Here is a 115343-nt window from a genome sequence, read left to right as displayed (position 1 = left end):
CATTGACATGATATGATTAAAATCTTATTGATTACAATACAGAACAGAAAAAGAGAAAATTTTTCCTTGGGGGAAGTTTTTTCCCTTTCAAACTATTATCCATATGCTTTTATTATTTACTTCCCATATCTCTCAATTTATTTCTAATGGTTCTTGCTGTAATACCTAAAACCTTAGCTGTTTCTTTTTGATTGTGCCCAAAGGATTCATAGGTAGTTTTAATCACTCTTTTTTCTATTTCTTTTAAGCTTTCACCTATAAACACAGGAATAAGTTTTTCCATGCTATTAACTGGAGTTTGATTTTTTAATATATATTGTGGAATATCCTTTACTGTAAGCTCTTCTTCTTCACTTAAGGCTATAGCCCTTTCAATAATGTTTTCAAGTTCTCTTATATTTCCTTTATATTCATATTTACATAAAGAATTAATAAATTCAGCAGATACATCTTTTATATTTTTATTCAGAATTCTATTGTATTTTCTTACAAAATATTCAATCAAATAAGGAATATCCTCTTTTCTCTCTCTTAATGGAGGTAAATGGATATTTATTACATTCAGTCTGTAGTACAAATCTTCTCTAAAAATCCCTTTTTCTACTGCTTTTTTTAAATCTCTATTTGTTGCAGCTAATATTCTTACGTCTATTTTTTTAGATTCACTAGACCCTAAAGGTATCACTTCTTTTTCTTGTATAACTCTTAAGAGCTTGCTTTGCAGTAAAGGTTCCATCTCTCCTATTTCATCTAATAATAAAGTACCTTTATCTGCCATTTCAAAATAGCCTTTTTTTGCTTTTACTGCACCTGTAAAAGCGCCTACTTCATATCCAAATAGTTCACTTTCCAGAAGGCTACTAGGAATAGCTGAACAATTAATAGCATGAAAAGCGTTGTTTTTTCTTTTTCCTTGATAATGAATTGCTCTAGCAATGACTTCTTTTCCTGTTCCACTTTCTCCTGTAATAAGTACATTTGATTCAATATCCTTTACCTTATTGACAGTACTTAAAACTACTTTCATATTATCTGAATTAGCTACAATGCCTTCCTGTTCATGCTTTTTCCTTAATTCCTCTCCTAAATAGTTGACTTTTTTATAAAGATTATTTAATTCTATGCCTTTTTCAATAATAACTTCTAGTTCAGTTAAGTCTATTGGTTTAGTAATATAATTAAAGACGCCTTTTTTTATTGCTTCAATAGACGATTTTATAGTGCCAAATGCAGTCATAATAATAACTATAGCATTTGGCTTTTGCTCTCTAAAGCTATAATAAAGATCCATTCCGTTCCATTTCCCAAGTTTTAAGTCTAGTAAAATTACATCTATATCATTATGATTAAAATATTCCATAGCTCTTACTGGTTCGTGAGCAAAGAATAGTTCATATTTTTTCTTAAAAGCATATTTTAGTGATTCACATATGGAAATATCGTCATCTATTATTAATAGTTTATTCATTTGCAAATCTCCCTCTTTTTAAGGAAAGATAATAGAAACTTTAGTCCCATTACTACTACTTTCTATTTCAATCTCTCCGTTGTTCTCTTTTATCAATTGATAGGTAATGTATAGCCCTAGGCCTGTCCCTGTTTCTTTAGTAGTAAAAAACGGATCAAATATTCTGTTTAAATCTTCTTGAGAAATACCCGCTCCATTATCAGAAATAACTATTTTATTTAGATTACCCTCTTTATTTGCTGTAATAAATATATTCCCATTTTCTTCAATAGATTCTATGGCATTTATTATAATATTAATAAGTATTTGCCTTAAATGCTTTTCATCAACTTTTATCTCTATGTCTTCTGGAATCTCTTCAATATAGTTTATATTTTTATCTGATTTTGTTATTTTAAGAATAGAATTTATAAAAGTCTTTAATTTTACTAAAGAAATAACTGGTGATTTAGGTGAAGAATATTCAAGTAGCTCTTTTAATATACTGTCTATTGCATCTATTTGCTGTGGTACATGTATAAGTAAAGATTCTCTAAATTCTTCATCATCTATATTATCAGGTATTAGATTTATGAAGTTCTTTATACTTGTAAATGGATTTCTAATTTCATGTGCTACATTTGATATTAGCATCCCTAAAGATTGCATTTTGTCTTGTGTTCTTAGTGCTTCATCCATCCTTTTTTCCTTAGTTATGTCTCTAAAGTTAATTATGACTCCAATTACATTATTGTCATAATCTAAAAGAGGACTCATATTCACTTTAAGTACTTTCTCACTTCCATTTACATTATATTTAACCTGCTTTGAAAATGCACTTCCGCTATCATATAGCACTTCTTGAATTAAATAAATATCTATGAATTTAGTAAGCTCTGATTCATAAAAAGATTTAAATAAGTTTTTTTCCTTTTCAATGTTAAGAATTATACTTGCTGAATTATTCATTGCAGTAATATTTCCAAGACTATTTATACATATAACACCTGTACCTACGTTTTCTATTATCTGATTATCAATATAATCAATTTGCTGCCCAAACCACTTATCATATATCTTTTTATACTTCCCGTTTTCCTTTATTCTTTGGACTCCTTGATTAAATAAACTCAAAAGATCGCTTCTATTTTTAGCAAAACCAACACCAAATTTCGTAATATTAATTGGTTCTCCAATGGATTTTAGTAAACAATAGTCATATTGTTTTTTTGCAAAGTACATTATAGTAAGTCTGTTTCCAGCTATTGCATCAACTTCTCTATGAAATAACTTCTGAAGGGCAACTTCCTGGCTAGAAACTGAAATGACATGAATTGCCCTACTATTTCTAGATATTTTTTTAATTGTATCATAGCTTATATCATCTTCTTGAACCGCTATCTTTAAACCAGATAAATCATTTAATGATGCTATATCTTCTCTTTCTCTTAATGTAAATACAGAGTGAAAAACAGTTATATATTCTTTAGAAAAATTAAACTCTTTTTTTCTACGATTTGATATTGACATGCCTTGTATTGCTTGGCATCTCCCACTTTTAGCATACTCTATGGCTCTTGTCCACTCCATAAGCTTAAAAGTAACATCAAACCCCATTTCTTCTGCGATACATTTCGTAATATCTGTATTGAAGCCACTACATTTTCCATTGTTATCTAAGAATACAAATGGCGGATAATTACTATCTCCACATATTTCTATAGTTTGCATAGTATTACTCTCCCTAAAATAATCTAAAGTACCCTTTCAAGAGAGTCTTAATCTCCAGTTAAAAGGTCTGGGCTGTGTTTTCTTCTAAATCAGCCTGTTTCTTCTTAGGTAATGACAAAATTATTACTGCAGCTATAACAAATAAGCATCCTATAACTACATTCATACTTTTTTCTTCGTTTAGCAAAAATATTCCTAGTATAACACTTGTTATTGGTTCAAATGTACATAATATTGCAGCTGTAGATGCCCCGATGTACTTAATGCCTAACTGTAATAAATTAACTGCCCCAAGAGAATTAAGAATAGCTATAACAAAAGTATAAATCCAAGCATCTAATGTTAGTTTAAATGTAATCTGATTAGTTAGTGTAGCAAAAATGAACATAAAGATTGCATTGATAACGCAGATGTAAAAGGTAATTAGCAAAGAGTTTATTAATCGTAGCCCTGTCTTCTCAATAAATAACATATAGAAAGCATAGCTAATCCCTGATACTATGGCAAGTACTATCCCTATAGTATTCCCAGTAGTTTTCCCATCAAAAAACATAAGAACTCCTATAGTAGAAAAAATTAGGGCTATTATTTTAATAATGCTAACTTTATCTTTGAAAAACAATATACCTCCAATAGTAACAAGGGATGGGTATATAAAGTGTATAGTTGTGGTCATCCCAACTGAAATGTAATTATATGAGCTATAGAGAGTAACAGTTGTAAATGCTGTTCCTAAAAGACTCAAAATAAGTACTTGAACTAATTCTTTTCTTTGTAATCGCATGTCAACTTTTTTGATTTTCAATATAAGATAAATAATTGGTATAGGCATAATACCTCTGAAAAAAGTTAACATAATAGCTGTACTGCCACCAAGAAAAGTGTTTTTTGCTAAGATAGGAGTAACTCCAAATATTACTGCTGAAATTATAGTATATACAATACCCTTTATCCTATTCATAATGTCATCTCCTGAAAAAATTTAAAGTGCCATTTGCTCCTCAAGTCTTAAATTTGGTACTGCATTTAAATCGAGTCCTGCAATATTTCCTTTTAAAAAATTATAATAAGATGAACAACCTATCATAGCTGCATTATCTGTACATAATACTTTGGAAGGAAATCTAATATCTAATCCTTCTTTTTCTCCTCTTTGAATTAACATATTTCGAAGTCCTTGATTTGCAGCTACTCCGCCTGCTACCACAATAGTTTTTGAGTTCATTTGTTTTGCGGCTTTTATTGCCTTCTCTGTCAAAACCTCTATTACGGATTGTTGAAAGCTAGCAGCTACATCTTCTACAGATATTTCTTCACCTTTTTGCTTTGAACTATTTAGGTAATTAAGCACTGCTGATTTAAGGCCGCTAAAGCTAAAATCATAGCTATCTTCTTCAAGATATACCCTAGGAAAATCCACTGCATTTTTGTTCCCTATTACAGCAAGTTTATCAATAAGTGGTCCTCCAGGATATCCTAGCCCTAATGCTCTAGCAATTTTATCAAATGCTTCTCCTGCAGCATCATCTCTAGTTCTACCTAAAAGCTGGTAATCACCATAATCTTTCATATATACTAAATGTGTATGTCCACCAGAAACTACAAGGCATATAAAAGGTGGCTCTAATTCGGGGTATTCTATGAAATTAGCATAAATATGACCTTCTATATGATTTACTGGAACTAAAGGTATATCTTTACCAAATGCAAGAGCTTTTGCTGTAGATACGCCTACAAGTAAGGCTCCTACAAGTCCTGGTCCATATGTTACTCCAATATTATCTACGTCTTCGAGAGTTATTCCCGCTTCATCTAGAGCATTTTGAACAATCATATTAATATTTTCAATATGCTTTCTTGAAGCCACTTCTGGCACTACTCCCCCAAATTTTTTATGAATTTCTATTTGTGAAGATATTATATTAGATAATACCTGTCTTCCATTTTTTAGTACTGCCGCTGCGGTTTCATCACAGGAGGTCTCAATAGCAAGTGTAATTATATCTTTTTTTGTATTATTGTTCATTTTAACTCCTCCATAATTAAATATGGAAATACAATAGAATTATTGGTATCAGAAGCCGTGTGTGTATATTTCTATTGCATTTCCTATAGATTTCAACACTCTATCATACATTATAGCACCACGAATTTCATATTACCATATCTACATTCTTTTTAACCTTATTATAGTTTTCATCCTAAATATTTCTTTAATATTATTATTGTAAAAAACAGAAAATATAATTAGAGACTTAGACCAAAGTCTTAAGAAAGTTTGTCTGAAAGACAATACCTTAGAATAAAAAATATCCTTAGGAGTGATGTCATGGCAAACAATCGAAGACCTTTTTATTGGAAGTTTTCTAATGCTAATGTAATGTCTGATGGCATGCTAAAGGATATAAGCTATGGCGATTATGCTCTTATGATGGTAGTGAAAGACAAACCATTAGAGCAAGAGGACAATCACAGAAGCAAGGAAAGTTATCGTTAAAATTGCTTAAGCTGGGCAGCTTTGCCCAGCCTTTAAACATAAGCTTCTAATTATCTATCGCCATTCATCATAATCCATTTCCATAGCCATATTAGTCAATATCTCATCAGTTAAGTCTAAATCGCATTTATGCTCTCTTGTAAAATGAATGCAGTTCTCACAGCTTTTTTTCACATATCCAGATGGATTTACTGAAGATTTTAATCTTTCGTCATCTGATGTATATCTATGTTGACTACATTTTTCAGCAACTCTTCTTAGTTGTTCCTTACTTGCCATACGTATCCCTCCAATTTATTTAACTAAAACCCCTTAATTTATTATCTGTATTTTTTCAAAAAATAAAACAAAAACATAGATCAAGTGACCTATGTTTTTATTAAAGATATAATGATTTTTGATTTTAAGCTAGTCCAGCCACCTTCATTCCTAGAACTCCTAATCCTGAAGAAGCCAATATATATACAAGCCAAGTCCCTAAAACTAGTATAGCAGAGCTTTTCTTGCTTATTGAATATACTTTAGATATACCTATTATAGCAAGTATTTGGTACCATATTACGAAAATATCAAGATTCCCTAAAAAAGTATGCAAAAATGTACCAACCTGAGAATTAGGAAGAAATACAGCTAAGGATGTAAGTATATTATATTGTTTTGTAATCAATGATATTATAGTGGTTATTATACTACCTAAAAAAACTGGAAAATATGAATATGTAATTACTGAAATTGCTTGCTTGAATGTACCAGTTCCGTTAACAAAGCCAGAAAACGCATTAATTAGTGCGCTTTTAACTAACCAAAAAGCTACTATACCAATAATTGTACCTGCAATTGCACCGTAAACCTGTACACTTAACAACGCATCAATACCTTCAGGAACTTCCATTCCCATCTGCGCATACTGTTGAATAGCAGTTTCTTTCAAAAACTCCTTCATAACGTTAATCCTTAGTAAAGATAAGAGAAGTACACCAATTAATATTACAAGTATTGGAAATAATACTTTTGGATGATGCTTTAGGTTTTCAAAAGCTTTACTTGGACTTACAAAAACGCACTTTAGTCTTTCCCACCAACTAAATGGTTTTACCTCATTTTGATTTTGAACTAGATTTTCATTTTGATTAAGATTTTCTGTCATTTTTACACTCCTTTCGTAATTTTATTCATACCTTAAAGCCTCTATTGGGTCAAGTTTCGCAGCCTTATTTGCAGGATACATTCCAAAGAAAATCCCTACAGCTGCTGAAAACAACACCGCCATTAGAATAGTACCTACAGAAGCAGAAGGTGGTATTCCTATAGACATAGAAATTATACTCTGAATTGTAAGGCCAAGGATTGTTCCAATTAACCCACCAGTTCCTGATACAATCATAGCTTCCACTAAAAATTGAATCAATATATCTTTTCTAGTGGCTCCAATAGCCTTTCTTATACCTATCTCTCTAGTCCTTTCAGTAACCGACACAAGCATTATGTTCATTACTCCTATTCCACCAACTAAAAGAGATATAGCAGCTATAGCTCCAACAACGCTAGATAACATGCTAAGCACATTATTCATCATATCCATTTGTTGTTGTGCACTTTGATAAAGATAATAGTCTTTACCTGCATTTCTATGCTTTCTTTCCAATACACTAATTATTTCTTTGCTTACTTCATCTATTTCTTTGCTATCTGTTACATTGATTTGAAACTGACTATATCTATCACCGTATCCTAAGCTTTTCATTATAGAATAAGGAACATAAAAAGTAGTAGTATCTCCCATAAACTGTTGGGCTAGATTTTCTAAAGTACCCCCTGGTGTCTTGTAAATACCTACTATTGTAAAAGACATCTTAGATGAACCAGTGTCAACCATTATATTTTCTCCCAAGACATCTTTTCTTTTAAACACCTTATCTGCAAGCTTTTCATCTATTATACAGACTCTCCTATTTCCTTTTACGTCAGATTCCAATAAAAATCTTCCATCTACAATATCTACAGGTGTCATCTTGTTATAATCCTCGCTTACACCGTACATATTTAAGGAGGCATTATTTCTGCCCTTAACAGCAGTACCATTAGAACCAAGAATGACAGAAACTCCTGTTATTCTATCTCCAAATACCCTTTTAACTGTCTTTAAGTCCTCTTCATCGAAAAAGTCATTTCTATTTAGATCCTTTTCCCAGTTAGTATAAATAGCTACCAAATTTGCTCCAATCTTTTTAAATTCATTGCCTATCTGTGCCTGACTGCCTTGACCTAATGATACTATAGTTATCACAGAAGCTATACCTATGATTATTCCTAGCATAGTCAAGAAAGTACGCATTTTATTTGCCCAGAGGCTTGATAGTGCAGAGCCTAAACTTTCAACAAAATTCATTTCATCACCTTCTTTATATACATCATTATATAGCTGTCTGTGGCTTTATAATAATTTGATTTTCTACTTTTCTATCATCAATAAGGCACCCATCTCTAAATAAAACTATTCTCTTAGTATGCTGAGCAATTTCAGGTTCGTGAGTTACTAATATTATTGTAACTCCTTCCTTATTAAGCTGTTGAAATATTGCCATAATCTCTTCTCCAGATTTAGTATCAAGGTTTCCTGTAGGCTCATCTGCTAGCAAAATAGCAGGATCATTTACTAGTGCTCTAGCTATGGCAACTCTTTGCTTCTGACCACCAGATAACTCATTAGGCAAATGATCTACTCTTTCTGCAAGACCTACTTTTTCTAATACTTCTAAGGCTTTTTTTCTTCTCTCTTTTTTTGATATACCTGCATAAGTCATTGGTAACTCTACATTTTTTAGTGCAGATGTACGAGATAATAAATTAAAAGATTGAAATACAAATCCAATTTTTTTGTTTCTAATTGCAGCAAGCTGTACTTCATTTAAGTTTTCCACTAATACTCCATCCAGTGAATAACTACCTGATGTAGGTCTATCTAAACACCCTAATATGTTCATAAGAGTAGACTTTCCAGAACCTGATGCCCCCATTATAGATACAAACTCTTCGTTGTGAACTTCAAAATTTACACTTTTTAGAGCCTCTACAGCTATTTTACCTGTATCATATATCTTGCCTAGGTTTTCTATCTTTATCATTTTTGCTCACCTTTGCCGTTTAAAATTGAAACTTCTAAGCCATCTTTTAAATTTTCACTAGGATTAACGACTATTTTATCTCCCAATTTAATTTCAGGAGAAATAACCTCTTGCTTTAAGTCTCCTTGAATGCCTATTGAAATAGGAACTTCTTTGATTTTGTTATTTTCTACTTTAAATATTACTTTTGTTCCATCTTTCTTTTCATATACTGTTTCATAAGGGATAACCAAAGCCTCTTTCTTAAATGCAGTATTAATTGCAACATTAGCTGTAAACCCTGGTTTTAAATAATTATCAGAGTTTGGTATGTCTATTTTAACAGTAACCTGTGTTTCCTTTCCAGTTCCAGTTGGTACGACAGTTGCCGATGGAGCTATAAAAGATACTTCTCCAGCTATTTCTTTTCCCTTAAACGCTTCTCCAGTAACTTTTACCTTTTGTCCTAATTTTATTTCACTTATATCATATTCACCTATACCGACTTCTATTTCAAGGTTATTTGTGTCCTCTATGACAAATAAAGGTGTTGCAGCTGTAGCAGGTATACCAACACGCGCATTTGAAAGTACTATTGTGCCATCTATAGGACTCTTGATAATTGAATCTCCTAGAGACTCCTTCTGAGATTTAAGAGATATTTCCTGAATCTCTACATTCTTTCTTTGAATATCTATGTTAGACTTTAAATCTTCATTGTCCTCAGAGTCTTCTATTCTCTTTTGTGCTAGTTCATAATTATTTTTAGCTGTTAACATATTTGCTTCATCAGCATCTAACATTGCCTTACTTATAGCACCAGCATCGAAAAGCGTTTTTGAACCTTCGTATTTTGTTTTAGCATTTTCATAAGCTAGTTCAGCATTTTCCAAGCTTTTTTCTAGCTCAAGAGTACTACTAGGTTCGTTTAACTGTCTTTCCATGTTTTTAAGTCTTTGTCTCTCCATTTCAAGACTTATTTCAGCAGTTTTTATCTTATATTCCAAATCCTTTACATCAATCTTTAATAATGTATCTCCCTCAGACACTACTTCTCCTTCTTTGAATAATACTTCTTGTATCATATAAGGAAGGTTTGAAACCACATTTCTTTGTTCTTTTGATTTCAAAATCCCTTCAGTAATCAAAGTCGAATCAAAATCATTCTCTTTTTCTACTTCTACTACTGATACATATGTACTAGCTTCTTTTTCTGTATTTAGAGCTTTTACGACTCCTGCAGCTATTACGGCTAATCCAAGTACAGATGCAAGGACTATCCATATAGCTTTTTTCTTATTCTTTGCCATATATTTCCCTCCTACTTAAATCATTACATATTAATAATAGACTTATATTTAGTTAAAAGTACTTCAATGATAATAATACTATATTATAATTTCATAATTTTAGCAAAAAATAAATTTAATAAACAAAATAAATTTAATAAACAAAATAGAGCTAACCCTTATTTTGGATTAGCTCCTTATTATTTTGTCTTCATAATTTAGTTGTATTTATAGTATAAACCTCAAGCAATTCTTTATTTTATAAAACCCATAAGTTGATTATATGATAAGTAAATTAACCAAATTATTGCAAGTACAGAAATTATGTTAGTCAATGGTTTGTTCTTATATTCTTTCATTAATTCTTTGTCATTAGATAGTAGAAGCATTACTATAGCTATCATTGGAACTGCAAAAATAGTAGTTCCTTGTGCTAATACTAGTAATTGAATTGGGTTTTGTCCAAAAGCTATGGCTGCTATTGTACCTAATACCATTACAAACGAAGCAAATATTTTAGACCATTTGCTTTCCATAGAGTCTCCTAGACCTAAGCCATCAGCTAATAAAGTGCCTCCTATCATAGCATTTACTATGAAGGATGAAAATGCTGCTGACCAGAATCCAAATAAGAATAGCCATTTAGCTGCAGGTCCTAGTAATGGTTCTAATTGAATTGCCATATCTATAGCACTATTAATTTGTATACCAGCTGGTTTTAGTACAGTTGCAGCAGTTATCATAATAACCATACTAATAAGAGCTAATATTGTAATTCCTATGTTAGAACTTTTAACTCCTTCTTTTAAATCATCTTTTGTCCATCCTTTAGCACGAACAGAATAAGCTTGAAAGGCTGCTGCAGCCACACTAAATGTTGTAGCAGATATAGAAACAACCAACCCAAATATTTCAGGCTTACTAGGTATAAATCCTTTAAATAATTGGCCAAAATCTGGCTTTATAGCGAACAAATTACCGAAGAATGTTATTATCATTATAAATACTAAGAATGTCATTACTTTTTCTAAAACGCCATATATATTGGAAAATCCCCACATAAATATTAGAGCTATTACAGTAAATATAGCAGCCCACAGTCCAATAGAACCGCCAAACATGGTGCTAAAGGCAAGACCTACTCCAATATTGTTTCCTGTTTGAAACCCAGCTATTATAAAAAATCCACCTAATCCTATAATAAAAGCTACTACCCGACCATATTTACTGGCCACAGTTTGTAATAATGATTGTTTTGACATAATTCCAATAGTAGAACCCATTTTTGAAAACATGCCCATCATAATTGCAGCTACAGCAACTGTCCATAATACCGAATAACCCATTGTTGCTCCTGCTTTACTACTAACAGTTATACTTCCAGGTCCCATTACAACTGCTGCAGTTATTAGCCCAGGTCCAATTAGTGATATTATCCTTAAAAGAGCATTAGACTTTTTGTTTGTTGACTCTTCAACAATATTATTTTTCATCAATAATACCTCCCTATTTTTTAGGTAATTAATCAATCAATTCAAAATATTGATTATAGAGTTATGCATAATATTGATTCCACTTTTTAAAGTTATTTCTTCATCAAAGTTAAACTTGCTATGATGAAGAGGATAAGTATAATCTTTTTCTTTATTGCCAGTGCCTAATAAAAACATAGCACCTTTGACCTTCTCAGTGAAAAACGAAAAATCTTCAGATATCATAAGTGGTTCTGCAAGTTTTACTACGCTATTTTCACCTAATACTTTTTCTCCTTCTTTAGCAATTATATGGTTAATTTCTTCATAGTTATAGGTGACAGGATACTGGTAAACATAATTAACTTCTACCTTTGCTCCATATAAATTACCTATGCTTGTACAAATTTCTTGTATTCTTTTCCCTAAAAAAGTCCTTAAATCTCTGTCAAGACAGCGGGTAGTTCCTTGTATATTAACTATTTCAGGAATTATATTATAACTGTTTCCTCCATTAAAGCTTCCTATGCTTATTACAGCACCTTTTACAGGATCTACTTCCCTTGGAATTAGGTTTTTCAACTCTTCAACTATTTTGGCTCCTATATATATGGAGTCTATGCCTTCATTTGGTCTCGCTCCATGGGTAGATTTTCCTACTATCTTTATTTCAAAATAATCATTAGAAGCCATAAATACTCCATCTTTAATTCCAATAGTTCCTTGGGTAAGTCCAGGCCATAAATGCAAAGCCATAATACATGATATATCCTCTAAATATCCACCTTCTACAAAATGCCTAGCTCCACCTATCTTCTCTTCTGCTGGTTGGAATATGAATTTGATATTTCCACTAAAATCTTTATTTTCCAGCATCGCTAACAAAGTTCCCATTGCAATGGCTATATGCCCATCATGACCACAGGCATGCATATATCCTTCTCTTTCAGATTGGAAATGTAATCCTGTTTCTTCCTTTACTGAAAGAGCATCTATATCTGCCCTTATTGCAACAGTAGTTCCAGGATGTTTACCGCGTACAGTTGCTAATACTCCAGTTTTAGCAACTACTTTGTAGTCAACATTATGATTTTTTAGTATTTCAATTATTTTTTCTTGGGTTTTGTACTCTTCATAGGCTACTTCAGGCCATTTATGTATGTCTCGTCTTAAGCCTATTACTTGGTCTTTGATTTTAAGCCATATTTGATTAAAACTATCCAAAATATCACCTACTTTAGCTTGTCTAGTTGAACTTTTCTATGCAACTCTGGAATATCTAGGAATCTAAATACTTGCTCTTCTTTAATTCCTAATATGTTTCTTAATGAAAGCATAGTAACAACTAATCCATTAGCGGGATTAAACATTAGTTCATGTAAAGCTTTTTTAGTTCTGCTACCTTCATGCAATCTAAAACTTTCACTTGGAACTTGAAAGAAGGTATGAATTTGTCCAGATGTAGCTCCTCTTAGTGCATATTCAACCATCATCTTACCTGAATTAATGTTTCCTGTTGCACTAATAGGAATAAATGTTTTCTTTCCATATTCATCAATAAACTTTGTTAGAACTCTCAAGTTTCTATCGCTTAGGTCATATCCTCCGTAGGCAATACCCTTCTTGTCTTCGAATTCTTTATTGAAATCAAACAGCCTGTTAAAGCAAGTAATAGTATCTACTATATCAGAAGCATTGTTATTTAAAGTTTTTACCATCTCCACTTGAAAATCATCATCAAATGAAGGATTAAATAGTTTAACTCCAATTATTTTATTGTCTGTATCTATATACTTGTCTATTAACCTTGGAACCTCTCTTAACCATCTTAATATTTCTTCTTTAGTATTTTTTAAACCTGATAAAGTTGCACTGAAATCTTGTTCAACTATAAATGGCAAATCTACAGAAGATTCATTCCAAACCCTTTCTAAGGTTTTTGTAGTAAATCGGTATTCAGATTCTCTAAAATCCTCTTCACTATTTGGAAGATGGTATTGAACTGATGGGATAACTGGCATTTGAGTCTCTTTATATATATCAAAGGATTTAGCTACTAGCTCTAAATAATCTTCAAAGCTTTTATCCCAGCCTCTACCTTTCCAAGTAACTGTATATCCTCTTTCCCCCCTTTCACTTACTATTTCTTCTACAACCATTTTGGGGGCTTTTACCTTCCAGGCTTCCATAGAAGACTCTGAGTTTTCATCTTGTGATATAACAGTCTTTAGGACTGCAAAGCCTAAACCATCAACAGCATCTGTCTTAATTTGAGAAATATTAGATGAAAGTTGACCTGAAGCCTTACCAAAAGGATTCTTGGTAACTAGATTCCCATACTTACCAGACACATCTAAGTTGTACTTTTCCAAAATATACTTTTCTAAGCCCAATTCTTCGTATTTAATCTGCTCATAATCTGAGTTTATCTGCTGTTTTAGCCCTAGATTTACTTTAGGCTTATCACTTATCAAATATATATTATCCATAGAATCTCTCCTTTTAGTAGAAATTACATGTCTCCTAACTTTTCAATAAACCTGTCAATCCTTTTCTTTTCTTCTTCTGTTACTAAAGGACCATAAGGATCATTGGCAGCTTCCATTTGGATTATTCCTTTTTTAGCCAATATATAAAGAACTCTTTCTATATAACCTTCCATAGGATAATAGAATGTGTGCTCTGCTAAATTATCTACAACAATAGATTTTTCTATAAATTTCTTGTAATCTCCATTATAATAAGCATTCAACATTTCATTTTGTAATTTAGTATATATACTTCCTAGACCCACTAAAGCTCCTACTGCGCCTCTCATAACCGTATATCCAAACATTCTATCTTCTCCCGTAATCAAAGATACATGTGGAGCTTCTTCCATTATTAGATTGCTAACATCTTGATAAGTCATTACAGAATCTAAAGTTGCCATTTTGATTCCAACAACATTTTCTATCTTAAATAATTCTCTTAGTACCTCTTTAGAATAAGTGATTCCTCCTGCAGCTTCATATAAAAAGAATAAAACCATAGGAAGTCCAACTTCAGCTATTTTCTTATGATATTTGATTATCATCTCATCTTGATCCTGTCTACCTCTAAATAGGGTTGGTGCATAAGGAAGTAGTACATCTGCTCCTAATTCTTTTGCATGAACAGCCATTTCTACTGCTTTTTCAATATATCTTTCATCATCTATTTGTCCATCATTCTTAGCGCCAACACCACATAATATTAATTTTTCATCACTAAGGCCATTTCTCCAAGAATTAAATACTTCTTCTCTTTGCTCCTTTGAAAGAAAAAGTCCTCTACCTGTATGGGCCCACAAAGCAACACATTTTATTGGCTGTTGATTCATCCATTTTACATAGGATTGTTGAGCATCGTAATTTATAGAACCATCTTCGTTAAATGGCACAGGCACTGCAGGGATTATTGAATTCTTAATATTGTCTTGAATATCTTTAAACTTCATTTCGCATCCTCCTCTTTAAAGACGTTTCTTTAATATGTCTTTAATTGTTTATATTTATATATTGAACATAAATTTTAAAATTCCTTCTTCTATATCTAAAAAGATTTAAAAGTTAGAATTTTTAGTTTCCATGACTTAAGAAATTTTTACAATACTATTTTAATTTATCTTCGCTAAAATCAATTTTGTAAACTCTACTTGGACGTCCTCTTCTTCCAGGTTGTTCAACTCCAACCTCTACTGCTGCTCCTCCATCTACCAGTTTGTTCATTATTCTATTTGCAGATCTTAATGTTATATCTAATCCTTTCTGTATGTCTGAAGCAGTAATGCTATCTGTCTGCATCTTTGATAGTAAGCTTTTAATCATGGTCAAATTAGAAATGCTAATATCAGTTTTTTCTGTCCATTTTAATAGTGTTTTATCTTGACTTTTTAATTTATACTCTAAGCTATTTGATGAACCTATTGGTCCAATTACGACTTTATCTTGATTTATCATATAAGCCAATGAATCTTTCTTTTCTTTAGATAATGCTAATGCTTTTCTTGCATTTTCCTCTGCCTCCAAGGCATTAGTTCCCGTTCCAATTCCCATATTAATAGACATAGAAAACTTATCCTTGATTTCTTTAACTATAGGAATACTCTCATAGGAGTTAGTATATTCTTGAAATATACCCTTGGTAATAAGTACAATGAATTCATCTCCATCTGCTGAAGAGAAAACAGATGCCTGATTGAGTCTGCTATAATTTAATAACTCTTGATATAGAGACAATCTTTTCTCTTTCATCTCAAGAGCAGATATTCTATTTCCATTTAAGCTATATTCTTTTATATCTACTATTATAATAATTATTTGATTGCTTTTAGCAAGTCTAGTTTCACTAGCTGATGCTATTAACTTAAAGGTTTCTTTCATTGTAAACTTTGTAGGAGTCGCTTTGAAAACAGGTACCTTATACTCTTTCAACTTTTTATATACAGAGTTAATAGAGGTTATAGCAGCTTCTGTCTTACCTTCTTCATAAAGGCTACGATGAAATTCTACATATTGCTCCCTAGAGTAATTAGACAAATGCATATCATTTACATACAAAGAATCATAGAATACCTCTAATTCCTTATACACTTCTCCAATTTCTGACTCCCTTAAAGTATCTATGCTGATTTTACTAATGTTTATATTGTTGTGAAATTTCATTTTGAATAATACCTTATATAAAGCTGAACCTAATATAGGGTAATAAAACAGCTGTTTGTCTGTTAATTGAGTTTGTCTCACATGATAATATGGTAAAAATCCTGTAAACAAAAATGCATCTACTTTATTTTCCCATTTTTTTACTTTGTTTAAAGTGTCTTTTTCATCTTCATAGGGAATCCCAACTGTCTGAATGGAATTATATTTTTTTCCTATGTCAATACTTTCGTTTACCAAATCCTCTGGTCCAACAATCCCTACTCTCATATATAAGCCTCCAATCAGAAAGGAATCCACACCTTTCGTCTGTTATGAGAACATTTTTTACTGCTTCTATCTAGCAAAGATTAGTCCCATCTTTAATTATGTTCTCATAAACTATTTTACCATATTTCTCATAATTGTCTTTATTTATTTCTCCTATACCAACTTCTTCATCTAAATGTATTTTTCCATCTTTGCCCATTACCATTTCTTTAATATCTTTTCCTTTGCCATACCATCTGCTGCTAGGCTCTATACATGCAGGATATTTGAATCCAGAAAATGTAGCAAGAGCTAATATACATGCTCCACCTATTCCACTTTCAGGCATAGTACCTCCCCACACTTCAATGTTGTGCTTAGAAGCTAGACTATAAATCTTTAAAGCCTCATAAATCCCTCCTACTCGTTGAACTTTAATATTCCAGATATTTGAACCGCCTATTTCTATTGCTTGTTCTGCAACCCTTTCTGATTTTAAAGACTCATCTAAGCAAATCGGGGTCTTAATCATTTTACTTAATTTGCAGTGATCAAGAATATCATCATGATGAAGAGGCTGTTCTATGAAAGTACAATTGTACTTGTCCATTTCTTTTAGAATACTCTCATGTTCCTTTAAATTAAAGGAAGCATTTGCATCAGGCCATAATATAAAGTCATCTCCGATAACTTTTCTTGCAGTTTCTAAAGCCTTTAAGTCCCAGCCTGGTTTTACTTTTACTTTAATCCTTTTATAACCTTCTTCTACGTATTCTTCAATCCATTTTGCTAATGTGTCATAGCTATTATCTTCAGGTATCCCTACTGATGCTCCAGAATAAATATAAGAATTATTCTTCAAATATTCTTCTGTAGTACCTAATTCCTTTAGCTTATTGTAAATAAGTGTTTTTAAAGAAATATTGTTTTTTCTTGCAACTAAATCCCAATAAGCAGTTTCTACTCCTGCTTTAGCAAAATTATTGCCTCTTATGCTATCATTTATAATTAGATTTATGTCTTCAATAGACTGAATTTCTTTGCCAATAACTCTCGGAAATATCCATTCCTCTAGCATAGCTTTTGCAGAAGAAATTGTTTCTGATGAATAAAAAGGCGCTTCAAAAGGTGCTGATTCTCCATATCCAACTATTCCATCTGACCACAATTCGATTATTAATGATTTTCTACTATAACTAACTCCACCACTTATTTGAAATGGAATAGCGTAAGGTATATCGACCTCAACTATTCTCGCACCATCAATTTTAAACTTTTCATTTATGTCCAAATTCTCCACCTCTATAAGAAATATTAAGACATGTCTCTATATAGTCTTTATATTATTCTACATCATTCTTTAATAAAAAGCAACACTAAAAATAAACATTCGGGAAATCGGGTTAGGTCATAAAAAAATCAGAGGAAACTTGCTTCCTCTGATTTTCATAATTACTTTTTGTTTATTAGCTGTTTTTCAGCTTTTGCTATTAGCTCTCTAACTATAACGCCTGTATGTTTTGCGGCTAAATTTCTAGGGTCATCTACTCCATATTCATTGGCAATCTCTGTCTTGAATTGTTCAAAGGCATTTCTAGCTTCTGGAACAACTAGCTTCCTTCTAGACAATAAGATCATCTCCTTTGGAATTTTTGTCCCCTATATAGTATTTACAAAGTGACTTTATTTTACCCTCCACATAATAACAGCATCTTCTTTTGTATCTGAATAATAGCCTTTTCTAACTCCACAATCAATAAAATCATATTTCTTATATAATGATTGAGCTATTAAGTTTGATTTTCTGACTTCTAAGGTCATATTTTTTATATCTCTTTTTTCACATATGTCTACAAGCTTTTCAACGATTAGATTACCTATGCCTTGTCCTCTGTATGGGGAGCTTACAGCTATATTAGTTATATGTCCCTCATCTAATATGAGCCAAAGTCCACCGTATCCAACTATTTTTTCATCCTTTTCTGCTACAACGTACCTAGCTAGTTGATTCTCGGTTATTTCTAAAACAAATGCTTCTCTTGACCATGGTGTTGTAAATACTTCTCTTTCTATAGCTAATACTCCATCTACATCTTCTTCAGTCATTTCCCTAATTATCACATCACTCATTTTTGTCACCTATTAAGCAATGCTTTTCATTATATTCTCTTTGTGCCTGGGATTCTCTTAGATAATCTGGTACAAGTTCAAAAAAACTTTCAGTTTTACCTTCTTTAGCTTTTACCATTGCAAGCTCTGCTACAGAAGAGGCTCTCGCCATATTAGCACTTTTTGGAGCGAATATAGCCTTTTCTCCTAATGACTCCGAAAGAATATCTTTATAGGCATAAGTTCCGTCTCCTACAAATACTATTTTTTCTGGTCTATCAGATAATACTTCCATAAGTTCTTTGACCTCTAGGATTGTTTGTTCTTTAATTATATGTAGGTTTCCATTTACCCATTTATATATTCCAGTAAATACTCTATCTCTTCTAGCATCCATTATTGGTACTACTATTCCCTCACAATAAGGTAAATTAAATGCAAGTGCATCAAGAGTAGACACCCCTACTACTCTTTTATCTGTTGCCTGAGCAAGTCCATTTACAGTGGCCACTCCTATTCTTAGGCCAGTAAATGAACCTGGTCCCTTTGCTACAGCATATACATCTATGTCTTCAGGCTTCAAGCTACAACTGTCAAGGGCTTCTTTTATTATTGGCATTATCTTTTGTGAATGAGTTAGTTTATGATTAAGAGTATATTCTACTAATAATTTTTCATCATCCACAACAGCACATGTTGCAGACATACTAGAGGTATCTATGGCTAAGATTTTCATCTTTCTTCAGCTCCTCTTTTATTTTCTCTATAATATTTATATGTTTTTCTCCATTTCCACTTATTATTATCTCTCTACCTTCATTATTATCTTTTTTACTAATTTCTATGTTTAATCTTTCTTCTGGTAGTATTTCTTCAATTATATTGGCCCATTCTATAACAGACACACCTCTTGAATAGAAATATTCTTCATATCCCAAATCATACATTTCATCAACATCATTAATTCTGTAGACATCAAAATGATATAAAGGGCATCTTCCGCTATACTCATTTATTATTGTAAATGTAGGGCTTGTTACATAGTCTTCTACATCTAAACCCTTTGCAATAGACTGAGTCATAGTAGTTTTTCCTGCACCAAGGTCTCCAGTCATGCATACTACTTCGCCACCAGTTAATAATTTTCCAAGTATAAAACCAATTCTTTCTGTTTCTTTTAAATTATCTACATTTATTCTAAGCAATACTTTCATCCTTCCTTAATAGCCTAAAAATATTATATCCAGTTTAGGTGTGATATACAAGTGCATACAAAGGAGATAATTCAATAATAATATTAGCCATATAAAAATGCACCTCCAAAAATTAAAAATTATTGTCTAACTTTTGGGGTGCGCTTCACACAGAGTGATTACAGTTATATACTTTTTAAGTGTATAAGGGTATTTATTATTTGTGTAATATTGGAGAAACTCTTTTATATAGTGGTATTGTAATAACTGAAACCATAATTCCTTTCAGTAAGTTAAAAGGTACAATCCCAAATAATATAAAACTTCTGTAGTCTGTGACAAATTTATTAACCTTTGCACCCATATCAACAAAAGCTTCAACAGGAGCACCAAACAACTTAGCATAAAAAGGTATTAGGAAATAATAATTTAATACAGAAGCTGCAACAGTCATAGCTACAGTTGCTGCAAGCATACCCAATATAGCCATTTGAAATGTTTTTTTCTTTTGATATATAACTCCAGCTACAAATACAAATATACTACCTACAAAAAAGTTTGCCAGCTCTCCTACTGCTCCAGTAGTTGTTCCTTCTATAGCTAAGTTTAATATGTTTTTAAGTAATTCAATGACTACACCAGCTATAGGTCCCAGTGAAAATGCACCAATTAATGCTGGAATATCACTTAAGTCAACCTTCAAAAAAGGTGGTGTAAACCATAGAGGCATCTCTAAGTACATTATTAAAAATGCCAATACAGATAATACTGATGTCTTAACTAATGTCCTTGTGTTCATTCTTTCTTTTGCAATTAACATATACCATCCCTCCAAATTTTAATTTGCCTTCAGAGCAATTGGTATTTTCCACAGTCTCGCAACACAAATTTATTTGTTCGCTGTCGCTCACATAAATTTGGTGCTCGTTGCGTTTGACCTACCATCGATTTTTCGAAAAAAGCATTCGAAAAATCGGGTTAGGTCATAAAAAAGCCCTGAAGTTATTACATCAGGGCTTAATAGCTAATTTATATCCGATTTAGAATCTTAATCTTCGAATTAATTCGAAGTTTCATTAAGTATGTGGATATTAGCAAAACCTTCTCTCATCCAGACTTTACTGTCGGTCTTGGAATCTCACCAAGTCAACTGCCATAGCAGCTCGCGGACTATACCGCCGGTCGGGAATTACACCCTGCCCTGAAGATTTTATATTTATTTGTTGATTTTGACAACTTTATTATCTCATAGGATAATTATTTTGTCAATTCAATTTTGAACAGTTGTTAAACAGTTGTTGAACAATAGTTAAACTATCGTTAAACCATCGCTAAACCAGATCCTTCACTAGCGTTCAGGATGACAATTCTCAATTGATCTACTTAACTCTTTTTCCGTCAATAATAGTAGCATAAGTCTTGCATCCTATATCTGTTAAAGGATTGCCATCGAAAATCACTATATCTGCATCTTTACCTACTTCAATACTTCCTACTCTATCTTGTATGCCTAATATTTCAGCTGGATTAATAGTTATAGCTTTAAATGCTTCCATCTCATCTAATCCTGCTCTTACTGCTAAGCCTGCACATATTGGAAGGTATTGTAGTGGAATAACAGGAGAATCTGTCATTATGGCGATTTTAACTCCAGCATTATGTAAAGTAGCAGGAGTGTCAAATGTTAGATTTCTAAGTTCAAATTTAGACCTATCAGAAAGAGTAGGTCCTACTATAGCAGGTTTTCCTTCTTTTGCAAGATGCTCTGCTATTAAATGTCCTTCTGTACAGTGGTCAAGTGTTAAATCCACTTCAAATTCTTTTGCTATTCTTATAGCTGTAAAGATATCATCAGCTCTATGAGCATGAGCCTTAAGAGGAATTTCTTTTCTTATAACCTTAGCCATTGCTTCCATTTTCATATCATATTCAGGAGCTTTTGAAGGATCGTCCTTTGATTTTTCAAGCTTTTCTACATATCTTTTTGCTTTCATCAACGTGTCTCTTAATATTGCAGCAGTAGCCATTCTGGTAGATGGTGATTTTTTTTGGCTTTCATACACTCTTTTTGGATTTTCTCCAAATGCAACTTTCATAGCTAAAGGCTCTTTAACTATCATATCATCTATTCTATCACCATATGTTTTTATAGCAACAAACTGTCCGCCTACTACATTTGCACTACCAGGACCTGTAGATACGCAAGTAATTCCACCTTCACGCGCTTCTTTAAATGTAACATCCATTGGATTTATAGCATCTATTGCTCTTAGATGAGGTGTGACAGGGTCAACCATTTCATTTCCATCACTGCCTTCAAATCCTATACCATCTTCCCACATTCCTAGATGGCAATGAGCATCAATAAATCCTGGTGTCACTAATCTGCCTTCTGCATCAATGATTTTTGCATCAAGTGGTGCAACTATGTCCTTAGCTATCTCCTTTATTTTCCCATTTTCTATTAAGATGCTACCATTTTCAATTATACCAGATTCAGCCATTGTATAAATCCTAGCATTTTTAATTAAAAGCATTATTATTCCCCCTTAAATATTGTAGTCATACTTTCTATTATATTAGATAATTGCCCTATGTAATTACAGAACGCTATTGACAGCATTAGTCAAATCCTCAATTGTAAATGGCTTGTCTAATACAAAGTCTATGCTTTTATAGCTTTTATCTTTAAACCTTCCAGGCCAGCCAGTAGCTATGATGAATTTGATTTTAGGGTTCGCTTCCTTGACTATTTTGCTCAATTCAGCACCATTTAGTTCAGGCATAGCCAAATCACATATAATTATATCATATTCTTTTTGCGATAGTCTATGTATTACATTTTCACTGGAAGTTTCTAGCTCAGAATGTATTTCAATTGTTTCAAGCATCTGTACTACAGTTTCTCCAACTTGCTGTATATCATCTACTACAAGAACATTTAGGTTTTTCGCTATATTTAAATCAATATTGGCATCATTCTTAGGGCTTTCAATACTTTCAGATTTTTCAATATATCTATCAAAATATAATTTAAAAATTGTACCTTTCCCAACAACGCTTTTAAGCTGGATACTTCCTTTGTGCTCTTCTATAATTTCTTTTGCAATACTAAGTCCTAATCCCGTTCCCTTAGTACCTTTTGTGCTGTAAAAAGGTTCAAATATCTCTCTTATGGTTTCATCAGGTATTCCTATGCCAGTGTCGCTTATTTCAACTACAATCTTATCATCAATATCCTCTGTTCTAATAGTTAGAATCCCGCCTTCTTCCATGGCGTCCATAGCATTTGACAGTAAGTTAATAATCACTTCTCTTATTTCATGCTCTATACAATAAATCTTGCTGGTAGAGTGAAGTCCTTTTATAATTTTTAACTTGTTACCATAGGATTCATAGAAATTTTTCCATCTTGGCCTTGCCATCTCTATACCACTTTCGACTATTGAGTTTATTGGATAAACATCTCTTTTATCATTAAATTGTTTACGACTGAAATTCTGCACTCTCTCCACTATTTTTTTCCCATCTAGAGCTGATTTATAGATAATATCCATATACTGTCTTATATCATCATTTAGTTCATGAGTTAAAGCGATTTGTGAAAATCCTAATATTGTAGTCAATAAATTATTGAAATCATGAGCGATTCCTCCAGCCAACTCTCCTAAGGCCCTTAATTTTTCAGTTCTAATAATGCTCTTTTGATAATCCTCATACATCTTTTGCTTCTGTATAAGTATCCATAATGTACTTCCCAAAGTCTCTAAGAAATGAATATGTTCAAGGAGAGTTTCCTTTTCTTTATGAGAAAATAATAGCATTATTTCGGTAGAATTATTGTTATCAAATTCTATAGGTATTGTTATTAGTGTCTTAAAATTATACTTCCTGCTAATATATTTTTGCTGTGGAGTTTCAAATTCTTCTTCTGATATTATAAATACTTTATCCTTTATTGATTCTGTAATTATCTCACTTTTAAATCTATGATTCTTTACTTCTTCTAAAAAGCCCTCTGGCACTTTATATGTACCTTCAATGGTTCTAATAATGTCCTCTTTTTTTAGGTATCTAGCTATATATCCAAAATCTATTCCTACTAATTCTGCTATTTTTATTAACGCGGTTTCTAATAAATCATTATTGCTCTGTCTATAGGATGCATCTAATATTAATTCGTTTAGAAATTCTAACCTTTCGCTTTCTTTATTATGCAAAGTCCTATTCATTATATTTCCCCCTGTATTTTTGGCCTAAAGCATACAGTTATGACGATTTAGACTTCTTTCATACTAAGTGAAATCCTCCCCTTCTCAACGTCTACGCTGAGTATCCTTACATTTACGATATCACCTACAGAGACTACATCCATAGGATTCTTTACAAATTTATTAGACAAATGCGAAATATGAACTAAACCATCTTGTTTTACCCCAATATCCACAAAAGCACCAAAATCAACTACATTTCTTACAGTACCTGTCAGTATCATATCAGGTTTTAAATCTTCCATCTTTAGTACATCGGTCCTAAAAATTGGTTTTGGCATTTCCTCTCTAGGGTCTCTACCTGGTTTCTTTAACTCTTTTATTATGTCTTTTAAAGTAGGTACTCCTACTTGTAGCTCCTCAGCAAAACTTTTGATGTTTTTCTCATTTACAATAGAATCAATTCCTTTTAGCTTACCTGCTCTAACATCTTCTTCAGAAAATCCAAGTTTTTCAATAAGTCCTAATGCAACATCATAGGATTCTGGGTGAACAGCAGTGTTATCTAGTGGATTACTTCCATCAGATATTCTCAAAAAACCTGCACATTGAACAAAAGTTGCTTCTCCTAATCTTTTTACTTTAAGGAGTTCTTTTCTACTATCAAATTTCCCTGTTTCTTCCCTATAATTCACTATATTCTTGGCAACACTTGGTGATATCCCTGAAACATAGCTTAATAGTGATACAGAAGCAGTATTTAAGTCTACTCCTACATTATTAACACAGTCCTCAACTACTCCTTTAAGAGTTTCATCTAATTTTCCTTGGTTTATATCATGCTGATACTGCCCTACTCCTACGCTTTTGGGGTCAATTTTCACTAGTTCAGCAAGAGGATCTTGAAGTCTCTTACCTATAGAAATAGCTCCTCTTATAGAAACATTTATATCGGGATATTCTTCATTTGCAACCTTTGAAGCCGAGTATACAGATGCTCCTGCTTCGCTGACAATAGTGTAATACACTTTTCTATCAAGGTCTCTCAGCATTTCTGCCACTATCATCTCTGATTCCCTTGAAGCTGTACCATTTCCAATAGCAATAATATCTACATTATGTTTATAAATTAAATTAATGAGTTCTTTTTTTGCTTCTTCTACCTTATTCTGAGGTTCTGTTGGATAAACAGTAGTATAATCTAAGAGTTTTCCCGTTTCATCTACTACTGCAATCTTGCATCCAGTTCTATAAGCAGGGTCAAAGCCCATAACTACTTTGCCTTTTACTGGCGCTTGCATAAGAAGAGGCTTCAAATTAATGCCAAAGACTTTTATAGCTTGTTCTTCTGCTTTTTCTGTAAGTGTGTTTCTTATTTCCCTCTCTATAGAAGGAGAAATAAGTCTTTTGTATCCATCTTCAATGCTAGAGAGTAAATAAGGCGTAGTAATAGCCTTATGATTAGTTACAACCTTTGATTTCAATATATCCATTATTTCGTCATCTGGACTCTCTACCTTCACCTTTAAAAACTTCTCTTTTTCTCCTCTATTAATAGCTAATATTCTATGATTTGCAATTACTTTTACTGGTTCCTTATAATCATAATACATTTCATATACAGAATCAGCTTCATTATCTGTTGCAGAAGTGACAACTATTCCTTTATCGAATACAATCTTTCTTATTATTTCTCTAAATTCAGCATTGTCAGATATTGTTTCTGCTATGATGTCCATTGCTCCCTGATAAGCTTCTTCTATAGAGTTAACTTCTTTTTCTGCATCAATAAAAGGAGCTGCTAATTCATCTAAACTTCCTTGATTAATCTCTTGAGACAATATTATCTCCGCCAATGGCTCTAATCCTTTTTCCTTAGCAATTGTAGCCCTTGTTCTTCTCTTAGGTCTATAAGGTCTATATAAATCCTCTACTCTTTGGAGAGTTTCCGCAGACAATATTTCCTTCTTTAATTCTTCAGTTAGCTTTCCTTGTTCTTCGATTAGCCTTATGACTTCATCTTGCCTACTCTCAAGATTTCTTAAATATGTAAGTCTTTCAAACAAATCCCTTAGTACAACATCACTTAACTCACCAGTCTGTTCTTTTCTATATCTTGCAATAAAAGGTATTGTATTACCCTCATCTATTAGCTTTACTGTGTTTTCTACTTGGAACTTTTTTAATTTAAATTCTTCAGTCAATTTTAAAATTATATTCAATAGACTCTCTCCTTTTTACTTTTGTTTTATGTGTCAAAACAAGGATTCAGATACATCTGAATCCTTCATACCATCTTAGTTAACTTTAAACCCTTTTATCATTTCGCTTAGATTATCTGTCATCTGATTAAGTTCTTCTATAGACTGATTTATCTGATGTATAGCAGATTGTTGCTCTTCAGTACTAGCCATTATAGTCTGCGTTCCTGCGGCTGTCTGCTGTGATACAGAGCTTACCTGTGCAATAGAACCTTCAATTTTACTCATATTATCAGAGAGCTCCTGCACTACTATAGCAAAATCTTCAACACTCTTAAAGACTTTATCTGTTTCATTAACTATTTTTTCAAATGAAACTATTGTCTTTTCTATAGCTTGGCTACCCTTATCAACTTCTACAATCCCTTCTCCCATGGATTTTGATACTCTGTCCATTTCTTCTTGTATTTGATTTATTAGTATTACAATGTTATTTGAAGCATCGCTAGTCTGTACTGCCAAATTCCTCACTTCATCTGCAACTACTGTAAAGCCCTTACCATACTCACCTGCTCTAGCAGCTTCAATAGCTGCATTTAAAGCAAGAAGATTAGTCTGCTTTGATATGTCATCTATAAAAGTTATGATATTTCCTATTTCTTTAGTACGTTCATTTAACGTAGATATTTGCTTAGCTGATTCCTTTACCTTAGAAGCTATAGAGTACATTGAAGTTTTTGTACTCTCAACATCTTTTGATCCTTCTTTAGCAATATATGAAGCCTCACTGGTAGCCATTAATATTGTGTGGGAATTGTCATCAACTTCTTTTACATTTTTAGATATTCCTTCTACTAAGCCAATAGTATCTTCAACGCTTTTTAGTTGGTCTTCTGCCCCAGTTGCAACTTGATCTACGATTCTAGTTATTTCTGCAGAAGCACCAACAGTTAGTTCTGTGCTTTGGCTTAAGCTTTCTACATTGGTCTTAAAATTAGCTACTATTCCATTGACATTAGATATAATTGCGTATAATGAATCCACCATTTTATTAAACTCTTGTTGAAGCTTACCTATTTCATTATGAGAGTCTATTTTAACTCTTTTTGTTAAGTCTCCTTTGCCTATTTCATCTACTGTTTTTACAAGGTTTACTATAGGTGCAGAGAATCTCCTGGCAATAATAGAAGTCAAAAGTACTATAATAAGTACTGCAATTAAAGTCACTATTAATGTTCTAGTTAAGTTAGCAACTGCAGCTTTGGTTATCTCGCCTTTATGTTGCTCTACAACAACTCCAAAGCCTGTAGAAGGCATATAAGTATAGGCTCCTATTACAGTTTCACCATTTTCATTTTTATATGTACTTACATCTGAATTTCCTTCTAATACCTTAAGTACTCCTTCTATTCCTGCTTCTTTAGCATTGAAAGGTATGAATACTTTATTTCTATAGTCAATATGTACAATCATTACTCCATTTCTATCCACCATGTAAGTATTACCTGTTTCTCCAATTTTATATTCTTCTGCTATCTGAGCTAAATCCTTTAAGCTTATATTAGCTGCAATAACTCCTTTAACTTGATTTGCCACATTCTTTATAGGCATGGAGATAATTATTTCTGGTATCATTTCTTCTATATGTGAATCTGATACATATCTATCTTCTGCTAAAGTCTTTTGAAACCATTCTTCCTTTTCAACACTTATATCAGTTTTCATGTTTTTACTTGATATAATCTGATTTCCTTCTGCATCATAAACTTGAATAGAATTTATGCTATCATACTCATAAGTTATCTTAGTAAGAATTGCCCTAGACTTATTTTCTTCTAAATAAAAGAAATCATTAGTTAAATACAATGACTTTAGAACATCAAACAATCCATTTATTTGTGCATCAACTTGACTAGATATTGATTTGGCTATGTTTAAATTTGATTCTTCAATACTTCTAGTATTTTTTTCGGTTTCAGTAAAATAATTCATAATTCCTATTAATAGCATTGGTAAAATTGCAAGAATTAAAACTACTTTAGCAATCTGGTTTCCTATCTTCCTTCTCATCTTAAAATCAGTTGTAACGTTCTCAGATTTTTTAGCATGCTTTTTATTTTTCCCTTTCTTAGCATTATTTCCGGTATTCTTTAGTTTTGTCTTTTTGGTTTTTTTCACTTTACCCACCCTTTCAAAGAAGTATAGCAGTCTTAATTAACCTGGTAATTTAAAGTCAACACATACATTATTCTACATTTTATTGTTTTTTCCTTCATTTTCATAAAAATAGTAAGTTGTTACAGTTTCTTAAAGTATTAAGCAAAATAGTCATCCACAGATGACTATTTTGCTTTGTATTTTAAATATTCGTTCATGAACATATCTAAGTTCCCATCCATAACACTAGAAGTATTGCCTGTCTCAGCATTTGTTCTATGATCTTTAACTAAACTATATGGATGAAAAACATAAGACCTTATTTGAGAACCCCAACCGATTTGGTTATACTGTCCTTGAATATCCTCTATTCTCTCCTTTTGCTCAAGCTCTTTAACTTCTATTAGCTTTGCCATAAGCATCCTCATAGCAGTGGCTTTATTACTATGTTGAGATCTTTCATTTTGACATTGCACTACTATGCCTGTAGGTATATGGGTAATTCTTATGGCTGAATCCGTAGTATTTACGTGCTGACCACCAGCACCTCCTGACCTATATGTGTCTATTTTTAAATCATTTGGATTTATATCTATTTCTATATTTTCATCAAGCTCTGGAAATACATCTACTGATGCAAAGGATGTATGTCTTCGTCCTGAAGAATCAAATGGCGAAATCCTAACTAGTCTATGAACACCCTTTTCGGATTTAAGGTATCCATAAGCGTTTATTCCTCTTATTAAAAGAGTTACGCTTTTTATTCCTCCCTCAGTATCAGAGAGGATATCTAGAATTTCTGTAGTGTGGCCTTTTCCTTCTGCCCATCTTTTATACATTCTCAAAAGCATCTCTGTCCAATCTTGTGCCTCTAGTCCACCTGCTCCTGAATGAATAGACAGTATGGCACCATTTTTGTCGTATTCACCCTTAAGCAAAGTTTTTATCTTTAGGTCATCAATTTTTTGTTCAACAGCATCTGTGTTTTCTCTTAAGTCTTTTTCAACTGAATAGTCTTCTTCCTCTTCTGAAAGCTCTAGAAGTACTTCTACATCCTCTAGCTCTGCTGAAAGTTCTTCGTACTCACTTATTTTGTCTTTCATAAAAGTGATTTCCTGCATTGTTTTCTGAGCTTCCTGTACATCTCCCCAAAAGTCTGGCTTATAAGTCTTTTCTTCTAACTTTTTTACTTGTTCTCTAAGACTGCCTAAGTCAAAGAGAAACACCAACCTCTGATAATTCCTCTCTTAATTTAGAAATTCTATCTCTATATATTTCAAATTCTATCAAATAATCAGCTCCTTCTTTTCTCACCATCTATATCACCTGTTCCCGGAATATGAATAAAATACACACTCACGGTTTCGGTCACGAATAATTCTATAGCTCATTCCGATAAAAAATCCTACAGCTTGCAAACTCGCTTCGCTTAATGGAGTTACAGAAATCTTTGATTTCGTTGTAAGCTCCTTATGTCAGCGTTGGCTGACCTACATTAATATACTTGCTTAACGGATTTTTCACCTCCATTCGCTAAGAATTATAGTCGTGTCCTGCAAATGTTCGCTTAGTATTTTATTCATATTCCTCTATTGAAATTTGTCATCATTCATTTTTCCCACAGCACTTCTTATATTTCTTTCCGCTTCCGCATGGACATGGGTCGTTTCTACCTATTTTTTGTCCTTTTACTATTGGTTTAGCTTTCTTTTCTGATTCACCGTGACTTGCACCTGTCACCTTAGCTACTCTTTCTCTTTCAACTTTTTCAGGCCTTTCAAGGTGAAACAATGCTCGAACAGTATCCTCTTGTATGCCCTTAGTCATTTCTTCGAACATGTCAAAGCCTTCTACTTGATAAGCTATTACAGGGTCTTCATTACCCATTGCTCTTAAGCCTATACCTTGTTTTAGCTGATCCATGGCATCAATATGATCCATCCATTTTGTATCGACTACCCTTAGTAATATAACTCTTTCAAGATCTCTTATGACTTCTTCGCCTATTTCTTTTTCTTTGCTCTCATATAGCTTTGTAGCTGTATCTAGCAATGCTTCTTTTAGGCTTTCTTTTGTAAGCTCTTCAGGTCTTTCAAAAGTCACCATACCTTTAATAGGCATAAATCCTGAAATATTGTCAACAAGACCATTTAAATCCCATTCTTCAGGATATTTTAAACCTTCTGTAAAAATGTTAATAGCAGCATCTATAATATTTTCTGCCATTGATAGTATATGTCCTCTTAAATTCTCCCCTTCAAGAACTCTTCTTCTTTCGGCATACATGACTTCTCTTTGCTTGTTCATAACGTCATCATATTGAAGAACATGCTTTCTAATACTGAAGTTACGCCCTTCTATTCTTCTTTGAGCACTTTCTATAGATTTTGAAAGGAGATTATGCTCTAGTGGCTCATCATCAGGCATACCAATAGTATCTATCATACTCTTTATCTTATCACTACCAAAAAGCCTCATTAAATCGTCTTCTAGTGATACATAAAACCTTGATGAACCAGGGTCTCCTTGACGTCCTGCACGACCTCTAAGCTGATTATCAATACGCCTTGATTCGTGTCTTTCGGTACCTATTATATGAAGTCCTCCTGCTTGTATTACCTTCTCTCCTTCTAAAGCCGTACTTTTTTTAGCTTCGTCTAATAACTCTCTATAGATTTTTCTCGCATCAAGTATTTCTTGGTCATTTGTTTCTGCGAAGCTATCTACTACAGAAATCATCTCATCAGTATAGCCTTTTTTCTTCATTTCACTCTTTGCAATAAACTCAGGATTACCTCCAAGTACTATATCTGTACCACGACCAGCCATGTTAGTAGCTATAGTCACGACACCAAATCTACCGGCTTGAGCTACTATTTCTGCTTCTCTTTCATGATGCTTTGCATTTAACACCTCATGCTTAATACCTTCTTTTTTAAGCATTTTACTTAGTATTTCAGATCTTTCAATTGAAATAGTACCTACAAGAACTGGTTGCCCTTTACTATTCTTCTCTTTTATTTCATCTACTACTGCTTTAAATTTAAATTCTTCATTTTTATATACAGCATCAGGATAATCGTTTCTAATTACTGGTTTATTTGTTGGAATCTCTATAACATCGACATTATATATTTCTCTAAATTCATCTTCTTCAGTTTTAGCTGTACCTGTCATACCTGAAAGTTTTTTATACATTCTAAAGTAATTTTGGAATGTAATAGTTGCAAGCGTTTTAGACTCTCTTCTTACATCAAGGTTTTCTTTTGCTTCTATAGCTTGATGAAGTCCTTCACTATATCTTCTACCAAACATAAGCCTTCCAGTAAATTCATCAACTATGATAACTTCTCCATCCTTCACTACATAGTCAATATCTCTCTTCATTAGGTTGTTAGCCTTTAGAGCTTGATTGATATGGTGAGATAGCTCCATATTTGAAGGATCAGCAAGGTTTTCTATACCAAAGGCTCTTTCCGCCTTTGCTACTCCTTTTTCTGTAATAGTTACGTTTCTAGATTTTTCATCCACCACAAAATCTACTGTTTCCTCTTTATATTCTCTATCTAACTTACTTACTTTTTCTTCATTAGGGTCTATTATTCGACCTTTAAGTGTCTGCACAAAAGCATTGGCAGCATAATAAAGCTTAGTAGATTTGTCACCTTCTCCAGAAATAATAAGAGGTGTCCTAGCTTCATCAATTAATATACTGTCTACCTCGTCAACGATTGCAAAGTTCAGTTCTCTCTGAACCATTTCATGTTTATATATAACCATGTTATCTCTTAGATAATCAAATCCAAATTCGTTGTTAGTTCCATAGGTAATATCGCAGTTATATGCCTGCCTTCTTGCACTGTTGTCCATATCATGTAGTATACATCCTACAGATAAGCCTAAAAACTCATACACCTTACCCATCCATTCCTTGTCTCTTTGAGCAAGGTAATCATTTACTGTAACAACATGAACTCCTTTTCCAGTAAGTGCATTTAAATATACAGGCAGTGTTGCAACAAGTGTTTTACCTTCACCTGTTTTCATTTCAGCTATTCTACCTTGATGAAGAACAACCCCTCCTATTAACTGTACCCTATAATGCTTCATGCCTAAAACTCTATGAGCTGCTTCTCTAACTACAGCAAATGCCTCTGGTAATATATTATCTATTGTTTCGCCTTTTTCAAGTCTATTTTTGAATTCTCCTGTTTTAGCTTTTAATTCATCATCAGAAAGTTTATGCATTTTTTCATCAAATGTTTCGATTTCTTCTATTATAGGCTCTATTCTTTTTATCTCTCTCTCACTATGAGTACCAAAGAATTTTTCGAAAAACCTCTTCATAAATCTCACCTCTCATATTTTTTGCCTTATCAGTTTATTTTATCATTGATGTCAATTAATTACAAGTGAACAAAAAACAATAGTTGAACAGTAGTGTAACAGTAGTTAAACCATCGTTAAACTATCGCTACACAATCGTTAAACTATCGCTAAACTATTGTTAAACTATCGTTCCACCATCATTAAGCATTGATACTCTCCAGCATTAATTTATTTCTGCAAGTTTCTATTATATTCTACTCTTATATCTGAACTTAACCATATTAGTTCTATCGTAGCTTTCGTTAGTCATGACCCCTTGAACAAATAAAAACAAGCCTAGGAATATAAAAATATCACCAATACTCAGTATTTGAGGAGAAAAATATGGTGGTGGAATAGTGACTATTTTACCAAGTAGTCCGTACTTTGAGGATACATCAAGTGGTATGTAAAAAGCTAGTTTGCCTGATAAGGTTAGTTCTGCCAACTCTGAATATCCTGCCAAAATAAGTCCATCGATAGACACAGGTGTCCTCCATCCATTAGCAAACATTACAAAAATATTTAGTATCATCCCCAATAATATAATCAGTAGAGTTCTATGCCTTATATTAATTACAATTCCTATAAATAGGAGTATGTAAGAAAGTATATTAAGCTCTCTTATATACTTTAGAACAAACTCATTCCCATTAACCCCAAATAATATTATAGTAGCTTGAATAATCACTGCTAAAATAAATACCCAAGTATTTTTAAATTCTAGTTTTGATAACCTAGAAAACTTACCCCCTCTTATCTTGCCAAAGAAAATAGCTATAATCATACTTTCTATTAGCAAAGTTGATCCCCCCTTTTTTATCTACCTTGTTTATTGTAAATATTCTATATTTTTAAACTAATTCCTTTTAATATTATTTAAAAACTTATTTTGTTGCTATAGCATAGTTCAAAAAATATAAAAGCGACAGATAGCCTCTGCCGCTTATGTAAAAATAATTCAATTAAAATTCTGGTTCAATTAATCCATAATTCCCATCTTTCCTCTTATAAACAATATTCACTTCATCTGTTTCTGCATTTCTGAATACGTAAAAAGCATGTCTAAGTAGTTCCATTTGTAGTACTGCTTCCTCGGCATCCATAGGTTTCATTGCAAATCTCTTTGTCCTGACTATACTAGGTTCTTTTTCATTTTCCACTGCTGGAAGCGCCTGGAAGTTCTCAAATCTAATAGTTTCAAGTCCCTTGCTTTTCTTTTGGAGTTTAGTCTTATTCTTTCTTACTTGTCTCTCTAAGACATCTATGGCCTTGTCTATTGATTGATACATGTCGTCAGTAGATTCTTCTGCTCTAATAATAGCACCTGAAAAAGGAATTGTTACTTCAATAATCTGCCTACTTTTCTCAACACTTAATGTAATGTCAACTGGAACATCTTCGAAAAAATATTTGTCTAGCTTGCCCATCTTCTTCTTAATTACATCCTTTAAAGCATCTGTTACTGCCATGTTTTTTCCACTAATAGTAATTTTCATAAACTTCAACTCCCTTCAGTTTAATTATTAAGTTATAAAATCTATATTCAGTTGTTAAATATAAAATTCTACATAAAATTTATATATCCTTTTAATTATTTAAATTTTATAATAATTCACACATCTACGAAATCAAATAAGATATAAAACAATATAGAATTTGTTAAATATATGATACCCACTACGTATATTAATTAACATTTTTTTATCTTTTTTATCAGATTAATGTAGAGAAGATTTCTTGCTTGTCATACTAGGTAAAAGTAAATGTTCCTATTATTTTAAGTTAAAGTGATATTAATGTAATTCGACTTAATGTAGAATCATTAACTTATTTACTAGCTAGAGTCTTTGTCCACTTTTTTTGTTATAAAAATACTTTAATATAAAAAAATAGTTAATGTAATATAATCTTTTTTGCCAATTTTTGATTTTTTTCTTTGCTAACTATTATTTTTCATACACATATAGTATAATTATTCAAGATAATATCCACAACTTTTTTGTTACTTAATTGTGGATAAATAACAGGGTATTCTGTGGATAATGTGTATAAGTCTGTGGAAAACTGTTTACTTGCCTATATACTACTGTGGAAAACATGTGTATAAAAAGTGGAAAACTTTATAATGTTTTCATTATTATACAGTAGTAATTTTGCCAACTAAATATGGATTTATACTTATTCTTTTCATTGTGCTCATACCAACCCTATATACTATATCTAGTGATAATAAGAAATAGTTATTAAATGGCTGAATTTTCCCATTTGATTAGTTAGGATAGAATAAAATTTTTCAGATGAGGGAAATAATTAAATATTTAAAATATTCTGATAAAATGACTTTACAAATTTTATAGAATAATGTATAATGTAGTCAATAGGATATGGTAGCTCTATATCAACCGTCTCCACAAGAAAGTGTAGTACCATTATATTGAAAAATTTGTTTGTTGGTACGTTTTACAAAGTAGTAAGTTAGTTTAGAATTAGAGTTTTAAGAGTAATAAGTAAAGTCTGTAGTTTAGTTTTAAAATTTAGTATCTTATATTTGGACGTAAGTAGGAAGTGTGATGAATGTTGTTAAATGACAGTCCACCAAAATCAGCTAGATGGTTGATGTATCTACCGTAAGTCCTATTTAGATAAGCAGACAGCTTTCAGGTTAAGAAGGCTGTCTGTTTTAATTGCTTTTATGAAAATATAATTAATAAGGATGGTTACATTGAAAATAGGCATGAGAACAATAAAAACATCAATTGCAGTTACAATAAGCATAACTTTGGCTTATATTCTTAAACTTAACTCTCCTTTTTTTGTAGGAGTTGCAGCCATTATAGCTATGCAAGATAATCTAGTAGATTCTTATAGAATGGGAAGGAATAGAGTACTTGGAACTATACTTGGAGCCGTAGTAGGACTTTTAGGCTCTTTAATATCTGCTGGTAACCCAATAATTATCGGAATAGGAATAATTATAGTCATACATCTTTGTAATAAGTTAGGATGGAACAAATCCATATCAATAGCTTCAATAGTATTTATTTCTATTACTTTGAATGTAGAAGAAGGTAGTGAATTATATTATAGCTTAAATCGTATCCTAGATACTATAGTGGGAATTGTTGTAGCTGTTATTGTTAACTTTATAATTTCTCCTCCACTTACTAAAGACAAAATATATTCCATATCAATAAATATAATAGATGAATTCTCTCAAGCTATTAAAACAATCGTAGTGAGTGAAGGAGCAATTAAAAAAAGTTCCCCTTTAAAAGAAATAGAAGACAAACTTGGTGCAATAAATAAGGAATACCCAATATTAATGAAGGAAATAGATATTAAGCTATATAGAAAAGATTTATGCGATATTAATCTTCAACACTCAAAGGAACTCATAAAAAAACTCTATAATAATATAAATATATTGGTTGAAATGGGATCAGGATTTAATATTGATTTAGAGAATTGTAAAATTTTAAACAAAATTTACGATCTTGAAATAATTGGTAGTGATAACCTTAATAATTTAGATATGGTATATAATTATCACTTAAAGACTTCTTTAGAGATACTTGAAGAGCTTAGAGAAATATTTGAAATGTCTTCTTAAAGAACTAGAAAAGAGACTGTGCTAGTTCACACAATCTCTTTTCTAGTTAATTCCTTTCATCTATAAACATAGTGCCATTATAATCTGAAAAATAACCTTTCGCCATTTTTTGCCCTTGTCTTAGATTTTTCAACCTTTCTTTTGTTTCTTCAAATTTTTCATTCATTATAATATTATTCTCATCATCAAGGCTTTTTAATGACGCTAGTACAGACTTTATTTCATTCAATCTGTCTATTAGAATCTTCGCGTTAGGATATTTCATGCTATCAAGCTGGCTTATAGTTTCTACATCAATAATAGCTTTTAGTTCATTAAATTTTAATTTGTATAAAGAATCTATTTCATCTATTTTCCCTATTTGGCTTTGTATATTGACTAAAATAGACTCCATATCTTCCATGTTTTCCTGCTGAATAGCTTCCTTTTGCCTTGGTTTAAGACTTAAAATAATGTTTAGACTTTCAAGCTTTTTTTTAGTTAGTGCTATCATTTCGTATATAATATCATTCACCATATTATCCCCTAGCCTATAAAGCTCCATATTTAATCTTTCTAGCTTCCTTCATAGCTTCCTTCCAAGTATCTCTTATTTCTTCTATTAATGGTAAAGCCTCATCTAAAAATTTTACATCTTTTTTGATATTTGCATCTATTAACTTTTCCAAAATAAATGTATATATGCTTCTAAGGTTATTAGATATTTCATAGTTCATATCTAATGTATTATTTAACTCCATAATAATATCTTGTGCTCTTTTTATAGCATTATTTGCTTTCTCTATTTCCTTATTTTCTATGTGTAGCTTCCCTAAATTAATAAATTTAATAGCCCCATTATAGAGCATTAATGTTAATTCTTCAGGAGATGCTGTCATTATAGAGTTTTGCTGATATTGCTGATACATATTGTTATAGGTCATTGCTATATTCACCCCTTCAGTAATTTTACATGCCAAGCTGCTGCATTAACCAGGAACCTTGGTTGTTCATCTGTTGTACGAACTTTTCCATAGCTGCAAATTGATTATAATACTTGTCTTCTTTTCTAATCAACAATGCATTTAAATCACTTATTCTGTTATCTATATCACTAATATCCTTATCTAACATGCTTATACTTCCATAGTTTGTAACAAAATCAATCATGATTTTTGAATTAATATTTCTAAATAAGCTTGATTCTTCTCCAGGACCAGCTTTATTTACAATCTGCTTCATACCTTCTATCATGGTGTTGTACATTCTAGTAATGACTCCGCCTTTTCCTTCTACTGTTTCTCCGGGAATCAAGTTGCCATTTGCATCTTTTGCAGGGACTGGCCCTGCTTCTTTAAATAACAAATCTAATACACCATCTACATCTTCTGATATGGCTTTTCTTAGCTTTTCTTCATCTATTTCTAACTTTCCTCCAATAGCACCTGCAGCCCATTTTTCTGTATCTATGCCTATCTCATAAAGTGCCTTAAATGGTCCTTCTATACCTTCTACCCCATTATATAAAGAGTTTCTTAAATTTTGCATAGTACTAGAAATAATAGAGTCATTTCTTAAAAGCCCACTTTTAGCTTTTTCTTCCCATAGCTCTATTTCTTTTTCTTTCATGGCTTCTTTTTGCTCTGCTGTTAAAGGTCTATAGTCTCTATACTGTTTTTCTCCGAGAAGCTTGCCCATCTTGTCCACTATTTCATTGTATTTATCGACGAAGCCTTTAATCTTGTCATATACTGCATCTGTGTCAGTGTCTACTCTCACTGTCGTGCTTCCTGTAGTTCTTAAATCGAGATTAATACCGTTGATAGTAAATTGATTAGTAGATTTAGTGATGTTTTCTGCACCATTGAAAGTTATCTTAGCATCAACACCTTTATATGTTGTCTCAATACCTAATGCCTCTGGAATGAGATTACCATTGTCATCATATGATGTTACATTTAGCTTTAATGCTTCTATGAATTTTTGGCCTGCGTCTGAATAAGTGCCCGTTCCTGTTTCTGGATTAAAATCGTATAATGCATCCACTTTAAGAACTGCATTTTCACCTGTAGTAGTTGTCTGTATAAAAAATCTATCAATACTTGCATCATAAGATACCTGTACTCCAGCGTCTGATGCATTAATCTGTTTAACTACGTCACTTATTTTATCAGTTCCATTAAAACTAAATTCTTTATCATTTATTCTAAACCTTATTATGTCGCCTTCAGTTAAACCTTCAAACTGGCTTGCTAAATTCTCGCTGTTTCCACCATCTTTTGTAATATTAGCGCTACTAGCAGCCTTCACTCCATCAGCTAATCTATGTACTGTTACATCATAACTACCATTTACAGCTTCAGATGTAGTACTTACCTTAACTGCACTTTCATTAGAAGATACTGCTCTTTTTACCCAGTTTAAGCTACTCAATGACTTGTTAAATATAGCTCCTGTAGAAGTACTTCCCGATAGCCCAAATTCTTTTTTAGTATTTAATATAAAGTTTGCAAAATCTTTATTTATCGAATTATATAGTTCTTGTCTCCATTGTAGTACTTGCTTGTCCTGTTGCACCCTATCTACTTTTGCTCTTTCTACTTTCATCAAATCCTTAATCATTTGATCTGTATCTATCCCAGTAGCTAGTCCAGTTATTCTTATGCTACTCATAATATTTCACCTCAATTTAAATTTTCTTATCTACAATTATTCCCGCCAATTCCCATAGTTTTGCTACCATATCTAATATTTTCTCAGGAGGAATTTCTCTTATTACTTCATCAGTATTTGTATCTATTACTTTAACAGAAATATATCTAGTTCCTTCATGTATTGAAAATTCTAGTCTCCTGTCATAAGGATTAATAGCTTTATTTACACTGCCTATTGCCGACTTTATCTCTTCTTCAGTGTATTTTCTCTGAGAATTTGGTTCTACATTTTCTACTTTCTTATCAATAGATAATTCTGAACGTACTTTTTCACCTGTTGTTAACCTTTGTGAATTATATTGCATATCGTTAACACTTATATTATCTACTCGCATGCTAACTCCTCCTATACCAAAGATTATCTATATTTAATATCGACAGTAAAAAGAAAAACTTTAATTCATAAAAAATACTCCTCCTTACAGTAAACAGTTTTATTATTTTATCTGTCTACTATAAGGGGAGCATAGCATTATTTGTGTCTACTCAAGGATTCTTATATTTCACTAATTGTAGGAATGAAATCATTATAATTGCTAAAACTAACTTCTTTTGAATAATCAGAAAGCTTTCCAGTATAAATATGATTAAGCTCTTTTATGTTCATGAAATCATTAGGAGTAACTAACCCAGGTCGCTTATTAAACAGGTTTAAACCACTTTTTTCTAAAACTGTAGCTACAAATTGAGAACAGAAATATCCATATTCTCTTTCAATAGGAACCTTCACAATCACACCTAATAGACCAATAAAACTATACACGTACTTATCTTTTTCTTTCTCAAATTGTTTAATTACTTTTTTCATACGATAATAAATACCTCTATCTACTTCTAGAGAAAAAATAGAACAGGTAGTTTCACTAAAATATTCGTAGATTTCACTATCTATGCTTTCTATGACAAATCCTCCCCATAAAGGATTATTGTATTTTTTTCTACCAAAACTATAGAATCGTCTTAAATCTTTACTAAAAGAAATAGCAACATGATTATAAGGAGCTTTGGTATATGCTTTGATAATCTTTGTTGGGAAAGAGCCTGTATTAGTAAGTAAAATATATATTGTTCTTTTCTTTTTCGATTTAATACTTTCCATGTAAAACTCTCCTACTTATTATAGAATAATATTTACTTCATAATCATACTCTGGACATCTATTTTCTTCAATATATACCTTAGTAAAATAGCCATTTCTCTCTACTAAAAGATTTTTACACTGAGGGCAATAAGTAGCACTGTTAACATTAGCTACATTTCCCAAGTATACATAATTCAAATGCCACTTTGCTATTTCTCTTCCTTTAAGCATTGCTTCACTTTAGTAGGAGGATTGCTCATCTTGTAATTTGGAAAATACCTATTTAAATGTAAAGGTATATTTTTATCTAGTCCTCTGATATTGTGCAATTATGAGGACATAAAAAGCATTTTAGTTTATTGTTGTGTTTTTCGTAAAAGGATGCATCATGTAACAATATATTCACCTATACTTGATTATGTCTAATAACTTCAAACTTTTCAATAGTATAATCTTCATAAGGAAAAATCCTGCCTTTTTGGAGAGCAATGCTAAGTTGCTCTTCTACTGTATCTACTCCCTCTAAATCTGGAAGTAATAAACCGGATTTGCCTCTACTTCTTACTATGACACCATATTTTTTAGGATCAAGCTCCTCTTTAGTAGCCATCTCAGGCTCAGTAAGTACATCTACAGAAAAATCTAACTCTTCTAGTTCATCCTCTGTTACTGGAATAAATCTTGGATCATGTAATCCGGCTTCTACAGCATTTCTAATGATTTCCTGGGCTATATTTTTAGTAGTTGGGAAAATGGTGCCTACACAGCCTCTTAATTGTCCATCATTTTTCAATGATACAAAAACTCCTCTTTTATGATTTTTCATTTCTTCAGTTACATAAGAAGTTAAATTCATATATTCTCCATACATTAAATAATGTGTTAGGCTCTCACGGGCAAGTCGTATGTATGGATCAGTAGTGTGAATTTTATCCTTAAACCTTTTTCTATTCTGATCTAATAGAATAGTATAAGTATCTAAATTAGTCTCTTTTAAAGAAAAGCTCATAATAGAATATCCTACTCCAAAAGTACCTTCATAAGATAGAAGATTTCCTTTTATATCATATCCATTCATAGCTCCAAGCATCACATAATATGAACGAAGTCCGCATTCCCCTGCTTTTTCAATAGTAGTTCTGTCCATATTAAATATTCCTAATACATCTCCATCTTTAAGTAATGATATTATTTCATTGTCAAACTTTTCACCATAAGGGCTATAACCATAAGGCCCATCGTCAGTAAGCATATGAGATAAGTCGCCACTAGCAATAAATACAGCATTTTTATCACTATCTTCTACAGCCTTCTTGATACACATACCAAATTTGTATAGCTGCATTTTAGGTAGCATTCCATAAGTTATATGTACTAATTTATATTTAGTATGCTTCTTGTTTATGAAATACAAAGGTACCATAGAGCCATGATCTAACTCATATTCTATATCATATGTTTTTGCAGAATCTCTAGTCATGACTACAGTTATAATATCTTCTTTTGCTGAATACTCAATTATTTTTCTTGTCAAAGGTATATCTATTTCTAAGCTTAAGTTTACCTGTGGAGCAGAGAACCTCCCTAGATTTCCCTTAATTTTATTTTCAAATGACATTGCAATTGCATCATTAAACAAAGGTCCATGGGGTGTCACTATTATTATAGTGTCCGGTTCTATCCTAGCTATATCCTCAGCTACTTTATTAAAAGCATCAGTTGTTCTTTGTATTTTCTTCTCTTCGCCTCTGCCTATTTCTGGAATAACAATTGGAGGATGAGGCATAGTATAAAAAGCCGAAATTTTACCCATAAAAATCACCTTTCTTAATAATTGATTATCTAGTATTTTACATTTATTATATCATATAGTGAGAAAAATAATAAGACTTCCAAAGCTTATAAAAACCTGGACAAAATATTGCCCAGGTTTTATTATTTCACTTTAATCATTAAATTATCACTATCTCCACTGACAACTACAGTGACCTTATCCTTCAAATCTCCTCTTATAATCATTCTACCTATTTCAGTTTCAATATGTTTTTGTAAGAATCTCTTTACAGGCCTTGCTCCATATTGGATAGAATAAGCTCTGTTTAGGACAAGTTCTTTAGCTTCATCAGTAAATTCAATATTTATCTCTCTGTCTTCTAGCCTATTTTCAATTTCATCTATTTGCAAATCAATTATTCTAAATATCTCTTCTCTCCTTAATGGTTTAAACATAACTATTTCATCAATACGATTTAAAAATTCTGGCCTAAAGGTTCTCTTCATTGTGTCCATTACTCTTTCTTTAGCATCTTCGTCAATATGCCCATCAGAATTTATCCCTTCAATTAAGTAAGAAGAGCCTAAATTAGAAGTCATGATTATAACTGTGTTTTTAAAATCTACCGTTCTACCTTGGTTGTCTGTAAGCCTACCATCATCTAAGACTTGAAGAAGTATGTTAAATACATCTGGATGTGCCTTTTCTATTTCGTCAAATAATATTACAGAATAAGGCTTTCTCCTAACAGCTTCTGTTAATTGGCCGCCTTCATCATAGCCTACATATCCTGGAGGAGCTCCTACTAGCCTAGATACTGAGTGTTTCTCCATATATTCACTCATATCTATCCTTATCATATTTCTTTCATCATCAAATAGAGTTTCTGTCAATGCCTTTGCCAACTCTGTTTTACCTACACCTGTAGGACCTAAGAATATAAATGAGCCTACAGGTCTATTGAGTGCCTTGATACCAGCTCTTGCTCTGATAACAGCATCTACTACAGATTCTACAGCTTCTTCTTGTCCTATTACTCTTTTGTGAAGTATTTTATCTAGATTAAGTAGCTTTTCTCTTTCTGTTTCTACTAGTTTAGATACAGGTATTCCTGTCCACTTAGACACTACTTCTGCTATTTCCTCTTCTGTTACTTCTTCTTTTAACATTCTATCTTCACTTTGAGTTCTTAAATTAGCTTCTTCTAGCTTTTTCTCTAGTTCAATTAGCTTTCCATATTTCAACTCAGATAATTTTTCTAAGTCATATCGTCTTTCTGCATCTTCTATTTCTCTTTTTACTCTATCTATTTCTTCTTTTACTTCTTTAATAGAAGATATGCTTTTCTTTTCATCTTCCCATTTTGCTCTTTTAATATCATATTCTTCTTTTAAATTTGAAAGCTCCTTTTCTAATTTTTCAAGTCTTACTTTAGAGCTACTATCAGTTTCCTTTTTTAGGGCTGCCCTTTCGATTTCTAGTTGGAGAATTCTTCTTCTGATTTCATCTAGTTCAGCAGGCATACTGTCTATTTCAGTCCTTATCATGGCAGAGGCCTCATCCATTAGGTCTATAGCTTTGTCAGGCAAGTACCTATCACTTATATATCTATCTGACAGAGTAGCACAAGCAATTACTGCGTTGTCTGATATTCTTATACCATGATGAATTTCATATTTTTCTTTAATCCCTCTAAGAATAGATATAGTGTCCTCTACAGTAGGTTCAGTAACTAATACTTTTTGGAATCTTCTTTCTAAAGCTGCATCCTTCTCTATATATTTTCTATATTCATCTAATGTAGTAGCGCCTATACAATGAATTTCTCCACGAGCTAGCATTGGCTTCAAAAGATTTGAAGCGTCCATAGAGCCCTCTGTCCTGCCTGCTCCTACTATGTTGTGAATTTCATCTATAAACATAATAATCCTGCCATCTGAATCCTCTACTTCTTTTAATACAGCCTTTAATCTTTCTTCAAATTCTCCTCTGTATTTGGCACCAGCAATTAGTGCACCCATGTCTAAGGCAAATATGGTCTTATCCTTTAGGCCCTCTGGTACATCTCCATTTATTATTCTTTGAGCAAGTCCTTCAATTATGGCTGTCTTACCAACTCCTGGTTCTCCTATTAAAACCGGGTTGTTTTTAGTCCTTCTTGAAAGAATGCGGACAGTATTTCTTATTTCTTCATCTCTACCTATTACAGGGTCAAGTTTACCCGTTCTAGCCTCTTCGGTTAAATCTCTCCCAAATCTTTTTAGAGCATTGTATGTGGACTCTGGATTGTCTGATGTAATACTTTGACTTCCTCTAATTTTCTTAAGAGCTTCTAAAAATCTTTGTAAATTAATATTGTATCTCTTAAATATTTTCTCTGATATAGTTCCTCTTTCTTTTAATAGAGACATATAAATATGCTCTACTCCCACATATTCGTCACCAAATTTCTTAGCCTCATCTTCGGAGTTTAGGAATATTTTAGTGTAAGTTCTACTAGGATAAATAGAGCCTCCTCCACCAGATTGTTTAGGAAGATTATTTATTTCCCTATTCACATCACTTTTAATAAGCTCTACATTTTCCCCCATGTAGTTTAATACCATTGGTATTAAGCCTTCATCTTGGTTAACAAGAGCATAATGAATATGGATTTCTTCTAGTTGGGGGTTGCCATTTTTAATGGCTATTTGCTGAGAATTTTGTACTGCATCAATGCTTTTTTGTGTAAATTTGTTTAAATCCATTTTCTTCACCTCTCTTTTAATACAAGAAAACAGTTCAATGCTACTGAAAAAACCTAGTTTCTTTTCTTGTCATTCTAAGGTAAAGACGAAGAATCTCATATTTTAATGCTTATAGAGATTCTTCACTAATGCTCAAAATGACAAAACGAACTTTATTAGTAGTCTTAAACAGTTCTTATGTAATTATAAATCAAAACAGAAAAAGTTTGACCTTCTCTGACCTTTGTATTTATTATAATCCTATTACTGTTAAAAATCAAGACAAATATCTAATTTTTAAATTTAGGAAAAATACACTGAATTACGGTTTCCCCCATGGACAACTCCTTTCCTTGTTACTTTTGATAAAAAAATAACAAATATTATATTAAGTATAGTATAATAATTATAATAACTATAACAGTATAGACGGCTAACGGTTCCCATAATAAGATACAACTATCTCAATAGATAAGATTATAGCTTGTTTGTCAATTATGATAGGAGGGGGATACAATTGGACAGATTGTCAATTGGGCAAATGGCAGAGCTAAATCACATATCTAAACAAACCCTACGTTACTATGATAGGATAAAACTTTTAGAGCCCTATATAGTCGATGAAGAAACAGGATACAGATATTATAGTATAAAACAAAGTGCAAGGCTTGATATGATCCAATATATGAAGTCTCTAGGAATGAAGCTAGAGGATATTACACTGTAGAAAAGATGGATAATGTTGAATATCTATAATATCCAATGCAAATGTACCGTAAATAAAAATACATGGCAAGAAAATAAGTACCACACTTTAAATAGCCCCTTTAGAAGCAAGACTTCTAAAGGGGTTTCTGTTTAATAATAAAAGGATTTTCTACGCTCATGAAGCTTGTCCCTGAGTTTACTTCTTTAATAATTTATTATTTATTCTAATATTCTTTTCAACATTAAATATTTCAGAATCTGTATCAACATATAATGAAGGAGTTTTGGCATTTACTAGTATTTGAGTTGGATAAATACTTTTATGCCCTACTATTAAATATCCTACAGCACATACTACTGAAGCATATATTCCTACTTCTGACCCAAATAACTCCATGCACATAATTATGCCTGCTATTGGAGTATTTGCACAAGTAGCCATAAAAGCAACCATACCTACAGCTGCATAAAATGTAACACTACCATTAATTATGGTCCCCCATATATTCCCTATAGTTGAGCCAACAAAAAGCATAGGCGTAAGGATACCACCGCTTCCACCCGAACCTAATGTTACAGCTGTAGCTATTGACTTCCATATAAAATCTGTTGGCCTTATGTTATGTGCCATAACAGCACTATTTATCGTTTCTTCTCCTATGCCTAAATAGTCAGTTGTTCCAGTTAAAAATACAATTAAAATTATGATTACACCGCCTATTATTCCTTTAATAGGCGCATAAACTTTTATTTTTTCGAATAATTTTTCAACAAAAGCAATAAACCTTATAAAAACGATAGAAAGTACTCCTATAATTACCCCAAACAATATCATTCTAGAAAGAATTATACTTTCACTTAAATTGCTCATATCTATAAAATAAGTAACTAAAGGTTTTGTTTTTAAAAATTTGCCTACAAAAAAGCTTACAAAAGCTGCTATTAGAGAGGGAAATAAGGATATATAAGAAAACTGCCCTATATATAATACTTCTGATGCAAATATTGCTGCTCCTACTGGGGAGCCAAATACTCCAACAAATCCCGAAGCTACTCCACAGACTGCTAATCTTTTTCTGTCCATATCCTTTAATTTGAATATTTCTGATACTTTTGAAGCTACTCCTGCCCCGATTTGAGTTGATGGTCCTTCTAATCCTACAGAACCACCAAAAAGTAAAGTTATTACTGTTGTTAGGAGTTTAACTGGCACCACCTTTATATCCACTTTGCCTGATTCTCTGTTAATTGCCTCTATTGCTTTTTCCGTGCCATGTCCCTTAGCATCTGGTGCCAGCTTAGTAACTATAAAACTACTTAAAAATAAGCCAATTGGTAATAATAAATAATAGTATTTGAACCTATAAGAAAAGTTAGTTGTTACAGTGACTAATTTAATAAATAAAGCTGTAACTCCTCCAACTAAGCAGCCTATAATTATAGACATTACTATCCACTTAATAAGACTCGCTACTAATACATATTCTTCTTGTAAATCTCTAACAATGGTTTTTTTCATAAAATCACTCCTGTTTTTAATAGTGCTTCTATCTTTTCAATGAATTATTGCAGAAATATTCCTAAGCTATGTAGCCAATAGAGACATACGCTAATTTCATTATATTATAGTTTTGAATAAAAATACAATGCACAATTTCTATTTTATTTTACATGATATTCTTGGTTTTGGATTTTATAATATTGGTCTTTAACTTTACTTGACTTAGCCCTGCTGTCTTGTTTTATACGTTAAATATGTCTTTTATGAATTTTTAAATCTAGTTTCGTTATACTAAAATAGAAACTAGATTTAAATACCTCAATGGTTTAATTGTCATGGGTATAAGCTGTTGTAATATTTTGCTATTATGATATAATAAGCTAATTAATAATTGGAGAAGGATAATTTATGATTATTGACTATTCTTATACTAAGAAAAAAATCGATACGGTTTCTGGACATATATTTAAGGGTAGAAACTATAGGTGTAACTACGTTAGATTCAAATCCTTATATAGGAACTGTGCCCCTGGAACTGAGAACGTAGAGTTGTACCTATTTGAGCCTAAGAGGGAAGCCAGAGGTTCTGCATTAATTCTCCATGGATTAGGCAGCAAGAACATTAAATATCTTTTATGGCTTGGTCCCCATCTAGCTAGTGCAGGCGTTAGCACTGGTGTATTAATACTGCCTGGCAATTATACTAGGGTGGAAAATAACTCTGTAAGTGGTCGTAGCTATCTGTATCCTGACATGAATGTAATGTACCAATTTTGGGAGCATGGAGTTATAGATACACTAAGTACTATTGATATGCTAGAGCAGTCTGGTACTTGGAAGGAAAATAATATCATTGCAGGATATTGTTTAGGTGGTATGATATCTACTATTGTTGGTGTCATAGATAATAGAATAAACCATTTGCTATTTATGACAACTGGTGGACATATGCCTCGAATTTTACACCAATCACCAGCTACCGTATTTGCTAGAAGGATGTTTGAGAAAGGCTTTGATAAGGGATATCAATTGAATGATAAAAAGACTCTTTATAACATTTACGATGAGCAGTTTCCGGAAGTAAAGAAAATGTCCTTCAATGAAATATTAACTAGCGAGGATATTCATCCCTTATTTAAGGTGGATCCTATTTCATATGCTCATTTATTAGATATGAAAAAAGTTACATTTATTGATGCATATTTTGATCATACTTTGCCTGTTCTATCACGAAAAGTGCTCTATGATGAAATGTCCAGCGCAAATACTAAGATACTACCAATAAGCCATGTGAATTGGCTTCCTTTTGGATACTTTTTAGCTAAGTATATGCTTTATAAGCTTAATTTCAATTCGAAAGAAGCAAAGAAGGCATTATTAACCAAGGAAATAATACAAAACCCATTAGAAAAATAAATTGTGGTAGGTCGACATATGAATAAATTTATTGAAAAGCTTAGAACCTCTTTCTTTATTGTAAACAAACTGTATTTAGTACTAATATTTATTGTTCTTGCAATAGAAGACCTTACTCTAGGCTTCTTTTATTTCCTCATGTCTATTTTTATATATGCTTGGAAAACATTTAATTCAAGAGTTCCTATAAACGTGAGCAAGAAATTTGAACCTAAAACCTATATCTATAAAAAAACTAAAGATAATGAGCTTAAGCTAGATGTTTGGCTTCCATCAAAGAATAAGGCTAGTACTCCCTTGGTGTTTTTTTGCCATGGTGGAGGATGGATATCTGGATTTAGAAATCAGCCTAATAATGTTTCCTGGTGTAAATATTTAGCTTCAAAAGGCTTTGCTGTGGCAAGTATTGACTATAGATATGGATATAGAAATACTATGGAGGATATCCTCTTAGATTATAGAGATGCGCTTGAATATGTAAGGAAAAATAGTAAAAAGCTATCTGTTAATAAAGATAATATAATCTTAATGGGACTGTCTGCTGGAGGACATCTCTCGCTACTGTATTCTACTTACCATACCTTTAATAAAGACGAAGAGATGATGTCTGGTATAAAGGGAGTCGTAGCTTATTATGCTCCTACTGATTTAAATGATATTTTTGTTCCAGAAAGCAAATCTATATTTGCAAGATTTGCAACTAACCAAACATTAAAGGGCATCAATGCTCCAAAGGAAGAAATATATGACTTTTATTCTCCAATATCCTGGATTAGTGAAAACATGATTCCCTGTCTAATAGTCCATGGAAGGCAAGACAATACAGTGCCGTTTAAGTCCTCTATGAAGTTTGTTTCAAGGTTAAAGGAGCTTAAAATCAAACATACTTTTTTAGTTCATAAAAAAGGTGGACATTCCTTTGATACTAGACTTAAGGATATAGCCACTGTTAATATATTAGAGAAAACGGTTAGGTTTATTAAGAGAGTTGAGTAAAAATAGGCTGTTATTCCTGTCCTGTTCCCTTGTCTCTCTTGACATTTTTAGTCACTCATATAAACTATAAATATCAAATTAATTCGAGGTGAAATATGGATAAATTCAATAAAAAATTAAACGACTATGCAAAACTTTGTGTTAAGGTTGGAATCAACACTCAACCTGGAGAACCTCTTGTAATTAATGCTCCCGTTGAAGGAGCGGAATTTGTAAGAGTTGTAGCTAAACATGCCTATGAGGCAGGTGCTAGCGAGGTGCATGTTAATTGGAATGACGGGGTACTAACTAAGCTAAAATACGAGAACGCCCCAATGGAAGTCTTTGAAAGCTTTCCAAAATGGTATGCAGATGGTCTTGAAGATTATGCTAAAAAAGGTGCAGGATTTCTTTCAATATCTGCGCAGGACCCTGAGCTTTTAAAAGAAGTAGATCCGAAAAAAATTGCAGCCAATAACAAATCATCTGCCATTGCATTAAAAGAATGGAGAAAATATACCATGAATGATATTAATTCCTGGTGTGTTGTATCTATCCCAACAAAGGGCTGGGCAAAAAGAGTATTTCCAGATGTTTCAGAAGATAAAGCTGTGGAACTTCTCTGGGATAAAATATTCAGCGCAACTCGAATGGATTTAGATGATCCAGTTGCTGCGTGGCAGGAACATTTGGCTACATTAAAACAAAAAATGGACTTTTTAAATGAAAAGAACTTCAAAGAACTACATTATACCTCAGCTAACGGAACCGATCTGACTGTAAAGCTACCTGAAGGGCATATTTGGGTCGCTGGTGGCGGGAATAATTCAAAAGGTACATATTTTGTTGCCAACATGCCTACAGAAGAAGTATTTACATTGCCACTAAAAACCGGTGTAGATGGTGTTGTCTATAGTACAAAACCTTTAAACTATGGTGGTAAATTAATAAAAGATTTTAGGCTTACATTTAAAGAAGGAAAAGTTGTAGATTTTGAAGCTAAAGTTGGTCAAGAAGTTTTATCTGATCTATTGGATATAGATGAAGGTGCAAAATATCTTGGAGAAGTAGCCTTGGTCCCATTTGATTCTCCTATATCTAATACCAATACAGTATTTTTAAATACTTTGTTTGATGAAAATGCTTCCTGTCACTTTGCCTTTGGTAAAGCTTATCCAACGAATTTAAGGGATGGAGAAAATATGACTGAAGCAGAACTAGAATCTCACGGAGTAAATAATTCTCTAACACATGTGGATTTTATGGTGGGGTCAAGCGATTTATCAATCGTTGGAAAAACACAAGATGGAGAAGAAGTACAAGTCTTTGAAAATGGTAATTGGGCATTTTAGTGTCTAAATGTTTGGGACAAAGGGATGGGAACTTTGTCCCTCTTCATGTCTCTTGTCACTCAGCTTAATAGATTATTGTATGAAAAAGGCTACCTATTATGGTATAATATGCTAAAGGTTCTGAATATCTAATTCATGGGAGTGATTTCATGATTTATACTGAAGAAATCGAAAGTATTAAAAATCAAATAGTTTCAAAATTTTCACCAATTGATATTTATCTTTTTGGATCCTATGCTAAAGGATTAATTACTAAAAAAAGTGATATAGATTTATGTGTTATTATTGACACTGATAATAAAAGAGAGTTAGTTCAAAAAATACTTTTTGAGGTAGAATCTGATAACGATTTAGATGTGGTCATTTACACTAGAGATGAGTGGGAAAATCATAAAGATAATCCATCTACATTTGCCCACATAATAAATAAAACAGGGGTGAGCTTGGTTGGTAGATACAACTAGATTTAAAGAGTGGTTTGAAATGGCTAATAAAGATATAGCAGGAGCCAGAATATTATTTGAACATGATGCAGATTATGGATTAGTATGCTTTCATTGTCAGCAAGCAATAGAGAAGTATTTGAAGGGCTTTTTGATATATAAAACTGGAACTCTACAGGAAGGCCATAGTCTAATAAAACTGTGTAAAAAAGCTATGGAATTTAATAGTGATCTGAAAAATTTTCTAAAAGATTGTGCTTTTGTAAATACTTTTTATATAGAAACAAGATATCCAGCGGAAGATCCTCTCTTGATAGAAAAGGAAGAAGCTCTAATGTGTTTAGAGATTACAGAAAATATTATGGGTTTTATTGATGGGTTAGTAAAATGATGTTATTCAATAGCTAAGACCCCAAAAATTTGAACATTTCAGAATCAGACCATTCCCGAGGGACAACCCGACAAGGAGACAGGAACTTTGTCCCTTTCAAACCTAGATATTTTCGCATCCTATCGAACACGATCGATAACACTTTTCGATATTCCTGTAATTCTCGAAAGTTGCCTTATAGTAACACCCTCTATTTTCTTTAATATTTTAATAACCTCATCTCTTCTATCTCTATCTAATTGCTCCAATATGCTGATATTTACGATGCCAAGTCTATTTATATAATCCATAACTTCATTATCTGACAATCTCACTTTTTCCTCATCATCTAGGCATTTATCCTTATTATTTTCGTTCATAAACTTAATAAATAGATCTGTAGCCTTTTTCTTATCCATGGAAAATAAGTTAAATCCAAAATCTATATCTACTATACTAGTTCTTCTAATGTATTCATGATAACTTGTCCACTTATACTCTATAATATTTTTTGTCATGTTTGCTTTCGCAGGATTTTCCTGAAACAAATGTCCGCATCTTTCATATTTGTCGCTATACCAATGAACATAACTTGCACAAATTCTTTTCATAGCCATTGAAATTGATTCTTCTACTTCTTTTATTAATATATGAACATGATTATCCATTATGCAATAGCCATAAATTTGGTATTTACTTATATTCTTGTAGCTTCTTAATGTCTCTAAAAATTTAGTCCGGTCTTCATTATCTTCAAATATAGTTTGTCTATTAATTCCACGTAGCATAATATGATATATACCACTATTACTCTTTTCCCTAGGGCCTCTTGACATATTTATCACCTCAGAATTAGAATACCATAACCCTATCATCGAGAAAACCCAAGATGGGAAATTTGTCAGAAATAAGTAACTTCGTTGTCACTGTTTTCTATGTCTAGAATATTTTTTTGCATTCTAGCATCCCATTTTTACTTGTTTTACCTTAAGCTTCTTTTTAATCAAGCTTATAATATTTCTAGTCATACAGTGATCACCTACTCTTAATAATATACATGTACTATAACATAGTAAATTAAAATCCCTAGACTAATAGCTGAAGATGATAAATATTGGAAGGGCTATGTCTTTGTATAAATCATAGTGACTATCAGATTATAAAGAAAATATTGCTGGAAACTAACGTATGTAAATAGTCCTGTCCTTTACCTAAGAAGTTCTAATATCTTTTCTGGTTTTTTATTTGCTTGAGCTAGCATAGCATGAGATACCTGCTGTAATATCTGATTTTTTGTAAGTTCCGCTATTTCCTTTGCCAAATCTCCATCCCTTATTCTAGATTCTGCAGCTAAAATGTTCTCTTTGTAATTTTCATTATTTCGTATAATTGATTCTAATCTATTTTGTGTAGCCCCAATGCGTCCTCTTTCTTTAGATACATAGTTAATAGCATTATCTAGTCTGCTTAAAGCCTTTTCAGAACTCCTTTCGTTCAGAATAGTTATAGTGTTTATTCTCATTAGTTCATTAGACACTCTAGATTTATTAAAAATCAAAGTCTCTTTAGCATTAGCTCCAATCTGATAACTCTCAGGATTATCCTCTTCCCTAGCATCAACATTAAAAAACAGAGTACCTTTAGCATTCCCACTTATAGAATCTATAGTATTGGCTCCTACTTCTGTAAAGCTTAATTTAAGTCTACCTTCATAATAGGAAGCTACGACCATAGAAGATAGTTCATTTAATTTTGAATTGATTGCTATAAGAAGCTCATCTGCTGTATACTCCTTTTCATCTAATATTATAGCTTGGGTTTCTCCATTTACATCCATGTTAAATGTATCATTTACTCCTGCCTCAATGCTCACTCCATTACTTAGGTCAACTATTCCAACTGTATGAGTTGGAGTAGGTTCTCCATAAGATTTATAGAATACTGTATAGGCTGCACTCCCCCTAACACCATCAATAATATATGAGCCTCTATCATCTCTTCCGTCGTTTTTACTTGTACACTTTATAACTAGTTTATTAGCATCATCTATAGCAGTTCCACTATCTACTCCACCTATCTGCACTTGCAGCGTGTCTTGTGGATAACCCTTCTTACCTAATTCATCGCTTAACTTCTTCTGAATTTCATTTACTATTGAACTAGCATTATATAATCCTGGATCAATTCGTAACTTAAATGTCTCTTTCTGTGAATTGCGATAGAAGTCAAATATTAAATAGTCATTTATATTTGGATGTATAATTATTTCTTTATTGAGCTCTTCCCTACCTACTATATAAGTATCATATGCATATGTCCTTCCTGAGCCTTCTATATGAGTCAACTTCACAATGTTTATTGAATTTAAAACATTATTATAAAATCCCTCTTTAAAGCCTGTTAATTGGTAATTTGCCCCAACACCTTTAGTGCTTAGACTCATATATTTTGAACTTCCCGAGTTCTTAATATCTACAACTATTTCATCCCCACTAAAAATATTCTGTTCTTCAGTGTTGTTTTTTAACAATTCTTCTTTGATTTTTTCCCTCAATTCATCAGCAAGTCCATTTCCATTATATATACCACTACTCATTTTAACTTCAATATCATATTGCTTGCTTTCATGAATATATGTAAATTTAAGCTTATTATTAGTATCATCAATAATAAAATCATCTACAATATTAGTTCTTCCTGTAATAGAATAATTAGTTATACTACCAGCGCTACTTGTGGAAGGGATATTATATCCTGTACCTGCAATAATAGTATTATACGCAGTTCCTCCTATATCAGAAAAAAACTGGTTCTCTCCCTTTTCCTTGGTGGTAAATATAACATTTTTTAAATCATTACTTAAACTGACTTCTACATTTTCTTCACCTAATTTGTCTGATAGCATATTAACTAAACTATTTTTATCAAAGTCCCCATGGTCCAATTTTATTTCAATATTTTTTCCACTAATATTCATCTTCAATATGTCATTTGTATTATCAATAGTTACTCCATTACTCAGATTAGCTCGTCCCCTTAAAGTTGCTGGTGTTTCAACTATTTCTGGAGGTCCTACTATACCTTCTTCTGGATTAATGATTGTTGTGGTGCCACGGTTATGCTCATAGCCAGTAGTATAAGTTTCACAGAACAAGTCTAAAAAAGCATTAGACTTATCTAAAACACTCAACGTCCCTTCCCCTATTTCAGTATTTTTAATGATTAAAGCATATTTCCCATTATGTTCTTCTATGGTTACATCCACATTGGGAGTACCTAGGTCAGTGGTTTCATTTAATTTTGTTTTTATTTCTTCTACTAATTCTCCAATACCTTTACTTCCTACTTCCAATACTATGGCCTTTTCATTTCCATTTATTTCTACTATGAGTTCATTCTTTCCCTCTACTATATCAACAGTTCCACCTAATACATGTTCACCCTTTATGATTGCTTGAGTCTCTGCTCCCATAACAATATCAGGTTTTGTGTTAGTTATTTGCTCGCCTACAAATAGGTTATAGTATGCATTATATGTATTTGAGTCTGTATTGCCTAATTCAATCTTGATGCTACTTCCACTACCAAAATATTTGCTATATATACCTAAATAAGAGCCCGATACCTTCTTAGCCTCAATACCTAAATTGTGACTGTTTATATGATTTATAATCTCATCTAGGGTATAGTGCTTTTCAATCTCGCTACCTTCTAGTAGATTAATAGTATACGTTTCTAAACCATTAATTCTCAAATTCAATATATCATTAACACCTTTTTTAATAGTAATTCCTTCGCTAAGATTTTTTCTACCTTCAACGTATCCCTGACTCTTTGTTATGTATCCATACTTCGCATTGTCATATAATACGGAGGTGATTCCATCTATTCTAATCATATTTCCACTTAAACCTGTGATAACATGCTTGTCAGAGGTTAGAGCTATGTGCTTATCTAAGTATTTTATGGCCTTTACGTCATTTTCCCCATAGGCTTCTAACTGATTATTAATAATATCTATTAACTCGTCTATTGAGTATCCTTCGCTGTTAGGGCTAAAATTAATAGTGTATTCTTTACTGGCTCCCACATAGAATTTTAGCTTATCATTATATCCACTTTGAATAAAAAGCTTTCCATTTTCTTTGAATTCGGTCACTCCAATAACCATTCCTGGTGGATTCCCTATATGATATTCATAGAATAGAAAGGATAACCCACCCTTTATATAATCAATTGATGTGCTATTTTCGCTTTGAAGAGATACAGTGTTATTTTTTGTAAGATTTACTATAAGATTCTTATCCTTTTCTATAAGTTTGTCGTCTATTATATCTATCAGCTCATTAATTGAATAATAACCTGACTCTACCGATAGTTTTGTAACCTTTCCATCCACAGATATTTCTAAATCGTTATTGTATCCATCAATTATGTTTACAAATTTATAGAAATATTGATTTCCTTCAAAACTATAAAATGAGGACTCATGTGCTTCAAAGATAGGTTTAGAATTCCATTGAGATCTTGTTGTAAAATCATCTATAGAGAGTTGAAGTTCTCTAAACTCTTTCTGTATATTCTCTTTATCCTCATAGGACAGAGTTCCATTTAAAGACTGAATAGTTAATTCCCGCATTCTTTGCATAACATGATGAGCTTCATCCAATACTCCATCTCTAACCTGAAACTTAGAGATAGCATCCATGACATTTTGAGATGCTACATCAAGACCTCTTATTTGGCTTCTCATTTTTTCAGATATACTTAGCCCCGCTGCATCATCAGCTGCCATATTAATTCTAAGGCCTGATGATAACTTTTTCATAGATTTTTCTATTTTACCAGATATCTTTTTATTATTATTGAATGTATTTATTCCTAAGAGATTATTTTGAATACGCATAAAACTCCCCCTTATTACCTACGATGCCCCTATATTTCCCCAATAATATACTTAACTAGTTCCATAGTCTCATTTTTCTCTAAAATCAACTAGTAAAAAAGTATTGTTTTATAGTACTAATTCGACTAGAAAAAGAAAATTCCTTGTATTTTTGTCTTTATTTCAAAAAATTAATCGACAAAGAGCCAAAAAAAATAAGGACCTTAAACGATCCTTATAGCTTGATATCAATATCCCCACCCAAATGTGGATTTACTGACATCTCCATGGCTTTAGTTGACTGCTGAAGCATCTCTGCTAGGTTAGCAGATTGTACTTTAGCAGAATCCATAGATAATTTTAAAACTGATAGACTAGCTTGTTGCTGTATGCTTGATTGGCTAATCATAGTTGACATTGCTGCTATGTCCATGGGATCAACTCCTTTTACCTATTATTTACATTTAATACAAATATATCAAAATATTAATGTGATAATCGAGATCATATAAGTCTTACTCTACTGTGCATTTCTCCCTATAAATGCATTGTAAATATTTAGAATCTCATGTGCTCTGCTTTCCCAAGTATTATACTGTTGAGTAATTTCATATGCTTTATTCTCTACTCGCTTTCTTTCATTCTCATGTTCTAAATAAAATGATGTTTTTTCAACTAATGTATCGAGATTATTCATGTCATAAAAGATAATACTTTCTCCTTCTTTATATAGATTGTTACAATAGTTGTTGTTATTACTCAGAACTAAAGTTTCATTTAGCATGCTAGTTAAAACTCTCTCATGACTTCCATTTTCAAAGTAAGGTGTATCGTGTAAAAGTATCTTTGATCTCTGTATCTCTTTTGTTAAGGCTATATAGTCTATAGGTCCATTAGTTTTAAAATTCTTATATTTTAATAATTCATTATTACTTAAATTACCATAGTGCTGTACTCTAATCCCTTCCTCAATTAGTACTTTTATAATCCTATAACGGTTCCTAGCTCTTAAAGTCCTATCTACTAATGTATATATATAACTAAATGCATTCAGGAAATCTTCATCTTCTCTTATTTGTTTAAGCTCTATTCCTGCTGACCTCAGTTCTTCTTTAAAAAAGTTATATAGTGGAATATTATAATTATACTTTCCTTTTTCATATAAATTACACGCAAAACGTTTTAATATATCTAAGTCTAAATCTAACAGCTGTCTTTCAAGCTTATTGTAGTCACTCAATGAACCAGGCATTATAACATCAGTTGATTTTTCTACTACCTCAGAAGATAACATTTCTGTGCCTCCATGAGCTAACCAGGATATTGATATATCATCTGCTATACACTCTTCAAAACATTCTAATGAACCTTCATCAAACATACATATAAAAGTATTATTGCTTTTATATGTCTTGATTCTTGAAATGTGATAAAAAGGATGATCCACAAGAATAATACCCAGAGGAATATTTAATTTCTCATATATCTCCTTCCCTGTGAAATTAACACCATTAAAACTCAATACCAAATCAATTTTATTATTAGCCAAAATTCCTTCTATTCTATTAGAGGACATCGTCAATAAGTTTAAAATATGTACATTATGTCCTAGCTTCATTAGCTCATGTCCTAACTCTTCTACAAAATAATTTACAACATCATATTGAAATTGTCCTTTGTATATAACTATATTCACTAGAATTGCCTCCCTAAAATTGAAAAGTCAAACCTTATACATTATTAACTCCCTATCTTTTCAGAGCATCTTAAAAAATATAAAGCATATTTTCCACAAAGCACCGCTTATATTTAATAATTTAAACAATGCTATGAATATTTAATTTTATCTCAATCTACTAAACTAAAAAGAGGTTTATCATGTGACATAAAACTACCTTTAATATCAATACCTTTTATCTTATAGATGGATTATTCAACATGCACATAAGTTCTTAAGCAAAACTGACATATGCTAAACTAGCATATTGGTTGATTTTAAGTAATTCTACTATACTATTAAAAATCGCTGATTATGCATCATGACTTTTGAAAAGGCTTATATTAAGTCAATTGATAACTCATCGTATAATCCATTTTACACTTTAAACATCTTTATATAATTTTCTGCCATAATAAAATCAAATTCATCATCTATATCAATTGATCTAATCTTGTCCATAATATATGCATAGCTTTTTTCTCCATAAAAATTATTATATTTTAGAAAATAATCAACTTTAGAAATATATATTGCTCCATTTAATCTATAGTATGTAGGGAACTCTTGTCTCCTTGTCTTGATATCTTTTGGCAAAAAAACATCCATGGATAATGACTCATCTAATGTATTCATATATAAAGGAGAATGTTCTGCTTCACATACACTCACAACACAATTTGCATTTTTTTTATGTAGTAATTTAACCGCACCTAAAATATCTTCAGAAGTTCTCAAAGGTGATGTTGGTTGCAATAATATGAAATAATCAAATTCTTTTCCTATCTTTTGAAGTTCCTTAATTGTACATTCTATTACATCATTAGTTGTAGCAGTATCTGTTGATAAATATTCTGGTCTCAAAAAAGGCACAGATGCACCGTATTTATTAGATATTTCTGCATATTTTAACGAATCAGTTGATACTATAATTTCTTCAAAAATATTACATTCTTTAGCAGCTTCTATTGTATATGCAATCATTGGCTTGCCATTTAGATTCTTAATATTCTTATCTTTTAGTCCCTTTGAGCCACTTCTGGCTGGTATGATTGCTAAAAATCTTTTATTATAAAACATATTTATCACCTTTATAAATCATAAAATGACTTCTTCAAATTTATTTCTTGTCTCAAAAAAATCTTTATTATATGCAATACTTTTTCAGTAACCTTACCTTCCCCATAAGGACTTTTAATGTTTCTAAGCTTTTCTTTAAAACTGTCTGATAATCCTAACTCTATTGCCTTGTATATTTCATTTTCAACAGGCTCACAATTTATCACGTTTTCCCCTTGTATTCTTCCTCTTTGTCTGTCTCCAATGTTTATTGTTGGAACCTTGAAAGAAGGTGCCTCTATAATTCCACTGGAAGAATTTCCAATAACTAAATCTACATACTTCATTGCAGATAAATATCTTTGTTGTCCCATTGAAACAAAAGCAATTGATTTATTTTTATTACATTTTACATAATCATCAATCATAGAATTGATAATTCTCCCGTCAGTATCAGAATTTGCTTTTGTAAAAATAATTTTTAAACTACTAAACCTATTTAATGCATTAAGTAGCTCATGAAATTGTTCATTAGATGTACAGTTTTCCAAAGTTACTGGATGATAAGTAACTAGTGCTGTTTTCTCTCCAAAATCAAAACCTATGCTTCCTTCTAACTCCTCTTTACCCATTAAATTCAATTCTTTTATACTCTCAATCCCAATTGCACCAACGTTAAATACTCTGTCTGGACTTTCTCCAAGTTGGATTACTCTTTTTTTATACTCCTCTGTGCTAGTAAAATGTAAATAACTCATTTTAGTTATAGAATGTCTTAAAGCTTCATCTAATGCTCCTTCTGTAGTCTCTCCTCCATGAATATGAGCTATAGGTATCCTAGCTATGGATGCAGTACTAGCAGCTGCAAAGATCTCATATCTATCTCCTAGCAAAACTACCATATCCGGCTTTAATCTTTCAAAGGCATCTGCAAATCCTATCAAAGCTAATCCCATGGATTTAGATATTCCTACTGCTGTATCTGAGCTTAGTAAAATCTCTACTTTTTCATCAATCTCATAGCCATTTTCTTCTATTTCTTTATAAGTCAATCCAAACTCTGGGGATAAGTGCATTCCTGTAGCAATAATCTGAAGCTCTAACTCACTATCTTCATTTATTTTTTTCATTAATGGTCTAAGAAGTCCATATTCCGCCCTTGTTCCAGTTACAATACAAATCTTTTTCATATCTCTATCAACTCATCTTCTAAAAAATCTCTTTTTGCCTTTCGACCTAAAATCTTGTCCCATCTCATAGGAGATATTCCGTATCCTGGTCTTTTTACTGCTAAATTTTCTTCTGAAAGGATTTCGCCCTTTTTAATACTTCTACCTGCCACTATGCTTTTTCTAGCTATATTTTTATTTTTAGATTCAGACTCAGTGAGTTTTTTCGCTCCATTCCCTAGAGCTTGTTCGATGTTTCTTATGCATCTAACCATTTTTCTCAATTCCTCTGGCTCTAAGCTTGCTTTATGGTCAGGTCCTTCCATAGTTTTATCTAAAGTGAAATGCTTTTCAATCACTGTGGCACCTAATGCTGCTGCAGCAATTGGCACTTCAATACCCAGCGTATGATCAGAATATCCTACTTCAACTTTGAATGCATCTTTTATTGTTTTCATGGCTAATAGGTTCACATCTTCCATAGGTGTAGGATATTCTGTGTTGCAATGTAGTACTGTTATCTCGGTAGTTCCACTACTTCTAAGGATTTCTAAAGCACCTTCAATATCTCCTAAGGTTGACATTCCTGTAGATAATATAACCTTTTTCTTTAATGAGCCTATCTTTTTTAAATATGGTAAATTGGTTATCTCACCTGAAGGTATTTTAAATGTCTCAAGTCCTAGTTTATTCAATAATTCAACGCTCTCTATGTCGAAAGGGGAGGATAAAAACACGATATTCTTTGAATGACAATAATCAATTAATTCTCTATGTCTCCCATAATCTAATTCTAGCTTTTTTATCATTTCAAATTGGCTTTCATTATTACTTGTGGTTATTTGTTGATATTCAGCCTTCTTTGCATTTTTGGTAACTAGCTTTTCAGCTTTAAAGCTTTGGAACTTTACAGCATCTACTCCTGCTTCACTAGCTTCATCTATTAGCTGTTTAGCTAATTCAATGCTTCCATTGTGATTTACACCTGCTTCTGCTATAATGAAAACTCTATTCATGTTACACCTCCCTGCAAGGATTACCATAAGCTTTTCTGTTGTCTCCTATATCCTTTATCACTACACTACCAGCACCTATTATTGTATTTTCACCAACATTAATGTTTTGAATTATAGTTGAATTTGTTCCTATATGAGAACTTCGGCCGACGATCACTCTACCACTTAAAACAGAGCCTGGGGCTATGTGGCAAAAATCTCCTATACTACACTCATGCTCTATTATGACCCCTGTATTAATTATACAATTATTACCTATTACAGTATCTGAATTTATTATTGCACCCTTACCAACATAATTTCCATGTCCTATTTGGATTTTTTCTGATATGATTGCTGTATTATCGATAATATTAGGAAACCTATATCCTATATCTAAAGAAATAGAATATAGTTTTTTTCTTAAAGTAACATCACCAATACTACCCACAGTTAAAAAGGCATACTTAGCTCCATTTTTATAGTAATATTCTAATTGGTCATCTGTTCCAATTACTTTTACACCAAGGATTTCGGTTCCCACCTTGTCTGGTAAATCTAATATTCCAACTATATTATATTCTTTAGATTCTTCAATAGAGTCAATCACACTCTTACAGTGGCCTCCGCCACCAATTAGAATAATATCATTCATTATTTTATTCCTAGCCTTTCTAACATAATTTCCATTTCCTTAAATTGACCCATGTCAAGCCATGAGCCTTCACTTATGGGATATATACCTATTTTTTCACCTTTTTCTATGTAGCTATTTATTAACTCTGTTATATGAAAAAACTTATTCTCTGGTATATCATTGAGTACTTCTGGTTCTAATATATACATTCCCGTATTGACTAAAAAATCATACTCCGGTTTTTCTTCCATTTTTCTTACATCACTATTGCCATTTATTTTAATAACTCCATAAGGAATTGTATAATGCTTTAAGGAAGTAATTAATGTAATTTTGGCTCTATGTTCCTTGTGGTATTTCAACATATCTGAATAATTGCCTTCAATCAAAATATCACAATTACTAAGAAAAAAAGTATCCTTTATTTTATCTTTTAATAAGTATAAACTTCCTGCAGTACCTAGTGGTTTATCTTCATCTATATAATTTAAAGTATAGTTCTTTTCAATTTCACTAAAATATGCTTTTATCATATTTTTTTTATAATTAACTGTCATATAAAAATCATCACAGCCATATTCAGCAAATCTATTTATTATTCTTTCTACTATTGGAATATCTCCTATTGGTATGAGAGGTTTAGGTAATATATTTGTATAAGGTTCAAGTCTAGTTCCTTTTCCTCCAGCCATTATAACCACTGGATTATTCATTTTAGTGTAATTAAGTTTTTTATTAAAATTATCATTCCAGAATATAATATCAATAACTTCATTCTTTTCATCTACAACAGGTATTGCCTCAATACTTTGTTCTTTAAGGATTTTCTTAGCGTTTTTTTCATCTTTTTTAAATATAAACTTTGGATTTTTAGCCATAATTATATTAACTGGTTCTTTTAGACTTCCATTCTTTAGTATCCATCTTCTTATGTCTCCATCTGTGAGAACTCCAACAAGCTTGTTTTCTTCAACAACTAAAAGTATTTTTTTCGCTGTCTCGTCTAGTCTTTTAATTGCATCTTTAATTTGCATTTCTTTATTTATGAACAATTCTTGTAATTTCAAAGGGATACCCCCTATTTTTTTAATTCTTTTAAGATATTACAAATATATTTAACATCCTCTTTTGTAAGACTTGTACTACATGGAATATTTAATATTCTATCTATGTAGTAGTTTGCTTTTTCAATTTTATATGTTCCATTGTATTTATAAGGTTTTTGTTCATGAATTAATCCCCATATAGGCCTTGTTTGAATGCTTTTTTCTTTTAATTTGTTCAATAGCTCGTCCCTATCCATGCCAAATCTAGGTTTGTCAATTACTAATGAATAAAACCAGTGATTTGATCTTGTCATTTTGTTAAAACTAAAGATTGATAGTCCTTCTATTTTATCGATCTCTTGCTTATATAGATTATAATTGTCTATCTTTATTTTAATAAAGTCCTCTAGTTGCTCTAGCTGTGCAACTCCCAATGCTGCTTGTAAGTTTGTCATTCTATAGTTGAAACCTATTTCATAGTGTGTGTAGTACAATTCATCGTCTTTTGCCTGGGTGGATAGGTATTTAGCTTTATCAGATAAATTGCTATCTTTAGCCACTAACATACCTCCGCCGCCAGTAGTTATTATCTTATTCCCGTTAAATGAATATACTCCAAAATCACCTATAGTTCCTGCGAATTTTCCCTTAAATTTTCCCTTGATACAATATGTTCCTAATGCTTCTGTCGAATCTTCCACTACTTTTAAACTATACTTTTCAGCTATGAGCATAAGTTTTTCTATATTAGTCATATTACCAAATACGTGAACAATTACTATTGCTCTAATAGTCTTTTTTGTCTTATTATTAATCAAACCTTTTTGTGTTAAAGTACACTCCGTTTCGCAAAACTCTTCTAGCTTATCTAAGTCCATATTTAATGTATCATCACAATCCATAAATATTGGCTCTGCACCTAAGTATCTAACTGGATTAACAGCAGCTATAAATGTGAGTGTTGGAACAATAACTTCATCTCCGAATTCTACACCTGAAAGCTTCAAAGCTAAATGGAGTCCTGCTGTTCCGCTCTGACATGCAACAGCTTTTTCTACTTCAAGATATTTAGCCATCTTGTTTTCAAAATCATTTATATAACTACCACCTGTAGATACCCATTCGGTTTCTACTGCTTTTGTCACATATTCTAATTCTCTACCTTTAAAATTTGGTACAGATAATGGAATAAATTTGTCCATTTCTAGCATCTCCTATATATTGTAGATATCAATTTTATATTTATCTAAGTTGTTCTTTATCCACTGAATTGTTTCTGCTAATCCTGTTTTAAGTGTATATTTAGGTTCCCAATTTGTTAATTTCTTTATCTTTTCATTTGAACCTAATAATCTATTTACTTCACTTTTTTCTGGTCTTAGTCTTTGTTCTTCACATATTATATTTACATTAGGATTTATTTGGTTAATTAGTTCCTGTGCTAATTCGCCAATTGATATTTCTTGTTGTGTAGCAATGTTTATTTCTTCACCTATTGTAATATCAGATTTAGCAATTTCTATAAATCCTTGGACAGTGTCTTTTACATAATTAAAATCTCTTGTTGGAGTAAGAGAACCTAATTTTATTTCTTTTTTCCCTGCCAATAGCTGTGTAATTATAGTAGGTATAACTGCCCTAGCAGATTGTCTAGGACCGTATGTATTGAAAGGTCTTACTATAGTAATAGGCATATCAAAACTTCTGTAAAAAGACTCTGCTATCCTATCTGCACCAATCTTTGTTGCAGAGTATGGAGATTGCCCTTGAAATGGATGTTTTTCATCTATTGGTACATATTGAGCTGTTCCATAAACTTCAGATGTTGAAGTTACTAATACCCTACTTGTCCCTAGCTCTCTTGCAGCTTGAAGTACATTTAGTGTCCCTTTAATATTTGTATCTACATAAGAATCTGGTGAATGATAACTAAAGGGTATTGCTATAAGTGCTGCTAAATGATAAACCTCTTCAATTCCTTTCATAGATTCTTTAACTCCATTTGGATCTCTTATATCACCTGTAAACACTTCTATTTCTTTTAATACTTCTTTAGGAAGTGTGTCTAACCAGCCCCATGAATTAAATGAGTTGTAATATACAAATGCTCTAACATGATGCCCCTCTTGTATTAAAGCTTCTACTAAGTGACTACCTATAAATCCATCTGCTCCTGTAACCAAAACTGAAGTCATATCTACACCTCCTAATTTTAAGCAACTAAATGTTAGTTTAAAGTATATTTTAAGATATCTTTCAGCCAATCATTTGTCCTATTTAGAAATAGTTGTCCTATTGAAATTCTGCTATAACTTTCTTCATTTCAGAATAAATGTCCTCAATAGCTTCTATATCATCTTTACACTTGTCCATAAACTGTCTAAAGCTATTTGAAATTCGCTCACCTTTTAATGTCTTATTCTTTTCTTCATTTAAACTATCTATACCATCTGCTAAAGCTTTATAGCTCACCCTGTTCATAGATAATATAAAAACTTGAAAAAATTTGTTTTTCTCTATTTTAGATAAGGATCTATCTAGCTTTACATACATCTTTTCAGCTTGATTGAAGTTTCTATTTTTAATAAATGTATCTATACTGTCCAGAATACTATAGTATTCTTTTATTATCTTAGCTGTTTCTTTGTATTCTTTATCCATTTTCTGAGATTGTGATATTAAGTATTCTTTATCATAGCTTGTACTTTCAGAACTTAGCCATTTTTCTTCTACTATACTTTCTTTAAGTTGCTCTTTAATAACTTCTTCCAATTCTATAAAAGTAGTTCCTTCTATATGTGCTCCACCTTTGGTAGTATTTATAACCTTTATGTTTTCAAAACTACCAATATATAATTCCATCTGTTGTCTCATTCTATTAAAACCTTCATCAGTTAGTACTTCGTTTCCATATACATCTTTTACCCAGATTCCCTTTTTAATTTCTTCTTCAGTTACATCTGTACTATATTCAATACCTTCTGAATGCCTTTTTTTGTCCCTGTAAGCTAAATTTTGACCTGCGAGTATTATAGTGCTAAAGCCTAGTTTATATAAAAGTTGTAATGTAACCACAGCAATAGATGGAGCATCGAAAACAATATCTATGCCTATGTTTTCTTTTGATTTTAGATAATATGCTGCTATAGTGTCTTGACTGGTTATCATATGATATTTGTCGCCTTTATAATTTTCTAAGGTCTCATATCCTACACTTGAACCAAATATCATAGGTATGTCTGATATTCCCATGTCCTTGACCTTTTCAAATACTATTTGATTTCTCTCTGTAGGATCATAGGTACAGGCTGCATCAGGATATATACCATGATGAACTAAAGTGTTTATGGCTGATCCCACGCTAAATATATAAGCTAGCCTATTATCTTTGATATATCGTATGTTTTCTATTTCTTCATTTAATGAAGGACCTGCTGCAACCAATAAAGCAGGTTTACCTTTAAAATGTTCTTTCTTTTCCACTAGTATATTAGGAGTAGATAGAATTTCTTTAAAATTTATCATGCTGTTCAAAATCCAGCGTTTTTGAAAAGCATACTCCGTTAATGTACCAGTTTTTTTATTTTTTGCTACTTCTCTATAAATGTCTAAGAATTTTTTATACTCTTCTTCAAAAAGATTTTTATGTTGTGGAAGTACAATCATTACTGTTTTTCCTGTTGATTTACTTATGTATTCATTTAAGAAACTATATATAGTCTCGTTATCTGTTCCAGTGACCATTCCTTTTAGTTTCTTCGATGGAAGGTCTTTTATTTCTTTATTTGATAAATAAGCATATAATATCTCTGGTATAGGTTCATATATGTAATAATTTACATTTGGGTGCTGATTTAATAGGGCATCTATATGATAGCCTAGGCCTGCTCCATAAAATATTATACTGCTGTCAGATTCTATATCTTTATATTCTTCTATAATTGCTTCTGCTTCTCTCATAGGATTGTATTTACTATGGAGATATACCCATTTCTCTTCATTTTTTATTGACAAGGTTTTATATCCATTTTTAGCTTCTTCTATTTTTATAAGTTCTTTATCAGTATTATTTTCTATTTCTCTTAATTTCAACAAAGTTGTAGGAAAAACCTCTTTTAATATTATTATATTGTCGACTAATAACATCTTAATTTTCTCCCTTCAAAACCAATCCTTCAAGCTTTTCTTTCATATCTTTAAATAAAGGATTAATTTCATAGGATAATACATCTGCCATAGAAACTATATCTTGATTTTCTATAACTTTTTCTAGTTCTTTAAGTAATTCTTGTAATGAAAATATATCTTTTGCATAATGATTCCATTCTTCATAGCTAGAAACTATATCTTTTAATCTCTCATTTGTATCAATCGCTGCAAATGAATCCATAATCCAAGTAATGCCTTCTAAGAGATCTGAAAACTTAGACCAAGATTGTTCTGTTGGGGTTTTATAGAATTCGTTTGAAAGTGTATCTAACTCTGGTATAGCTCGATTTAAATAATCAATTGTTGTTATCATTATGTTCTTTGCTAATTCTTTAATAGTACCAGATATCACTTTAACTTCTCTTATATTTCTTATATTATCTAAAAAGTATTCTTGATAATCCTCATAGACTTCTAAGTCATCAACTACTAGGTGGCTAAAAAAATAATTAGATTTTCCTAATATGTTTTCTATTTCTTGAAACATATCATCTATGATTCTCTTTTCGTTGTCATATTCTAGTACTTTGTCTAATATATAAACTTTCATCTCTTACCTCCAAAATTATTGTCTTTTAGACAATCTTCTTAAGTATTATCGGCAGGAAATAGAAAATACTTAAATTTTTACATACAAAAAGAGCTAGGGAAATTTTCCCTAACTCTTTTTAGAATACTAAAGTTATTTTCAATTATCTAAGTAATTGAAGTACTCCTTGAGGTGCTTGGTTAGCTTGAGCTAGCATAGCTTGTGCTGCTTGTTGTAGAATGTTTTGTTTTGTGAATTCTACCATTTCTTTAGCCATGTCTGTATCTCTAATTCTTGATTCTGCAGCTTGTAGATTTTCTGCAGCATTGTCTAAGTTCTTGATTGTGTATTCAAGTCTATTTTGATTTGCACCTAGTTTTGAACGTATAGATGAAATAGTACTTATAGCTGCATCTACTGCTGCAAGCCCACTATCTGTACCTGTGAAAGTTCCACTGATTACTCCGCCACTAGCAAACTTAATTGCATTAAGCTTTAAGCCGGAAGATCCTAATTTACTAGCTGCAACTCCACTTGTTGATGATGCTATATCTAATTTCATTACTTGTGTTTTATTAGCACCTATTTGGAAAACTCCTACTCCGCTAGTAAAGCTTCCATCAAGTAATTTCTTACCGTTGAATTGAGTACGTTCTGCAATACCACTTAATTCAGCATTTAATTCTTTTATTTCATCTTGAATTGCTTGAAGATCTTCACCTTCTAGTGTTCCCTTGTTACCAGCTTTAACTACTAATTCTCTCATTCTCTTAAGAATGTTATGAGTTTCTGTTAAAGCACCTTCTGCTGTTTGGATTAATGATATAGCATCTTGTGAGTTAGCTGATGCTTGGTTAAGTCCTCTGATTTGGTTTCTCATTTTTTCAGAGATTGATAGACCTGCTGCGTCATCTCCTGCTCTGTTAATTCTTAATCCTGATGATAATTTTTCCATTGATTTTGTTTGGTATCCACCAGTAATACCTAGTTGTCTGTGAGTATTAACTGCCATTAAGTTATTAGCTATTCTCATTTTATTTTCCTCCTTGAATTTTGGTTTTGTTTTGGCATCCTTGCCTTGTCGCTTGTTAGCGAATTTTGTGAAAAATTTTTATACTCTGGCCAGATTATATAAAAATTTTGTTTTCTCAGTATATATATCGGCATAAGCTTGTACTACTTTAGTGATTTTTGTAAAATATTATTTATTAAAAAAATCCTTCAGTAAATCTATGTCAATTGATTTTGAGTTAGCAGCTTGCCTGTTTTCTTCTTGTATAGTTTCATATACCTCTTTCCTGTGTATGTCTACTTCCTTTGGTGCCTTTATACCTAGCTTTACTTTTCCATCTTCTATACCTACTACTACTATTTCTATGTTATCGTTTATGATGATACTTTCATTTGTTTTTCTGGTAAGTATTAGCATATGCTATTCCTCCTTACCTTTAGCTTTTGCTTCTTTTAGAATAAAGTGCTTTGTAGTGTACCTACTGTCATCTAATACTATTTGTTTTCCTAGCATTTCTTTTGTGTTGATTATGACTGGTCCTATTAGGTTTGCCGTCATTTTTGTAATATCGTCTGGTATATTTACTATTGAATAAACCGCTACATCTTTTTCTTCTTTTATTTTTAATTTTTCTAGTGCTTGTTCTGGTATGTCGAATACATAGTCTGGCTTGAATAAAAAAGGATTTATAATTACAAATGCTAATTCTGGCTCATTTATTGATTGGAGCCATTTAAAAGGTACTTCGTCATCAGGATTGTCTATAATAATAAATTCTTTTTGGTCGTCAAAGCCTGGAATACCGTCTATAAAGTTTATGATTTTTTTACTGTCTATTTCTATTTCGCCGAAGTTTTTTGTGGAAAGTATCATTGTTTACCTCCTTAGGGATTCTTCGCTAACGCTCAGAGTGAAATGCTTGTATTAAATTAATTTAGGAATGGCTGTTGCCATTCCCTACACTCTATTGTCTATAAATCTAATTTCTGTTTTAGGATATTGTTTCATGTATATGTCCACTTTACCTGGACGATAGTCTGCTATTGGTTTTTTAGGAGTATAGCTGTACTCTACTCCACCTAGCTGCCACTGAATATCTAAATGGCCTGTTACGTCTATTTTGGGTCTGCTAGTTGGTATCATAGCAAAGTTAAACTCATTTTGTTTGGGCATAGAGTTTTTAAAGGCTATTTCAGGTATGGCATCTGGCACTTTTTTCTGTATCATAGCCATTCTATTTCCGTCATCTACTATTCTGGCTATACCTTCTAAGGCCTGTTGCCTGCCTAGCTGTGCATATTCAGCTGCTACCTGTGACCAAGGTTTTCTTCCCGCTTCTGCAAAAGGCTGAGATTGGTCTATAAGTACTTTAGGCAATTCTCTGTCTGTTAGCATTTGAGGTTTTACTTGTCTTATAGACTGTTCTCCTTTAGGCTGGCTTATGTCTAGATATGCATTTGTGGTTTTGATGCCTATTTGCCCTTTTATTGTTGTTATGCTTAGGAGCATGCGTATCACCTCGAGATTCTTCGGAACGGTAGTTAAACAATCGCTAAACTATTGCTACACTATTGTTACACTATCACTAAACTAGAGTAATCTATCTTAGAAAATCTATTAAGCTTGGTTGTATTATCCTGGCACCTGCTGACATAGATGCTAGATATACGCTTTCTGCCATTTTAAAGTTCATAATGATCTCTGAAAGGTCTGCATCTTCATTTTCTGATAATAGTCTAGTAAAGTTTATAGCATCTGATTCTAGCCTTTTTTCTGTCATATCTAATCGGTTAGTCTTAGCGCCTATCTCTGCTCTTACTTGTAGAGTATTTTTAAGAATTCCCTCAACTTTTTCTATGCTTCCCCTAACTTTGTCTAGTTGAGGGGGATCGTTCTCTAATGCACCTATTAAGTCATCAAATACTTTTATCACATAGGCTGTATCGCCACTATTAATACTTGTTGCATTATAGTTTTCTGTATCATCTACAGTATTATCCATACCAAAGACTTTAATCCCTACTGTATTAACTTCTATGTTTTCCGAAACGCCAACATTATAAGTTGAAATCTCTGTGCTTGATAATTCAAATTTATACTTTCCATTTTCATCTAATAAAGGCTTGTCTGTCTTATATCCTGAAAAAACATGTCTTCCAGCATGTGTAGTATTTGCTGCTTGGACTATTTGATTTTTCAATTCTTTAATTTCCTCTGAAATAGCTTGCAAGTCTTCATCCGCCTGTGTTGAGTTTGATGCCTTTACAGTTAATTCATTTGTCCTTTTCATTACTTCACCAATTTGTGCTAAAGCATCCTCTGTAGTATTCATCCAAGCAATAGCATCTCTTAAATTAGTCTTGTATTGCTCTATTTTCGATTTATCTGTATATAACTTTAAGCTTTTTGATACTCCTACAGGATTATCAGAAGGAAGCTGAAATAACTTTCCTGATTGGTATTGTTCTTGAAGTTTACTCATTCTTCTCATATTTTTATTTAGGTTAGTCATCATATTTCTGACAAGCATACTATTTGTTATTCTCAATACATTCACCTCTTTTTTTGAACAGTGGTTAAACTATCGTTAAACTATCGTTCTTGAAATTCTCAGTTATCCTTACCTTCCTACTAAACCTAACTTGTTTACGGTTATGTCAAATATTGCATCTAATGTACTTATCATCTTTGCTGATGCAGTATAAGTCTTCATAAATCTAACCATGTCTGCCATTTCCTCATCAGGATCTACTGATGATACTGAATCTATTCTCGTTTCAACACTGTCCAGTATCAGTTTCTGATTATCTTTCATTCTTATAGCATATTGGCTGTCCACACCAAGAGTGGATATTATGGATGTTATATAGTCTTCTGGTGTTCCTTGAGCATACATGCCGCCGCTAAAAAATGTTTTATCTTCCCTAAGTTTTAAAAGTTCTAATATGTTTTTGTTGTTTTCTGCACCATTTGAAACAGTGTTTTTACCTGTAGCTATGTTGTCTAAACTATCTTTTATTAACTGAGAAACAGCAATGTTATCTGCTTTAATATTTCCTCCACTTGTTGCTTCAAAAAAGTCTCCTCCATCACTGCCATCAGCAGTATAGCCCTGTCTATGCACTTTATTTATTTCTTCAGCAAATACTCTTGCAAACTCATCAAGTCTTTTCACATAATATGGTATTCCGCCATATTGCCCATTAACGCCTGTTCCTTCTCTCACGTCTAATAAACCTTTAAGCTCTCCTGTCTTCAGTGCTACCTTATTTCCATTTTCCCATTCAACCTGCACAAGTTTTTCTCCTGTTATTCCACTAACTTCAGTTCTTGGTGGAATCTTTAATTTGCTTAGGTTTGAATGCTCTACTAGTGTAGCTCCCCCAATGGAAACTGTATATTTCCCTTCGTATTCGCTTACTTGTACGTTTACTAACTTAGATAATTCACTTACTAGCAAATCTCTTTGGTCTCTTAAATCATTAGCTTTTTTGCCGTCTATTTCCAGTTTATATATTTGCTCATTTAAATTTTTTATCTGAGAGCCTATGTCATTTACCTTCTTAACTTGAGCACCTATCTGATAATTTATATCTTTTTCAAGATTGTATAGTTTGTTTGCAGCTTCATTAAGATGATTTGTCATAGCAATAGCCTTTTCTCTAACTGCAACTCTATAAGAATCATCGCTAGGATTAGTGCTTAAATCCTCTAAGGATTTAAAAAAGTCATCTACGTATTTACTTAAACCTTCATGTTCTGTTTCCTTCAATATATGTTCTATATCTAATAGAGTATTCCGTTTTATCTCCCATTCACCTAATGGTGCATTTTCAGTTCTATATTTATAGTCAAGATATGAGTCCCGCACTCTTTCTATAGAAGTAATATTAGTTCCAGTACCTACAAAACCTATCCCTGGTAAACGGTGAGGCAAAGTGGCGTTTTGAGTAGCCACCTGTCTTGAATAGCCTTCTGTATTGGCATTTGCTATATTATGGTTTGTAATGTATAGTTTTCTTTGACTAGTTAATAGTCCTGAAACTGCTGTGTTAAATCCAATCCAACCTGACATTTGGTCACCTCAATTCTCAATTGTTCTCCTATCTTCCGACTATTCCCATTCTATTTACTATTTGTTCTACCATCTCATCTATGGCATTTATTAGTCTTGCGTTTGCATTGTATGCATGTTGGAATTTAATCATTTCTGTCATTTCCTCGTCTAAGGAAACGCCTGATAATGAACTTCTTCTATCGTCTATTTGATTCATAACCATTTCATGAGAATCCTTCATTGTTTTAGCTTCATTAGCAGATATACCAAAATCAGTTATCATATCTCTGTAAAAATTATCAGGTGTTGTTTTCCCTTCATTAAATATACCGTTGTATCGTATCTTTGCTATAGCCTCTGCAATTTTCCCATCACCAATTTCTCTTGGTTCTATATCAGATATGAAACTTTTCGAAACTGCTATTTCACTTAATGAATCTATAGCATCACTTATTTTTATATTTCCTGCCCATGTGGATTTGCTTAGATCTTGTTTAACAAAAAAGTCGGTATCGTGATTCCCTGTAAGTGTATATCCTTGGCGATGCAACTCATTAACAGCATCTGCTATTCCCTTCACATATTCATTTAACTGTTTTTTAATAGTAGGTATTATGTACTTATACTCAGTTACATCGGTGATATTGTCTTCTTGTTCAAAGCTTCCTCTAGCGTATAACAATCCTAGTAGTTCTCCACCTTTTATATCTCTTTCTTCTGATAATTTTTCTTTTGAGTCTGCCCAAAATATATCTACAAATGGATTGCCATTGTTTTTAGCTTCTAGCTGTCTAAAGCTTCCATCCGACACCATGTGATTGCCACCAAGAACTACATTTACTGAGCCATTGCTGCTAGTATAATATTCTACCTTCATTATCTGAGACAATCTATCTAAATAACCATTTCTAGTATCTCTATAGTCATTAGCTGGAGAGCCCAAGCCCTCTGCTGTCATTATTTTAGTATTTAATTCTGCTACTCCCTTTACTAACCCATTAACCTCTTTCACCATATCTTGAACATTTTTATCCAGGTTATGTTGCAAGCTTTCTAATTGATTATATAAATGATTTACTGAACCTACAAATTCTATTGCTCTTTCTCTCAAAAGCCCTCTAGCTGTTAAGCTACTTGGAACTTTAGCTACTTCCTCCCAAGAACCCCAAAACTTGTCCATAACTCCCTGTAGCGCATCTTCTGAAAGCTCTCTCACTATGCTCTCTACTTGTCCAAATACATTAGTCCTTGATGACCAGTAGCCAAATTCCGAGGCTTCTTTTCTAATCTTAGTATCTAAAAACTCGTCCCTTATTTGTCTAATCTGCTGAACATCTGCTCCAGTTCCAACAAATTGATTCGAGCTAATTCTAGAGTACCTTGATTCTGCATGTATTGCTTGCTGTCTTACATACAAAGGGTTGTCCGCATTTGCTATATTATGTGAAATTGTATCTAGGGATCTTTTATTTGCATATAGTCCCGATATTCCTATGGATAATCCTCTAAAAGAAGACATTCAATCTCCTACCTTTCTAAGCCTTAGTATCAAATAAACTGACATTTGGTGATGATTGTTCTTTTTGAACCTTATTATTATATGTTCCTTGATCTGATGCATTAGTCAAAAGGTTAATATTCAACTCAATATATTCTAGAGTGTCTTTTATAAGCAAACTATTTAAATCATTTTTTTCTTTTAATGAATTTAGGACCTGTGATAATTTATTAGTTGTTTTTTCTATATCCTGTTTAGTTTCATCAGCATCATCAATGTAACTCAATATATCCTTTATAGTTAAGTTGTCTTTCATATTAAACTGCTTTTCAATATTATTAGCTACTTTTTCTCTTCTGTCTTCCAATTGTCCTAATCTCAATATGAGAATATTCTCCATTTGGGTAATATTATCTAAGTCGTTAATTCTACCGCTACTTATAATATCTGTTTTTTTTGTTGTCAGTTCGAGCATTTCCTCATATGCTTTTAATTCTTCTAATAATACATCTCTTAGCTCTTCTACTAGATTTTTCATCATATCACCGCCTAGCCTATGCTTTTTTATCAAAATTAATATCTGTTAATATCTTTTCTGCTATTTTACCTGCATCTATTACATATGTGCCTGTTCTAATCTGTTCTTTAATAGCTTCTACCTTTTCTTTTCTTATATCAGGAACATTTTTAATTGCATTCATAGCAAATTGATAGTCTTTAGCAGTGCTTGATAAACTAAGTTCGTCATTTTTAGCTAATTTATTAGTCTTAGAAGATACTTTATTAACTTCCTGCTTTCTATAGGCTTGCATTATTTTATCGATATTATTGTTATTGTTATTAAAAATTTTCACAAAAACACCTCATTTCCTTCCGTGTTATAAATGTTATCGGTAAAAATGAGGTATAACTTTAGTTTTTTATTATCTTTTATGCCTTTCAGCAATATACATCTTGTCGCTGTTTTTCCCTAGGTCTTTCTTTGTAGAAGAAGCATTCCCAGATATTGCACTTTTAAATTCTCTTTCCATTTCATTGACACATTTGCTGCAAAATCTTCCTGTATTAATAGGGGCTCCACATCTTTCACAATCTAAAAGTAAATTAGGACTGTCATCTCTAATCTCTAGCTTTCCTTCTCTTAAAAACTTAAGAATTTTTTTTGTATCTACACCTGTTACCTCTGATACTGTTTGAATGTCAGCTCCTGGATGATCATAAAGATAATCTTTAACTATTTTGAATTCTTCTAAATCGCCATTTCTACATATTGGACACAAATCAAAGTTATCGTCCGCAAAAATCCTATTACATTTTTTGCAGTTTCTTATTCCCACTAATATCACCTCCAGAACAGTGAATGAAATCTTTGCTACATCTTTAAAATTAATTAGCTTTAATTATTTGTTTAATTGACAAAATAATATTCTATAAAATAGTTTTCGATATTTTAGGACAGAATCCTTCTTTTTTTGTTATATTATTGAAATTAATAATAAAGTCCTATGAATGGCATTTTTATGTGTGTCTTCCTGTAGCTATTGTAATGACAAGTACTTCTCTAGCACCGCTTTCCATTAGTACCCTTGAGCATTCATTTACTGTAGCACCTGTAGTGAATATATCATCAACTAGAAGTATCTTCTTACTTTTGAAAAAGCTCATGTCCTTAACCTTAAAAGCATCTTTTACATTTAAATGTCTCTCAGTTCTACCTAACTTATTTTGTACTTTAGTAGATTTTATTCTTTTAAGATTGCGGGTATCCATTGGTATATCTAACTTTGATGATAGGTATTTTGCTAATAACTCAGATTGGTTGTAGCCTCTTTCAGCTTTTCTAGAGCGATGAAGAGGTACTGGTACAATTATATCTATATCATCTTTTACATTTTCCCTTTCCAAAGTCCTTAGCATCAGCTCCCCAAAGGATTTGTATATATATGGCTTTGATTCATATTTATATTTATAAATAGTCTTTCTAATAATACCTGTAAATTCTAGTGGTGAAAAAGCCTTAGTAAAATAGAAGGTTTTGTTTGCACAATAGCTGCATCTATCTAAGGCATTTCCCTCACAATTAGGTTTGCCGCAGGTTGGACACCTGTTTTCATTAATAAACAAAAGCTTGTCCTTGCAGTCACTGCATATATGGTCTTCTTTCACATCTTCGTCGTATTTGTCGCATATAAAACATATTCCTTCCTCTGGAAACAGAAGGTCTAAGGCAGAGTAGTAGAGTTTTTTTAGTAGGCTATCTCTAGGACACATAAATACCTCCGTGAATCAAATAAACAGTGGTTGAACAATAGTTAAGCAGTAGTTAAACAATGGTTAATCAATCGTTATAATTCTCAATTACTTCTCCTACGGTCTCATCATCATGTCAAATACTTTAAGAAGTCTCCTATCTAGACCTGAATATCTCTTTAATATTCTGTTATTATTTATCATCATATGCATATATTTTTCCATTCCTACTAGTACTACTAGCTCTTTTGCTCTAGTAATAGCTGTATATAAAAGATTTCTTGTGAGAAGCATAGGTGGTCCCCAACATACTGGCATAATGACTACAGGAAATTCACTTCCTTGGCTTTTGTGAATAGTTGTAGCATAAGCCAGCCTTAGCTCATCAAGCTGACTAAAGCTATACACTACTTCTTTGTTATCGTCAAATAATACTGTAAGCTCTCCTTCTTCTTCGTCTATAGCAGTGATGAATCCGAAATCTCCGTTAAATACTCCTTCTCCTTCTTGGATGCTGCCATCTTTTTCTTCCATTGTCCATTTTGTCCTATAATTGTTCTTTATCTGCATTACCTTGTCTCCAACTCTAAAAAGCATATCTCCAGATTTCTTTTCTGCTTTTGAAGGATGCTTTGGATTAAGAGTTTGTTGGAGCTTTTCATTTAGTGCATTTACTCCCGTATCGCCTTTTTTCATAGATGTCAGTATCTGAATATCTCTAACAGGATCATATCCATTAAACCTAGGTAATCTTTCTAGGCTTAACTCCACTATTGTATCTACTATGTTTTCAGAGCTTAGTCTAGTCATAAAGAAAAAATCCTTATCCTTAACATTGAGATATGGAGCTTCTCCTTTATTGATTCTATGGGCATTTACTACTATCATGCTTTCCCTTGCCTGTCTAAAAATCTCATCTAGCTTTACTACCTTTACTATTTTGCTATTTATAATATCTCTAAGTACATTTCCAGCACCAACTGATGGTAGCTGGTCTGTATCCCCTACTAAAACAAGTCTAGTGCCTGGCAATATTGCCTTTGTAAGGTTGTTCATTAGAAGTATATCTACCATTGACATTTCGTCTATAATGACTACATCTGCCTCAATAGGTGTAGCTTCATCTTTGGCAAAGTCCATTCCAAGCTCATCATCTACAAAGCCGTATTCCAAAAGCCTATGTATAGTCTTAGCCTCTTTTCCTGAAGCTTCACTCATTCTTTTAGCAGCCCTTCCAGTCGGGGCAGCCAATGTAACTTTTAAGTCCTTTTTCTCAAAAAGCTTTATTATGCTGTTTATAGTTGTAGTCTTTCCTGTACCAGGCCCTCCTGTAACTACTAATAAGCCATTTTCTACAGCTTGTCTAATGGCTTCCTTCTGCTTTTCTGCAAATTTTATATTGTCCTCTTTTTCAATATCTTCTATAGTCTTATTTAAATCCACATCCAGACTTTTTACCTCTGACCTTGATAATTCAATTAACTTTTTACATACATTTGTTTCAGCATAGTAAAATGGCATATAGTACACGCATATTTGATCTCCATCTAGTCTTTCTAACTGTATCTCCTGCTTTATAGCCAAGCTTTTTATACCGTCTTCAACTAGTTCCCTTTCAACATTTAATAATTCTGACGTCAGTCTTATTAAAAGCTCCTGAGGAGCATATGTATGACCCTCTGCAGAAAACTCCATTAGCTTAAACTTTATTCCAGCACTTATTCTATATGGTGATCTGAAATCAACTCCCATACTTTGTGCTATTCTATCTGCCATCTTAAATCCTATACCAACTATATCCTCTGACAGTCTATATGGATTTTCTTTTATCTTAACTACTGATTCGCTCCCATACTTTTTATATATTCTAATACCATAATTTGGCCCTATGCCATAGTTTTGGAGAAATAGCATTATATCTCTCAGTTCTCTTTGCTCAATAAATGCATCTGCAATCTTTGCAATCTTCTTTTCCCCTAGGCCAGGAATTTCTTTTAATCTATCAGGATTATACTGTAATATATCTAATGAATCTAAACCAAACTTTTCTGCTATTTTTTCTGCTGTCTTAGGCCCTATTCCAGGAATAAGCCCAGAAGAAAGGTATTTGATTATACCATTTAGTGTAGCAGGCACTACAGTAGAATATGTATCTACCTTTAACTGCTGACCATAATTAACATGATAAGTCCACTCTCCCTGGACCTTGAGAGTTTCTCCTACACTTATAATAGGTATATATCCTACAATAGTGACCACATCATCGTCAGTTTCTAATATTGCGATAGTATAGCCATTAGATTCATTATGAAATATGATTTCCTCTATAGTTCCTTGAAGAGTTACCAATTTGAGTACCTCCAACGATTATAATTGAGAATGGAGAATTGAGAATTATTAAAGGCAATTAAGAATTAAAGAATAAAAATAAATAATTGTCACCTAAGTATACTGAAAAATCTCACGTTCTCCATTAAGTTTTATGGTTTGCTTTTGGTGAACCATTGTTTAGCTGTCTCTACATTTATTATACACTAGAACTAGAAGACTTCAACAGCTTAATCTTTATGTCCATTAGCTCGTTTCTAAGTGCTGCAATATCTCCTTTAGTAGCAGGCTTGTTAAATTCGCCATAAAATCCTTGTGATTCCATAGCAGTTACACCAGTCCTTTCACAGTAGGACTGCTTTACAATGTTAGCGTTTCTTAGGCTTTTTCTTGCTGACTCTATTCCCTGAAGTATTTCTATGGATAATTCCTTTTCTAGAGAGACATATACTTTATTATTTTTCTTAGTGATATCTTGTATAAACCTAATATTAAAATATCCAAAAGAACCATCATTTTTAGATATGGGTTTTCTTACTTTTAATGGCGCAAATACATTATCTTTATTAAAAGGCAACGGAACTATATTTGTACAGCCAATGATTTTTCCATAGTATTGCCTTGAAGAATTAAGATCAATCATAAAATACTTTGCAAGTAATGATAAAAATGTTCTGATACTTTTATATATGTAGATTTCGTTTTCTTCTTTAGTAATTATTTTTGTAGAATTGCCTTTCATGTCTATGTATAATGGTAAAATAGCTATTATTTCACTTGAAATCACTTCTTCTATATTTTTCATTATCATCAGCTCCTTTCTTAATATAATGGGTTGGCGTGGAGGCCAACCCCTACATAATATAATTATAACCGAACATACGTTCGGTGTCAATGAATGGAGAATCTGTTACTTCATACTAGCTATAGTTTTTGAAAGCTCAGTAATACTTTCAGTCAGCTTGTTTAGTTTTCCTTCTATTCGCACAAGCAAATATACTGATACGGCTATAGGAAAGCCTAGATTAGCTATTTGAGAGTATACTTCTTCCATAATAAAACCTCCCTTCTGTAGTAAGTGTAACAATAGTGGAGCAATAGTTTAACGATTGTTTAACGATTGTTTAACTATCGTTCAAGATAGCAGGAAAGCTCCTTAATAATAACAAGTCGGAGACTGTTACTGACTTGTCTCCGACTTTGTTTGCTGGTTCATGACTATAGTACGATTTCTTGTACATCTGTGCTTACTATCCTTGCTGAAGCTATAGATACTAAGTCTCCATCTGCAGTCTCAAATATATTTGCTGTTAATATATTTTCCATAGCTGCTTTGATTTCAGCATCAGTAACGTCTTCTCTTGGATCATCTAAAGATAGTCTACTGGTTTTATCTTTTTGGTTCTTAAATACCATTTCTAGTCTTTTCTTAGCCATAATTTCACCTCCTTCGCCACTAAATGTCATGGAACATGCCATTCAATAATTGAGAATTAAAAATAGGGATGGAGAATTAGTGTAGCTGGCAATGTCCCATGCAGCAAATTCCTAAGGATTAAAGATTGTGGAACTATCCCTTGTCACATTCTCTTATTCTTGTTGAAGCTCAACTTCGTCTACTCTTTTTATACCTATAAGAGGCATTGCTTGTAGACCTGCTAGAGATGATGCAACTGAAAATAAGTTGTCATTGATAGCATCAGTTTTTACCTTAGAAAATGTCTTAGACTTAACTATTGGATTACCTTTGTCATTAAGTCCTCCATCAAGCTGAAGTTTAAGCTTTGATTCTTTAATAGTAGCGTTTACTGGCATGTTTTCACCTCCTTTATTGGAGAAGTCCTTCTCTGTGTTCTACCGGTAATTAAATAATAACTGATTTGTTTAAATGGTTTAAATCGGGAGTTAAATAGAAGTCACGGATATAAAATTGAGAATGGAGAATTGAGAATTGAAAATTGGAAAAGACAATTAAAAATTAATGATTAAGAATTATAACGATAGTTTAACAATAGTGGAGCAATAGTTTAACTACTGTTTAACCATTGTTCAACTATTGAAAAAGTGCAAAATAATAAAGGAGAAGCTAAAAGTCTTTACATGACTTTTATACTTCTCCTTTAATTGAAAATTTTTTTAATTATTTTTTACTTTCCTAAACCTTCTTTTTTAAGTGTCTCAGCTTTATCTGTCTTTTCCCAAGGAAGATTTAAATCGTTTCTCCCAAAATGTCCATATGCTGCCACTTGTCTATATAAAGGTCTTCTTAAATCTAAGTTTTTTATAATAGCTGCAGGTCTTAAGTCAAAATGCTTGCTAATAAGCTCTTCTATTTTACTTTCTTCTATCTTATTTGTTCCAAAGGTATCTACTAATATAGAAATAGGCTTAGCAACACCTATTGCATATGCAAGTTGAACTTCACACTTATCTGCTAGTCCTGCTGATACAACATTTTTAGCAACATATCTAGCAGCATATGCAGCTGAACGGTCCACCTTTGTTGGATCTTTTCCTGAAAATGCTCCACCACCATGTCTAGCATATCCACCATATGTGTCTACTATTATTTTTCTACCTGTAAGTCCTGCATCTCCTTGAGGTCCACCTGTAACGAATCTACCTGTAGGATTTATATAATACTTAGTATTATTATCTATAAGATCTGATGGTACTATTTTTGATATTACATGTTCTCTTATGTCTTTTTCTATTGTTTTTAATTCGATTTCTGGACTGTGCTGTGTAGATACTACTATAGCATCTATTCTTACTGGTTTATTATCGTGGTACTCTACAGTAACCTGTGTTTTACCATCTGGTCTTAAATAATCTAATGTACCATTTTTTCTAACCTCAGATAATCGTCTAGCTAGCTTATGAGCCAAAGATATTGGAAGAGGCATAAACTCTGGAGTTTCATTACAAGCAAACCCAAACATTATACCTTGGTCTCCAGCTCCAGTTATATCAAATTCATCTGTCTTTTGATTTCTATGCTCTAGAGCCTCATTTACTCCCATTGCAATATCTGATGATTGTTCGTCAATGGATGTCAACACTGCACAAGTATCACAGTCAAAACCATATTTTGCTCTTGTATAGCCAATATCCTCAATAGTTTTTCTCACTATTTTAGGAATATCTACATAGCATTTAGTTGAAATTTCTCCTGCCACAAGAACAAGGCCTGTTGTAACTGATGTCTCACAAGCAACTCTTGCATCTGGGTCCTTTTCCAGTATAGCATCTAATACAGAATCTGATATTTGATCGCATATTTTATCTGGATGTCCTTCTGTTACTGACTCTGAAGTAAATAACCACTTTCTCATCTAAATTACCTCCATGTATTTTTATAATTCTATTGTTTGTATTTTTACAATAAAAAAACCCCTTCAGAAAAGAAGAGGAATTCGTTCTTTAAACCTCATCTTTCAGAATCCACATTCTGTAGGATTTAGCACCTGATAACAAAAGTTACTGGTTGCTGGGCTTCAACGGGCCTATTCCCTCCGCCACTCTTAATAAGGTATGGATATTCTATTGTTTTTCATCAAAAGAATATTATCATATGTGCCTTTATATGTCAATAATTGTTTTTAAATTGACATAATCATTATTTAAACTTAATATAATAAGTCCGAAATATCTTAAAGAATTGAAGTAATTCCATGACTCAAAATCAAAACTATAACACCGGCTGTTACTATGCCAAGTATAATGGCTGGAAATGCATACTTAAACCTTATATTAAATAGGGTAGCAGCTACACAACCAGTATAAGCTCCTGTAGTTGGTAGTGGAATAGCAACAAGGATGTACAAGCCTAACACACTATATTTCACTATGTTTTTACTCTTTTTTAATGTTCTATTTTTTATCCATCTGATAATATTGCCAATTATTTTTACATCCTCTAATGCACTAAAAATAGGTCTTAAGAGTAAAAGTAAAAAAGGAACTGGAAGACTATTCCCAATAATACTAATTATAGTGCTATGTAATGGGCTAAAACCTTTTGATATTCCAAGAGGTATTGCCCCCCTTAGTTCAAATATTGGAGTAGCAGCAAATAACATTATAATAAATTCATCTTTAATGGTCTCAAATATTTCTCCCATCTCATCCCCCTCGATTATAAATGATTTTTATTACTTCTTATAATTATATAGCAAAAAACAGTATTTTAGAAGGTTTTTTAATTTTCTAATATAATGAATAAATAATACTTAGCTACATAATGTAATGTTAAGATTATGCCACTTTATTAACAAAAAAAGCTTATAATGAGCTAATAAGGCGAAAATATGGTATTGCATTTAGAGCCTCAATCACTTATAATGAAAAGGTAGCAGTTTTCCGGGGTGTAGCGCAGTTTGGTAGCGCACGTGGTTTGGGACCATGGGGCCGGGGGTTCGAGTCCCTCCACCCCGACCAAGGCTAAAGCCGAGATGAGTAAATCATCTCGGCTTTTTCTTTTTCAATAAAGTTCAAAAATAATAGAAATATTCATGTCCAAAACCATGAGCGTATATTTTTACTATTTTTTTCTAGGTTACATAATTGTAATTATATTGTAACCAAATTATAATCTAACCTCTATCTTTATGCTATATAATTGTAGATAACGGCGGAAGAATTATAGTAATCATGGAACTTTTTTGTCATAATTTCGGTCAAATCTATCGTCGGTCAATTATTCTTCGAGAGGATGATTAAAGCGAAAAGTCCTAATTCTTCCCTAAATTAAAATAATATAAAAAACAAAAGAGAGGTGTATACACAATATGAATAGATACATAAGAAATTTAGTAATAGGGGTATCCTCTGCAGCTATGATATTTTGCAGTTTTACTCCAAGTCTTGCAGCCATGCCCTTTGTAATACACGAAGAAAGAATGTCAGAAAATATATCAAGTGGTGTAATACACGAAACAATCAAGCAGTTCAACTCAAATGGCTGGTGGAACATAAATGTATTAAAAGTAAATCTAGATGATGAATATACTGATATAAAAGCCTTATTTAGCAAAGATGGCATTTCTAAAAGAGATACTGTTACAAATATGATGAAATCATCAAATGTAGTAGGGGCTATAAATGGAGATTTCTTTTCTACAGTATATAGCTCATACCCAGAAGGTGTAGTGATTGACAATGGAAAGATGATATCATCTCCTTACAACACTTGGAATCAAGGTCTTCCTGTATTTGCAGTAGACAACTATAAAAATCCTTCCATATCATTCTGGGATTGGAGTATAAAAGTAACTGCTCAAAACGGAGCAGTAGTAAATGTTAAAGCAATGAACAAAGAAAGTAAACTCCACGAAGAAGTTATAATATACGATAAGAGCTGGAATAGCCAATCCTTAGGAAACAAAGTATTTAATGACCTTATAGAAATAGTAGTAGTTGATGATTATGTAACTGAAGTAAGAGTAGGTCAACCTCCTATTCCATTTCCTGAAAACGGATATATCATTACAGGAAGAGGAAGTGTTGCTAGTCAGCTACAGAACAACTTTCATGTAGGAGAGAACGTAGTTCTAGAGTATTATACATCACCTGATTTTAATAATATAGCTTCAGCAATAGGTGGAGGAAGCCCCCTCTTAAAAGATGGTGTCAAAACCGATTTTAAAATAAATATTAAAGGTGATCATCCTAGAACAGCCATAGGAATAACAAAAGATAAAAGGCAACTCCTAATGGTTACTATAGATGGTAGAGATACTTCATATAAAGGTGTTAGTCAAGAAATTTTCGCAGATATTATGCTAAAGCTTGGAGCATATGATGCAATCAATTTTGATGGTGGTGGCTCTACTACCATGGCTGTAAAACCTGCTGGTACTGAAGAACCTACTTTAGTAAATCGCCCCTCTGACGGTGGTCAAAGAAGAGTAACAAACGGAATTGGTGTAACTAATAGCGCTCCTCAAGGAGAATTAAGCTATATTAAAGTATATACAGATGATACTAAGATGTTTGTAAATACTACTAGAAAGTTTTATGTAAAAGGATATGATGAGTTCCACAATCCAGTAGATATAGAAGATGAAAATGTTCAGTTCTTTATAGATGGTATAAGTGGCAAATTTAATGGAAATGTCCTTACTGCACATAGCTCTGGTGAAGGAACAGTAAAGGCATTCTACAACAATACTCTTGCAGAAACAAAAATTAAGGTGCTTGGAGATGTAAAGGAGCTTCAATTAGATACAGATAAATTTGGAGTAGATATATCAAATCAAAAGAACCTAGGAAAAATATATGGAAAGAATAGTCAAGGCCATGTAGCCCTTATAGAACCAAGTGACGTAGCTTGGGAGGCAATAGGTGGTGTTGGCTATGTAGATAATGGCGTGTTTTATAGTTCAAATAAACCAACAGCAGGAGCTATTGTAGCAAGGCTAGGAAGTGCAGTTGAAAGCACATTAGTTTCAGTAGGATATGAAGAAGCTATGATAAATGATTTTGAAGGCTTAGATGGCATTAAGTTCTTATCCTATCCTAATGTAGTTACAGGAAATATTGAGCAAAGCTCAGATAGCAAGGTTGGCCAAGGCTCTATAAAGCTTAAATATGACTTTACAGGCTCTGAAGATACAAGAGCAGCTTATATATCTTTTGGAGAAAAAGGAATACAGCTTAGTAAAAATCCAGAAAAAATAGGTATGTGGGTATATGGCAATGAAAACAATAGCTGGATAAGAGGACAAATATCTGACGCTAATGGAAAAGCATTAAAATTAGATTTTGCAACTAATGTGGACTGGAAGGGTTGGAAGTTTGTAACTGCTAATGTCCCATCTGATGCAGTATATCCAATAACACTAGAAAGAATATACGTAACTGAAATAAATCCTATGAGCAAGTATTCAGGCGAATTACTCTTTGATGGATTAAAAGCAATGTATCCAAAGAACTTTGATGTAGTAAATCTTCCTCCTTCTACATCAGTAAAAGATGAAAAGCAAAAATCAGTTGATACAGTAGAAAATGGATATAAATTTATAATGAGCTTTGGAATAGATAAATTAGACAATTTATATAAAGGTCAAATTGCAAAACAAATTAATAAGCGTTTATCTAATAGTAAGTATGGATTTTTCATGGGTCAAGTAGATGAAAGCCTTAAGACAGGTACTAAAGCAACTGTAGTAGAAGTCTCAACTGGCTATTTACCAATTTGGGATAATGACATATTGTTTATCAGAGCTGACAATTCAAAGGGTGGCTTAAGACCATCAAATCCACAACAGTGGATAGGATTAAAAAATGATTTGTCCATCGCTACTCAAAAGAATATAATAATCACTATGCCAAAGCCTGTATTTGGTAGCAATGGATTTATAGATAAGCTTGAAGCTGAACTTTTAAATGATACGCTATCGCAATACGCTGAAAAAGGCAAAAACATATGGGTTGTATATAGTGGAAATAAAAATGAAGTAGATTTAAGAGATGGAGTTAGATATATTGAACTAGAAAAACCAAATCTAAATAGCACAAGTACAACATTTGATTTGAAGCTACTAAAGTTTGCATATAATAATGGTGAATTAACATATGACTTTGTGCCAGTATTTAAAAAGTAGGGGATTTCCCCTACTTTTTTCTTTGGATAATTCCAAATGAACTTTTTCCCCATCTCCACACCTTACATTTGTGTCTAACTTGTCATAAATATCTGTATTGCTTTCAACTATCCTCATACTTATAATTGCTCCTACAGTTATGATTGTAAGTATAATAACTAGCCCAGTATAAAACGTCCTTCTTCTTGCCATGGAATATCTCTCCTTTCAACAATTATTATTTGTTTTTTAATATTGTTTATTCATTAAAATACATCTAAGCTTTTTAGAATAATTTTGGAGTCTTCTAAATATATATTTATATCCACTAAAGCAAAAGGAGGATAGCCCATGAGAAATTCCAGAATTATTACTACTCATGTTAGAGAAAAATACGAGGCAGTCAATACTATTAATAATTATTTGAGGACCTACTTTAAGAACAATAAAAAGCTTGATGACATAATAATCATAGGCATAGGAACAGATAAATGCATAGGTGATTGCTTGGGACCCCTTGTAGGTACTATCCTAAAAAGAAAGAATTTTAATTTCTCTGTATACGGAACTCTTAAGAGGCCATTACATGCACTTAATTTAAAAGATAGGCTAAGGACTATAAATGCAAAACATCCAAATGCTTTTATAATAGCAGTAGATGCTTGTCTAGGAGAAGATGAAAATATTGGAACAGTACAAATAAGAAATGGGCCTATAGATCCAGGCAAAGGTGTAGGAAAAGATCTTCCCTCAGTAGGAGATTTATCTATAATAGGTATAGTTGACAAACTAAGTAATAACAGTAGTTCCACTCTTCATAATATTAGACTTTCCTTTGTACTAGAAATGGCAGAAATCATTGCAGAAGGAATTATGACAGGGCTCTTCACTCTGTCATACTGAGCGCAAGCGAAGTATCTCGCATGGTTTAATTAGTTATAAGGGCTGGTCTTCACGCCAGCCCTTTTAGGTTTTCTATTTTTCTTATTCCATAATATTCAATATATCATATATTAGCTTACATGCCTCTCCTCTAGTCAAATAATCCTTAGGTCTAAACATGACGTTTGACCCAGTCATTATACCTTTTATTTGAACATTTTTTATGGCATTAAGTGCCTCATTGGAGATTTCACTAATATCTATGTACTCTAGCCCAAAATCTAAATCTTCTTCATATCCTATAGTGTTGCTAATAATAATAGCCGCGTCTTCTCTCGTTATGTATTCATCAGGTTTAAATTCATTTGATTCTTCATATGCAGTAATAATATCTGCTTCAGTTACTGCCATTACATGTTCAACAGCCCAATCCTCTATTTCACTAGCATCTAAGTATTCAAGTTCACTCCCAGTAGGCTCAAGCTGCAGGGCTCTTGACAGCATTACACTTATTTCTTCTCTAGTTATTTGGTCTTCTGGATTGAAATTACCTCCACTTCCACTTACTATATTCATTCCATGAAGCTTAATAATATAGTCTTTTGACCAAATATTAGATATATCCAAGAAGGGATATATGCTTCCAGTTTTGGATATCCAGTTTCCTACAAGCCAGCCTTCTGAATTTGTTTCATTAACTCTAACCTTGTACCAAAAGTAGCCATTATTTAGTACTGGTCCTTCTAATACTTGTAGCTCCATTAGATTATTAACCTGGGCAATATTTGAGCCATTAGGTGCATCTTTTAATTTCATAAGATGCCTTCCATCAAGCTTGACAATGTCTCCTTCATAATAGGTTAATATATCTCCATAGTGAAATCCCTTCGGTGTATCAAATTTAGTATCTTTACTTGGCAAACCCTGCTTAGGTAATAGATTGTTAGCAATTGGAATTATTTTTTGACCATATTCTTTTTCTACTATACTATACACCAAATCTTGATAAGTCTGTTTTTTAAGTCCAGTATTAGGGTTGTTAGATTTACTCCAGCCATTGTATGCCCATATGGCAAAATACCAGTTTTCCAATACGTTTGGATTCATGTCTCCTATTTGTGGTAGTTTTTCTATGGCAGTATCCCATTTTCTAAGGAGTACATCTGCTCCTGCTTCTATATTGTAATCAATGTCATATTTTAATTTTTCATCTTCAAACCAGCCATATTTATTATGTATCTGCATCAACCCTATGCTGCCACCCCTGCTTATGAAAGCAGAACCATCCTTGTTAAATTGCTTAAACACACTCTCAACTCTTGCTATAGATTTTAAAATAACAGAAGGTATCCCTCTTTTTCTAGCTACCTCTTCAATCTTTTTTTCTAGTTCTGCCCGAGATGGATTAATTGGTGATGTGCTTGCGTTTACCCTTTCATAAGAAAGCATAAGTAAAATCGCCATGCACAGGACAGTAGTTAATATCCTCTTAAACATAACTAACCTCCATTTCCTTTGCTAAAAATCCAGAATGAAATAGCAATTCTTGCTAGGTATTTTTTAATATTAATATTTTATAACAAAATTAAGAATTTGTAAAATGTAACAAAACTGCTATAGTTTTTAATGTAAAAGGAATAGCGTAACACTATTCCCTCTATAAACTGCTAGCAGCTTCTACTACCTTGTCTTTGATTTTATTAAATTCTTTTATTAAAACACCGTAGTCTTGAGTTAATAGTGTTTTATCTTTTACTATAACCTTACCATTGACTATAACAGTAGAAACATTACTTGGATTAGCTGAATATACTAAAACAGAATAATAATCATAAATAGGCTGCATATTAATAGATTTTGTTTCAACTATGACCATATCTGCCTTTTTTCCGACTTCTATTGAGCCTATTTTATGGTCTAGATTTAAAGCCCTAGCACCACCTAATGTAGCCATTTCTAATATTTGGTCTGCAGTGAAAATACTTCTGTCATTATTATATAATTTATGAACCTTTGCAACTAATCCCATCTGGGTAGTAATATCAAGTGTATTTCCGCTCATAGGACCATCTGTGCCTAGGCCTATTTTCAAATCCATATTATACATTTTATAAGCTGGAGCAACACCATGAGCTCCTTTAGCATTTGCTCCAATATTATGAGAAATACCTACTTCTTTTTCTTTTAGTATTTTTAAATCTTCATCATTTACATGTATCATATGAGCTCCAACCATTCTGCTGTTTAATACACCAATACTATTTAAATATTGTACAGGAGTTAAGTTATATTCATGCATATATTTTTCCGTTTCATAGTCCATTTCAGCTATATGCATCAATATAGGAACATCTTTATCTTCAGCTAATTTAAATGCTTTTTGCAAATATAATGTGTCGTTAGTGTATGGTGCATGAGGAGCTACTGCAGGAATAACTAATTCATCATTTTTCCACTTGTCAATAAACCAGTTACAATACTCTAATCCTCCATAAGGCTCATCTGCATCTGGAGCATTGAAATTGACTATAGTTTCTCCTAATACCCCTCTTAGTCCGATTTCTTTAGTTGATTTAGCTACTTCATCTTCAAAATAATACATATCAGCAAAAGTAGTGACTCCACCTAAAGCCATTTCACAGATACCATATTTTGAACCTAGAGAAACTAACTCCTTGTCTACTAACATTTTTTCTAAAGGAAACAAGTATCTTTTTAGTCTATCAGGAACATCATCTCCTAAACTCCTAAAAGCAATCATTGCACAATGTGTATGTGCATTTACAAAGCCAGGAATTAGTATGCCTTCTTCCCCATCTACAATTTCATGAGCAGTATATTTATCTATAAGCTCTTCTCCACCAATGTCAATAATCTTATCATTATCTGTAACTACAACTCCTCTTTCAATAATATCTTTATTAGAATTCATAGTTAATATGGTTACATTTTTTATAAGCATAAATCAATTCCCTCCTATAATAAAATAGGACAAGGCTTTATCCCCTCGTCCTATTCCCTCTTTAGTAACAGAGAACCGTCTACTGTCACTAAGTTCTTCGTCTTTATTGTCCACTAACTACTTCTTTATTCCATCTTTCAATCCATTCTTTATTTACACTATTGATATATTTCCAATCTGCTAATATTAATTTGTCTATAACGTCTGCACCATAAGTTAAGCCTTCTGCTTCTTCTTCTGTAAGTACTACATTTTTATTTGCAGGTGAGTCTACTTTATCAATAGCATTAGCTTTTTGAACTTCTTCGCTTAATATCCAGTCTATGAATTTTTCTGCTAGTTCTTTGTTTTTAGTTCCTTTAGCTATGTTGATTGTATTTACTATAGCATAAGCACCTTCTTTAGGATCTACCCATTTAGCTGTAGGTACAGCTTCTTTTACTTGACCAAATGAAAAGTCTTGTCCTGCAACTACAGAAGCTTCTCCTTGGCTAAACATATTTACTACTTCAGATGATTTAGAGTAAACCTTTACTAAATTCTTGTTTAAATCTTTAATTTTTGCAAATATAGCATCTATATCAGTTTTTACATCAAGTCCCTCTATGTCAGCAACTATAAATGGTGTAAAAGGACCTGCTGTTGTAGTCATGTCTGGGAAAATTAATTTTTTACCTAAAGAATCATCCCAAAGGTCTGCCCATGATTCTATTGGCTTATCAACTTGAGCTGTATCATACATAATACCATATCTTCCTACAGTATATGCAGGACCATACTCTTCACCAAATGGAGCCTTTGCAACATCATATAGGTTTTCTATATTAGGTATATTTGAACGGTCTATTTTTTCAAATAAGCCTTCTTCTATAGCTTGGATTGCAAATCCTTCTGCTAATTGAATAACGTCTACATTACTGCTACCTAGTCTAAGCTTATTAAGTCTATCAGCGTTGTTACCTACTTCTAAAACAATTTTTACATTGTTAGCTTTTTCAAATGGCTCATAAATATTTTTTCTTAATAAGTCTTCATTAAATCCCCAAGTTGAAACTACTAATTCTGTAGGTTCACTTGTATTATTTGGCTCTGTGTTATTCTCACCTACTTGGTTGTCTTCTTTTGGAGCACATGCTACCATAAACATTGATAACACCATTACAAGTACTAATAGCAAACTAATTTTTTTCATTTTAACTCCTCCTCTTGTTAATTACTTTACTAAAATAATTTTGTCTGAAGGTGCATATATATTTACATTATCCCCTACATTGTAAGGGTGTAAAGCCTCATGATTGACAATAAAATTTCCAAGCTCTGTTTTTACTTCATATTGATAATCTCTACCTAAAAATGTTCTTACTAAGACCTGACCACTTATAGTATTCGCTGATGATTTTGTACCAAGGTCATTGATTATTAAATCATCTGGTCTAATAGCTCCTTTAGTCGGTTCAATTCCTTTATATATATCTAAATCATCTACAATAAAGTCAGTATCATTTTTTGCCTTTAGTTTTAAAGATTTTTCTGTTTTAGAAATTAGTTTTAAATCAATAAAGTTTTCAAAGCCCACAAACCTAGCTACAAATTCACTAGTTGGATATTTGTATATATTAGCCGGTTCATCTAGTTGCTCAATAACACCTTGATTCATAATAGCGACTTTATCAGAAATAGAGAAACACTCTTCTTGGTCGTGAGTTACATACACTGTTGTAATACCTAATTCTTGTTGAATTTTTCTTATTTCAACTCTCATTTTTACTCTTAGCTTTGCATCTAGGTTACTTAGAGGCTCATCTAGAAGTAGTAAGTCTGGCTTAATTACCAAAGCTCTAGCTAAGGCAACTCTCTGTCTTTGGCCTCCTGATAATTCAGCTGGAAATCTCTTTTCTAGATTACCTAAGTCTACTATTTCAAGGATTTCCTTAACTCTTTTGTGTACTTCAGATTTTTCAACCTTTCTTAGATTTAGTCCAAATGCCACATTATCATAAACATTTAAATGTGGGAATAATGCATAGCTTTGAAAAACAAACCCAAAGTTTCTCTTGTGTACAGGAATATTAGTGTAATCCTTTCCATCAAAGATAAATTTACCTTTTTGCGCATCTAAAAATCCTGCTATTAGTCTTAGTGTAGTAGTTTTACCACAGCCACTAGGTCCTAATAATGAAACCAAATCACCTTTTTCTACTTTTAAATTTAAATCCTTTAATATTACATTGTTGCCATAAGCAACTGTTACTTTTTCCAAATTAATTAGTGACATATGTTCACCTCCTGAAATCTACTTAGCAAAGAAACTTAAGCCTAAGGTTTTTTCTACAATAAACATCAATAACCCAGTCATTGCCATGAGAACTACCGATAAAGCTGCAATCGTCGGGTCAAAATTATACTCAACATGGATAAGCATCTGAATAGGCAAAGTACTTAATCCTGGTCCAGTCAAAAACAAGGATACTGGCACATTATTAAATGAATTGATAAAAGCCAATATAAATGCAGCTATAACACCAGACCTTATATTAGGTAATACTATTACGAAAAAAGTCTTTATTTTATTTGCTCCTAAGCTCATTGAAGCTTCTTCTATAGAATAATCAAAGTTACTTAAACTTGAAGAAATAACTCTAATAATATAAGGAATTATTATAATCACATGTCCAATCAACAAGCTTGTGTAAATAGGTAATTTACTATATATAACTAAATATCTTAATAGAGAAAAACCAAGAACTATACCTGGTATCAATACAGGTGACAAGAATATACTGTTTAAAATGTTCTTTCCCTTAAAATTGTATCTGCTTAGAGCGTAAGCAGCAGGTATACCTATTATTAAGGCTATTATTGTGCCAATAACAGATAATTGCATACTTATAACAAATGATTTTCTAAACATTTCTATTTTAAATATATTTGCCATCCATTTCAATGAAAATCCCTTTGGAGGAAAGATTAAAGCTTTATCTGGACCAAAGGACGTTGCTACAATTATTAATAATGGAGCTAGTAAAAAGAAATAAACTAAAAATGCAAATATACTTAGTCCTTTATTTTTTCTATTCATTCTTATCACCCCCTAGAATTTAACTTTCTTGCAAATGAATTTATAACTCCACTGATTAAAATAGTTACTACAATCATTACAGTAGCTACTACTGCAGCAGTATCCCAATCAAATAATGTCATGGCATTTTGGTATATAACTGTGGCCAGTACCTTTGATTGAGTGCCTCCTAAAAGTTGAGGCGTAGTATAAGCCGTTAAGCTACCTGTAAATACTAGTACACATCCTACTATTAGCCCAGGTACGCTTAGTGGAAAAATCACCTTCATAAAAGCTTTAAATCTAGTAGCACCTAGACTTTCAGCAGCCATGAGCAAATCCTTATCTATATTTTCTAATACACCTACTAAGGATAAAATCATTAATGGCATAAATAAATACACAAAACCAACTACTATTGAAAACTCATTATATAAAAGTGATAAAGGTTGTTTTATTAATCCCATATTCATTAGAAAAGTGTTTATAATCCCTCGCTTTCCTAGTATAACCATCCAGCTAAAGGATCTAACTACAGGGCTTGTTAGCATAGGGAAAACAGCGAGTGCGATGTATAGTCCTCTTTTGCTGACATTAGTCTTGCTAATATAATAGGCAGTTGGAAATCCTAAAGTAGCTGCTACAATGGTTGATATCAAGGCTAATTTTAGAGTTCTAATTAAAATAGTAATATAATATCCGTCTTTAAAGAAATCAACATATCTGCTTAATGTAAAGCTTCCTTCACTGATAAATGACCCTGAAATCAGCATAATAAGCGGAATTAATGCAAAAAGCACTAGAAATAAAACTCCAGGAATTAATAGTAAATAAAAACTATATTTTTTCATTTGCACCATCCTTTCATTTAATACTTTCTAAAAACATTTTCATAAATTTGTCCCTTTTTAATTCTAAGGCGACTTTTACATTTGGTTTATTCCCATATCTATTATTAAAATCACAAATACTTTGTCCATCACATAATCTGCTGGAATATTCTACATCTACAAAATAGTCCTTCATAACAACTACATCTTCATCTATGGCTACTGCAACTGCAAGAGGATCATGAAGAGCACAGCTTCTAACCTCTTTCCCAACAGAATATTTATCTATATAGTATTTTGAAACATTATATACAAACTTAGCTAAGTCAGACTTGTCTTTAATATTATCTAATTCTTCTTCTAGTAATTGTGCTTTTCTAGTAACATCTAATCCAATTAACTTTATAGGAACGCCACTATGTAGCACCTCATAAGCACTTTCTGGATCTATATAAAAATTAAACTCGGCTACAGGGCTTTCATTGCCACGGCCATCTACTACTCCACCCATTATATATAGCTCTTTTATCTTATTTTTTATCTCTGGAGCCTTTTCAAAAGCCATAGCTAAATTTGTAAGAGGTGCTAGCATTATTAGTGATATTTCACCAGGATAGCTATTTACCTCATCTATAATATAGTCAACTGCATGCTTCTTATTTGCTTGTTTCGTTTCTAGGTTTTTAAGTTGTCCAGCTAATCCATTTTCTCCATGGACTGAGTCTCTAAATATAATATCTCTAGCCTTAGGTTTATTACAGCCTTTGTATACTTGTATATCCTCACGTCCTAAAAGCTTTAAAACTTTGAGGGTATTTTCTGTGGCAAATTCCAAAGGAGTATTCCCTGAAACAGTAGTGATTCCTCTAACATTTAGCTTATTGCTATTTAAGGCTAGTACTAATGCAAGAGCATCATCAATTCCTGTATCTACGTCAATAATTATCTGCTTCAATTTATCACATCCCTTGTTTAGTAAAATCATACTTCTCTATTTCTTCTAAAGTAGGCAAGGATATTTGAGCGCCAAACCTTTGAATAGTAATAGAAGCTGCCTTTTGTCCAAATTCAATTGACTCGAAAATATTATTTGTCAAAATATATCTAGACAAAAATCCTCCTATAAAGCTGTCTCCTGCTGCTGTTGTATCTACAACATTTGTAGGCCAAGGCTTAAATTGTTTTATTGTATCTTTATCAACATAAATTGCACCTTTTTCACCTAGTGTAGTTATAATCCTTGGTGTACCCTTGGCTATAAGGCTTCTTGAAGCCTCGATTACAGAATCTATATCTAGAATTTCTTTATTTGATATTCTAGATAATTCATGTTCATTTGGAATTAATATATCAATATATTTTAATATCTCTTCATCTAGCTCTTTAGCAGGAGCAGGATTTAAGACAGTTATTTTGTCCATTTTTTTAGAAAGCAACAATGCCTCTTTTACTGTTTCCATAGGTATTTCATGCTGAAGCAGCACTGCCTTTGATTCTTTAATAACATCAATATGCTGACTTAAGTATTTATTATCTACATTATAATTAGCCCCAGGAATAACAACGATACTATTGTTTCCATTATCATCAACAGTTATAAATGCAAGTCCTGATGAGCCTTCTATAGATTTAATACTCTCTATATTTACACCTGATGCTTTCATTGATGACAATAACTTCTTTCCATAATCATCATTGCCCACCATACCAAGAAAATTAACCTTAGCCCCTAGCTTAGCTAGAGCAACGGCTTGGTTTGCACCTTTTCCACCAGGGTTTTCTATAGTTTCTCTTCCAATGACAGTCTCACCTATCTTAGGAATTTCTTCAGTTTTTACAACAACATCCATATTGATGCTGCCAACAACTACAATATCACTCTTCACTAGGTGCTCATCCTTTCAACTAAACTATGATTCAATATTCTTATCAAATTTGTCTCTCTTTTTTCAATTATATCTATTAATAAATCTACAGCTTCATGTCCCATATCATATATAGGTTGTTTAATAGTTGTTAAGGGTGGGTCAATATAGTTACTAATAGAAATATCATCAAAACCTATTACTTTAACATCTTCAGGTATATCTATGTTTTTTTCTTTCAATGCTCTAATTGCACCAATGGCAATTAAATCATTTCCGCAGCATATTCCATCTATCTTGCTGTTTTGGATTAAATTCAATGTTCCAACATACCCAGTATCTATTGAGAAGTCTTGAAGAAATACAATGTCTTCATTATAAGACAATATATTATCATTCAAGGCTTTAATGTATCCCTGCAAACGTGCTTGGGTTAATGGATTTATAAGCTCAGAAGATATAAACCCTATATTTCTACAGCCTTTTTTTAATAAAAATGATACTGCGTCATATATACCCTTTTCATTGTCGATTCTAATTCTGCCTACTGGCTGATCTGTTTCAATATCTCTATCTAAAAGCACAAGGGGTGGTTCGCAATTTTTAAGAGATATATCACTTTTATTTGCAACTGCAGCCATAATAATCCCGTCTACCCTTTTTCCCTGCAATACATGTAAATATTTATTTTCCTTAGCTTCACTATTATCTGTATTACAAAGTATAACTGAATAACCAACCTTATCAGCAGAATCTTCTACTCCTCTAGCCAACTCACTAAAGAAAAGGTTCATTACATCTGGTATTATAAGACCAATAGTTTTTGTATTATTTATCTTTAGGCTTTTAGCTATGGCATTTGGAATGTATCCTTCTCTCTCTACAATTTCTAAGACCTTCTTCCTAGTAGCTTCACTTATGGCCTGATCCTTTCCGTTTAAAATCTTAGAAACAGTAGCAGTAGACACGCCTGCTAATTTAGCTATTCTAGTTATACCCATATCATCACAATCCTTTAATTTGAGAAATACATTTAGGTAAACGTTTAACTAAATATAGTATATCCTTTTTTATTTGACAAATCAATATAAAATTCGTCGAAAAAGTGAACTATATTACTTATAATTCTCAAAAGTATTTATTTTATTATTGTTATTTTACTGTAAGTACTATAGAATTAATGATGAATTTATTGATTTATTTGCATAATAAATTATGAAAATAAAAGTTATATAGTATAGAAGATTGGAGATTTTAATTTGAATAGTATAGCTGGAATATTAATATCTATTGTTTTTGTATTCTTAATTATTGGAATATCTTCTTTATTGAGTAAATCAAATATTATATCAAAGGAAGGCAGTAGAAAATTTATTCATGTAGGTGTATCTAATTGGTGGATTATTGCTATGATTTTTTTTGATAATAATATATGCGCAGCCATTGTCCCAGGACTTTTTGTCCTTATTAACTATGCGTCATATAAAAAACAAATTTTCAGTGCAATGGAAAGAGACGGTTCGAAAAAAGATTTGGGAACTGTTTATTATGCCATATCCTTGCTGATTTTGGCTTTAATAACTTTTAAAAACAAAGAATTATCTTATATAGGTGCATTAGGTATACTAATTATGGGATATGGTGACGGTTTTGCTGCAATTATAGGAACAAAGTATGGAAAACATAAATTTAGAGTACTAGGAAACATCAAAAGTATTGAGGGCAGCTTAGCTATGTTTGTTTTCTCATTTGTAGTTTCTGTTATAATATTGTATATATTTGATCCTGTTAATGTACTATATATAGGGTTATTAGTAGCTTTATTAAGTACAATTTTAGAAATGTTTTCTCCTATGGGATTAGATAATCTTACTGTTCCTTTAGGTTCTGCTTTGTTTTATTATGTTTTTATATTTTTGAGGGGTTAGGAAGTGACTAAATGTTAGATTTTATAATTGGATTAGCTTGTTCTTTTTTAATTGCTTTTGCAGCCTTTAAGAAATCTTCGCTAAATAAAAGTGGTTTTATAGCTGCTACTGTTCTAGGTACTGGTATTTATTATTTTGGTGGTCTATGGTTTTCCATAATAATGGTATCATTTTTTGTATCATCAAGCGTATTAACTAAGTTTAAAAGCAGCAATAAAGAAGCTCTTGACAATATGAATGAAAAAGGTGGAAGTCGTGACTATATTCAGGTTTTCGCTAATGGAGGAATAGGACTTATTTTTGCCTTTTTACACTTTGTTTACAATAGCCCTATATTTTTATTAGCTTATGCTGTATCTTTTGGAGTGTCCACTTCAGACACTTGGGCTTCAGAGGTAGGTGTATTAAGCAAAAACAAACCTATATCTATACTTAATTTTAAGCCTATTGAAAAAGGAATGTCTGGTGGTATAAGTATATTGGGAACTATTTTCGCCTTTTTAGGTTCTGCTTTTATATCTATAATATTTTTTATTGCTTATATGGTAATATATAATAATATTCAACAGGGAATTAACTACTCCTTATTATGCTTATTCTTAGGCTTTTTAGGCTCTGTCATAGACAGTATACTTGGGGCTTCTATACAAGCTCAGTACTATTGTGAAGACACTAAAGGTTTCACCGAAAAAAGAGTTTATAAAAATAAGACTAATAAACTTGTTAAAGGATTTTCTATTGTAAATAATGATGTAGTCAACTTTTCAAGTAATTTAATATCTACCCTATTAGCACTTATTATATTGTAATAATTACCATGATTATTAACTATTAAGTTTTCTTTTGATTTTTTTAGAAAAATAAAAGTATCTGATAAGTTCATCACTTGTCAGACACTTTTATGATCTCAATCCATTAATAATATTATAAATCCTTCTAGGTTATTCTATATCCTACTAACTCTTCCCTTTACTTCCTTCTCTATGTCCTTAAGCTTGTTATAAGCAATATCATAGCTCTTTCCATTAGCTGAAAGGTATACTTTTAGTTTTGGTTCTGTTCCAGAAGGTCTTAGTGCATACCAAGAGTCATCCTCAAATATAAATTTCAATACATTTTCTTTAGGAAGATTTATAGGTGTAGAAGATAACAGAGAACCATCCCCTGTTACATAGCTTTTGCTAGATAAATAGTCATTTACCTTTGCAATTTTTAATCCTGCTATTTCCTTTGGATAATCTTTTCTAAAGCTATTCATTATGGAATCAATTTTCCTCTTGCCTTCTATTCCCTCAAGATTTAATGAAAATAATTCTTCTATATAATATCCAAATCTTTCATAAAGCTGCATAAGAGCTTGGTGTAAATTGAGCCCTTTTGTCTTATAATATGCAGCCATTTCGCATATTAGCATAGAAGCAATTACTGCATCCTTTTCTCTTACAAAGATACCTGTTAAATAGCCATAGCTTTCTTCATATCCAAACTGAAAGCTAAATTCTTTAGTATTTTCAAACTCTTTAATCTTTTCTCCTATGTATTTAAATCCTGTAAGAGTATCTATTGTATCTACTCCATAGTGTTTAGCTATAACTTTTCCTAACTCACTTGTTACTATAGTTTTTACAAGAACTCCGTTTAAAGTAAGCATGTTTCTCTCTTGTCTGTTGGAAAGAATATAGTCTAAAAGCAGTGCACCTGTTTGATTTCCATTTAGGACAATGTATTCTCCTTTATTATCCTTTACTACTACTCCAACTCTGTCACAGTCAGGATCTGTCCCTAGTATAATATCTCCCTTAACTTTCTCTGCCAGCTCTATGGCTAGCTTAAATGCCTTAGGGTCTTCTGGATTAGGATAACTAACTGTAGAAAAGTCTGGGTCTGGAAGCTCCTGCTCCTTTACACCATGAACGTTTTCATATCCAAGCTCCTTTAGAACTCTTCTAACAGGAATATTCCCTGTTCCGTGAAGTGGAGTATATACTATATTTATTTTCTTATTTATATCTTCTCTCAAACTAAGTGTCTTAACTTTTTCTATATAAATATCATCTATTTCTTTTCCAATAATATTTATTAAGCCTTTGTCAAATGCTTCTCCTTCATCAATTGTCCTTACGCAGGAAAAGTCCTTTACTTCATTTACTTTTTCTATTACCTTATTAGCATCTTTAGGTACTAGTTGCCCTCCGTCTGCACCATATGCTTTATATCCATTGTATTCAGAAGGATTGTGGCTTGCTGTAATAACTATTCCAGCATCTGCCTTTAAATGTCTAACTGCAAAAGAAAGCTCAGGAGTAGGTCTTAAGCTTTCAAAGAGATAAGCCTTTATTCCATTTGCTGCAAGTACAAGTGCAGCAGTTTTAGCAAACTCAGCTGATTTGTGTCTAGAATCATAGGCAACAACACAGCATTTGTCATCCTGAGCATGGCGAAGGATCTCTAGATTCTTCACTTCGTTCAGAATGACATTTTCGTCGTTTTTGTCTAATTCTCCATTTTTAATTCTCATTTCTTCATTGTTTTTAATATACTCCGCAAGTCCCTGAGTAGCCTTAGCTACTGTAAACTTATTCATTCTGTTTGTTCCTGCACCTATTTTTCCTCTTAAGCCACCAGTACCAAATTCTAAGTCCTTATAAAATCTATCTTCTATTTCCTTTGCATTATCTTTTATACTCAATAGCTCTTTTTTAGTTTCACTATCAACTTCTTGGCTCTCCAGCCATAAGTAGTACTTATCCATGAAATCCATAAAAATATCTCCTTTATTGCATATTATCTGTAGTATATTATACTATATTAAGGAAAAAATGACTACCTAATGCTCTAGCTTCTAAAACTAGTTGAGCATCAGCATGAAATATTGCCTCTGGTTTATATTCTTTTATTATTTCATCAATTCGCTCTTTATCTCTAAATACTTTGGAAATTTTCAATTATTATTTTTTCCATATGGTTTCTATCAATTTCTAAATAATATATTCCGTCTATCCTTATTCCCTTTCCTTTTAATATAAAGGTTTCAATATTATCTAATTCTATGTCTTTTAGTAAATAGGTCAAGGCACCTATTTGTTCAACTTTAAGGTCAGTGAAAATTTTATCCTGTACTTTTAAATATAAAGGAAGTATGTCAGTCAGTTTTCCATTTTCCTTAGTCTGCTGAAATAGTGTTAGTATAAACTTTTGCTGCTGCTCTATTCTTGCAAAATCACCTATAGAAGTGTTTCTATCTCTTAGATAAATAAGTGCCTGCTCCCCATTTAGTTTTTGCTCACCTTTTTCTAAGACTTTTTCCCTAGAAGCCATATTTCTCTCAACATCTATAGTTACTCCTCCTATGGTATCTACAATGCTTTTCACAGCATCCATATCAACAGTAATATAATAATGAATATTAATCCCTAGTAAGTCCTCTACTGCTTGGACTGCATACTGATTTCCCTTTTTCTTAGGCCCTCCACCAAAGGCCATGGCATGATTTATCTTGTCCTTATTTTTATTGCCAGGCACATCTGTATAGGTATCTCTTGGGATAGATAGCATCTTTACTTCTTTTGTGTCTAGGTTCACAGATGAAACAATGATTGTATCACTTCGATATCCCATTCTCTTGGATTCACGTTTTTCGCTACTATCTATTCCTAGTAAAAGTATATTAATCACATTTTTACTTGAGTCTAGATTATCTAAGCTAGAATTGTCTACATCTTCCTTTTCTTGTATCTCTTGACCATACAAATCTAATTGCCTTTGAGTATTTTTTTGTATCAGTAAATCTTGTTGTTTCAAGTCTTTTTCAAAAGCTTTATGAGGATTTGTTAAATTATTATATTTTTGAAGCCCTATAGTAATCCCTACTACTAAGACACAAGCCACACAAAATATAATAATACTTAGGGTCTTTATTTTACTCATTTCTTGCTCCTTCCCCACCTGTTTTTAACTTCTTCTTAATCACATTTATCATAGTATCTGCCTCATCAATCTTCATAAAGTAAATAATAATAAAATATATGATTGCACCAGTACAAATCGCACCTATCAATCCTAATTTTTCACCAATAAATTTAGATAAAATAATATGTATTACTTTAGCTATTGCCCCCATTATCAATGATGCACAGGTTATTTTTAAAAAAGAAAAAGCTGTTTTCTTCATATTAAATAAACCTATTTTCTTTTTTAAGCTCAATAGTAATAATATAGTACAAAATATACCTGATATACTTGTTGCTAATGCAAGCCCACCTATACCCATGAATTTAGAAAGTAATATATTTAATATTATGTTTATTATCATGGCAATTGTAGCATTAATCATAGGAATTTTAGTATCTTGTAAAGAATAAAAAGCTCTTGACAAAATATCTCTAAATCCAAAGCCTACCATACCTATAGAGTAAAAAAATAGGGCATTTGATGTCATCTCTATAGCTTTTAGGTCAAAAGCTCCTCTTCCAAATAAAAGCCTAACTACTGACTCTGCAAATATCATTGCCCCAACTGCAGCTGGTATTAATAATAAGCTAATTGAATTTAATGCTTCTGATACAGTTTTTTTAAGCCCATTTATATTATCCTCAGCAGCCATTTTAGATATGATAGGATACATAGCAGTAGATAGAGAAGTTACAAATATTCCTTTTATAAATGAATTAAGCTTATTAGAATAATTCAAAGCTGAAATCCCGCCTACTGCTATCTTTGATGCAATAGTTCTATCTACAAGCACATTGATTTGATCTACAGAGCCTCCTATTATAATGGGAAGTGCTAAATATGCCATTCTCATAATATGCTCATCTTTTATATCAGCTACTAATTCATATTTGTATCCTTTTCTATAGACGAAGGGAAGTAAAAATAACAATTGAGAAACATGGGCTAGCACTACACCTATAGGCAACATCATAGTAGTTGTACTAAAGCTTAAAAAGATTGATAAGATAATGAAAAAGTTCAGTGGAAATCCAACCAAAGCTGGTATAACATAACTTCCTTTCAACTGAAGAAATCCACTGAAAATATATATAAGGCCCGTAGAATATATGCCAAACAAGCTTATCCTTGTAAACTTTATTGTTAAAGCTAAGGTATTTCCCTCAAATCCTGATGCAAATAAATGAACTAATTCCTCTGTAAATGATAATCCTAAAAAAACAATAACTGTACATATAACAGTTAAAATGTTTACAAGACTATTAGTATATCTATTTCCTTCTTTTTCTCCGTATTCTTGTGTTATCCTACTATACATAGGTATATATCCTGTCGATATACCTATGCCAACAAATGTAAATATAACCATTGGAATAGATAATGATATTAAATAGGCATCACTAATACTTGATGCACCATAAAAATATGATAGTGTAATATCTCTAATGAAACCAAGTGTTTTTGACAATATTGTAATTAACATTAAAAGAATGGCTGTTTTTTTCATATTATCACCATATTCTTTATCAATAATCTAAATAATTGAAATCACAAATCACATTTTAAAATTAGTCCTCAAAGGAAAACTCGTTATTATAAAGGCAAAATATATGATAACCAATAAAATGCAGATTATTGTATACATTCTTTTCTCCTTAATATTTTTAACAGGGTATAGATAAATGATGGGGACTAAATAGTCAGTTGATAATAGAAACCTTGTTGCAGTTAATTCAGAAATATATGTTATTGCAGATCCTAATAATAAAAAACCGAAAAGCTTATTAATAATACGATATATTCTATCCTTAACTCTAGTACTAAACAGCACCATCAGTACGTAATTAAACATATAGAATAAATATTTTGGTAGCAGATTAATTCCCGTTTGCCTATTCAGAAAATTGATAAACTTTTGCTTTATATATCCATTTGGCAAGCTTATTATTATGCTTTCTGTAAAACCCGATAGAGAAATAGTCAAACTAAGTACTATAAAAAGAATAACTATTATATAATTAAATTTCAGATAGTAAAATATAAAAAAGCCAGCACATACAACAATCATAGAATAGTGCACAGAACATCCTAAAATAATAAGCACAATTCCGGTTTTTTTCTTGCACACAAATAATAGGGATATGCCTAGAAGAATAAAAGATAAAGCTAATCCTTGTCTAATTATATTTATGCTCATTAATATAGTATATGGCATACAGTATAGGGACCAATAGGCTAAGTTAACATATTTAAAAGCAGATTTGAAAATATATTTATAAGCAAATGCTAAATTAAATGAAGTAATAAAACATATGGTAAATAAGTATGCTCTCCAATTATTTTTTGCAAAGGTATATATTATTCTGTTAATTAAAATAAATCCTATTTCACTCCAGTTTTCCTGATTTAAATATATGCTTACATAGTTGTTTGTATCTGCCCCTACTGAAAAATCTCTAAATCCATAAAACAAAGATATTGATAATGTCTGCATAATTAGAATAATAACTCTTTTTTTGTCAGTTACTTTCATGCCAATTAAAGCTAGAAAAAGTAAATATACATAAAAAGCAACTACAGAAGCTAGAGAATATTTCATTTTTATCCCTCATTCATATTCTTCATATGGCTTCAAATTTAGTGTGTTTTAGATTCAGTTCGTTTAGAACTACTCATCATTTTCACCTAGTTTTTATCATCAAATATTAAAGGATTCTTCTAATAATTTCCCAATAATCCAAGGTGCTTTTAGCATTAATTCTATATAAATCAGAATTATTTATCATCTTACTTAAAATGCTCTTCTCTAAGTCAAACATCCTATCTATTGACAAATCTGGATTAAAATAATTCATAACTAACATAGTAGGAGATCTATGATAATTGAATTCGTATTTATTTAAGTTTATGATGCTTTCAAATATACCCTCATTACACTTTAAAACTTCATTATCCCCTTTACCTAAAACTACTACATCTGTGATTTTAGACTTAATTAAAATACGCCCACAGCCTATATAATCTATGATTGATTTTGATTTTATTGAGAAAAGCTGTAGTATAGGTATCTTGCTGCTTAACATATTAGCTAGTGTGTCAAGCTTTGACTCTTTATAATGATTATAGTTTCTAAATGTACTAGTCCAAGGTACAGCATAAACGTTCTCTCCATCTATTAAGGCTATGTCCTCCGCTATAAATTTTGTCTCATCTAACTCACATAATTTTATTGCAGTTAAGGTTTTACCTGTATTAGGAGGCCCAAAAATCACAATGGCTTTATCCTTTACTTTTACTGCAGAACAGTGAATTGTACAGTACCCATTGATTAACAAAAATCCAGATGCCAAGTCGGTTAATATATAGCCTAATGAGTGTAAATTCATGAATCTGTATTTTATATGTTTAAAGTAGTTTTTACTTACTATAACATTCAAATAATCATTGCCTATTACCTTAATTGAATATCTAAGTTTAGAATTAAAAATAAAGTTTCTTTCATAATAAATCTTTCTTTCATTTTTTCTTGCAAAAAAGTAATTATACTTATCATAGTCATCTATATTTAATGTTTTATCAAACACTTCCTTAGATTTTCTTACATCCAATACTATCTTTATTTTACACTTTTCAAATTCCGATTCAGTTGTTTTAGGGGCTGATACACCATAAACCCACTTGAATTTACTTGAGTTAGTCTTAACTCCAAGAATACCTTCTACATACACATAGTAATTCATGTTACACCTTACATGATTTATTGCATTGTTTGTGTCGATTCTCTTAATTAAATCAATTATCACTTTATAACTTTCTTTTCTATCAAAGTATTTCTCTGCAAACAATCGTGAGTTTCTTGAATATTTTTTCATTGTTTCCCTACAGCTTATCATCTTTAAGATAGAATTTCTCAATGAATCAACGTTTCCTGGGTTATAATTGATACCTAACTCTTTATTGAGCATCAAATTTAAAATTTCTCTTTCTTGACATGAATTTAAAATAGGAAGCCCTGCAGATACATAATCACTTAACTTATTTGTTATTGTTTGCTTTGCACTTCCTTTTATGGCATTTAATCCAATATCTGATTTTTTCAAAATATGCACCATTTTCTCGTAATTGACGTAACCATAAAAATACACATTTTGATCGTATACATTTAGTTTTTTTGCTAACTCTACTAATCTAATCTCATCAGGACCTGAGCCTAAGATATTTAGCTTTATATTCTTGTATTCTTTCAATTGTGCAAAAGCTTTGATTGCAGTATCTATATCATAACTATGACTCAATGTCCCTATGTAAGTAATCCAAATATCTTGTTCCTTCTTATGAATTTTATCTTGTTCATAATAATCATCACTAAATTTTTTCAACTCTGTACCAATGTAAACTGGTATAAATTCTTTGCACTTAGTTCCCTTGACATTTGCTCTTTGCGCATAAGTCTCTGACACACCAATCACAGCATCTGCCATTTTATATATTCTATTAGCAAAACTAGTGAAAGGCCACATTAGGAGTTTTACAAAAAATTTTCTAGTATTAATAGCTGATGATATTGACTCTGGCCATGTGTCTTGTATATCGATTATGAAAGGTAAATTGTTTTTTTTAGCATATCTACCTGCAACATATGAAGCACTCATTGTAGGATATGCAGAATAAATTAAATCAGGCTTTTTCAATTTCTTTATAGTTTTCTTTAAATTACTTGCAAATTTTATATGGCTCATTGCCCTTTTAATTGAAACATTTTTTTTGTATCCAGGTTCATGAATTATCTCAACCATATAGGGGCAATTTTTAGATATTTGACTATCTATATGTATTTTTTTCATATGATTAAAATTATTAGTAAACAGAAACACTTCAAATTTTTCCTTATTCAATCTATTAGCTATATATTTAAATCTATTTCTCTCTCCTGCAGTATCTATATCAGCAAATGGTGCAATTACCCATACTTTTTTCATGTGCCAACCTCCTAAAAGATCCTTTGCGTGCGATCAGGATGACATAAATTGACTTTTCCAGTATTCTCATTTGATAGGTGTTTGCATATTGTCTTTCAATGCATCAATAACTATTTCAACATCCTCTTCCCTGAGGTTAGTACTGCACGGTATATTTATAAGGCTTTCTTCAAAAGTAAATGCCTTTTCTATTTTAAAACTTTGATTATCTAAATAAGGCTTCTGCTTATGTGTCAATCTCCATAACGGTCTAGTTTGAATGTTTCTGCTATTCAACTTTCTTAGCAATTCATCTCTATCAATTCCATACTTTTCTTTGTCTACTATAACTGAATAAAACCAGTAGTTTGCTCTTGTATCTGTCCTAAATGGCAATAAAGTAAGCCCTTCAATATTTTTAATTGCTTCTTTATATAAATTATAATTTCTGATTTTAGCCTCAATAAAGCTTTCTAATCTATGGATTTGCTCCACTCCAAAAGCGGCTTGAATATTGATCATGCGGTAGTTGTAGCCTATGTCATCATGGATAGAATATAGAGAATCTGTTTTTGCCTGTAATCCTAAGAACTCTACTCTTTCTAGCAATTTTTCATTACTTGATACAACCATTCCACCGCCACCTGTGGTAATTATTTTATTGGCATTGAATGAATATACTCCAATGTCTCCAATAGTGCCACAGTATTTACCTGCATATTTCCCTTCAAGATAATAAGAACCCAAAGCCTCTGTAGCATCCTCAATAATTTTCAAATTATATTTTCCTTTAATATCCATGAGCTTTTCCATATCAGCTAGATTGCCAAATACGTGAACTACTACTATGGCTTTTATCTGCCTACCAGTTCTTTTATTTATTACTTTTTCATTTGCATAAGTGCACCTATTTTCCAAAAAATCTTCTAGCTTGCTCATGTCCATATTTAAAGTGTCATCGCAATCCATAAATATAGGCTCTGCTTTTAAATACTTAACTGGATTTACTGCTGCTATAAACGTAAGTGTAGGCACTATAACTTCATCTCCTGCCCCTATATCTAAAACTCTTAAAGCAAGATGAAGCCCTGCTGTCCCAGATTGGCAAGAAACTGCCCTATTTACACCAACGTATTTTGCAATCTTTTCTTCAAATTCTTTAATGAATCTTCCGCCCGTTGATACCCATCCTGTTTCTATAGTCTCCTGTATATTTCCCAATATATCTGAAGATAGATTTGGAACTGATAGCGGTATCACTTTAAACTCCTTCATAAGTCACCCCTTTATTTATTCAATATTTTGAACCTATGAACTCTTCCATAGTGGTGTCATCATTTTGATTAATATCCTTTCTTCTAACTACTTTATATACAGTTAGCCATATAATCTTTAAATCTAAAAGAAATCTAACATTGTCTACATACCAAACATCATGTTCAAACTTCTGCTCCCAGCTAATCTTATTTCTGCCATTGACCTGAGCCCAGCCTGAAATACCTGGCAATACTTCATGTCTTCTCATTTGCTCTGGTGAATAATGTTCTAAATACTTAACTAATAGTGGTCTAGGACCTATGAAGCTCATTTCTCCACGTAGAATATTGAAAAGCTGTGGAAGTTCATCTATGCTCGTTCTGCGTAAAAATGAGCCCGTCTTTGTTAATCTCTCCTTATTCGAAAGCTGTCTATCTTCATAGTTAGTTTCAATTTTCATAGTTCTAAACTTGTAAACTTTAATTACTTTTGTATCCTTCCCAAGTCTTTCTTGTATAAATAAAATTGACCCTCTTGATTCAAGCTTTATTGCTATAGCAGAAACTACCATAATTGGCGATACAATTAGCAATAATATCAGTGCAAAAACAGAGTCTAATATCCTTTTTATGGTTAAATAAGGTTTCATACATTAAACCCCTTTGATTAAGCAAAAATAGGTAAATGTTCCTAGAAATTTTAATCCTTAGCTAGTACTATAAGTTTATTAAGCTGTATTAAGAAATATGTTTTATATTATGCCTTTAACCTTCCTAGCAGGAACTCCTACATATACAGAATTTTTATCAACATCTTTTATAACAACTGCTCCAGCCCCAACTATTGAATTTTCTTCAACTAATATATTTTGTATTATGCAGCTTCCAGTTCCAATAGTTGAAGCCTTACTAATGACAACATTTCCAGAAACATTGCATGCTGGCATCAAGGTAGAAAAATCCTGTAAAATAACATCATGACCTAATGTACACCCTATATTAATATTGCAATGATTCCCTATCTTACAATCTGGATTGATAATAACCCCGCCACAAATAATATTGCCTTTACCTATAGATATGTATTTACTGATAATAGTACTTGGATGTATTAGATTGACCCAATTAACCTTAGATAGTTTATTGTATATTTTTTCTCTTATACTACCTTGTCCTATAGCTATGACAGCATTTACTTCCCTATTTTGTGATATATCTTGTAAATAGTCTGTATCTCCAACAACTTCATAATCAAGTACACTTTTACCTAATAAACTTAGATTGTCATCAATTATTCCTACTAAATCATACTCTCTATGAACATTGTTTATTTTATTAACAATTTCAATAACCTGTTTACTAAAGCCTCCGCTACCTATAATGTAAAGAGGTTTCATTTATGTATTCATCTCCTCTAAATATTTATTGTATGGTTTAGAATCGCTTTTGACATTTTTTAAGAAGGTCTTCACCCTATTTGAATAAATACAGTATAGTTATACATAAGTTTATTAAGCTATATTTTAAAATATGTTTATTGCAAAAAAAATAACCCCAGTACTTGGGAGTTATTTTCTCCCTTGTACATGGGGTCTACTTTCTCATAAGCTTGCTAAAGATTTTTTTTATACCCTTTTTCGGCTTATACATCTTTGGTTCTTCAATCTCTATATTATTCCCTGCAGCTATTGCTTCAGGATTGGTTGTAGTGATTTTTAAAGTTTTCTCTCTACCTATTAAATTGTTTAGAATATTTGTTGCCTCACTAATGTTGTAGTATCTGCTACTTGGCTTGTGAGCATCTGTTCCAACAAAATGTATCATGTCATGCCTAAGTAGTATCTCAGCAGTATTTCTAACCATTTCTTCATATACACCTAATATACTAGGAAGATTTAATTGAGCTAAGGCACCTCTAGATATAAGCCTATATAAAATATTTGGATCCTCAATTATCTTTGTATTTCTTTCTGGATGAGCGATAATAGGAGTTATGCCTTTAAGCTTAAGGTTATATATTATTGAATCTATATATATTGGCAAATCATGCATAGGTAATTCTATCAACATATAATTTGAATTATCTAATGTAGTTATTTGACCTTTTTCTAGAAGTTTTAATACATCTGGAGTTGAATACACCTCACACCCAAGATATATTTTTATGTCAACATTTCTACTACAAAGCTCAGAATTTAATCTATCTAAAACCTCTCTATTATAGGTAACATCCTTATATCCTATACCTTCTATATAATGTGGAGTAGCAAATATAAATTGTACACCGCTATTTTTAGCCATAATAGCCATATCTACAGCTTCCTCTAAACTACCTGCACCATCATCAACCCCAGGCAATATATGGCAATGCACATCATACATTTATAAGTTTCCTCCTGTAGCTTTTTTTCTTTTATTTCTTCTTCTTGGGCCAGTCTCCTCTTCTTCACAATATGCCTGATAGTAATTATAATAATGGTATTTGTAATATCCCCCTTCATTAGTAGGTACTTTGTTCATCACAACACCTAAAATATTTGCATTTACATTTTGTAGTAACTCTTTAGCATTTATAGCTGCTTCTTTTATTGCTTGCCCTACAGCACATACTAGTATTAACCCATCACATTTAGTAGACAGTACTGCAGCATCTGTTACCATCCCTACTGGTGGAGCATCTAGAAGAATAACATCATAATCTTCCTTGATCTTTTCCAGAAATTCCTTCATCTTATTTGAACCTAGAAGCTCTGCAGGGTTTGGTGGAATAGGACCTGAAGTTAGTATGTCAAGATTACCTATACCGGTAGATATAATAACTTCTTTGTAGTCTAGATTTTCTGAAAGAACAGTAGTAAGTCCATTATTATTAAATAAACTAAAAACCTTATGTATTCTTGGTTTCCTAAGGTCAGCATCTATCAATAAAACTTTCTTATCTACTTGAGCCATTGTAATAGACAAGTTAGATATTACTGTACTCTTTCCTTCACCAGGTCCAGAACTAGTTACTACTATACTTTTAATATTTTTATCTATATTTGAAAACTGTATGTTTGTCCTAAGTGTCCTATAAGCCTCTGATGTAGGAGATTTAGGATTGTTATGAACGATTAATTCTCTATTTTTCAATATAATCCCTCCTAGTTTCCTGAATTCTTAGGTATCATTCCAATAACAGGAAGATCAAGATACCTTTCAACATCTGATGGAGTTTTTATAGTGTTATCCATGTATTCTAAAACAAACACTAAAAAAACACTTATAATTACTCCTAAAATCCCAGCTATAGCCATATTAAATATTGGTCTAGGCTTTACAGGATTTATAGGCACTTCTGCCTTGTCAATAACCTGGACATTTTCAATTTTCATCATACTAACTACATTCTTATTAAAGACTTTAGCAGTTTCATTTGCAATCCTTGCAGCAAGCTCAGGATCATTGTCATTTACAACTATTTTTATAATTTCAGTGTCTTTTACTAAGGAAACATTTACTTTGTTCCTAAGCTGCTCAGGTGTTAAACTTAGCCCTAGATTGCTAATTACTTCATTAGATACTACTCTACTTTTTGCGATTTCTCCATATGTAGATACAAGTTTTTGATTTAATAGTACGTCATTATACTGAATAGTTTCATTAGTTCCTACTCCTGAAGTAGGCTTACTTAGCATAAGTGTAGTAAAAGTTTCATATTCAGAATCTAAAACAAAATAGCTGACTACACCACTAGCTGCTACGGATAGCACCGTTATAAGTACAATAATCCATAATCTTCGCCATATTACATAAAATAATTCCCGTAGTTCTATTTCTTCCATATAGCTTGCCTCCGTTCTTTAAAATAACATATTCTATATTAATTTTTATTTTCACCTCTTAATAAAATATTCATAAAATAATCTGAGAAATAATGAACTATGTCAAAAACATGCTAAAGTCCTATTCACTTAAGTAATAAAATGTAGTATAATGTCAAAATAGAGGTGAGACTCAAGTGAATTTTTTTGGAGCATTAAAAAAAATCATAAGCAGAAAAAAAACAAAAGGATATTATGAAGCCAGTCAAATACTTACTGTTGAAGAAAAACAAAGTCTAGTTATTGCATCAGCAATATTAATTGTTCCATTTATTTTATCTCTAATACTGATGCTTTCAAACTAACAGTACACTCAACTCCCCTTGTAATTTTATTGTTATTTCTATTATCTAGAATTTTACTTAAATCATAATCAATTAAAGCTACAGCTTTAATTTTTATCTGGATATAAATGTCAAAACCATCCCCCCTTTGATTTTTGTGTCAAAAAAACAATAGACACGATTATGATCTTACTTAATCGAAGATTATTTGGTCTATTAGTCATATAAACATAGTAATGCAGCACTCCTTTTTTTATTTTTTATAGGAGTACTGACCTAGATATAATTATTATACTATTATTATCCTGCTTAGTCCAATAAATCAAACAAAAACTGAGAGTTTATCGTTCACTATAATTCGACATTTTTCTCTTGTTTTTTCTATATTATACATTAAAATATTATTAATATTAGCAAAAAACACCCTTTAGTTTGAGTTGCTAAAAGGTGCAAACTAAACTATTTTGTGCTATGTTTAACTAATTCATTTCTAAAATTTATTACTTTAATTAGGGGTCTCGCCAACATCTCCGACAAATCCCACGCTAAGGGAACAAATGGAGATATTCCTTACTTTTTTCCCACGTTAAGCAGCAGGAGAATATTTTATATAGCTCCTGTTTCTTTATAATCTTTGAGTGCATTATAATATAAATTATGTTGCACTATATAGAGAGAAATGGTATAATTTAATTAATGAATGCAACATAATTGAATCACTTATTGTTTCTTGATAATGCAACATAATTTATAGGAGGGGTGCGAATGTTTGAAAGAATTAATGAACTTAAAGAAAAGCTTGATAGAAATAGACCATTACCAGAAATTATTGTAGATAAACTAAAAAATGCTTTTAACATAGAAATGGTATATAATTCAAATGCAATTGAAGGTAATACATTGACACTTCATGAAACTAAAATGGTTATAGAACAAGGTTTAACAGTTGGTGGTAAGCCTTTCAAGGATTATTTGGAAGCTGTAAACCTTGCAGAAGCAATTGAATTTATCGAAGAACTTGTAAAAGGTCAAGAACCACTAAATGAAAACAACCTAAAGAAAATTCATTATCTGGTACTAAAAGGATTTGAGAAAGAAAATAAGTATGCAGGAGTATTTAGAAGTGTACCTGTTATGATTTCTGGTAGTCAACACGAACCTACTCAACCTTATTTGATACAACCAGAGATGGAAAAACTATTTTATTGGTATGACGAGAACAAATATAGCCTGCACCCTGTAGAATTAGCTTCATTGTTTCACTTTAAATTTGTGTATATTCATCCTTTTATTGACGGCAATGGTAGGACAGCAAGACTTTTAATGAACTTTATTCTAATGCAATATGGGTTTCCTCCTGCTATAGTAAAGGCTGAACATGCAGTAAGGGCAAAATACTACAACACTTTAGAGATTGCTAGCACAACAGGAGATACGAGACCATTTGTGCAGTTTATAGCTGACTGCGTAGAAACTACTTTAGAAAAGTATTTAAAGCATGTCGGTTAAACAAAGTGAGGTAATAAAGATGGTAGAATCCTTTAAAAATTGGCTAGACAACCAGCAATTAAGTAAAAACACCATGAAATCTTATTCAGGACATATAAAATGCTATTTAAAGTGGTTCCAAGAAAGCTTTAATACACCTTTTAATCAGCTCTACCGTGAAAATATACTAGATTATGTGAGTTATATGGTTAATATAAAAAAACTCAAAGCAGAAAGCATTAATGCGCATTTGGCAGCTCTAATTAAATTAAATGAATATTTAGTAAATCAGAGTATTCAAACCGATACTGTTGTATCAAAGAAAGATTATATTAAGATTCAAAAGGAATATATTAGTCCTGCTACTATTATAAAGGCTGATGTAGAAGCTTTTCGTCAAAAAATATTGGAAAACAGGGATAAACGAGATTATGCGATAGTTACCCTACTTGCATATTCAGGCATGCGAATATCTGAAGCTCTGAATATTAAAATTGATGATTTAAACTTAACTGCAAGAGAAATATTGGTGAGATACGGAAAGAGAAAAAAACAAAGATTAGTAATTATCAATGATAAGATTTCTAATGCCATTAAAGAGTACTTAAAGGAACGAGAGCAACAGAAAAATAAAGATAGTGACTATTTATTTATTAGTCGTGAGTCTAATAAAGTAGATCGATCAGTAATCAATCGTATTTTCAATGAATACAGTGAAAAAATTACCCCCCATACCTTAAGACATTTTTTCTGTTCTTACGCTCTGGAAAATGGATGGTCTACTCATGAAGTAGCTGCACAAGTTGGACATTCAAATATTCATACGACTATGCTATATACTCATCCATCTAGGAACGAAATAAAACGAAAGGCGAATCTATTGTAAAGGCAGTGATATCAATGGCTACACCTGAGATCCTTTTAACTGAAGATCAGCGTTTGGAATTTACTCAAATATCCTCTAATATTAATGAATGGGAAATCGCCAAATATTATACCTTTTCTGAACAGGACAAAGAAATTATTAATCGTCACAGAAGAGACTATAACCGTTTAGGCTTTGCTGTCCAATTAGGAGTACTCCGTAATCCTGGTTGGACTTTAAACAATGTCAATCATATTCCTTGACCCAGTTTTAGAATATATAGCAGAACAGCTTAATATTGATCCTAAAGAAATGATCCAATATGCACAAAGAGAAAATACAAGGCTAGAACATTTACAGGAAATCCGCGAAAAATATGGATATAGAAATTTTATAGAACAAGATGAAGAATCGCTTATTAGCATTCTGCTATCAGCAGCCATAGAAAATGATAATGTAATTAATCTAATGAAAACTGCTATAGAGACTCTAAGAAAACAAAAAATCATACTTCCTGGTATTACTACTATAGAAAAATTTGTTCATGATGTTAGAATCAAAGCTGAAAATAGTATTATTGAAATGATTAATTCTACGATTACAGATAGGCGTTTTGATGAAAGTAAAAGATATGCAATATTAGCCATCTATTTATATGAACTTAGTAAAACTTTGGATAGGTTACAATAAACTAGACAACTATTTTAAGGTCATGTAAACTAATTACAATATATAAAAAGGAGAACTGTTTACATGAGAAAAAGAGAAAGAAGAACCTATACCGAAGAATTCAAAGAGCAAATGGTAAAACTAT

The 115343-nt window shown here is 32.0% G+C and carries 107 protein-coding genes, 1 tRNA gene and 2 riboswitches; of the genes, 18 read left to right on the top strand and 90 right to left on the bottom strand.

Translation table 11 applies throughout. The features are described 5' to 3' along the window. Positions 1-112: 112 nt before the first annotated feature. From ABV008_RS03045 to tsaD, 4 genes are read right to left on the bottom strand one after another with little or no spacing between them, the layout of a single operon-like run. On the bottom strand, positions 113-1468 hold the full coding sequence (locus ABV008_RS03045) for a sigma-54-dependent transcriptional regulator (protein ID WP_352418343.1): 1356 nt from the start codon (positions 1466-1468) through the stop codon (positions 113-115). Positions 1469-1486: 18 nt separating this feature from the next. After that, positions 1487-3178, bottom strand: a complete 1692-nt coding sequence (locus ABV008_RS03040; protein ID WP_352418342.1) for a transporter substrate-binding domain-containing protein — start codon at positions 3176-3178, stop codon at positions 1487-1489. A gap of 58 nt (positions 3179-3236) precedes the next feature. Beyond that, complete coding sequence (locus ABV008_RS03035) at positions 3237-4139, bottom strand: DMT family transporter (RefSeq protein WP_352418341.1); 903 nt, start codon at positions 4137-4139, stop codon at positions 3237-3239. Between the two features lie 21 nt (positions 4140-4160). Continuing rightward, on the bottom strand, positions 4161-5204 hold the full coding sequence (gene tsaD / locus ABV008_RS03030) for a tRNA (adenosine(37)-N6)-threonylcarbamoyltransferase complex transferase subunit TsaD (protein WP_352418340.1): 1044 nt from the start codon (positions 5202-5204) through the stop codon (positions 4161-4163). A 303-nt stretch (positions 5205-5507) separates the two neighbouring features. Between tsaD and ABV008_RS03025 the strand changes: the two genes are divergently transcribed. Next, the gene (locus tag ABV008_RS03025; RefSeq protein WP_352418339.1) at positions 5508-5675 is read left to right on the top strand and encodes a hypothetical protein; all 168 of its coding nucleotides are present in this window, start codon (positions 5508-5510) and stop codon (positions 5673-5675) included. Positions 5676-5729: 54 nt separating this feature from the next. Here the strand turns inward: ABV008_RS03025 and ABV008_RS03020 are convergent, their stop codons facing one another. The 24 genes from ABV008_RS03020 to hpf all read right to left on the bottom strand — a co-directional run bounded on the left by ABV008_RS03020 (position 5730) and on the right by hpf (position 34209). Beyond that, complete coding sequence (locus ABV008_RS03020; protein ID WP_352418338.1) at positions 5730-5954, bottom strand: hypothetical protein; 225 nt, start codon at positions 5952-5954, stop codon at positions 5730-5732. Positions 5955-6078: 124 nt separating this feature from the next. After that, positions 6079-6822: a Yip1 family protein gene (locus tag ABV008_RS03015; RefSeq protein ID WP_352418337.1), complete on the bottom strand. Its 744-nt coding sequence runs from the start codon at positions 6820-6822 to the stop codon at positions 6079-6081. A 21-nt stretch (positions 6823-6843) separates the two neighbouring features. Beyond that, the gene (locus tag ABV008_RS03010; protein WP_352418336.1) at positions 6844-8064 is read right to left on the bottom strand and encodes an ABC transporter permease; all 1221 of its coding nucleotides are present in this window, start codon (positions 8062-8064) and stop codon (positions 6844-6846) included. A gap of 25 nt (positions 8065-8089) precedes the next feature. Next, the gene (locus tag ABV008_RS03005; RefSeq protein ID WP_352418335.1) at positions 8090-8800 is read right to left on the bottom strand and encodes an ABC transporter ATP-binding protein; all 711 of its coding nucleotides are present in this window, start codon (positions 8798-8800) and stop codon (positions 8090-8092) included. Then, complete coding sequence (locus tag ABV008_RS03000; RefSeq protein WP_352418334.1) at positions 8797-10089, bottom strand: efflux RND transporter periplasmic adaptor subunit; 1293 nt, start codon at positions 10087-10089, stop codon at positions 8797-8799. Before ABV008_RS03000 ends, ABV008_RS03005 begins: the two co-directional genes overlap by 4 nt. Before the next feature lie 233 nt (positions 10090-10322). Continuing rightward, on the bottom strand, positions 10323-11561 hold the full coding sequence (locus ABV008_RS02995; protein WP_352418333.1) for an NRAMP family divalent metal transporter: 1239 nt from the start codon (positions 11559-11561) through the stop codon (positions 10323-10325). A 36-nt stretch (positions 11562-11597) separates the two neighbouring features. Further along, positions 11598-12764 carry a M20 metallopeptidase family protein gene (locus ABV008_RS02990; RefSeq protein WP_352418332.1) on the bottom strand — a complete coding sequence of 389 codons (1167 nt, stop codon included), beginning with the start codon at positions 12762-12764 and terminating at the stop codon, positions 11598-11600. 8 nt (positions 12765-12772) lie between these two features. Then, complete coding sequence (locus ABV008_RS02985; protein WP_352418331.1) at positions 12773-14029, bottom strand: beta/alpha barrel domain-containing protein; 1257 nt, start codon at positions 14027-14029, stop codon at positions 12773-12775. Positions 14030-14052: 23 nt separating this feature from the next. Continuing rightward, positions 14053-15018, bottom strand: coding sequence for a dihydrodipicolinate synthase family protein (locus tag ABV008_RS02980; protein WP_352418330.1), 966 nt, complete (start codon positions 15016-15018; stop codon positions 14053-14055). A gap of 154 nt (positions 15019-15172) precedes the next feature. Further along, positions 15173-16492: a hypothetical protein gene (locus ABV008_RS02975; RefSeq protein WP_352418329.1), complete on the bottom strand. Its 1320-nt coding sequence runs from the start codon at positions 16490-16492 to the stop codon at positions 15173-15175. Between the two features lie 70 nt (positions 16493-16562). Further along, a complete protein-coding gene (menC, locus tag ABV008_RS02970) occupies positions 16563-17762 on the bottom strand; it encodes an o-succinylbenzoate synthase (RefSeq protein WP_352418328.1) in 1200 nt (399 codons plus the stop codon). 161 nt (positions 17763-17923) lie between these two features. Further along, entirely contained in the window at positions 17924-18100 is a 177-nt protein-coding gene (locus ABV008_RS02965) for an alpha/beta-type small acid-soluble spore protein (RefSeq protein ID WP_352418327.1), read from the bottom strand. A 54-nt stretch (positions 18101-18154) separates the two neighbouring features. Beyond that, complete coding sequence (rimI, locus tag ABV008_RS02960) at positions 18155-18601, bottom strand: ribosomal protein S18-alanine N-acetyltransferase (RefSeq protein ID WP_352418326.1); 447 nt, start codon at positions 18599-18601, stop codon at positions 18155-18157. After that, positions 18594-19316 carry a tRNA (adenosine(37)-N6)-threonylcarbamoyltransferase complex dimerization subunit type 1 TsaB gene (gene tsaB / locus ABV008_RS02955; RefSeq protein WP_352418325.1) on the bottom strand — a complete coding sequence of 241 codons (723 nt, stop codon included), beginning with the start codon at positions 19314-19316 and terminating at the stop codon, positions 18594-18596. Before tsaB ends, rimI begins: the two co-directional genes overlap by 8 nt. Continuing rightward, positions 19288-19785, bottom strand: coding sequence for a tRNA (adenosine(37)-N6)-threonylcarbamoyltransferase complex ATPase subunit type 1 TsaE (tsaE, locus tag ABV008_RS02950; RefSeq protein ID WP_352418324.1), 498 nt, complete (start codon positions 19783-19785; stop codon positions 19288-19290). The genes tsaB and tsaE overlap by 29 nt, the downstream gene beginning before the upstream one ends. A gap of 205 nt (positions 19786-19990) precedes the next feature. Next, the gene (locus ABV008_RS02945; protein ID WP_352418323.1) at positions 19991-20593 is read right to left on the bottom strand and encodes an ECF transporter S component; all 603 of its coding nucleotides are present in this window, start codon (positions 20591-20593) and stop codon (positions 19991-19993) included. 275 nt (positions 20594-20868) lie between these two features. Continuing rightward, positions 20869-20986, bottom strand: a riboswitch (FMN riboswitch). Positions 20987-21152: 166 nt separating this feature from the next. Beyond that, positions 21153-22310 carry an amidohydrolase gene (locus tag ABV008_RS02940; RefSeq protein WP_352418322.1) on the bottom strand — a complete coding sequence of 386 codons (1158 nt, stop codon included), beginning with the start codon at positions 22308-22310 and terminating at the stop codon, positions 21153-21155. A 63-nt stretch (positions 22311-22373) separates the two neighbouring features. After that, complete coding sequence (locus tag ABV008_RS02935) at positions 22374-24005, bottom strand: ATP-binding protein (RefSeq protein ID WP_352418321.1); 1632 nt, start codon at positions 24003-24005, stop codon at positions 22374-22376. A gap of 47 nt (positions 24006-24052) precedes the next feature. Next, positions 24053-26206 carry a Tex family protein gene (locus tag ABV008_RS02930; RefSeq protein WP_502929735.1) on the bottom strand — a complete coding sequence of 718 codons (2154 nt, stop codon included), beginning with the start codon at positions 26204-26206 and terminating at the stop codon, positions 24053-24055. A gap of 75 nt (positions 26207-26281) precedes the next feature. Then, a complete protein-coding gene (locus tag ABV008_RS02925; protein WP_352418320.1) occupies positions 26282-28363 on the bottom strand; it encodes a methyl-accepting chemotaxis protein in 2082 nt (693 codons plus the stop codon). A gap of 164 nt (positions 28364-28527) precedes the next feature. Next, a protein-coding gene (gene prfB, locus ABV008_RS02920; protein ID WP_352418344.1) for a peptide chain release factor 2 occupies positions 28528-29632 on the bottom strand; the annotation gives its coding sequence in 2 pieces (ribosomal slippage) (positions 28528-29556 and positions 29558-29632; 1104 coding nt in all). A gap of 315 nt (positions 29633-29947) precedes the next feature. Beyond that, the gene (gene secA / locus ABV008_RS02915) at positions 29948-32689 is read right to left on the bottom strand and encodes a preprotein translocase subunit SecA (protein WP_352418319.1); all 2742 of its coding nucleotides are present in this window, start codon (positions 32687-32689) and stop codon (positions 29948-29950) included. A 229-nt stretch (positions 32690-32918) separates the two neighbouring features. Further along, on the bottom strand, positions 32919-33512 hold the full coding sequence (locus ABV008_RS02910) for a DUF5317 domain-containing protein (RefSeq protein ID WP_352418318.1): 594 nt from the start codon (positions 33510-33512) through the stop codon (positions 32919-32921). Positions 33513-33675: 163 nt separating this feature from the next. Continuing rightward, positions 33676-34209, bottom strand: a complete 534-nt coding sequence (gene hpf / locus ABV008_RS02905) for a ribosome hibernation-promoting factor, HPF/YfiA family (protein WP_352418317.1) — start codon at positions 34207-34209, stop codon at positions 33676-33678. 1238 nt (positions 34210-35447) lie between these two features. Between hpf and ABV008_RS02900 the strand changes: the two genes are divergently transcribed. Then, the gene (locus tag ABV008_RS02900; protein ID WP_352418316.1) at positions 35448-36323 is read left to right on the top strand and encodes an FUSC family protein; all 876 of its coding nucleotides are present in this window, start codon (positions 35448-35450) and stop codon (positions 36321-36323) included. Between the two features lie 46 nt (positions 36324-36369). Here ABV008_RS02900 and flgN read toward each other — a convergent pair whose 3' ends face one another. The 8 genes from flgN to clpB form a co-directional block, all read right to left on the bottom strand. Next, entirely contained in the window at positions 36370-36837 is a 468-nt protein-coding gene (flgN, locus tag ABV008_RS02895) for a flagellar export chaperone FlgN (protein ID WP_352418315.1), read from the bottom strand. Positions 36838-36853: 16 nt separating this feature from the next. Beyond that, positions 36854-37246 (bottom strand): flagellar export chaperone FliS, encoded by a 393-nt coding sequence (fliS, locus tag ABV008_RS02890; protein ID WP_352418314.1) that lies wholly within the window; start codon positions 37244-37246, stop codon positions 36854-36856. Between the two features lie 25 nt (positions 37247-37271). Continuing rightward, on the bottom strand, positions 37272-38975 hold the full coding sequence (gene fliD, locus ABV008_RS02885; RefSeq protein ID WP_352418313.1) for a flagellar filament capping protein FliD: 1704 nt from the start codon (positions 38973-38975) through the stop codon (positions 37272-37274). A gap of 16 nt (positions 38976-38991) precedes the next feature. Further along, positions 38992-39351, bottom strand: coding sequence for a flagellar protein FlaG (locus tag ABV008_RS02880; RefSeq protein ID WP_352418312.1), 360 nt, complete (start codon positions 39349-39351; stop codon positions 38992-38994). A gap of 161 nt (positions 39352-39512) precedes the next feature. Then, positions 39513-40115: a hypothetical protein gene (locus tag ABV008_RS02875; protein WP_352418311.1), complete on the bottom strand. Its 603-nt coding sequence runs from the start codon at positions 40113-40115 to the stop codon at positions 39513-39515. 18 nt (positions 40116-40133) lie between these two features. Continuing rightward, the gene (locus ABV008_RS02870; RefSeq protein ID WP_352418310.1) at positions 40134-40328 is read right to left on the bottom strand and encodes a hypothetical protein; all 195 of its coding nucleotides are present in this window, start codon (positions 40326-40328) and stop codon (positions 40134-40136) included. Positions 40329-40503: 175 nt separating this feature from the next. Continuing rightward, entirely contained in the window at positions 40504-41910 is a 1407-nt protein-coding gene (amrA, locus tag ABV008_RS02865) for an AmmeMemoRadiSam system protein A (RefSeq protein ID WP_352418309.1), read from the bottom strand. 122 nt (positions 41911-42032) lie between these two features. Beyond that, on the bottom strand, positions 42033-44618 hold the full coding sequence (gene clpB / locus ABV008_RS02860; RefSeq protein WP_352418308.1) for an ATP-dependent chaperone ClpB: 2586 nt from the start codon (positions 44616-44618) through the stop codon (positions 42033-42035). A gap of 496 nt (positions 44619-45114) precedes the next feature. Between clpB and ABV008_RS02855 the strand changes: the two genes are divergently transcribed. Continuing rightward, positions 45115-45324 carry a MerR family transcriptional regulator gene (locus ABV008_RS02855; RefSeq protein WP_352418307.1) on the top strand — a complete coding sequence of 70 codons (210 nt, stop codon included), beginning with the start codon at positions 45115-45117 and terminating at the stop codon, positions 45322-45324. 177 nt (positions 45325-45501) lie between these two features. Here ABV008_RS02855 and ABV008_RS02850 read toward each other — a convergent pair whose 3' ends face one another. After that, complete coding sequence (locus tag ABV008_RS02850) at positions 45502-46824, bottom strand: chloride channel protein (RefSeq protein ID WP_352418306.1); 1323 nt, start codon at positions 46822-46824, stop codon at positions 45502-45504. A 390-nt stretch (positions 46825-47214) separates the two neighbouring features. Here ABV008_RS02850 and ABV008_RS02845 point away from each other — a divergent pair, with 390 nt between their 5' ends. From ABV008_RS02845 to ABV008_RS02825, 5 genes are all read left to right on the top strand, one after another. Further along, positions 47215-48222 (top strand): alpha/beta fold hydrolase, encoded by a 1008-nt coding sequence (locus ABV008_RS02845; protein ID WP_352418305.1) that lies wholly within the window; start codon positions 47215-47217, stop codon positions 48220-48222. A gap of 18 nt (positions 48223-48240) precedes the next feature. Continuing rightward, positions 48241-49218, top strand: coding sequence for an alpha/beta hydrolase fold domain-containing protein (locus ABV008_RS02840; protein ID WP_352418304.1), 978 nt, complete (start codon positions 48241-48243; stop codon positions 49216-49218). A 95-nt stretch (positions 49219-49313) separates the two neighbouring features. After that, the gene (locus ABV008_RS02835; protein ID WP_352418303.1) at positions 49314-50549 is read left to right on the top strand and encodes an aminopeptidase; all 1236 of its coding nucleotides are present in this window, start codon (positions 49314-49316) and stop codon (positions 50547-50549) included. 149 nt (positions 50550-50698) lie between these two features. Beyond that, positions 50699-51013 carry a nucleotidyltransferase domain-containing protein gene (locus ABV008_RS02830; RefSeq protein ID WP_352418302.1) on the top strand — a complete coding sequence of 105 codons (315 nt, stop codon included), beginning with the start codon at positions 50699-50701 and terminating at the stop codon, positions 51011-51013. After that, complete coding sequence (locus ABV008_RS02825) at positions 50997-51383, top strand: HEPN domain-containing protein (RefSeq protein ID WP_352418301.1); 387 nt, start codon at positions 50997-50999, stop codon at positions 51381-51383. Before ABV008_RS02830 ends, ABV008_RS02825 begins: the two co-directional genes overlap by 17 nt. Positions 51384-51502: 119 nt before the next feature. On the opposite strand, the gene ABV008_RS02820 is transcribed toward ABV008_RS02825, so the two are convergent. The 31 genes from ABV008_RS02820 to ABV008_RS02670 form a co-directional block, all read right to left on the bottom strand. Then, on the bottom strand, positions 51503-52198 hold the full coding sequence (locus tag ABV008_RS02820) for a transposase (RefSeq protein WP_352418300.1): 696 nt from the start codon (positions 52196-52198) through the stop codon (positions 51503-51505). A gap of 371 nt (positions 52199-52569) precedes the next feature. Beyond that, positions 52570-56268, bottom strand: coding sequence for a flagellin N-terminal helical domain-containing protein (locus ABV008_RS02815; protein ID WP_352418299.1), 3699 nt, complete (start codon positions 56266-56268; stop codon positions 52570-52572). A 214-nt stretch (positions 56269-56482) separates the two neighbouring features. Then, positions 56483-56680: a YjfB family protein gene (locus ABV008_RS02810; RefSeq protein WP_352418298.1), complete on the bottom strand. Its 198-nt coding sequence runs from the start codon at positions 56678-56680 to the stop codon at positions 56483-56485. Between the two features lie 87 nt (positions 56681-56767). Then, a complete protein-coding gene (locus tag ABV008_RS02805; protein WP_352418297.1) occupies positions 56768-57943 on the bottom strand; it encodes a glycosyltransferase in 1176 nt (391 codons plus the stop codon). A gap of 399 nt (positions 57944-58342) precedes the next feature. Beyond that, positions 58343-59044: an acylneuraminate cytidylyltransferase family protein gene (locus tag ABV008_RS02800; RefSeq protein ID WP_352418296.1), complete on the bottom strand. Its 702-nt coding sequence runs from the start codon at positions 59042-59044 to the stop codon at positions 58343-58345. An 11-nt stretch (positions 59045-59055) separates the two neighbouring features. Next, positions 59056-60213, bottom strand: coding sequence for a UDP-N-acetylglucosamine 2-epimerase (neuC, locus tag ABV008_RS02795; RefSeq protein ID WP_352418295.1), 1158 nt, complete (start codon positions 60211-60213; stop codon positions 59056-59058). Beyond that, positions 60210-61208: an N-acetylneuraminate synthase gene (gene neuB, locus ABV008_RS02790; RefSeq protein ID WP_352418294.1), complete on the bottom strand. Its 999-nt coding sequence runs from the start codon at positions 61206-61208 to the stop codon at positions 60210-60212. Before neuB ends, neuC begins: the two co-directional genes overlap by 4 nt. Position 61209: 1 nt before the next feature. Next, entirely contained in the window at positions 61210-61842 is a 633-nt protein-coding gene (locus ABV008_RS02785) for an acetyltransferase (RefSeq protein ID WP_352418293.1), read from the bottom strand. Further along, the gene (locus ABV008_RS02780; protein WP_352418292.1) at positions 61842-62891 is read right to left on the bottom strand and encodes a nucleotidyltransferase family protein; all 1050 of its coding nucleotides are present in this window, start codon (positions 62889-62891) and stop codon (positions 61842-61844) included. Before ABV008_RS02780 ends, ABV008_RS02785 begins: the two co-directional genes overlap by 1 nt. Before the next feature lie 11 nt (positions 62892-62902). Next, a complete protein-coding gene (locus ABV008_RS02775; RefSeq protein ID WP_352418291.1) occupies positions 62903-64072 on the bottom strand; it encodes a LegC family aminotransferase in 1170 nt (389 codons plus the stop codon). A 12-nt stretch (positions 64073-64084) separates the two neighbouring features. Continuing rightward, positions 64085-65065, bottom strand: coding sequence for an NAD-dependent 4,6-dehydratase LegB (locus ABV008_RS02770; RefSeq protein ID WP_352418290.1), 981 nt, complete (start codon positions 65063-65065; stop codon positions 64085-64087). A 97-nt stretch (positions 65066-65162) separates the two neighbouring features. After that, complete coding sequence (locus ABV008_RS02765) at positions 65163-67016, bottom strand: motility associated factor glycosyltransferase family protein (protein ID WP_352418289.1); 1854 nt, start codon at positions 67014-67016, stop codon at positions 65163-65165. Position 67017: 1 nt separating this feature from the next. Further along, positions 67018-67629 carry a DUF8042 domain-containing protein gene (locus ABV008_RS02760; protein ID WP_352418288.1) on the bottom strand — a complete coding sequence of 204 codons (612 nt, stop codon included), beginning with the start codon at positions 67627-67629 and terminating at the stop codon, positions 67018-67020. A gap of 142 nt (positions 67630-67771) precedes the next feature. Then, complete coding sequence (gene hag, locus ABV008_RS02755; protein ID WP_352418287.1) at positions 67772-68641, bottom strand: flagellin Hag; 870 nt, start codon at positions 68639-68641, stop codon at positions 67772-67774. Between the two features lie 168 nt (positions 68642-68809). Further along, positions 68810-69037, bottom strand: coding sequence for a carbon storage regulator CsrA (gene csrA / locus ABV008_RS02750; protein ID WP_352418286.1), 228 nt, complete (start codon positions 69035-69037; stop codon positions 68810-68812). Positions 69038-69040: 3 nt separating this feature from the next. Beyond that, complete coding sequence (fliW, locus tag ABV008_RS02745) at positions 69041-69493, bottom strand: flagellar assembly protein FliW (RefSeq protein WP_352418285.1); 453 nt, start codon at positions 69491-69493, stop codon at positions 69041-69043. An 84-nt stretch (positions 69494-69577) separates the two neighbouring features. Continuing rightward, the gene (locus tag ABV008_RS02740; protein ID WP_352418284.1) at positions 69578-70129 is read right to left on the bottom strand and encodes a DUF6470 family protein; all 552 of its coding nucleotides are present in this window, start codon (positions 70127-70129) and stop codon (positions 69578-69580) included. Between the two features lie 91 nt (positions 70130-70220). Continuing rightward, positions 70221-71168, bottom strand: a complete 948-nt coding sequence (gene flgL, locus ABV008_RS02735; RefSeq protein ID WP_352418283.1) for a flagellar hook-associated protein FlgL — start codon at positions 71166-71168, stop codon at positions 70221-70223. Between the two features lie 72 nt (positions 71169-71240). Continuing rightward, positions 71241-72695, bottom strand: coding sequence for a flagellar hook-associated protein FlgK (flgK, locus tag ABV008_RS02730; protein ID WP_352418282.1), 1455 nt, complete (start codon positions 72693-72695; stop codon positions 71241-71243). A gap of 28 nt (positions 72696-72723) precedes the next feature. Continuing rightward, a complete protein-coding gene (gene flgK, locus ABV008_RS02725) occupies positions 72724-74196 on the bottom strand; it encodes a flagellar hook-associated protein FlgK (RefSeq protein ID WP_352418281.1) in 1473 nt (490 codons plus the stop codon). 16 nt (positions 74197-74212) lie between these two features. Beyond that, a complete protein-coding gene (locus ABV008_RS02720; protein ID WP_352418280.1) occupies positions 74213-74713 on the bottom strand; it encodes a flagellar protein FlgN in 501 nt (166 codons plus the stop codon). 16 nt (positions 74714-74729) lie between these two features. Further along, the gene (flgM, locus tag ABV008_RS02715) at positions 74730-75029 is read right to left on the bottom strand and encodes a flagellar biosynthesis anti-sigma factor FlgM (protein WP_352418279.1); all 300 of its coding nucleotides are present in this window, start codon (positions 75027-75029) and stop codon (positions 74730-74732) included. Between the two features lie 69 nt (positions 75030-75098). Then, on the bottom strand, positions 75099-75512 hold the full coding sequence (locus ABV008_RS02710; RefSeq protein WP_352418278.1) for a TIGR03826 family flagellar region protein: 414 nt from the start codon (positions 75510-75512) through the stop codon (positions 75099-75101). 181 nt (positions 75513-75693) lie between these two features. Next, positions 75694-76446: a ComFC family protein gene (locus ABV008_RS02705; RefSeq protein ID WP_352418277.1), complete on the bottom strand. Its 753-nt coding sequence runs from the start codon at positions 76444-76446 to the stop codon at positions 75694-75696. Positions 76447-76542: 96 nt separating this feature from the next. Next, complete coding sequence (gene recD2, locus ABV008_RS02700) at positions 76543-78774, bottom strand: SF1B family DNA helicase RecD2 (protein WP_352418276.1); 2232 nt, start codon at positions 78772-78774, stop codon at positions 76543-76545. Between the two features lie 178 nt (positions 78775-78952). Then, positions 78953-79558 carry a hypothetical protein gene (locus ABV008_RS02695; RefSeq protein ID WP_352418275.1) on the bottom strand — a complete coding sequence of 202 codons (606 nt, stop codon included), beginning with the start codon at positions 79556-79558 and terminating at the stop codon, positions 78953-78955. A 105-nt stretch (positions 79559-79663) separates the two neighbouring features. Next, complete coding sequence (locus ABV008_RS02690; protein WP_352418274.1) at positions 79664-79807, bottom strand: YvrJ family protein; 144 nt, start codon at positions 79805-79807, stop codon at positions 79664-79666. Between the two features lie 164 nt (positions 79808-79971). Then, positions 79972-80190, bottom strand: a complete 219-nt coding sequence (locus tag ABV008_RS02685) for a DUF2922 domain-containing protein (protein ID WP_352418273.1) — start codon at positions 80188-80190, stop codon at positions 79972-79974. Positions 80191-80343: 153 nt separating this feature from the next. After that, positions 80344-80568, bottom strand: a complete 225-nt coding sequence (locus tag ABV008_RS02680) for a DUF1659 domain-containing protein (protein ID WP_352418272.1) — start codon at positions 80566-80568, stop codon at positions 80344-80346. 332 nt (positions 80569-80900) lie between these two features. Further along, a complete protein-coding gene (metK, locus tag ABV008_RS02675) occupies positions 80901-82088 on the bottom strand; it encodes a methionine adenosyltransferase (protein ID WP_352418271.1) in 1188 nt (395 codons plus the stop codon). A gap of 92 nt (positions 82089-82180) precedes the next feature. Next, a riboswitch (SAM riboswitch) is annotated at positions 82181-82287 on the bottom strand. 119 nt (positions 82288-82406) lie between these two features. Next, positions 82407-82877 (bottom strand): COG2426 family protein, encoded by a 471-nt coding sequence (locus ABV008_RS02670; RefSeq protein WP_352418270.1) that lies wholly within the window; start codon positions 82875-82877, stop codon positions 82407-82409. A gap of 239 nt (positions 82878-83116) precedes the next feature. Between ABV008_RS02670 and ABV008_RS02665 the strand changes: the two genes are divergently transcribed. Both ABV008_RS02665 and ABV008_RS02660 read left to right on the top strand, forming a co-directional pair. Beyond that, a tRNA-Pro gene (locus tag ABV008_RS02665) sits at positions 83117-83193 on the top strand. A gap of 350 nt (positions 83194-83543) precedes the next feature. Beyond that, positions 83544-86360: a phosphodiester glycosidase family protein gene (locus tag ABV008_RS02660; RefSeq protein WP_352418269.1), complete on the top strand. Its 2817-nt coding sequence runs from the start codon at positions 83544-83546 to the stop codon at positions 86358-86360. Here the strand turns inward: ABV008_RS02660 and ABV008_RS02655 are convergent. Continuing rightward, positions 86325-86552, bottom strand: a complete 228-nt coding sequence (locus ABV008_RS02655; protein ID WP_352418268.1) for a hypothetical protein — start codon at positions 86550-86552, stop codon at positions 86325-86327. The two genes, ABV008_RS02660 and ABV008_RS02655, sit on opposite strands and share 36 nt — an antisense overlap. A 138-nt stretch (positions 86553-86690) precedes the next feature. Here ABV008_RS02655 and yyaC point away from each other — a divergent pair, with 138 nt between their 5' ends. Beyond that, positions 86691-87242: a spore protease YyaC gene (gene yyaC / locus ABV008_RS02650; RefSeq protein WP_352418267.1), complete on the top strand. Its 552-nt coding sequence runs from the start codon at positions 86691-86693 to the stop codon at positions 87240-87242. 81 nt (positions 87243-87323) lie between these two features. On the opposite strand, the gene ABV008_RS02645 is transcribed toward yyaC, so the two are convergent. The 9 genes from ABV008_RS02645 to ABV008_RS02605 all read right to left on the bottom strand — a co-directional run bounded on the left by ABV008_RS02645 (position 87324) and on the right by ABV008_RS02605 (position 96937). Next, positions 87324-88718 carry an S-layer homology domain-containing protein gene (locus tag ABV008_RS02645; protein ID WP_352418266.1) on the bottom strand — a complete coding sequence of 465 codons (1395 nt, stop codon included), beginning with the start codon at positions 88716-88718 and terminating at the stop codon, positions 87324-87326. A gap of 160 nt (positions 88719-88878) precedes the next feature. After that, positions 88879-90183: an amidohydrolase gene (locus ABV008_RS02640; RefSeq protein WP_352418265.1), complete on the bottom strand. Its 1305-nt coding sequence runs from the start codon at positions 90181-90183 to the stop codon at positions 88879-88881. Between the two features lie 103 nt (positions 90184-90286). Continuing rightward, positions 90287-91375: an ABC transporter substrate-binding protein gene (locus tag ABV008_RS02635; RefSeq protein ID WP_352418264.1), complete on the bottom strand. Its 1089-nt coding sequence runs from the start codon at positions 91373-91375 to the stop codon at positions 90287-90289. Between the two features lie 21 nt (positions 91376-91396). Next, entirely contained in the window at positions 91397-92458 is a 1062-nt protein-coding gene (locus ABV008_RS02630) for an ABC transporter ATP-binding protein (RefSeq protein ID WP_352418263.1), read from the bottom strand. A gap of 18 nt (positions 92459-92476) precedes the next feature. Next, the gene (locus ABV008_RS02625) at positions 92477-93262 is read right to left on the bottom strand and encodes an ABC transporter permease (protein WP_352418262.1); all 786 of its coding nucleotides are present in this window, start codon (positions 93260-93262) and stop codon (positions 92477-92479) included. Positions 93263-93267: 5 nt separating this feature from the next. Beyond that, on the bottom strand, positions 93268-94092 hold the full coding sequence (locus ABV008_RS02620; protein ID WP_352418261.1) for an ABC transporter permease: 825 nt from the start codon (positions 94090-94092) through the stop codon (positions 93268-93270). 13 nt (positions 94093-94105) lie between these two features. Then, complete coding sequence (locus ABV008_RS02615) at positions 94106-95026, bottom strand: nucleoside hydrolase (RefSeq protein ID WP_352418260.1); 921 nt, start codon at positions 95024-95026, stop codon at positions 94106-94108. 4 nt (positions 95027-95030) lie between these two features. Further along, the gene (gene rbsK, locus ABV008_RS02610; RefSeq protein WP_352418259.1) at positions 95031-95957 is read right to left on the bottom strand and encodes a ribokinase; all 927 of its coding nucleotides are present in this window, start codon (positions 95955-95957) and stop codon (positions 95031-95033) included. Next, positions 95957-96937 (bottom strand): LacI family DNA-binding transcriptional regulator, encoded by a 981-nt coding sequence (locus ABV008_RS02605; RefSeq protein ID WP_352418258.1) that lies wholly within the window; start codon positions 96935-96937, stop codon positions 95957-95959. Before ABV008_RS02605 ends, rbsK begins: the two co-directional genes overlap by 1 nt. A gap of 258 nt (positions 96938-97195) precedes the next feature. Here ABV008_RS02605 and ABV008_RS02600 point away from each other — a divergent pair, with 258 nt between their 5' ends. Together ABV008_RS02600 and ABV008_RS02595 are read left to right on the top strand one after the other, a co-directional pair. Continuing rightward, a complete protein-coding gene (locus ABV008_RS02600) occupies positions 97196-97864 on the top strand; it encodes a diacylglycerol/polyprenol kinase family protein (RefSeq protein WP_352418257.1) in 669 nt (222 codons plus the stop codon). An 11-nt stretch (positions 97865-97875) separates the two neighbouring features. Then, positions 97876-98673, top strand: coding sequence for a DUF92 domain-containing protein (locus ABV008_RS02595; RefSeq protein ID WP_352418256.1), 798 nt, complete (start codon positions 97876-97878; stop codon positions 98671-98673). A gap of 137 nt (positions 98674-98810) precedes the next feature. Here ABV008_RS02595 and ABV008_RS02590 read toward each other — a convergent pair whose 3' ends face one another. The 12 genes from ABV008_RS02590 to ABV008_RS02535 form a co-directional block, all read right to left on the bottom strand. Next, positions 98811-100625, bottom strand: coding sequence for a phospho-sugar mutase (locus tag ABV008_RS02590; RefSeq protein WP_352418255.1), 1815 nt, complete (start codon positions 100623-100625; stop codon positions 98811-98813). A 37-nt stretch (positions 100626-100662) separates the two neighbouring features. Next, complete coding sequence (locus ABV008_RS02585) at positions 100663-100809, bottom strand: hypothetical protein (protein ID WP_352418254.1); 147 nt, start codon at positions 100807-100809, stop codon at positions 100663-100665. Then, positions 100787-101791, bottom strand: a complete 1005-nt coding sequence (locus tag ABV008_RS02580; RefSeq protein ID WP_352418253.1) for an LCP family protein — start codon at positions 101789-101791, stop codon at positions 100787-100789. The genes ABV008_RS02585 and ABV008_RS02580 overlap by 23 nt, the downstream gene beginning before the upstream one ends. Continuing rightward, a complete protein-coding gene (gene murJ / locus ABV008_RS02575) occupies positions 101784-103322 on the bottom strand; it encodes a murein biosynthesis integral membrane protein MurJ (RefSeq protein WP_352418252.1) in 1539 nt (512 codons plus the stop codon). Before murJ ends, ABV008_RS02580 begins: the two co-directional genes overlap by 8 nt. Positions 103323-103370: 48 nt before the next feature. Beyond that, the gene (locus tag ABV008_RS02570) at positions 103371-104414 is read right to left on the bottom strand and encodes an EpsG family protein (RefSeq protein ID WP_352418251.1); all 1044 of its coding nucleotides are present in this window, start codon (positions 104412-104414) and stop codon (positions 103371-103373) included. A gap of 106 nt (positions 104415-104520) precedes the next feature. Beyond that, on the bottom strand, positions 104521-106794 hold the full coding sequence (locus ABV008_RS02565) for a glycosyltransferase family 4 protein (protein ID WP_352418250.1): 2274 nt from the start codon (positions 106792-106794) through the stop codon (positions 104521-104523). 66 nt (positions 106795-106860) lie between these two features. Continuing rightward, complete coding sequence (locus ABV008_RS02560; protein WP_352418249.1) at positions 106861-108048, bottom strand: LegC family aminotransferase; 1188 nt, start codon at positions 108046-108048, stop codon at positions 106861-106863. A gap of 19 nt (positions 108049-108067) precedes the next feature. Then, positions 108068-108679 (bottom strand): sugar transferase, encoded by a 612-nt coding sequence (locus ABV008_RS02555; RefSeq protein ID WP_352418248.1) that lies wholly within the window; start codon positions 108677-108679, stop codon positions 108068-108070. A gap of 102 nt (positions 108680-108781) precedes the next feature. Further along, complete coding sequence (locus tag ABV008_RS02550) at positions 108782-109426, bottom strand: acetyltransferase (protein WP_352418247.1); 645 nt, start codon at positions 109424-109426, stop codon at positions 108782-108784. 196 nt (positions 109427-109622) lie between these two features. Further along, positions 109623-110411 carry a tyrosine-protein phosphatase gene (locus ABV008_RS02545; protein WP_352418246.1) on the bottom strand — a complete coding sequence of 263 codons (789 nt, stop codon included), beginning with the start codon at positions 110409-110411 and terminating at the stop codon, positions 109623-109625. After that, positions 110412-111164: a CpsD/CapB family tyrosine-protein kinase gene (locus tag ABV008_RS02540; RefSeq protein WP_502929736.1), complete on the bottom strand. Its 753-nt coding sequence runs from the start codon at positions 111162-111164 to the stop codon at positions 110412-110414. An 8-nt stretch (positions 111165-111172) separates the two neighbouring features. After that, positions 111173-111853, bottom strand: a complete 681-nt coding sequence (locus tag ABV008_RS02535; protein ID WP_352418244.1) for a YveK family protein — start codon at positions 111851-111853, stop codon at positions 111173-111175. A 176-nt stretch (positions 111854-112029) separates the two neighbouring features. On the opposite strand from ABV008_RS02535, the gene ABV008_RS02530 reads away from it, so the two are divergent. The 5 genes from ABV008_RS02530 (at position 112030) to ABV008_RS02510 (ending at position 115219) form a co-directional block, all read left to right on the top strand. Further along, positions 112030-112197: a hypothetical protein gene (locus ABV008_RS02530; RefSeq protein WP_352418243.1), complete on the top strand. Its 168-nt coding sequence runs from the start codon at positions 112030-112032 to the stop codon at positions 112195-112197. Positions 112198-112941: 744 nt separating this feature from the next. Then, a complete protein-coding gene (locus tag ABV008_RS02525) occupies positions 112942-113685 on the top strand; it encodes a Fic family protein (protein ID WP_352418242.1) in 744 nt (247 codons plus the stop codon). 19 nt (positions 113686-113704) lie between these two features. Continuing rightward, positions 113705-114550: a tyrosine-type recombinase/integrase gene (locus ABV008_RS02520; protein ID WP_352418241.1), complete on the top strand. Its 846-nt coding sequence runs from the start codon at positions 113705-113707 to the stop codon at positions 114548-114550. Positions 114551-114564: 14 nt separating this feature from the next. Beyond that, positions 114565-114792, top strand: coding sequence for a DUF4158 domain-containing protein (locus ABV008_RS02515; RefSeq protein ID WP_352418240.1), 228 nt, complete (start codon positions 114565-114567; stop codon positions 114790-114792). Continuing rightward, positions 114773-115219 (top strand): DUF4158 domain-containing protein, encoded by a 447-nt coding sequence (locus tag ABV008_RS02510; protein WP_352418239.1) that lies wholly within the window; start codon positions 114773-114775, stop codon positions 115217-115219. Before ABV008_RS02515 ends, ABV008_RS02510 begins: the two co-directional genes overlap by 20 nt. Positions 115220-115343: the final 124 nt, after the last annotated feature.

The sequence above is a fragment of the Proteiniborus sp. genome (assembly GCF_040308045.1).
Lineage (GTDB): Bacteria > Bacillota > Clostridia > Tissierellales > Proteiniboraceae > Proteiniborus.
The sequence above is the reverse complement of the archived record's forward strand: the minus strand, read 5'-3'. Positions and strand labels throughout refer to the sequence as shown.

Excerpts from the sequence above, each read along its gene's own strand:
- ABV008_RS03010 (WP_352418336.1), bottom strand. The coding sequence starts at position 8,064 with ATGAATTTTGTTGAAAGTTTAGGCTCTGCACTATCAAGCCTCTGGGCA.
- ABV008_RS02645 (WP_352418266.1), bottom strand. The coding sequence starts at position 88,718 with ATGTTTAAGAGGATATTAACTACTGTCCTGTGCATGGCGATTTTACTT.
- ABV008_RS02580 (WP_352418253.1), bottom strand. The coding sequence starts at position 101,791 with ATGAGTAAAATAAAGACCCTAAGTATTATTATATTTTGTGTGGCTTGT.
- ABV008_RS02555 (WP_352418248.1), bottom strand. The coding sequence starts at position 108,679 with ATGAAACCTTATTTAACCATAAAAAGGATATTAGACTCTGTTTTTGCA.
- hag (WP_352418287.1), bottom strand. The coding sequence starts at position 68,641 with ATGAGAATAGCTAATAACTTAATGGCAGTTAATACTCACAGACAACTA.
- ABV008_RS02980 (WP_352418330.1), bottom strand. The coding sequence starts at position 15,018 with ATGAAGTTTAAAGATATTCAAGACAATATTAAGAATTCAATAATCCCT.
- csrA (WP_352418286.1), bottom strand. The coding sequence starts at position 69,037 with ATGCTAATACTTACCAGAAAAACAAATGAAAGTATCATCATAAACGAT.
- fliD (WP_352418313.1), bottom strand. The coding sequence starts at position 38,975 with ATGAGTAGCATAAGAATAACTGGACTAGCTACTGGGATAGATACAGAT.
- ABV008_RS02835 (WP_352418303.1), top strand. The coding sequence starts at position 49,314 with ATGGATAAATTCAATAAAAAATTAAACGACTATGCAAAACTTTGTGTT.
- ABV008_RS03040 (WP_352418342.1), bottom strand. The coding sequence starts at position 3,178 with ATGCAAACTATAGAAATATGTGGAGATAGTAATTATCCGCCATTTGTA.
- ABV008_RS02705 (WP_352418277.1), bottom strand. The coding sequence starts at position 76,446 with ATGTGTCCTAGAGATAGCCTACTAAAAAAACTCTACTACTCTGCCTTA.
- fliW (WP_352418285.1), bottom strand. The coding sequence starts at position 69,493 with ATGATACTTTCCACAAAAAACTTCGGCGAAATAGAAATAGACAGTAAA.
- hpf (WP_352418317.1), bottom strand. The coding sequence starts at position 34,209 with ATGAAAATTACTATTAGTGGAAAAAACATGGCAGTAACAGATGCTTTA.
- flgK (WP_352418282.1), bottom strand. The coding sequence starts at position 72,695 with ATGTCAGGTTGGATTGGATTTAACACAGCAGTTTCAGGACTATTAACT.
- ABV008_RS02565 (WP_352418250.1), bottom strand. The coding sequence starts at position 106,794 with ATGAAAAAAGTATGGGTAATTGCACCATTTGCTGATATAGATACTGCA.
- ABV008_RS02695 (WP_352418275.1), bottom strand. The coding sequence starts at position 79,558 with ATGAAAAATATAGAAGAAGTGATTTCAAGTGAAATAATAGCTATTTTA.
- metK (WP_352418271.1), bottom strand. The coding sequence starts at position 82,088 with ATGAGAAAGTGGTTATTTACTTCAGAGTCAGTAACAGAAGGACATCCA.
- ABV008_RS02850 (WP_352418306.1), bottom strand. The coding sequence starts at position 46,824 with ATGAAAAAAACCATTGTTAGAGATTTACAAGAAGAATATGTATTAGTA.
- ABV008_RS03015 (WP_352418337.1), bottom strand. The coding sequence starts at position 6,822 with ATGACAGAAAATCTTAATCAAAATGAAAATCTAGTTCAAAATCAAAAT.
- ABV008_RS02605 (WP_352418258.1), bottom strand. The coding sequence starts at position 96,937 with ATGGGTATAACTAGAATAGCTAAATTAGCAGGCGTGTCTACTGCTACT.
- ABV008_RS02800 (WP_352418296.1), bottom strand. The coding sequence starts at position 59,044 with ATGTTTTATAATAAAAGATTTTTAGCAATCATACCAGCCAGAAGTGGC.
- ABV008_RS02815 (WP_352418299.1), bottom strand. The coding sequence starts at position 56,268 with ATGCGTATTCAAAATAATCTCTTAGGAATAAATACATTCAATAATAAT.
- ABV008_RS02630 (WP_352418263.1), bottom strand. The coding sequence starts at position 92,458 with ATGTCACTAATTAATTTGGAAAAAGTAACAGTTGCTTATGGCAACAAT.
- yyaC (WP_352418267.1), top strand. The coding sequence starts at position 86,691 with ATGAGAAATTCCAGAATTATTACTACTCATGTTAGAGAAAAATACGAG.
- ABV008_RS02680 (WP_352418272.1), bottom strand. The coding sequence starts at position 80,568 with ATGCCAGTAAACGCTACTATTAAAGAATCAAAGCTTAAACTTCAGCTT.
- clpB (WP_352418308.1), bottom strand. The coding sequence starts at position 44,618 with ATGGATTTAAACAAATTTACACAAAAAAGCATTGATGCAGTACAAAAT.
- neuC (WP_352418295.1), bottom strand. The coding sequence starts at position 60,213 with ATGAAAAAGATTTGTATTGTAACTGGAACAAGGGCGGAATATGGACTT.
- murJ (WP_352418252.1), bottom strand. The coding sequence starts at position 103,322 with ATGAAAAAAACAGCCATTCTTTTAATGTTAATTACAATATTGTCAAAA.
- ABV008_RS02685 (WP_352418273.1), bottom strand. The coding sequence starts at position 80,190 with ATGGCTAAGAAAAGACTAGAAATGGTATTTAAGAACCAAAAAGATAAA.
- ABV008_RS02660 (WP_352418269.1), top strand. The coding sequence starts at position 83,544 with ATGAATAGATACATAAGAAATTTAGTAATAGGGGTATCCTCTGCAGCT.
- ABV008_RS02670 (WP_352418270.1), bottom strand. The coding sequence starts at position 82,877 with ATGGGAGAAATATTTGAGACCATTAAAGATGAATTTATTATAATGTTA.
- ABV008_RS02570 (WP_352418251.1), bottom strand. The coding sequence starts at position 104,414 with ATGAAATATTCTCTAGCTTCTGTAGTTGCTTTTTATGTATATTTACTT.
- ABV008_RS02875 (WP_352418311.1), bottom strand. The coding sequence starts at position 40,115 with ATGGAAAGTATTAAATCGAAAAAGAAAAGAACAATATATATTTTACTT.
- ABV008_RS02775 (WP_352418291.1), bottom strand. The coding sequence starts at position 64,072 with ATGGACAAATTTATTCCATTATCTGTACCAAATTTTAAAGGTAGAGAA.
- ABV008_RS03035 (WP_352418341.1), bottom strand. The coding sequence starts at position 4,139 with ATGAATAGGATAAAGGGTATTGTATATACTATAATTTCAGCAGTAATA.
- ABV008_RS02820 (WP_352418300.1), bottom strand. The coding sequence starts at position 52,198 with ATGTCAAGAGGCCCTAGGGAAAAGAGTAATAGTGGTATATATCATATT.
- ABV008_RS02545 (WP_352418246.1), bottom strand. The coding sequence starts at position 110,411 with ATGTATGATGTGCATTGCCATATATTGCCTGGGGTTGATGATGGTGCA.
- ABV008_RS03005 (WP_352418335.1), bottom strand. The coding sequence starts at position 8,800 with ATGATAAAGATAGAAAACCTAGGCAAGATATATGATACAGGTAAAATA.
- ABV008_RS03045 (WP_352418343.1), bottom strand. The coding sequence starts at position 1,468 with ATGAATAAACTATTAATAATAGATGACGATATTTCCATATGTGAATCA.
- ABV008_RS02550 (WP_352418247.1), bottom strand. The coding sequence starts at position 109,426 with ATGAAACCTCTTTACATTATAGGTAGCGGAGGCTTTAGTAAACAGGTT.
- ABV008_RS02595 (WP_352418256.1), top strand. The coding sequence starts at position 97,876 with ATGTTAGATTTTATAATTGGATTAGCTTGTTCTTTTTTAATTGCTTTT.
- ABV008_RS02845 (WP_352418305.1), top strand. The coding sequence starts at position 47,215 with ATGATTATTGACTATTCTTATACTAAGAAAAAAATCGATACGGTTTCT.
- ABV008_RS02515 (WP_352418240.1), top strand. The coding sequence starts at position 114,565 with ATGGCTACACCTGAGATCCTTTTAACTGAAGATCAGCGTTTGGAATTT.
- fliS (WP_352418314.1), bottom strand. The coding sequence starts at position 37,246 with ATGACCTATAACAATATGTATCAGCAATATCAGCAAAACTCTATAATG.
- ABV008_RS02640 (WP_352418265.1), bottom strand. The coding sequence starts at position 90,183 with ATGCTTATAAAAAATGTAACCATATTAACTATGAATTCTAATAAAGAT.
- ABV008_RS02510 (WP_352418239.1), top strand. The coding sequence starts at position 114,773 with ATGTCAATCATATTCCTTGACCCAGTTTTAGAATATATAGCAGAACAG.
- ABV008_RS02560 (WP_352418249.1), bottom strand. The coding sequence starts at position 108,048 with ATGAAGGAGTTTAAAGTGATACCGCTATCAGTTCCAAATCTATCTTCA.
- ABV008_RS02740 (WP_352418284.1), bottom strand. The coding sequence starts at position 70,129 with ATGCTCCTAAGCATAACAACAATAAAAGGGCAAATAGGCATCAAAACC.
- amrA (WP_352418309.1), bottom strand. The coding sequence starts at position 41,910 with ATGGGTAAAATTTCGGCTTTTTATACTATGCCTCATCCTCCAATTGTT.
- ABV008_RS02810 (WP_352418298.1), bottom strand. The coding sequence starts at position 56,680 with ATGGACATAGCAGCAATGTCAACTATGATTAGCCAATCAAGCATACAG.
- ABV008_RS02830 (WP_352418302.1), top strand. The coding sequence starts at position 50,699 with ATGATTTATACTGAAGAAATCGAAAGTATTAAAAATCAAATAGTTTCA.
- ABV008_RS02690 (WP_352418274.1), bottom strand. The coding sequence starts at position 79,807 with ATGGAAGAAGTATACTCTCAAATAGCTAATCTAGGCTTTCCTATAGCC.
- ABV008_RS02840 (WP_352418304.1), top strand. The coding sequence starts at position 48,241 with ATGAATAAATTTATTGAAAAGCTTAGAACCTCTTTCTTTATTGTAAAC.
- ABV008_RS02940 (WP_352418322.1), bottom strand. The coding sequence starts at position 22,310 with ATGCTTTTAATTAAAAATGCTAGGATTTATACAATGGCTGAATCTGGT.
- flgK (WP_352418281.1), bottom strand. The coding sequence starts at position 74,196 with ATGTCTTCTTTTAGAGGATTATCCATAGGAATATCGGGACTATATGCA.
- ABV008_RS02945 (WP_352418323.1), bottom strand. The coding sequence starts at position 20,593 with ATGTTAATTGCAAAAGAAAGAATGAACACAAGGACATTAGTTAAGACA.
- secA (WP_352418319.1), bottom strand. The coding sequence starts at position 32,689 with ATGAAGAGGTTTTTCGAAAAATTCTTTGGTACTCATAGTGAGAGAGAG.
- ABV008_RS02935 (WP_352418321.1), bottom strand. The coding sequence starts at position 24,005 with ATGAATAGGACTTTGCATAATAAAGAAAGCGAAAGGTTAGAATTTCTA.
- ABV008_RS02590 (WP_352418255.1), bottom strand. The coding sequence starts at position 100,625 with ATGGATTTCATGGATAAGTACTACTTATGGCTGGAGAGCCAAGAAGTT.
- ABV008_RS02995 (WP_352418333.1), bottom strand. The coding sequence starts at position 11,561 with ATGAAAAATAATATTGTTGAAGAGTCAACAAACAAAAAGTCTAATGCT.
- ABV008_RS02655 (WP_352418268.1), bottom strand. The coding sequence starts at position 86,552 with ATGGCAAGAAGAAGGACGTTTTATACTGGGCTAGTTATTATACTTACA.
- ABV008_RS02785 (WP_352418293.1), bottom strand. The coding sequence starts at position 61,842 with ATGAATGATATTATTCTAATTGGTGGCGGAGGCCACTGTAAGAGTGTG.
- ABV008_RS03020 (WP_352418338.1), bottom strand. The coding sequence starts at position 5,954 with ATGGCAAGTAAGGAACAACTAAGAAGAGTTGCTGAAAAATGTAGTCAA.
- ABV008_RS02770 (WP_352418290.1), bottom strand. The coding sequence starts at position 65,065 with ATGACTTCAGTTTTGGTTACAGGAGCAGATGGATTTATAGGTAGTCAC.
- ABV008_RS02625 (WP_352418262.1), bottom strand. The coding sequence starts at position 93,262 with ATGAATAGAAAAAATAAAGGACTAAGTATATTTGCATTTTTAGTTTAT.
- ABV008_RS02900 (WP_352418316.1), top strand. The coding sequence starts at position 35,448 with ATGAGAACAATAAAAACATCAATTGCAGTTACAATAAGCATAACTTTG.
- tsaB (WP_352418325.1), bottom strand. The coding sequence starts at position 19,316 with ATGAAAATCTTAGCCATAGATACCTCTAGTATGTCTGCAACATGTGCT.
- ABV008_RS03000 (WP_352418334.1), bottom strand. The coding sequence starts at position 10,089 with ATGGCAAAGAATAAGAAAAAAGCTATATGGATAGTCCTTGCATCTGTA.
- ABV008_RS02985 (WP_352418331.1), bottom strand. The coding sequence starts at position 14,029 with ATGGATAATATATATTTGATAAGTGATAAGCCTAAAGTAAATCTAGGG.
- rimI (WP_352418326.1), bottom strand. The coding sequence starts at position 18,601 with ATGAGTGATGTGATAATTAGGGAAATGACTGAAGAAGATGTAGATGGA.
- ABV008_RS02765 (WP_352418289.1), bottom strand. The coding sequence starts at position 67,016 with ATGTTATTAGTCGACAATATAATAATATTAAAAGAGGTTTTTCCTACA.
- ABV008_RS02635 (WP_352418264.1), bottom strand. The coding sequence starts at position 91,375 with ATGAAAAAAATTAGTTTGCTATTAGTACTTGTAATGGTGTTATCAATG.
- ABV008_RS02975 (WP_352418329.1), bottom strand. The coding sequence starts at position 16,492 with ATGAGAGTAGGGATTGTTGGACCAGAGGATTTGGTAAACGAAAGTATT.
- ABV008_RS02525 (WP_352418242.1), top strand. The coding sequence starts at position 112,942 with ATGTTTGAAAGAATTAATGAACTTAAAGAAAAGCTTGATAGAAATAGA.
- ABV008_RS02880 (WP_352418312.1), bottom strand. The coding sequence starts at position 39,351 with ATGCGAGTAGATAATATAAGTGTTAACGATATGCAATATAATTCACAA.
- ABV008_RS02720 (WP_352418280.1), bottom strand. The coding sequence starts at position 74,713 with ATGAAAAATCTAGTAGAAGAGCTAAGAGATGTATTATTAGAAGAATTA.
- ABV008_RS02520 (WP_352418241.1), top strand. The coding sequence starts at position 113,705 with ATGGTAGAATCCTTTAAAAATTGGCTAGACAACCAGCAATTAAGTAAA.
- neuB (WP_352418294.1), bottom strand. The coding sequence starts at position 61,208 with ATGAATAGAGTTTTCATTATAGCAGAAGCAGGTGTAAATCACAATGGA.
- ABV008_RS02620 (WP_352418261.1), bottom strand. The coding sequence starts at position 94,092 with ATGAAAAAATATAGTTTTTATTTACTATTAATTCCTGGAGTTTTATTT.
- ABV008_RS02760 (WP_352418288.1), bottom strand. The coding sequence starts at position 67,629 with ATGAAAGTTTATATATTAGACAAAGTACTAGAATATGACAACGAAAAG.
- ABV008_RS02535 (WP_352418244.1), bottom strand. The coding sequence starts at position 111,853 with ATGGAAGAAATAGAACTACGGGAATTATTTTATGTAATATGGCGAAGA.
- ABV008_RS03025 (WP_352418339.1), top strand. The coding sequence starts at position 5,508 with ATGGCAAACAATCGAAGACCTTTTTATTGGAAGTTTTCTAATGCTAAT.
- tsaD (WP_352418340.1), bottom strand. The coding sequence starts at position 5,204 with ATGAACAATAATACAAAAAAAGATATAATTACACTTGCTATTGAGACC.
- ABV008_RS02870 (WP_352418310.1), bottom strand. The coding sequence starts at position 40,328 with ATGCTTAAAGGAAGAGAAATAGCAAAGTGGCATTTGAATTATGTATAC.